Origin of the sequence: Vibrio vulnificus NBRC 15645 = ATCC 27562 (assembly GCF_002224265.1) — a bacterium.
GTDB classification, from domain to species: domain Bacteria; phylum Pseudomonadota; class Gammaproteobacteria; order Enterobacterales; family Vibrionaceae; genus Vibrio; species Vibrio vulnificus.
This window is the reverse complement of sequence record NZ_CP012881.1, coordinates 980,415-1,095,757: the sequence shown is the minus strand read 5'-3', so window position 1 is coordinate 1,095,757 and position 115,343 is coordinate 980,415. Positions and strand designations below refer to the sequence as shown.

At 47.2% G+C, this 115,343-nt stretch carries 95 protein-coding genes, 1 other RNA gene and 1 other annotated feature (2 of these 97 cut by a window edge); of the genes, 66 read left to right on the top strand and 30 right to left on the bottom strand.

Translation table 11 applies throughout. The annotated features are described in order from the left end of the window. Positions 1 to 2,116, top strand: partial view of a bifunctional [glutamate--ammonia ligase]-adenylyl-L-tyrosine phosphorylase/[glutamate--ammonia-ligase] adenylyltransferase gene (gene glnE / locus AOT11_RS04935; protein WP_017421278.1) — the 3' portion only. Its footprint begins 737 nt before the window's first position; the window shows 2,116 of its 2,853 coding nt (coding positions 738-2,853); its start codon lies beyond the left edge, outside the window; its stop codon occupies positions 2,114 to 2,116. Between the two features lie 53 nt (positions 2,117 to 2,169). After that, positions 2,170 to 3,600, top strand: coding sequence for a bifunctional D-glycero-beta-D-manno-heptose-7-phosphate kinase/D-glycero-beta-D-manno-heptose 1-phosphate adenylyltransferase HldE (gene hldE, locus AOT11_RS04930; RefSeq protein ID WP_011078696.1), 1,431 nt, complete (start codon positions 2,170 to 2,172; stop codon positions 3,598 to 3,600). A gap of 112 nt (positions 3,601 to 3,712) precedes the next feature. On the opposite strand, the gene tolC is transcribed toward hldE, so the two are convergent. Continuing rightward, entirely contained in the window at positions 3,713 to 5,041 is a 1,329-nt protein-coding gene (gene tolC / locus AOT11_RS04925) for an outer membrane channel protein TolC (RefSeq protein WP_017421280.1), read from the bottom strand. Between the two features lie 228 nt (positions 5,042 to 5,269). Between tolC and nudF the strand changes: the two genes are divergently transcribed. The 6 genes from nudF (at position 5,270) to parC (ending at position 12,195) form a co-directional block, all read left to right on the top strand. Next, complete coding sequence (nudF, locus tag AOT11_RS04920; protein WP_026050478.1) at positions 5,270 to 5,905, top strand: ADP-ribose diphosphatase; 636 nt, start codon at positions 5,270 to 5,272, stop codon at positions 5,903 to 5,905. Further along, positions 5,905 to 6,354, top strand: coding sequence for a DUF1249 family protein (locus AOT11_RS04915; RefSeq protein ID WP_017421282.1), 450 nt, complete (start codon positions 5,905 to 5,907; stop codon positions 6,352 to 6,354). The genes nudF and AOT11_RS04915 overlap by 1 nt, the downstream gene beginning before the upstream one ends. Before the next feature lie 18 nt (positions 6,355 to 6,372). Further along, positions 6,373 to 7,197 carry a 3',5'-cyclic-AMP phosphodiesterase gene (gene cpdA / locus AOT11_RS04910; protein ID WP_017421283.1) on the top strand — a complete coding sequence of 275 codons (825 nt, stop codon included), beginning with the start codon at positions 6,373 to 6,375 and terminating at the stop codon, positions 7,195 to 7,197. 1 nt (position 7,198) lies between these two features. Further along, complete coding sequence (yqiA, locus tag AOT11_RS04905; protein WP_017421284.1) at positions 7,199 to 7,789, top strand: esterase YqiA; 591 nt, start codon at positions 7,199 to 7,201, stop codon at positions 7,787 to 7,789. Between the two features lie 236 nt (positions 7,790 to 8,025). Beyond that, positions 8,026 to 9,906, top strand: a complete 1,881-nt coding sequence (gene parE / locus AOT11_RS04900; protein WP_017421285.1) for a DNA topoisomerase IV subunit B — start codon at positions 8,026 to 8,028, stop codon at positions 9,904 to 9,906. A 3-nt stretch (positions 9,907 to 9,909) separates the two neighbouring features. Further along, positions 9,910 to 12,195, top strand: a complete 2,286-nt coding sequence (gene parC, locus AOT11_RS04895) for a DNA topoisomerase IV subunit A (protein ID WP_011078689.1) — start codon at positions 9,910 to 9,912, stop codon at positions 12,193 to 12,195. A 75-nt stretch (positions 12,196 to 12,270) separates the two neighbouring features. On the opposite strand, the gene degS is transcribed toward parC, so the two are convergent. The 3 genes from degS to zapG form a co-directional block, all read right to left on the bottom strand. Continuing rightward, positions 12,271 to 13,338, bottom strand: a complete 1,068-nt coding sequence (gene degS, locus AOT11_RS04890; RefSeq protein WP_011149493.1) for an outer membrane-stress sensor serine endopeptidase DegS — start codon at positions 13,336 to 13,338, stop codon at positions 12,271 to 12,273. Between the two features lie 131 nt (positions 13,339 to 13,469). Beyond that, positions 13,470 to 14,837 (bottom strand): DegQ family serine endoprotease, encoded by a 1,368-nt coding sequence (locus AOT11_RS04885; protein WP_017421286.1) that lies wholly within the window; start codon positions 14,835 to 14,837, stop codon positions 13,470 to 13,472. Between the two features lie 157 nt (positions 14,838 to 14,994). After that, positions 14,995 to 15,444: a Z-ring associated protein ZapG gene (zapG, locus tag AOT11_RS04880; protein ID WP_011078686.1), complete on the bottom strand. Its 450-nt coding sequence runs from the start codon at positions 15,442 to 15,444 to the stop codon at positions 14,995 to 14,997. A 159-nt stretch (positions 15,445 to 15,603) separates the two neighbouring features. Between zapG and zapE the strand changes: the two genes are divergently transcribed. The 8 genes from zapE (at position 15,604) to sspB (ending at position 21,928) form a co-directional block, all read left to right on the top strand. Continuing rightward, positions 15,604 to 16,707 carry a cell division protein ZapE gene (zapE, locus tag AOT11_RS04875; RefSeq protein ID WP_026050479.1) on the top strand — a complete coding sequence of 368 codons (1,104 nt, stop codon included), beginning with the start codon at positions 15,604 to 15,606 and terminating at the stop codon, positions 16,705 to 16,707. 251 nt (positions 16,708 to 16,958) lie between these two features. Continuing rightward, entirely contained in the window at positions 16,959 to 17,387 is a 429-nt protein-coding gene (rplM, locus tag AOT11_RS04865) for a 50S ribosomal protein L13 (protein ID WP_011078684.1), read from the top strand. A gap of 15 nt (positions 17,388 to 17,402) precedes the next feature. Continuing rightward, positions 17,403 to 17,795 carry a 30S ribosomal protein S9 gene (rpsI, locus tag AOT11_RS04860; RefSeq protein ID WP_011078683.1) on the top strand — a complete coding sequence of 131 codons (393 nt, stop codon included), beginning with the start codon at positions 17,403 to 17,405 and terminating at the stop codon, positions 17,793 to 17,795. 330 nt (positions 17,796 to 18,125) lie between these two features. Continuing rightward, a complete protein-coding gene (gene petA, locus AOT11_RS04855) occupies positions 18,126 to 18,716 on the top strand; it encodes a ubiquinol-cytochrome c reductase iron-sulfur subunit (RefSeq protein WP_011078682.1) in 591 nt (196 codons plus the stop codon). After that, complete coding sequence (locus AOT11_RS04850; RefSeq protein ID WP_011078681.1) at positions 18,716 to 19,981, top strand: cytochrome b; 1,266 nt, start codon at positions 18,716 to 18,718, stop codon at positions 19,979 to 19,981. The genes petA and AOT11_RS04850 overlap by 1 nt, the downstream gene beginning before the upstream one ends. Then, on the top strand, positions 19,978 to 20,715 hold the full coding sequence (locus AOT11_RS04845; protein ID WP_017421288.1) for a cytochrome c1: 738 nt from the start codon (positions 19,978 to 19,980) through the stop codon (positions 20,713 to 20,715). The genes AOT11_RS04850 and AOT11_RS04845 overlap by 4 nt, the downstream gene beginning before the upstream one ends. Positions 20,716 to 20,812: 97 nt before the next feature. Further along, on the top strand, positions 20,813 to 21,448 hold the full coding sequence (sspA, locus tag AOT11_RS04840; protein WP_011078679.1) for a stringent starvation protein SspA: 636 nt from the start codon (positions 20,813 to 20,815) through the stop codon (positions 21,446 to 21,448). A gap of 3 nt (positions 21,449 to 21,451) precedes the next feature. Continuing rightward, a complete protein-coding gene (gene sspB, locus AOT11_RS04835) occupies positions 21,452 to 21,928 on the top strand; it encodes a ClpXP protease specificity-enhancing factor (RefSeq protein WP_017421289.1) in 477 nt (158 codons plus the stop codon). 73 nt (positions 21,929 to 22,001) lie between these two features. Here sspB and AOT11_RS04830 read toward each other — a convergent pair whose 3' ends face one another. From AOT11_RS04830 to AOT11_RS04815, 4 genes are read right to left on the bottom strand one after another with little or no spacing between them, the layout of a single operon-like run. After that, a complete protein-coding gene (locus tag AOT11_RS04830) occupies positions 22,002 to 22,595 on the bottom strand; it encodes a BON domain-containing protein (protein WP_017421290.1) in 594 nt (197 codons plus the stop codon). Positions 22,596 to 22,597: 2 nt separating this feature from the next. Beyond that, positions 22,598 to 23,188, bottom strand: a complete 591-nt coding sequence (locus AOT11_RS04825) for a phosphoheptose isomerase (RefSeq protein WP_011078676.1) — start codon at positions 23,186 to 23,188, stop codon at positions 22,598 to 22,600. Between the two features lie 3 nt (positions 23,189 to 23,191). Beyond that, positions 23,192 to 23,560 carry a YraN family protein gene (locus AOT11_RS04820; protein WP_017421291.1) on the bottom strand — a complete coding sequence of 123 codons (369 nt, stop codon included), beginning with the start codon at positions 23,558 to 23,560 and terminating at the stop codon, positions 23,192 to 23,194. Continuing rightward, on the bottom strand, positions 23,547 to 25,358 hold the full coding sequence (locus AOT11_RS04815; protein ID WP_017421292.1) for a penicillin-binding protein activator: 1,812 nt from the start codon (positions 25,356 to 25,358) through the stop codon (positions 23,547 to 23,549). Before AOT11_RS04815 ends, AOT11_RS04820 begins: the two co-directional genes overlap by 14 nt. A 68-nt stretch (positions 25,359 to 25,426) precedes the next feature. Here AOT11_RS04815 and rsmI point away from each other — a divergent pair, with 68 nt between their 5' ends. From rsmI to lpxC, 16 genes are all read left to right on the top strand, one after another. Beyond that, on the top strand, positions 25,427 to 26,290 hold the full coding sequence (gene rsmI, locus AOT11_RS04810; RefSeq protein WP_017421293.1) for a 16S rRNA (cytidine(1402)-2'-O)-methyltransferase: 864 nt from the start codon (positions 25,427 to 25,429) through the stop codon (positions 26,288 to 26,290). A gap of 99 nt (positions 26,291 to 26,389) precedes the next feature. Beyond that, positions 26,390 to 26,831, top strand: an RNA gene (gene rnpB / locus AOT11_RS04805) — RNase P RNA component class A. A 181-nt stretch (positions 26,832 to 27,012) separates the two neighbouring features. Further along, positions 27,013 to 27,963: a 16S rRNA (cytosine(1402)-N(4))-methyltransferase RsmH gene (gene rsmH, locus AOT11_RS04800; RefSeq protein WP_011078671.1), complete on the top strand. Its 951-nt coding sequence runs from the start codon at positions 27,013 to 27,015 to the stop codon at positions 27,961 to 27,963. A 9-nt stretch (positions 27,964 to 27,972) separates the two neighbouring features. Further along, positions 27,973 to 28,290 carry a cell division protein FtsL gene (gene ftsL, locus AOT11_RS04795; protein WP_017421294.1) on the top strand — a complete coding sequence of 106 codons (318 nt, stop codon included), beginning with the start codon at positions 27,973 to 27,975 and terminating at the stop codon, positions 28,288 to 28,290. Beyond that, positions 28,287 to 30,017 carry a peptidoglycan glycosyltransferase FtsI gene (locus AOT11_RS04790; protein WP_017421295.1) on the top strand — a complete coding sequence of 577 codons (1,731 nt, stop codon included), beginning with the start codon at positions 28,287 to 28,289 and terminating at the stop codon, positions 30,015 to 30,017. The genes ftsL and AOT11_RS04790 overlap by 4 nt, the downstream gene beginning before the upstream one ends. A 31-nt stretch (positions 30,018 to 30,048) precedes the next feature. Next, positions 30,049 to 31,530, top strand: coding sequence for a UDP-N-acetylmuramoyl-L-alanyl-D-glutamate--2,6-diaminopimelate ligase (gene murE / locus AOT11_RS04785; protein WP_026050480.1), 1,482 nt, complete (start codon positions 30,049 to 30,051; stop codon positions 31,528 to 31,530). Then, entirely contained in the window at positions 31,527 to 32,888 is a 1,362-nt protein-coding gene (locus AOT11_RS04780) for a UDP-N-acetylmuramoyl-tripeptide--D-alanyl-D-alanine ligase (protein WP_017421297.1), read from the top strand. The genes murE and AOT11_RS04780 overlap by 4 nt, the downstream gene beginning before the upstream one ends. Further along, positions 32,885 to 33,967, top strand: a complete 1,083-nt coding sequence (mraY, locus tag AOT11_RS04775; protein WP_011149501.1) for a phospho-N-acetylmuramoyl-pentapeptide-transferase — start codon at positions 32,885 to 32,887, stop codon at positions 33,965 to 33,967. Before AOT11_RS04780 ends, mraY begins: the two co-directional genes overlap by 4 nt. Positions 33,968 to 34,000: 33 nt before the next feature. After that, positions 34,001 to 35,329 (top strand): UDP-N-acetylmuramoyl-L-alanine--D-glutamate ligase, encoded by a 1,329-nt coding sequence (gene murD / locus AOT11_RS04770; protein WP_017421298.1) that lies wholly within the window; start codon positions 34,001 to 34,003, stop codon positions 35,327 to 35,329. Between the two features lie 38 nt (positions 35,330 to 35,367). Beyond that, a complete protein-coding gene (ftsW, locus tag AOT11_RS04765; RefSeq protein ID WP_026050481.1) occupies positions 35,368 to 36,561 on the top strand; it encodes a cell division protein FtsW in 1,194 nt (397 codons plus the stop codon). After that, complete coding sequence (gene murG / locus AOT11_RS04760) at positions 36,548 to 37,615, top strand: undecaprenyldiphospho-muramoylpentapeptide beta-N-acetylglucosaminyltransferase (RefSeq protein WP_026050482.1); 1,068 nt, start codon at positions 36,548 to 36,550, stop codon at positions 37,613 to 37,615. The genes ftsW and murG overlap by 14 nt, the downstream gene beginning before the upstream one ends. 13 nt (positions 37,616 to 37,628) lie before the next feature. Further along, positions 37,629 to 39,089 carry a UDP-N-acetylmuramate--L-alanine ligase gene (murC, locus tag AOT11_RS04755; protein WP_013572430.1) on the top strand — a complete coding sequence of 487 codons (1,461 nt, stop codon included), beginning with the start codon at positions 37,629 to 37,631 and terminating at the stop codon, positions 39,087 to 39,089. 230 nt (positions 39,090 to 39,319) lie between these two features. Continuing rightward, positions 39,320 to 40,048, top strand: a complete 729-nt coding sequence (locus AOT11_RS04750; RefSeq protein WP_373364908.1) for a cell division protein FtsQ/DivIB — start codon at positions 39,320 to 39,322, stop codon at positions 40,046 to 40,048. Positions 40,049 to 40,058: 10 nt separating this feature from the next. Next, positions 40,059 to 41,321 (top strand): cell division protein FtsA, encoded by a 1,263-nt coding sequence (gene ftsA, locus AOT11_RS04745; RefSeq protein WP_011078660.1) that lies wholly within the window; start codon positions 40,059 to 40,061, stop codon positions 41,319 to 41,321. A 32-nt stretch (positions 41,322 to 41,353) separates the two neighbouring features. After that, complete coding sequence (ftsZ, locus tag AOT11_RS04740; RefSeq protein WP_017421302.1) at positions 41,354 to 42,568, top strand: cell division protein FtsZ; 1,215 nt, start codon at positions 41,354 to 41,356, stop codon at positions 42,566 to 42,568. 98 nt (positions 42,569 to 42,666) lie between these two features. After that, positions 42,667 to 43,584, top strand: a complete 918-nt coding sequence (lpxC, locus tag AOT11_RS04735) for a UDP-3-O-acyl-N-acetylglucosamine deacetylase (RefSeq protein ID WP_017421303.1) — start codon at positions 42,667 to 42,669, stop codon at positions 43,582 to 43,584. Between the two features lie 65 nt (positions 43,585 to 43,649). Here lpxC and AOT11_RS04730 read toward each other — a convergent pair whose 3' ends face one another. Further along, on the bottom strand, positions 43,650 to 44,108 hold the full coding sequence (locus tag AOT11_RS04730) for a DUF721 domain-containing protein (RefSeq protein ID WP_026050483.1): 459 nt from the start codon (positions 44,106 to 44,108) through the stop codon (positions 43,650 to 43,652). Between the two features lie 331 nt (positions 44,109 to 44,439). On the opposite strand from AOT11_RS04730, the gene secA reads away from it, so the two are divergent. From secA to carB, 5 genes are all read left to right on the top strand, one after another. Further along, positions 44,440 to 47,163, top strand: coding sequence for a preprotein translocase subunit SecA (secA, locus tag AOT11_RS04725; RefSeq protein ID WP_017421305.1), 2,724 nt, complete (start codon positions 44,440 to 44,442; stop codon positions 47,161 to 47,163). A 65-nt stretch (positions 47,164 to 47,228) separates the two neighbouring features. Then, the gene (gene mutT / locus AOT11_RS04720) at positions 47,229 to 47,627 is read left to right on the top strand and encodes an 8-oxo-dGTP diphosphatase MutT (protein WP_026050484.1); all 399 of its coding nucleotides are present in this window, start codon (positions 47,229 to 47,231) and stop codon (positions 47,625 to 47,627) included. Positions 47,628 to 47,720: 93 nt separating this feature from the next. Continuing rightward, positions 47,721 to 48,530: a 4-hydroxy-tetrahydrodipicolinate reductase gene (dapB, locus tag AOT11_RS04715; protein ID WP_017421307.1), complete on the top strand. Its 810-nt coding sequence runs from the start codon at positions 47,721 to 47,723 to the stop codon at positions 48,528 to 48,530. A gap of 481 nt (positions 48,531 to 49,011) precedes the next feature. Next, on the top strand, positions 49,012 to 50,151 hold the full coding sequence (gene carA / locus AOT11_RS04710; RefSeq protein WP_017421309.1) for a glutamine-hydrolyzing carbamoyl-phosphate synthase small subunit: 1,140 nt from the start codon (positions 49,012 to 49,014) through the stop codon (positions 50,149 to 50,151). Between the two features lie 16 nt (positions 50,152 to 50,167). Continuing rightward, positions 50,168 to 53,401, top strand: a complete 3,234-nt coding sequence (gene carB / locus AOT11_RS04705; RefSeq protein WP_017421310.1) for a carbamoyl-phosphate synthase large subunit — start codon at positions 50,168 to 50,170, stop codon at positions 53,399 to 53,401. 105 nt (positions 53,402 to 53,506) lie between these two features. Here the strand turns inward: carB and AOT11_RS04700 are convergent, their stop codons facing one another. Both AOT11_RS04700 and AOT11_RS04695 read right to left on the bottom strand, forming a co-directional pair. Continuing rightward, positions 53,507 to 53,968, bottom strand: coding sequence for a hypothetical protein (locus tag AOT11_RS04700; protein WP_017421311.1), 462 nt, complete (start codon positions 53,966 to 53,968; stop codon positions 53,507 to 53,509). Next, the gene (locus AOT11_RS04695) at positions 53,961 to 54,872 is read right to left on the bottom strand and encodes a hypothetical protein (protein ID WP_017421312.1); all 912 of its coding nucleotides are present in this window, start codon (positions 54,870 to 54,872) and stop codon (positions 53,961 to 53,963) included. Before AOT11_RS04695 ends, AOT11_RS04700 begins: the two co-directional genes overlap by 8 nt. 249 nt (positions 54,873 to 55,121) lie before the next feature. On the opposite strand from AOT11_RS04695, the gene AOT11_RS04690 reads away from it, so the two are divergent. Next, complete coding sequence (locus AOT11_RS04690; RefSeq protein ID WP_013572421.1) at positions 55,122 to 55,901, top strand: TSUP family transporter; 780 nt, start codon at positions 55,122 to 55,124, stop codon at positions 55,899 to 55,901. On the opposite strand, the gene AOT11_RS04685 is transcribed toward AOT11_RS04690, so the two are convergent. From AOT11_RS04685 to gltB (AOT11_RS04640), 10 genes are all read right to left on the bottom strand, one after another. After that, a complete protein-coding gene (locus tag AOT11_RS04685) occupies positions 55,852 to 56,697 on the bottom strand; it encodes a LysR family transcriptional regulator (protein WP_017421313.1) in 846 nt (281 codons plus the stop codon). The two genes, AOT11_RS04690 and AOT11_RS04685, sit on opposite strands and share 50 nt — an antisense overlap. A gap of 116 nt (positions 56,698 to 56,813) precedes the next feature. Further along, positions 56,814 to 57,434: a TRIC cation channel family protein gene (locus AOT11_RS04680; RefSeq protein WP_026050485.1), complete on the bottom strand. Its 621-nt coding sequence runs from the start codon at positions 57,432 to 57,434 to the stop codon at positions 56,814 to 56,816. Positions 57,435 to 57,505: 71 nt separating this feature from the next. Further along, positions 57,506 to 58,327 carry a vitamin B12 ABC transporter substrate-binding protein BtuF gene (gene btuF / locus AOT11_RS04675; protein WP_026050486.1) on the bottom strand — a complete coding sequence of 274 codons (822 nt, stop codon included), beginning with the start codon at positions 58,325 to 58,327 and terminating at the stop codon, positions 57,506 to 57,508. Further along, on the bottom strand, positions 58,324 to 59,277 hold the full coding sequence (locus tag AOT11_RS04670; protein WP_017421316.1) for a cobalamin biosynthesis family protein: 954 nt from the start codon (positions 59,275 to 59,277) through the stop codon (positions 58,324 to 58,326). The genes btuF and AOT11_RS04670 overlap by 4 nt, the downstream gene beginning before the upstream one ends. An 11-nt stretch (positions 59,278 to 59,288) precedes the next feature. Beyond that, on the bottom strand, positions 59,289 to 59,984 hold the full coding sequence (gene mtnN, locus AOT11_RS04665; RefSeq protein WP_011149517.1) for a 5'-methylthioadenosine/S-adenosylhomocysteine nucleosidase: 696 nt from the start codon (positions 59,982 to 59,984) through the stop codon (positions 59,289 to 59,291). A 96-nt stretch (positions 59,985 to 60,080) separates the two neighbouring features. Beyond that, positions 60,081 to 60,509: a DUF1499 domain-containing protein gene (locus AOT11_RS04660; RefSeq protein ID WP_017421317.1), complete on the bottom strand. Its 429-nt coding sequence runs from the start codon at positions 60,507 to 60,509 to the stop codon at positions 60,081 to 60,083. A 112-nt stretch (positions 60,510 to 60,621) separates the two neighbouring features. Then, positions 60,622 to 62,034: an FAD-dependent oxidoreductase gene (locus tag AOT11_RS04655; RefSeq protein WP_026050487.1), complete on the bottom strand. Its 1,413-nt coding sequence runs from the start codon at positions 62,032 to 62,034 to the stop codon at positions 60,622 to 60,624. An 18-nt stretch (positions 62,035 to 62,052) separates the two neighbouring features. After that, positions 62,053 to 66,516: a glutamate synthase large subunit gene (gene gltB / locus AOT11_RS04650; protein ID WP_026050488.1), complete on the bottom strand. Its 4,464-nt coding sequence runs from the start codon at positions 66,514 to 66,516 to the stop codon at positions 62,053 to 62,055. 429 nt (positions 66,517 to 66,945) lie between these two features. Then, positions 66,946 to 68,415 carry a glutamate synthase subunit beta gene (locus AOT11_RS04645; protein WP_017421320.1) on the bottom strand — a complete coding sequence of 490 codons (1,470 nt, stop codon included), beginning with the start codon at positions 68,413 to 68,415 and terminating at the stop codon, positions 66,946 to 66,948. Further along, positions 68,415 to 72,953 carry a glutamate synthase large subunit gene (gene gltB, locus AOT11_RS04640; RefSeq protein ID WP_017421321.1) on the bottom strand — a complete coding sequence of 1,513 codons (4,539 nt, stop codon included), beginning with the start codon at positions 72,951 to 72,953 and terminating at the stop codon, positions 68,415 to 68,417. The genes AOT11_RS04645 and gltB (AOT11_RS04640) overlap by 1 nt, the downstream gene beginning before the upstream one ends. A 549-nt stretch (positions 72,954 to 73,502) precedes the next feature. On the opposite strand from gltB (AOT11_RS04640), the gene mnmL reads away from it, so the two are divergent. The 4 genes from mnmL to AOT11_RS04620 all read left to right on the top strand — a co-directional run bounded on the left by mnmL (position 73,503) and on the right by AOT11_RS04620 (position 79,303). Then, entirely contained in the window at positions 73,503 to 74,459 is a 957-nt protein-coding gene (mnmL, locus tag AOT11_RS04635; RefSeq protein WP_026050489.1) for a tRNA modification radical SAM protein MnmL/YtqA, read from the top strand. 41 nt (positions 74,460 to 74,500) lie between these two features. Next, a complete protein-coding gene (locus AOT11_RS04630) occupies positions 74,501 to 76,300 on the top strand; it encodes a sensor domain-containing diguanylate cyclase (protein WP_049797992.1) in 1,800 nt (599 codons plus the stop codon). Between the two features lie 206 nt (positions 76,301 to 76,506). After that, positions 76,507 to 78,849, top strand: coding sequence for an aerobic respiration two-component sensor histidine kinase ArcB (gene arcB / locus AOT11_RS04625; protein ID WP_017421324.1), 2,343 nt, complete (start codon positions 76,507 to 76,509; stop codon positions 78,847 to 78,849). A 4-nt stretch (positions 78,850 to 78,853) separates the two neighbouring features. Beyond that, positions 78,854 to 79,303, top strand: a complete 450-nt coding sequence (locus tag AOT11_RS04620) for a hypothetical protein (RefSeq protein ID WP_011078636.1) — start codon at positions 78,854 to 78,856, stop codon at positions 79,301 to 79,303. A gap of 72 nt (positions 79,304 to 79,375) precedes the next feature. Here AOT11_RS04620 and arcA read toward each other — a convergent pair whose 3' ends face one another. Beyond that, the gene (arcA, locus tag AOT11_RS04615; protein ID WP_011078635.1) at positions 79,376 to 80,092 is read right to left on the bottom strand and encodes a two-component system response regulator ArcA; all 717 of its coding nucleotides are present in this window, start codon (positions 80,090 to 80,092) and stop codon (positions 79,376 to 79,378) included. A gap of 363 nt (positions 80,093 to 80,455) precedes the next feature. Between arcA and AOT11_RS04610 the strand changes: the two genes are divergently transcribed. Both AOT11_RS04610 and AOT11_RS04605 read left to right on the top strand, forming a co-directional pair. Beyond that, a complete protein-coding gene (locus AOT11_RS04610; RefSeq protein WP_017421325.1) occupies positions 80,456 to 80,863 on the top strand; it encodes a DUF3293 domain-containing protein in 408 nt (135 codons plus the stop codon). A 58-nt stretch (positions 80,864 to 80,921) separates the two neighbouring features. Then, positions 80,922 to 81,404: a putative 4-hydroxy-4-methyl-2-oxoglutarate aldolase gene (locus AOT11_RS04605; RefSeq protein ID WP_011078634.1), complete on the top strand. Its 483-nt coding sequence runs from the start codon at positions 80,922 to 80,924 to the stop codon at positions 81,402 to 81,404. Here the strand turns inward: AOT11_RS04605 and AOT11_RS04600 are convergent. Next, a complete protein-coding gene (locus AOT11_RS04600) occupies positions 81,401 to 81,865 on the bottom strand; it encodes a hypothetical protein (RefSeq protein WP_017421326.1) in 465 nt (154 codons plus the stop codon). The two genes, AOT11_RS04605 and AOT11_RS04600, sit on opposite strands and share 4 nt — an antisense overlap. Positions 81,866 to 82,183: 318 nt before the next feature. Beyond that, positions 82,184 to 82,306 (top strand) — a sequence feature (Thr leader region). A 30-nt stretch (positions 82,307 to 82,336) separates the two neighbouring features. On the opposite strand from AOT11_RS04600, the gene thrA reads away from it, so the two are divergent. The 3 genes from thrA to thrC are packed head-to-tail and all read left to right on the top strand — an operon-like array spanning position 82,337 to position 87,048. Continuing rightward, positions 82,337 to 84,796, top strand: a complete 2,460-nt coding sequence (thrA, locus tag AOT11_RS04595; RefSeq protein WP_017421327.1) for a bifunctional aspartate kinase/homoserine dehydrogenase I — start codon at positions 82,337 to 82,339, stop codon at positions 84,794 to 84,796. 18 nt (positions 84,797 to 84,814) lie between these two features. Beyond that, the gene (gene thrB, locus AOT11_RS04590; RefSeq protein ID WP_011078631.1) at positions 84,815 to 85,771 is read left to right on the top strand and encodes a homoserine kinase; all 957 of its coding nucleotides are present in this window, start codon (positions 84,815 to 84,817) and stop codon (positions 85,769 to 85,771) included. Then, positions 85,768 to 87,048: a threonine synthase gene (gene thrC / locus AOT11_RS04585; protein ID WP_017421329.1), complete on the top strand. Its 1,281-nt coding sequence runs from the start codon at positions 85,768 to 85,770 to the stop codon at positions 87,046 to 87,048. Before thrB ends, thrC begins: the two co-directional genes overlap by 4 nt. Before the next feature lie 121 nt (positions 87,049 to 87,169). Here the strand turns inward: thrC and grcA are convergent, their stop codons facing one another. Continuing rightward, the gene (grcA, locus tag AOT11_RS04580; RefSeq protein WP_011078629.1) at positions 87,170 to 87,547 is read right to left on the bottom strand and encodes an autonomous glycyl radical cofactor GrcA; all 378 of its coding nucleotides are present in this window, start codon (positions 87,545 to 87,547) and stop codon (positions 87,170 to 87,172) included. 324 nt (positions 87,548 to 87,871) lie between these two features. Here grcA and nfo point away from each other — a divergent pair, with 324 nt between their 5' ends. The 3 genes from nfo (at position 87,872) to AOT11_RS04565 (ending at position 90,398) form a co-directional block, all read left to right on the top strand. Continuing rightward, positions 87,872 to 88,753 (top strand): deoxyribonuclease IV, encoded by an 882-nt coding sequence (gene nfo / locus AOT11_RS04575; protein WP_017421330.1) that lies wholly within the window; start codon positions 87,872 to 87,874, stop codon positions 88,751 to 88,753. A gap of 301 nt (positions 88,754 to 89,054) precedes the next feature. Beyond that, positions 89,055 to 89,735, top strand: coding sequence for a uracil-DNA glycosylase (gene ung / locus AOT11_RS04570; RefSeq protein WP_026050490.1), 681 nt, complete (start codon positions 89,055 to 89,057; stop codon positions 89,733 to 89,735). 111 nt (positions 89,736 to 89,846) lie between these two features. Next, entirely contained in the window at positions 89,847 to 90,398 is a 552-nt protein-coding gene (locus AOT11_RS04565) for a hemerythrin domain-containing protein (protein ID WP_026050491.1), read from the top strand. Between the two features lie 77 nt (positions 90,399 to 90,475). Here the strand turns inward: AOT11_RS04565 and AOT11_RS04560 are convergent, their stop codons facing one another. Next, on the bottom strand, positions 90,476 to 90,661 hold the full coding sequence (locus tag AOT11_RS04560) for a DUF3545 family protein (RefSeq protein ID WP_013572406.1): 186 nt from the start codon (positions 90,659 to 90,661) through the stop codon (positions 90,476 to 90,478). Between the two features lie 711 nt (positions 90,662 to 91,372). On the opposite strand from AOT11_RS04560, the gene AOT11_RS04555 reads away from it, so the two are divergent. Continuing rightward, positions 91,373 to 92,803, top strand: a complete 1,431-nt coding sequence (locus AOT11_RS04555; protein WP_026050492.1) for an alanine/glycine:cation symporter family protein — start codon at positions 91,373 to 91,375, stop codon at positions 92,801 to 92,803. Positions 92,804 to 92,907: 104 nt separating this feature from the next. After that, the gene (gene yaaA / locus AOT11_RS04550; RefSeq protein ID WP_026050493.1) at positions 92,908 to 93,684 is read left to right on the top strand and encodes a peroxide stress protein YaaA; all 777 of its coding nucleotides are present in this window, start codon (positions 92,908 to 92,910) and stop codon (positions 93,682 to 93,684) included. 72 nt (positions 93,685 to 93,756) lie between these two features. Here yaaA and srmB read toward each other — a convergent pair whose 3' ends face one another. Together srmB and AOT11_RS04540 are read right to left on the bottom strand one after the other, a co-directional pair. Next, a complete protein-coding gene (gene srmB / locus AOT11_RS04545) occupies positions 93,757 to 94,983 on the bottom strand; it encodes an ATP-dependent RNA helicase SrmB (protein WP_017421335.1) in 1,227 nt (408 codons plus the stop codon). Between the two features lie 109 nt (positions 94,984 to 95,092). After that, a complete protein-coding gene (locus AOT11_RS04540) occupies positions 95,093 to 95,812 on the bottom strand; it encodes a tRNA1(Val) (adenine(37)-N6)-methyltransferase (RefSeq protein ID WP_026050494.1) in 720 nt (239 codons plus the stop codon). A gap of 308 nt (positions 95,813 to 96,120) precedes the next feature. Between AOT11_RS04540 and brnQ the strand changes: the two genes are divergently transcribed. Beyond that, complete coding sequence (gene brnQ / locus AOT11_RS04535; protein ID WP_017421337.1) at positions 96,121 to 97,434, top strand: branched-chain amino acid transport system II carrier protein; 1,314 nt, start codon at positions 96,121 to 96,123, stop codon at positions 97,432 to 97,434. A 111-nt stretch (positions 97,435 to 97,545) separates the two neighbouring features. Here the strand turns inward: brnQ and fldB are convergent, their stop codons facing one another. After that, positions 97,546 to 98,064: a flavodoxin FldB gene (gene fldB / locus AOT11_RS04530; RefSeq protein WP_017421338.1), complete on the bottom strand. Its 519-nt coding sequence runs from the start codon at positions 98,062 to 98,064 to the stop codon at positions 97,546 to 97,548. A 159-nt stretch (positions 98,065 to 98,223) separates the two neighbouring features. Here fldB and xerD point away from each other — a divergent pair, with 159 nt between their 5' ends. The 8 genes from xerD to AOT11_RS04490 all read left to right on the top strand — a co-directional run bounded on the left by xerD (position 98,224) and on the right by AOT11_RS04490 (position 108,462). Continuing rightward, positions 98,224 to 99,141: a site-specific tyrosine recombinase XerD gene (xerD, locus tag AOT11_RS04525; RefSeq protein ID WP_017421339.1), complete on the top strand. Its 918-nt coding sequence runs from the start codon at positions 98,224 to 98,226 to the stop codon at positions 99,139 to 99,141. A 26-nt stretch (positions 99,142 to 99,167) separates the two neighbouring features. Beyond that, positions 99,168 to 99,953 carry a bifunctional protein-disulfide isomerase/oxidoreductase DsbC gene (gene dsbC / locus AOT11_RS04520; RefSeq protein WP_170861648.1) on the top strand — a complete coding sequence of 262 codons (786 nt, stop codon included), beginning with the start codon at positions 99,168 to 99,170 and terminating at the stop codon, positions 99,951 to 99,953. A gap of 51 nt (positions 99,954 to 100,004) precedes the next feature. Then, a complete protein-coding gene (gene recJ, locus AOT11_RS04515; RefSeq protein WP_017421341.1) occupies positions 100,005 to 101,744 on the top strand; it encodes a single-stranded-DNA-specific exonuclease RecJ in 1,740 nt (579 codons plus the stop codon). 143 nt (positions 101,745 to 101,887) lie between these two features. Continuing rightward, positions 101,888 to 102,986 (top strand): peptide chain release factor 2 gene (prfB, locus tag AOT11_RS04510; protein WP_096325347.1). Its coding sequence is split into 2 segments (ribosomal slippage): positions 101,888 to 101,962 and positions 101,964 to 102,986, totalling 1,098 coding nucleotides; the frame shifts between segments, so codons are not numbered across the junction. A 32-nt stretch (positions 102,987 to 103,018) separates the two neighbouring features. After that, positions 103,019 to 104,551: a lysine--tRNA ligase gene (gene lysS, locus AOT11_RS04505; RefSeq protein ID WP_017421342.1), complete on the top strand. Its 1,533-nt coding sequence runs from the start codon at positions 103,019 to 103,021 to the stop codon at positions 104,549 to 104,551. A 198-nt stretch (positions 104,552 to 104,749) separates the two neighbouring features. Then, on the top strand, positions 104,750 to 106,084 hold the full coding sequence (gene vpsR, locus AOT11_RS04500; RefSeq protein WP_026050495.1) for a cyclic-di-GMP-binding transcriptional regulator VpsR: 1,335 nt from the start codon (positions 104,750 to 104,752) through the stop codon (positions 106,082 to 106,084). 130 nt (positions 106,085 to 106,214) lie between these two features. Next, entirely contained in the window at positions 106,215 to 107,651 is a 1,437-nt protein-coding gene (locus tag AOT11_RS04495; RefSeq protein WP_017428762.1) for an IS1182 family transposase, read from the top strand. Positions 107,652 to 108,210: 559 nt separating this feature from the next. Continuing rightward, positions 108,211 to 108,462, top strand: a complete 252-nt coding sequence (locus tag AOT11_RS04490) for a hypothetical protein (protein ID WP_011078612.1) — start codon at positions 108,211 to 108,213, stop codon at positions 108,460 to 108,462. Between the two features lie 39 nt (positions 108,463 to 108,501). Here AOT11_RS04490 and AOT11_RS04485 read toward each other — a convergent pair whose 3' ends face one another. Then, the gene (locus AOT11_RS04485) at positions 108,502 to 109,536 is read right to left on the bottom strand and encodes an NADP(H)-dependent aldo-keto reductase (protein ID WP_017419728.1); all 1,035 of its coding nucleotides are present in this window, start codon (positions 109,534 to 109,536) and stop codon (positions 108,502 to 108,504) included. A gap of 198 nt (positions 109,537 to 109,734) precedes the next feature. On the opposite strand from AOT11_RS04485, the gene AOT11_RS04480 reads away from it, so the two are divergent. Further along, a complete protein-coding gene (locus AOT11_RS04480; protein WP_017419727.1) occupies positions 109,735 to 110,046 on the top strand; it encodes a DUF6482 family protein in 312 nt (103 codons plus the stop codon). Here the strand turns inward: AOT11_RS04480 and mutH are convergent. Further along, on the bottom strand, positions 110,033 to 110,716 hold the full coding sequence (gene mutH, locus AOT11_RS04475; protein WP_026050209.1) for a DNA mismatch repair endonuclease MutH: 684 nt from the start codon (positions 110,714 to 110,716) through the stop codon (positions 110,033 to 110,035). The genes AOT11_RS04480 and mutH overlap by 14 nt on opposite strands. Positions 110,717 to 111,334: 618 nt before the next feature. Between mutH and rppH the strand changes: the two genes are divergently transcribed. The 4 genes in view from rppH to lgt are tightly spaced (at most 39 nt apart) and all read left to right on the top strand, a layout consistent with a single transcriptional unit that may run on beyond the window. After that, on the top strand, positions 111,335 to 111,853 hold the full coding sequence (gene rppH, locus AOT11_RS04470) for an RNA pyrophosphohydrolase (protein ID WP_011078608.1): 519 nt from the start codon (positions 111,335 to 111,337) through the stop codon (positions 111,851 to 111,853). 2 nt (positions 111,854 to 111,855) lie between these two features. Beyond that, entirely contained in the window at positions 111,856 to 114,102 is a 2,247-nt protein-coding gene (gene ptsP / locus AOT11_RS04465; RefSeq protein WP_017419725.1) for a phosphoenolpyruvate--protein phosphotransferase, read from the top strand. A gap of 6 nt (positions 114,103 to 114,108) precedes the next feature. Beyond that, positions 114,109 to 114,900: a sulfite exporter TauE/SafE family protein gene (locus tag AOT11_RS04460; RefSeq protein ID WP_017419724.1), complete on the top strand. Its 792-nt coding sequence runs from the start codon at positions 114,109 to 114,111 to the stop codon at positions 114,898 to 114,900. Between the two features lie 39 nt (positions 114,901 to 114,939). Beyond that, a protein-coding gene (gene lgt, locus AOT11_RS04455) for a prolipoprotein diacylglyceryl transferase (RefSeq protein ID WP_011078605.1) crosses the window boundary here: on the top strand, positions 114,940 to 115,343 show its beginning. 412 nt of this gene lie beyond the right edge of the window; only the first 404 of its 816 coding nucleotides appear in the window; the start codon lies at positions 114,940 to 114,942; its stop codon lies off the right edge, out of view.

Genomic DNA, 115,343 nt, shown 5'->3' with positions numbered 1-115,343 from the left:
AGATTACTACCAAGAGCAGGGGCGAGATTGGGAACGCTACGCGATGATCAAAGCGCGGGTGATGGGGCGCGAAATGTACCCTGAATACCAAGAGCTGCGCCAGATGCTCAGACCGTTTGTTTTCCGTCGCTATATCGACTTCAGTGCCATTCAATCGCTGCGTCGGATGAAATCAATGATCAGCAGTGAAGTACGTCGTCGCGGCTTAAGCAACAACATCAAACTGGGCGCGGGGGGCATTCGTGAAATTGAGTTTATCGCCCAAGTGTTCCAACTGATTCGTGGTGGGCGTGAACCGGCTTTGCGCCAGCGAGGCCTATTGGTGACGCTAGAGGCAATTAAGCAACTGCAATTGCTGGAAGAGGCGCAAGTGTGTCATCTGGTTGAGGCTTACAAGTATTTACGACGCTTAGAAAACCTATTACAAGCGATGGCAGACAAACAGACGCAAACCTTGCCTGATAACGAATTAGAACAGCTCGCTTTAGCGGTGGCGATGGGCTATTCACAGTGGCAAGCGCTGCAAAATGATGTGCAGCAACACATGGTAAAAGTACACGCCGTGTTTGTTAATCTGATCGGTGATGAAGAAGATGAAGTGAGCCCGGTGGAACGTCACTTTAATGAGTTGTGGGATATGTCCCATAACCCAGAGGTCATTGAGCAGATTCTACAAAATGACTTGGCTTGCCAAAATTGCGCCACGACGTCAGAGCAAATCATTCAATTCAAGGCGGATCTGGCCAAGAAAACCTTAGGGCCTCGCGGGCGAGAAGTGCTCAATCGACTGATGCCAAAACTTTTTTCAGCCATCTTTGCCGATGCCGATGCACAATTTGGCTTACCACGCGTTTTGCATTTGCTGCACAACATCGCCACTCGTACCACTTACCTTGAGCTGCTCGATGAGCACCCTGCGGCGTTAACGCAGTTGGTGCGTCTGTGCACGGCCAGCCCGATGATTTCTGAGCAGCTCGCACGTTACCCCATTTTGTTGGATGAACTGATCGACCCACAGCAGTTGTACAACCCGATTGCACTTGATGCTTATCGCACCGAATTGCGAGATTTTCTGGCCCGAATCCCAGAGGACGATGTTGAACAACAGATGGATGCGCTGCGTCAGTTCAAACAGATTTGTAGCTTACGCATTGCCGCGGCAGACATCGCGGGTGTCTTGCCCGTCATGAAAGTGAGTGATCACTTAACCTACTTGGCAGAAGCGATTGTTGAAGCGGTGGTACATCAAGCTTGGCAACAGGTCGCGGAGAAATATGGCGAACCAACGCACCTTAAAGACCGTGAGGGCAAAGGCTTTGCGGTGGTCGGCTACGGTAAAGTGGGCGGGTGGGAGTTAGGCTACAATTCGGATCTTGATGTGGTTTTCTTGCATGATTGCCCGGTGAACGTTTATACCGATGGTAAGAAAGAGATCGACGGGCGTCAGTTTTACCTGCGCTTAGCGCAGCGCATCATCCATATTTTCTCAACGCGAACTGCGTCGGGCATTTTGTATGAAGTCGATACGCGCTTACGCCCTTCCGGCGCTTCTGGGTTGCTGGTTTGCCCTGTCGATGCCTTTGAAGAATATCAGCATAATGATGCCTGGACGTGGGAGCACCAAGCATTAGTGCGCGCTCGTATGATTTATGGTGATGAACACCTTGCCAGTGAGTTCCATCGAGTGCGCCACCAAGTGCTGGCCAAACAGCGTGATCAAGCCAAGCTGCAAAAAGAGGTCGCCGATATGCGTGCGAAAATGCGTGATCATCTTGGCGGGAAAAAATCCGATCGCTTTATGTTGAAGCAAGATCAGGGCGGGATCACCGATATCGAGTTTTTGGCTCAATACCTAGTGTTGAACTACAGTGCTGAAAAGCCGAAGTTGACACGTTGGTGCGATAACGTGCGCATCTTTGAAACCTTGATTGCTCAAGGGGTCATGGAAGAAGCGCAGGCGATGTTGCTCACTCAAGCATACACGACGATGCGTGATGAAATTCACCGACGCAATTTGCTCAACTTAGAGGCCGATGTTGCTCTCGATAAGTTTGTTGCGTTGCGCCAAGGGGTCAGCAAAGCTTGGCAAGAGTGGCTTGAATCCTCAACTATTTAGACCCGATAAAGGCTGTGTTACACTCAGCGCAGCAAAAAAATTGGAGACCGAGAATGAAACCAATCCTACCTGATTACAACAATGCAGGTGTACTGATCATTGGCGATGTGATGCTAGACCGTTACTGGTATGGCCCAACAAGTCGTATTTCACCAGAAGCCCCAGTACCTGTTGTAAAAGTAGAGAACAATGAAGAGCGCCCAGGCGGAGCGGCAAACGTAGCAATGAACATTGCCTCGCTTGGTGGTCATGCGCGCATTGTGGGTTTAACAGGGATGGATGAGCCAGCGAAAGTGCTGACCGAAACCCTGAATTCGTTAAAAGTAAAATGCGATTTTGTTGCGCTTCCTGAATACCCAACCATCACCAAATTGCGTGTGATGAGCCGTGGTCAGCAATTGATTCGCTTAGATTTTGAAGACAAGTTTGAAGGCACCGATCCTGAGTTGGTCCTAACACGCATGGAGCGCGCTCTGCCTCACGTGCAGGCGGTGATTCTGTCTGATTATGCAAAAGGGGCGTTAGAGCACGTTGAGGCTTTGATCGCGAAAGCTCGTGCAGCTAATGTTCCCGTGTTTATCGACCCGAAAGGCACCAACTTTGAACCTTATCGTGGCGCCACTCTGCTCACACCAAACATGTCTGAGTTTGAAGCGGTGGTTGGCAAAGTGACATCCGATGATGACTTGGTGGAAAAAGCATTAGGCTTGATTGAAAAGTTTGAACTTGGAGCATTGCTGGTAACGCGCAGTGAGCATGGCATGACATTGGTTCGTCCAGATCAGAAGCCATTCCATTTGCCAACCCAAGCCAAAGAAGTGTATGACGTGACGGGTGCCGGCGATACGGTGATTTCTGTCTTGGCGGCGTCGGTTGCAGCAGGTAAACCGCTTGACGAAGCATGTGCATTGGCTAATGCGGCGGCGGGCGTCGTAGTCGGTAAGTTAGGTACTTCAACGTTATCGACCATCGAGTTAGCAGAAGCCATTCATGGCAGCCGTGATACCGATTTCGGTGTGATTGCCGAAGCGGCGCTGATTGATGCGGTGAAAGCGGCGCAAGCCAAAGGCGAGAAAGTGGTCATGACCAATGGCTGCTTCGACATCCTTCATGCAGGCCATGTTTCTTACCTAAATAACGCAGCAAAATTGGGTGACCGCCTGATTGTTGCCGTGAATACCGATGAGTCGGTGAAGCGCCTGAAAGGTCCTGGCCGTCCTGTGAATCCAACCGATCGTCGTATGGCAGTGCTCGCGGGCTTAGGCGCTGTTGATTGGGTGGTACCGTTTAGTGAAGACACGCCACAACGTTTGATTTCAGAAGTGCTTCCGGATCTGTTGGTTAAAGGCGGCGATTACAAGCCAGAAGATATCGCTGGTGGTAAAGAAGTGATTGCTGCAGGTGGTGAAGTAAAAGTACTGAACTTTGAAGATGGCTGTTCAACCACAGAGATCATTGATGCAATCAAAGGCGGACGCGGCTAACCACATCGCTTTTCAATGAGCGGTACACATCATCAATATGAGACAAAAAAGGGTGACATTGCTGTCACCCTTTTCTTTATGCGTGTGTCTCTTTATGCGTTTGTGGCTTCGATTACTTTTTCGCAACCAAACCAGCATCAACATCCAGTACATCTTGTTCGTTCAGCGTACCCACCGCCTGACGAAGTTGCAGTACACTCAAGATGTAGTTGTAGCGTGCATTCGATAGGTTTTTGTTGGCATCGTAAAGGCGACGAGTGGCATCAAGTACATCCACGATTGTACGAGTACCCACATCAAAGCCTGCTTCGGTTGCCTCTAATGCTGAACGCGCAGAAACCACGGATTGCTCATACGCGCGAAGTGCACCGATTGAGGCATTGATGTTGTTGTTTTGCGCTCGAACTTCTTTCACGACACCGCGATAAGTGGCTTCGAGATCTTGGCTCGCTGAGACGTAATTAAACTCAGCTTGTTTGGTTTGCGACGTTGTATTACCACCGGTATAGAGTGGAACCACCAAATTAAGACCCAAACTAAAATCGTTTGTTGTGTAGTCATCACCGCTATTGTTCAGGACAGAGCCATTGTTACTATTGGTTTCATTGCCGTAATTGTAGCCACCATCCAAGGTCAATGAAGGCAGGTGACCTGAACTGGCCAGAGAAATATTGTCTTTGGCGATGTCTTTTGTGATGCGCGCTGACAGTAAGCTCAAGTTTTTCTCTTGCGCTTCTTCGATCAGGGTTTCAGCCGAAGCGTTTGAGCGGCTTGCTGAGAAACGCTTGGTATCTAAGACATTCAGGTTTTTATGCTCTTGACCTGTGATTTCACGCAACGCTTCATAACTGTTGGTTAGGCTGTTTTCGGCCAGAACTTCGTCAGCTAATACGCCATCGTATTGCGCTTGGGCGTCATGCACGTCTGTAATGGCCGACAGACCCACTTCAAAACGTTGTTTGGTTTGCTCTAGCTGACGAGCAACCGCCGCTTTTTCTGCACGGACAAATTCTAAGTTGTCTTGCGCTTTTAGCACCTCAAAGTACGCTTGCGCGGTTCTTAAGATCAAACCCTGTTGCGTCGCTGCGTATGCCGCATCTGCTTGGCGAGCGCTTTTCTCTGCGTTGTCTAGCGTGATCCAAGACGAACGCTGATACAGTTCCTGAGAGAAATTAATCCCAGCAGATAGTTTGTCGCTATCACGAGGATCAACATCGCTACGGTTAATGTTATAACCTGCGGTTAAATTAATTTGCGGTAATAAGGTACTACGGCTAGAAGTGACCGCTTCAAATGCGGCGTCACGTTTAGCTTGTACGCTCAATAACTGTGGATCGTTTTGCTTTGCCAGATCATAGATTTCTGCCAAGGAATCAGCCCACACTGAAGAACTCAGGCTACCTAGCGCTGCACCAATAAGTAGAGGAAGCAGTTTTTTCATTTTCCATTCTCGCCATGTATAGTTTGATTAATTCTCAAGAGTTTAACTCAAGTTGCTGGATATTTGCCCTAAATTCTGCACTTTTTATTTTTAGCTGTCCAGTTGTGCAATAAGCAAGTCGTTTAAACCTAAAAATTTTTAGAACAATTATATAAAAAGTTGAGCAATGTCCTTTGAGTCATGTTTAAACAGTGAGTAAACTACAAGATTCACTCAGTGAGGTGCGAAATGCAACAGGATGACAAACAACACGCTGTTTTCACTCCAGAAGATGTAGAGGTTCTCTCAAAAGAGCCACTCTTTCAGGGATTTTTCAAGATGATCAAGTACCGCTTCCGCCATAAGTTATTTGCCGGTGGGTGGAGCAATGTGATCGAACGTGAAATGTTTGAACGTGGTCATGCTGCTGCAATGCTTCCCTACGATCCTATTCGTGATGAAGTGGTGTTAATTGAACAAATTCGTGTCGGAGCACTGGAGCATCAGCATCCTTGGCAGTTGGAAATTGTCGCAGGCATGATCGATCGTGATGAATCGGCGGATGATGTCGTGCGTCGAGAGGCGCAAGAAGAAGCTGGCCTAGAAGTCGGACAACTTGTTTCGGTGGTTTCGTATTATCCTTCAGCGGGTGGCTGTTCAGAAAAGCTGGATGTTTTTATCGGTGAAGTGGATGCCTCTAAAGCGCATGGCATTCATGGTTTAGACTATGAAGATGAAGATATCCGTGTGCATGTGATGACACGTGAGCAAGCCTACGATTTGGTCAAACGCGGCAAAATCGAGAATGGTGCCTCAATTATCGCCTTACAATGGTTAGAGTTAAATCACTTGCAGTTAAAGTCACAGTGGTTGGAGATTGAGTGATGGGTTTAGCAGCAGCAAAACAACCTTATTATGTTGATTTGGCAGGGTTAATGAGAACCTATGAGACGAATTATGCCAAATTAAATGCTTTGCTGCCGTTCAACGCTGAAGTGGGTGATGTTCGCTGCTATCAGGTCGTAAACATGATCTACCAAATGACAGTGAAAGAGGTCACAAAATACACCACCATAGTGGAGATATGTCAGAGTGATGACATACCGTTATTTCCTTTACCTACGATGTCTGTCAGGCTTTATCACGATGCCAGAGTCGCGGAAGTGCTCTCGAGTGGTGAGCATGTTCGATTCAAAGCGAAATACGACTACCCAAATGAAACGTTGATGCAGAAAGATGAAAAGCATCAATTGAATGCGTTTCTTGGTGAGTGGCTGACCTTTTGTTTAAAAAGCGGTATTAGCCGAGCCCCAATAACATTTAAAGAAGAATAACAGAGTCAGGTTTTCATTTTGCAACATACATCCAGTGATACGCTCAGCGAGAACAGTATTAAGCTGTTACAGATTACGGATACTCATCTCTTTGCATCGGATGAGGGCAGTTTGCTGAGTGTTAAAACACTCCAAAGTTTTCAGGCCGTTGTCGAGCAAGTGATAGCGCGCCATGTTGAGTTTGACTATATATTAGCAACCGGTGACATTTCTCAAGACCATAGTGCGGCTTCTTACCAGCGTTTTGCTGACGGAATTGCGCCACTAGAGAAAGCCTGCTTTTGGTTGCCAGGTAACCACGACTATAAACCCAATATGTCGAGTGTTTTACCTTCCCCTCAAATTACTACACCAGAGCAGGTGGCGCTTAATCCTCATTGGCAACTGATTTTGCTGGATTCCCAAGTCGTCGGTGTGCCACATGGTCGCCTCAGTGATCAACAGTTGTCGATGCTGGAGCATTATTTGCAGGCGTCGCCAGAGAAAAACACCTTAATTTTACTTCACCACCATCCACTGCTGGTGGGTAGTGCTTGGTTAGATCAGCATACGTTGAAAGATGCAGAGGCGTTTTGGCAAATTGTTGAACGTTTTCCTATGGTGAAAGGCATTGTGTGTGGTCACGTTCATCAAGATATGAATGTGATGCACAAAGGCATTCGTGTGATGGCAACCCCATCAACATGTGTTCAGTTCAAACCGCAATCTGACGATTTTGCGCTCGACACGGTTTCACCCGGTTGGCGCGAATTAACACTGCATGCCAATGGTGAGATCACCACTCAAGTGCAACGCCTAGCTTCGGGCTGTTTTTTACCTGATTTTAGCTCAAGTGGTTACTGATATGAGCCATCCTAAGCCTTCACTGCTGCTCTACATTCATGGGTTTAACAGCTCGCCGTTATCGATGAAAGCCAACCTGATGCGTGAATATTGCGAGCAACACCGACCTGACATCAAGGTTGTGGTGCCGCAGTTACCGAGTTTTCCGCAAGCGGCTGCAGAGTGTTTGCTAGAGATCGCTCAGCAACATAAAACCACTCATCGTATTGGTTTGGTGGGGAGTTCGCTCGGTGGTTATTTGTCGACTTGGCTCAATGCCGAGTTTGGTTTTCGCGCTGTGGTTGTCAACCCAGCGGTGAAGCCGTATGAGCTGTTGGCTGACTATCTAGGGCCACAAACTAACCCATATACGCATGAAAGCTATACACTCGAAGCGCGTCATATTGACGAATTGAAAGCGCTTGAGGTAAAAGAGGTCGCGAATCCAGAATCTTTCTGGCTATTGCAGCAAACCGAAGATGAAGTGCTGGACTACCGTCAGGCAGTGGAAAAGTACGCAGGTTCTGCACAAACGGTAGAAGAGGGAGGCGATCATAGTTTTGTTGGCTTTGAACGCTATCCAGAGCGAATCATTCACTTTCTTGGTTTGTAACGCTACCACTCAGAGACAGGATTAGGAGGGGCTCATAATTTTACCTCTGATATCCAACCGTTTCTTGACATAGTCGCACTGCTTTCCGACTATGTTTCTCCGAATACAGCTACCGTGAAACGCACAGAGTCACGCTCTGTGAGTAACAGGGTAGCTTTTTCGTTGTCGCCAGTTGGTGCAAAAGTGCGACCAACTAGGCTCAGACAACAGGTAAACATTGAGAACGATTCCGTATTATGACTGAACAATATAATGCTGGTGCCATTGAAGTACTGAATGGTTTAGAGCCAGTACGTCGCCGACCAGGGATGTATACGGATACAGCGCGCCCGAACCATTTGGGCCAAGAAGTTATCGATAACAGTGTCGATGAAGCGCTGGCCGGACATGCCTCCAAAGTACAAGTCATCCTACATGCAGACCAATCACTGGAAGTGATCGATGATGGTCGAGGCATGCCCGTCGATATCCACCCAGAAGAGAAAGTCTCGGGCGTTGAGCTGATCCTATGTAAGCTGCACGCTGGTGGTAAATTCTCCAACAAAAACTATCAGTTTTCTGGTGGTTTGCACGGGGTAGGTATTTCGGTGGTGAACGCCCTGTCTAAAAGGGTTGAAGTGACAGTACGTCGAGATGGTCAGGTTTACGAAATCGCTTTTGAACATGGTGACAAAGTGTCGGATCTCACTGTGACGGGGACGAGTGGTCGTCGTAATCGCGGTACCAGCGTGCACTTCTGGCCAGACACCAAATACTTTGATTCGCCAAACTTCTCGGTTACGCGCTTAGTGAATAACTTGCGTGCGAAGGCGGTCCTTTGCCCAGGTTTGGAAATTACTTTCAGTGATCGTGTGAATGGTAAAGAGCATCAGTGGCTCTACCAAGATGGTTTGAAAGATTATTTGATTGAAGGGGTGAAGGGTTACACCTTACTACCTGAAGAGCCATTTACAGGCCAATTTTCGGCAGAAACAGAAGCCGCGGATTGGGCGGTGATCTGGCAGCCAGAAGGCGGTGAGATGATCACCGAAAGCTACGTTAACCTGATCCCAACCGCACAAGGCGGTACGCATGTGAACGGTTTACGTCAAGGTTTGTTGGATGCGATGCGTGAGTTCTGTGAATTCCGCAACTTACTGCCGCGTGGCGTAAAGTTAACGGGTGAAGACGTTTTCGACCGCTGTTCTTACGTACTGTCGGTGAAGATGCAAGATCCGCAGTTTGCTGGCCAAACCAAAGAGCGCCTTTCTTCTCGTCAAACCGCGGCGTTTGTCTCTGGGGTGGTAAAAGACACTTTTAGCTTGTGGTTAAATGAAAAGCCGCAACTTGCCGAGCAACTCGCGGAAGTGTGTATTGCAAACGCTCACCGCCGTATGCGTGCGAGCAAGAAAGTCGTGCGTAAAAAGATTGCATCAGGCCCAGCTTTACCAGGTAAGTTGACCGATTGTTCCGTGCAAGACTTAGCTCGTACTGAAATCTTCTTCGTGGAAGGGGATTCGGCAGGCGGCAGTGCCAAGCAAGCGCGTGATCGTGAATTCCAAGCCGTGATGCCGCTGCGTGGTAAAATCTTAAATACTTGGGAAGTTTCTGCCGATCAAGTATTGGCGTCTCAAGAAGTGCACGATATTTCTGTCGCACTAGGGATTGATCCAGATAGCGACAATCTTGAAGGGCTGCGTTACGGCAAAATCTGTATCCTCGCCGATGCGGACTCGGATGGTCTGCACATTGCGACACTCTTGTGTGCGCTATTCACACGTCATTTCCGAGCGCTAGTTGAAGCGGGACATATCTACGTAGCAATGCCACCACTGTATCGTATTGATTGCGGCAAAGAGGTGTTCTATGCGCTGGATGATGCAGAAAAAGATGGCGTGTTAGAACGCCTAAGCCAGAAGCGCGCCAAAATTAACGTGCAACGATTCAAAGGTCTGGGTGAGATGAACCCACTGCAGTTGCGTGAAACCACGATGGATCCCAATACGCGTCGTCTGGTGCAACTCACCATTGATGACTCAGAGGCGACCATGGAAATGATGGACATGCTGCTGGGTAAAAAACGCGCAGATGACCGTCGTAGCTGGTTACAAAACAACGGCGATATGGCAGAGGTTTAATAGATGTCTACAGAAATTACTTATGATGGCGTCGAACAATTGCCAATGCGCAAGTTCACCGAAGATGCTTATCTAAACTATTCGATGTACGTCATTATGGATCGTGCGTTGCCTTATATTGGTGACGGTCTGAAACCGGTTCAACGACGTATTATCTACGCCATGTCGGAGCTTGGGCTTTCGGCAGCGGCAAAATACAAAAAATCAGCGCGTACGGTGGGTGACGTGTTGGGTAAGTACCATCCACACGGCGACTCAGCATGTTATGAAGCGATGGTGCTGATGGCACAGCCATTCTCATACCGCTATCCGTTGGTGGACGGCCAAGGCAACTGGGGTGCACCGGATGATCCGAAATCGTTCGCCGCGATGCGTTATACCGAAGCCAAATTGTCGAAGTTTGCCGATGTGCTTCTGGGAGAGCTTGGTCAAGGTACGGTCGAGTGGCAGCCTAACTTTGATGGCACGATGAAAGAGCCAAAAATGCTGCCAGCACGTTTGCCTCACATTCTTCTCAATGGTGTGACAGGCATTGCGGTGGGTATGGCGACGGACATTCCTCCTCATAACGTACGTGAAGTTGCGGATGCCACCATTCATTTGATTGATAATCCAGCTGCGCCGCTGATGGATTTAATGCAGTACGTCAAAGGGCCTGATTTCCCGACAGAAGCGGAGATCATTACCCCAAGTAGCGATCTGGAAAAAATGTATCGCAGTGGCCGTGGCAGCGTGAAAATGCGCGCGGTTTGGTGCAAAGAGGGCAGTGACATCGTTATCACGGCGCTCCCGCATCAAGTCTCAGGGGCCAAGCTGCTTGAGCAAATTGCCGCGCAAATGCGTGCGAAAAAATTGCCGATGGTGGAAGACTTGCGTGATGAGTCTGACCACGAAAACCCAACTCGTATTGTGATTGTACCGCGCTCAAATCGCGTTGATTGCGACCAGTTGATGAACCACCTGTTCGCGTCCACCGATTTGGAGAAGAGCTATCGTGTTAACTTAAACATGATTGGTCTCGACAACCGCCCACAAGTGAAAGGCTTGGTACAGATTTTGACGGAATGGATCACTTTCCGTCGCGAAACGGTACGTTCACGCTTGCAATACCGTCTTGATAAAGTGCTGGCTCGCTTGCACATCTTGGAAGGTTTGTTGATCGCGTATCTCAACATCGATGAGGTGATTGAGATCATTCGTACTGAAGACGATCCTAAAGCGGTATTGATGGCCAGATTTGGCATTACCGATATTCAAGCCGATGCGATTCTGGATACCAAACTTCGTCACTTAGCCAAATTGGAAGAGATGAAGATCCGCGGTGAACAAGATGAGCTGGAAAAAGAACGTAAGAAACTGGAAGAGTTACTGGGTTCTGAGCGTCGTCTGAATACCTTGCTGAAAAAAGAGATCCGTGCGGATGCAGAGAAATTTGGTGATGATCGCCGTTCTCCGCTAGTGGTTCGTGAAGAAGCGAAAGCACTGACTGAACGTGACCTGATGCCGAATGAAGCGATCACCGTTGTCTTGTCAGAGAAAGGTTGGATTCGTCACGCCAAAGGCCATGAAGTGGATTGTCAGGGGTTGAGCTACAAAGCGGGTGACAGCTATCTGGCGCATGCGTGTGGTAAGAGTAACCAGCAAGCGGTGCTGCTTGGTTCAGATGGCCGCAGTTACTCATTAGAATCGCACACCCTGCCTTCGGCTCGCGGTCAAGGTGAGCCGATTACTGGCCGCCTCAACATCACGCCAGGAAGCAGTATTCGCCAAGTGATCATGGGTGAAGAAGAACAGCTATGGCTGATTGGCTCTGATGCGGGTTATGGCTTCGTGTGTAAAGGCAGTGATTTGTTGTCGAAAAACCGCAGTGGTAAAGCATTGGTGTCGTTGCCTGAAAACGCAGAAGTGATGACACCATCGGCGGTATTGGATTTGGACAATGACGATATTCTTGCCATTACCAACCAAGGCCGTATGTTGATGTTCCCAATTAAAGACTTGCCGCAACTTGGTAAAGGTAAAGGGAATAAGATCATCAATATTCCAGCGGCGAAAGCCAAAGCGAAAGAAGAGATCCTGTCGCATTTGATTGCTTTGCCAAAAGGCGCTTCACTGACGCTGTACGCAGGCAAACGTAAGTTGGGCTTGAAGCCTGCCGATTTGGATAACTTCCGTGGAGAACGAGGCCGTCGAGGTGGTTTATTGCCACGTGGCTTGCAGCGAGTCACTCGTATTGAGCTCGAGCAAAGTGACTCATCGGATGGTTCAGAAACGGCCACCGACGCGTAATAGAAGCAGAAAAAGAACCCCAAGCCTAGGCTTGGGGTTCTTGTTATCACTCGGATTAGATTGTTTGAACTGAGATTAGATTTCTCGGTTATCTTCCGCAATCGTCACTTTCAGCGTCATCTCTTGTCCTTTGCGGATGATACCGACATCGACGGTTGTCCCCGGACGTAGATCGGTCACAATATCCATCACACTCTGACGACCTTGGATCTTCTTGTCATCAATACTTAAGATGATGTCTTGTGCTTCAAAACCGGCGTTTGCGGCCGGGCCGTTGGGATCGACACCCAATACGACGATGCCACCAATATGCTCATTACCGAGCAAGCGCGCAGTGACGGCATTAATGTCTTGCCCATCAATACCAATATAACCTCGGATCACTCGGCCATCGGCAATGATCTTTTCCATGATTTTATTTGCCAGAGGGAAAGGGATGGCGAAAGAAATACCATAAGTTTCCAGATCGGTGGCTTGCTGAAAAGAGGCGGTGTTGATACCAACCAACTCGCCTTTGGTATTGACTAAAGCTCCGCCTGAGTTGCCTTCGTTGATCGCGGCATCAGTCTGAATAAAAGCTTGCCTGCCATCAGCACTGATGGAAGAGCGGCCGGTGGCCGAAATAATACCAAAGGTGGTGGTTTGCCCGAGGTTATAAGGATTACCTATCGCCAACACCACATCACCAACTTTGGCTTTGTAGTTTGAATTTAACGGAATGACAGGTAAGTTGCTGCCTTCGATACGCAAAATGGCGATGTCAGTGCGACGATCTTTGCCCACCAATTGCGCGGCGGCGACTCGGCCATCTTGCAACGCCACAACGATTTGATCGGCTTGAGCGACCACATGGTAGTTGGTGATGATATAGCCTTTTTCACTGACGATGACACCAGAACCCAACCCTTGCGTTGACAGCTTACTACGGTCGTTTTCAACGTATTTTCGGCTGTAAATATTGACCACCGCAGGCGCAGCATTTCTCACCGCCTGATTAAATGAGATTTGCAGAGAACTGGCATCTTGTGGCGATACATCCAGCGTGGTTGTAATCACATTACTACGAAGAGAGGGAACAGCGAGTAACACCAGCAAAGCTGTCACCAGCCCTAAAACGACGGAACGCATAAGAAAGTTGAGCATGCCCTCTCCACAGAAGTCACAAAGTTAGAACAGAAAGCAGAGAATAGCATTACCTGATTGAATAATAAAAGGGCAGCCCACTTTCGGACTGCCCTTTGCATACTCGATCATCATTGAGGTGATACGTTTGCTTAGCGAATGACTAAGTAGATAGTACGTTCACCACGTTGGATATTGAGCGCAAGCACGCCAGTTTGTTTTTCAACAATGGCACGGAAATCGGCGAGATTTTTTACTCTCTGACGATTGACTCCGATAATGATGTCGTCTTTTTGTAACTGGTACTGTGCCGCTGGCGACTTATCTGCCACGTTGATCACTTTAACGCCAGCAATGCGATCGTCTGACGTGGTATTAGCCAACTCAGCACCGGCAAGGCCTTCGTGCATTTTATCGGCTTTCGCTTTGGTTTGTTGCGACTCACCCAATGTGACATCAAAGCGCTTATCTTTACCATCGCGCACCACGCCAAGCTCGATTTCTTTGCCTGCCCCGAGGGTTGCAATCTTGGCTCTTAGCTCAGAGAAGGTATCGATTTTCTTACCATTGAGAGACACAATGATGTCGCCCGCCTTGATGCCGGCTTTATCTGCTGCTGAGTCAGGAACCACTTGGCTGACAAATGCGCCTTTGCTCGAGTTATAGCCCAGCGCTTCAGCCAGTTCAGAGGTGATTTCGCCACCTTGAACGCCTAACATGCCACGTTTGACTTCACCAAATTCCAAGATTTGGTCAGTTAAGTTCTTCATCATATTCGATGGAATGGCGAAGCCAATACCGACGTTTCCGCCATTGGGGCCGAGAATCGCAGTATTGATGCCGATCAGTTCACCATTGAGGTTGACGAGCGCACCACCGGAGTTGCCACTGTTAATTGCCGCGTCGGTTTGAATAAAGTTTTCGAAGTTTTCAATGTTCAAACCACTACGCCCTAAGGCTGAAACAATACCGGACGTCACTGTCTGTCCCAAACCAAATGGGTTACCAATGGCGACGCTGAAATCACCCACACGTAACTTGTCGGAATCGGCGAGCTTAATTTCGGTTAAGTCTTTAGCACCATCGACTTTGAGCAGAGCAACATCGGACATCTCATCGCCACCAATTAACTCGGCATCGTATTCACGACCATCGTGAAGCTGGATTCGTATTTCATCAGCGCCTTTGATGACGTGGTAGTTCGTCACGATATAGCCTTTATTGGCATTAATGATGACACCAGAACCTAAACCACGGAATGGACGTTCACGAACTTGTTCTGTTGGGAAATCAGGGCCAAAAAAGAACTGAAATTGATCGGGAATACGCGAGCGTTCTACCTGTTTACCTTCAACCGCGATACTAACGACCGCAGGGGTAACACGTTCGAGCATTGGCGCTAAGCTCGGCAACTCCTGTCCACTGACGCTAAAAGGCAGTGCGGCGGTTGCTGGAAGAGGGGCAAGGGCTGAGCTTAAGCTCAAAGACAATGCAGTCAAAACAAGCAAAGGTTTTTTCATCCAATAACTCCTATAAATACCAGTCTATTGCAAAGGACAGAGACTCAAACAAAAATAGGTTTACTTCCTATCAATATTGTCGTCGTAAACAGTTTTCAATAGACAGTGATGTGAGTTAGGACTCAAAAACCTTTGAAAAGTTCATCAATGAGAAAAATTAGGACGCTTTTGCAGTGATGGCTTCTGGTGCATCCAGGATGACTTTTTTCTGATCATTGAATAGCCCTGTTGCGCCGTTAGCGTAATCTTTTGGCTGTTCAGTGACTTCATCCGTTACATTTTCTTCGGTGTTATCTTCTTTTGCCGACAATGCCACTTTATCAAATGGATTGTCTTGCGCTGGCAGATTCGGTAGAAGCTCCGCAGAAGTTTTCGCCATATGCTGATATAGCTTGCTGTAATCTTTACCGAGTGTTTCGAGTAGCTCAGCGGTTTGGGAGAAGTGATCAATCAGCTCTTGGCGTTGTTGCTCTAGTTCATATTTTGCTACATCGAGCTCTTTTTTGATGTTCTTCTGTTTTTTATATTCTGGCGTGGTAAGTCGTGATACGACAACACCAACAATTGCTCCGACAAGCAAGCCTACAATGGCATACATCCAAGGCATAACAGCTCCTTATAATGGTTTTAACATGTTATTTACTGCTTAGTTACACGTATTGCGCCACCATGTTACTATGGGAGCAGTAGTCAATAAAGCAAAATAGCAACGACACAATCTCAAGTTTGATAACGGGATTTAATGCCCTGTTTTGGTATGAGAACAATGAGCCCATTAGAAAAATACGAACACGACCTCGCGCATAACGGATTCCAGAAAGACGCTGCTCAGTACAATGCAGTGCGAGCACTAGATAGGCTTTTTCATCAATATCTCGATTATTGCGCCCAGCCTCAACCGCAACAAACGCGTTGGCAAAAATTATTAGGCAAACAGCCGCCAGCCAAATTGCCCCCACAAGGACTCTATTTTTGGGGTGGTGTTGGGCGTGGAAAAACGTATCTCATGGATACTTTTTTTGAGGCTTTGCCTACTCAACGCAAAATGCGCGTTCATTTTCATCGCTTTATGTATCGAGTTCACGATGAACTGAAACGGTTAGGTGATGTAGAAAATCCACTGGAAAAAGTGGCTGATGTGTTTAAGGAAGAGGCGGACATTGTCTGCTTTGATGAGTTTTTTGTTTCGGATATTACCGATGCGATGATTCTTGGTACGCTGATGCAGGCGATGTTTAGGCGTCAAATGATACTGGTGGCGACGTCGAACATTGTACCGCAAGAGCTATATCGCAATGGATTACAGAGAGCGCGCTTTCTGCCTGCTATCGCTTTGATTGAGCAACACTGTGAAGTGCTCAATGTGGATAGTGGCATAGACTATCGGCTACGAACGTTAGAGCAAGCAGAGATCTATCATTATCCATTGGATGAGCAGGCAAACCTCAACCTAAATCTCTACTATCAGCAGTTAGTTGGAGAGGGTAAGGCCAAATTATACAATGTTGACATCAATCATCGCCAAATAGCGGTTATAGAGGCCAGTGATGGGGTACTGCATGCGACATTCGCCCAGCTGTGCCAAACCGCACGCAGTCAGAATGATTATATTGAACTGTCCAAAATTTATCACACGGTATTGTTGGCGGATGTGCCACAAATGGACAATAAGATTGATGATGCTGCGCGACGATTTATCGCCCTCGTGGATGAGTTCTACGAACGACACGTCAAATTGATTATTTCCGCGGAAGTCGCACTAGAACAACTCTATCAGCAAGGGCAATTGGAGTTTGAGTTTAAGCGCTGTCAATCTCGTTTAGTGGAAATGCAAAGTCATGAGTACTTAGCGAGAGAACATCTGGCTTAGATTGTTTCTTGGGAGAAAGACGTGACGAAAAAATTAGTGATTGAGTGCAAAAAAAGGTGATTTTTTCTTCGCTCTTCTCTATAATCCTGCGACCCACCGTTACTGCAGACCTAATTTATCGAAGTTATTCGAGATATAAGGTCGAGAGTGCCAACCGCTCGAAGGGGTGATGACTGGGCTCTTAGACAGTGTGGGAGCACAGCGGTGTGTTCCTTTAAAGTTTAAATTTGAATTAACGGGTTATTATTAGCATGAAAACTTTCGTTGCTAAACCAGAAACTGTAAAACGCGACTGGTACGTTGTAGACGCTGAAGGTAAAACTCTTGGCCGTCTAGCAAGTGAAATTGCATCTCGCCTACGTGGCAAACACAAAGCTGAGTACACTCCACACGTTGACACTGGTGATTACATCATCGTTATCAACGCGGAGAAAGTTACTGTAACTGGTAACAAAGCTGCAGCAAAAACTTACTACCGTCACACTGAATTCCCTGGTGGTATTAAGTCAATCACTTTTGACAAGCTGATTGTTCGTAAACCAGAAATGGTCATTGAGCTAGCGGTTAAAGGTATGCTACCACGTGGTCCTCTAGGCCGTGCTATGTACCGTAAGCTAAAAGTTTACGCTGGCGCTGAGCACAACCATGTTGCTCAACAACCAAAAGTACTAGACATCTAATTGGGGATATCGGAAATGGCAGAGAATCAATACTACGGCACTGGCCGTCGCAAAAGCTCAGCTGCTCGTGTTTTCATCAAACCAGGCAGCGGCAACATCGTAATCAACAAGCGTGCGCTTGAAGAGTACTTCGGTCGTCCAACTTCTTGCATGGTTGTTAAGCAACCTCTTGAATTGGTAGACATGGTTGAGAAGCTAGACCTATACATCACTGTTAAAGGTGGTGGTATTTCTGGTCAAGCTGGCGCAATCCGTCACGGCATCACTCGTGCTCTTATGGAATACGATGAATCTCTACGTCCTGCTCTACGTGCAGCTGGCTACGTTACTCGCGACGCTCGTTGCGTTGAACGTAAGAAAGTTGGTCTACGTAAAGCACGTCGTCGTCCACAATTCTCTAAGCGTTAATTTTTCGTTTTCGAAACATTTACGCTCCAGAATTATTTCTGGAAGTTGTGGTTCAAAGCTCGGCTATATGCCGAGCTTTTTGTTTATTTATAGCTACTTATTTCCTTTCTTTGTTACATCTCACACCAAATATTTAGAATTTTGCCGCTTTTGTGACGTCGTGAGCGATTTGCCTCACAAATGTTACAAAAAGGTAGCTTTATCTTGTCAAAAAGTAGGGTTTTATTTATCATTTCTCGTCAATAAATAGAACTAGATTCATATTTTGTTAGCCATGCTCTATAAGCGGAATAATCACGATCCAAAAGGAGCAAATGGGAGAATGTTTGGATGAGCAACGCGCCTTTAAATAACGGTCGCAGGCGTTTTCTAACCGCCACAACAGCAGTTGTTGGTGGATTAGGGGCAGCTGCCGTCGCCGTTCCTTTTATCAAATCATGGAATCCGAGTGCCAAAGCGAAAGCAGCTGGTGCGCCGGTGGAAGTGGATGTTAGTAAAATTGAAGCCGGACAGATGATTCGTGTGGAATGGCAAGGTAAACCTGTATGGGTTGTACGCCGTACCCAAGAAGTTATCGACAACCTCAAAACGATTGGTGGTCAGCTACGCGATCCTCAATCTGAGATGGAACAACAGCCAACTTATGCTCAAAACGAGTTTCGCTCAATTAAACCTGAGTTTTTTGTTGCGGTCGGTTTCTGTACACACCTAGGTTGTTCGCCAACCTATCTGCCAGATTCTTTCGCAGAACAAGTGCAAGGCGTGAAATCGGGCTTCTTCTGCCCATGTCACGGCTCTAAGTTTGATATGGCAGGCCGCGTGTTCCAAGGCGTTCCTGCACCTTTGAACTTAGTGGTACCTAAGCACATGTATTTAAGCGATACCACGATCCTTATCGGTGTTGACGAGGGGGATGCCTAATGCAAGCACTATTAGACTGGGTTGAAAAACGTATCCCTGCGATGAATGCTTACAAAAAGCATTTGTCCGAATACCCAATGCCAAAGAACTTCAACTTTTGGTACCTTTTTGGTTCTTTAGCAATGCTCGTACTGGTAAACCAGATCCTAACGGGTATTTGGTTAACCATGAACTATGTTCCTTCTGGTGAAGGTGCATTTGCTTCTATCGAATACATCATGCGTGATGTGGAATATGGCTGGTTGTTGCGTTACATGCACTCTACAGGCGCTTCTGCATTCTTCGTGGTGGTTTATTTGCATATGTTCCGTGGTTTAATCTACGGTTCTTACCAAAAGCCTCGTGAGCTACTGTGGATCTTCGGTATGTTGATCTTCTTAGTACTGATGGCAGAAGCGTTCATGGGATATCTACTTCCATGGGGCCAGATGTCTTACTGGGGTGCACAGGTAATCATTTCTTTGTTTGGTGCCATTCCGGTCATTGGTGATGATTTAACCTTGTGGATCCGTGGTGATTACATCATCTCGGGTGCAACGCTGAACCGTTTCTTTGCTCTGCACGTCATCGCCTTACCTATCGTACTGCTACTGTTGATCGTGCTGCACATTCTGGCGCTGCATGAAGTGGGTTCTAACAACCCAGACGGCATTGAAACTAAGCTGCCGAAAGGTTCAATGGGACCAGATTACAAGACACAGTTTAAGTTCCACGAGTACTACTCAAACAAATACGACATCATTGATTCGATTCCTTTCCACCCTTATGGAACGGTAAAAGATATGGTGGGTGTAGCGGGCTTCCTGTTTTTGTTCTGCTATGTCTTGTTCTTTAACCCAGAGATGGGTGGGTACTTCCTAGAGCCGCCTAACTTTGAAGCTGCAAACCCGCTGAAAACGCCTGAGCACATTGCACCAGTTTGGTACTTTACGCCTTTCTATGCCATTTTGCGTGCTGTTCCAGATAAGCTGTTGGGTGTTGTAGCGATGGGACTATCGATTGTATTCCTATTCCTACTGCCATGGTTTGACCGCTGTAAAGTTCGCTCTTACCGTTACCGTAGCAAAATTCATTTGATTAACATTATCCAGTTTACGATCAGCTTTATTGCATTGGGTATTCTTGGTGCGCTTCCAGCAACACCAACTTATACGCTACTAGCTCAGATCTTTAGCTTGGGTTATTTCATGTTCTTTATTCTTCTGTACGTATACAGCAAGAATGAAGCAACGAAGCCACTACCAGAGAGGGTGACATTCAAATGAAGAAATGGATTGTAATTCTATTTGCTATGTTGCCATCTCTGGCGATGGCAGCGGGAGCGGGTGTTCCGTTGGACAAAGCAAATGTTGATTTGTCAGACAAAGCAGCACTACAAAATGGTGCTAAGTTGTTCATGAACTACTGTTTTGCTTGTCACTCGACGCAGTATCAACGTTACGAGCGTGTGGCGGATGATCTTGGTATCCCAGCCGATCTCATGAAAGAAAATCTGATGTTTAACCCAGAGAGCAAAATTGGCGATCTGATGGTGAACGCTATGCCACCAAAACAAGCAGCGGCTTGGTTTGGTGCACCGCCACCAGATTTGACTCTTGTTGCTCGTGTTCGTGGTGCTGATTGGTTGTACACTTACTTGCGTACTTTCTATGTTGACCCATCACGTCCATTTGGTGTGAACAACTTAGTTTTCCCAAGCGTTGGTATGCCACATGTATTGGAAGAGCTGCAAGGTATTCCTAACCCTGTTTACGGCACGAAAGTGGTTGATGGTAAGGAAGTACAAGTTGTAGTTGGTGTTGAAAGCGACGGCACTGGTGAACTGAGCAAAGGGGAGTACGATGAAGCCGTGCTCGACTTAGTGAGCTTCTTGGTTTACTCCGGTGATCCAGTGAAGGCTGAGCGTCACGCTCTAGGTTGGTGGGTCATGGCTTTCTTAGTACTGTTCACTATCGTGGTTGTGCTGCTGAAGAAAGAGTATTGGCGTGATGTGCATTAATTGTGCTATCATACCGCGCTAATTCCCAATTTTATTGAATAAACAATGGAGGCTTAGCCTCCATTGTTTTTATTATTGTAAGTGTACTGGAGGGCCCATGGCTTTAGCTGCCAATAAACGTTCTGTAATGACTCTATTCTCAAGTGCATCAGACTTGTACAGCCATCAAGTGCGTATCGTTCTCGCAGAGAAGGGTGTAAGTGTTGAGGTTGAGTTGGTTGATGAAACTAACCTACCAGCAGAGCTGATCGAGCTAAATCCTTATAAATCAGTACCAACACTGGTGGATCGTGAGCTAGCACTCTATGACTCGAAGATCATCATGGAGTACCTAGATGAGCGTTTTCCTCATCCGCCGTTGATGCCTGTTTATCCGGTAGCCCGTGGTAATAGCCGTTTAATGATGTACCGTATCGAACGTAACTGGTACTCATTGGCTGAGAAAATTGTTAAAGGCAATGCAGAAGAATCAGAGAAAGCGCGCAACAAACTGCGCAATGACTTGCTGACTCTATCGCCAATCTTCGCTGAATTTGAATACTTCATGAGTGAAGAATTTAGCCTAATTGACTGCTACTTAGCGCCTTTATTGTGGCGTTTGCCTCTACTAGGTATCGATCTGATTGGTCCTGGTTCAAAAGAGATCAAAGCTTACATGAACAAAGTGTTTGAGCGTGATTCATTCCTAGCTTCTTTGACTGAAGCTGAACGCGAGATGCGTTTGGTTCGTTAAGTTATGGAAATTGCTCAAATGACCGCTCGCCGACCGTATATGCTAAGAGCATTTTACGATTGGCTAGTGGATAATGATTTAACTCCTCACCTCGTTGTGCAAGCAACATTGGCTGGAGTGCGCGTACCTCAAGAGTTTATTCAGGATGGTCAGATTATTCTGAACATTGCCCCGCGTGCGGTTGGCAATCTTGAATTAGGTAACGACACCATCAGCTTTAATGCTCGTTTTGGTGGTCGTCCACATTCTGTGATTGTTCCATTGTACGCAGTGCTGGCTATTTATGCTCGTGAAAATGGTGCTGGCACCATGTTCGAACCTGAAGAAGCGTATACCAGTATCCCTGGGGCTGAGCAGGAGGAGGACGATGGTATTTGGTTGGAAGAGGAGCATTCAGCGCCTCAACCTAACATCGATTTTGATGATGAACCAGAGCCACCAAGACCCAAGGGCCGACCTAGCTTGAGAGTCGTTAAATAACGATGAACGTTAAATAAAAAAAGCAGCGAAAGCTGCTTTTTTTGTGCCTGAGAGTTAGCCATACCGATATTGATTATTGGCTGGCATTACTCGTTTGTGTTACGTTCTCGCCATACTGGAATGCACGAACAACCTGCTTAACCCCAGATATATTGCGTGCAATCTCAGTCGCTTTCTCCGCTTGTTCGCTGTTTACATAGCCAAACAGGAACACATCGCCATCTTCGCTAATGACTTTGATCTTTACGCTTTTTAAGGATTCATCGGTAAGCAATGCAGATTTCACTTTAGTCGTGATCCAACTGTCATTACTGATTTGTGACACGCTGAGTGGGGCTTTCACTTTAACTTGATTGTGAAGCACTTGAACACCTTTAACACTACGAGCTTGCTGTTCAAATCCCGATCTTTCCTCTGCAGTGGAGGCTTGTCCCATCAACACCACCGTACCATTGTAAGAGCTCGCGACGATTCGCACTTTGCCACGATAAGGTGCTTTATTGCCAATGGCCGCAATTTCAAACTCGATATTGTTATCTTGCCAGATCTCTTTGGTTGTTCGTGTATCCGTCACTAGATTTGCGGTGGTTGCGGCGCCAGCGATGAAAAGTCCGGCACAACCTGATAAGGCCCAAGTTGTGATGAAAAGCAAAACGTAACGTAGCATCTTTATTCCTCGTGAGCAGGGAAAAGCACTTGGTCAATGAGATCGCACAAACAGTGCAGCGTCACCATGTGTACTTCGTGAATACGCGCGGTGCGGTGAGATGGAATTCGAATCTCAACATCGTTTTCACCGAGTAGGCCTGCCATCTCACCACCATCTTTGCCAGTGAGAGCAATGATCGTCATGTCTCGAGTTACCGCCGCTTCCATCGCTTTGATGATATTTTTGCTATTACCACTGGTGGAGATCGCTAACAAAATATCGCCTGGTTGACCAAAGGCACGCACCTGTTTCGAGAAAATCTCTTGATAGTGGTAGTCATTTGCCACTGCCGTCAAGGTGGTGTTGTCGGCGGTTAGAGCCATGGCTGGTAAGCTTGGGCGCTCAGTCTCGAAACGGTTGAGTAGACATGAAACAAATTGTTGAACGTTCGCTGCCGAACCACCATTACCACAACATAGAATCTTGTGACCATTCAGCAGAGTTGCCACCATCGCCTGTGCGGCATGGGTGATGGCATCTGGCAGGGCTTCTGCGGCGGCGATTTGAATTTGAATACTTTCGGTAAAGCTGTCTTTAATGCTGTCGAGCATCGATTATCCTTGAGTAATTGCATTGGCGATCCAGTTAATATCCTGGCCATTGGAGTGAATGGCCACAACATCAAACCGCATCGCAGTGTTACAAGCATTATATCCGTGTTTGTTTAACCATAAATAAGCGGTTTTAATAAGCTTGTTGGCTTTGGCAGGATTCACCATCTCTGCGGCGTCGCCATAACAGCTATTTTTTCGATACTTAACTTCAACAAACACAATGGTTTGTGCTTCTTTGAAAATCAGGTCGATTTCGCCAACCTTGGTCGTAAAGTTGGCTTCAATAAACCTCAGTCCTTGGCGTTGTAAGTATGCCTTCGCCAAGGACTCATATTGGTTGCCGATGGCGCGTCGGCTAAAGAGCCCCATGCTCTTTCCAGCTGATTTCGCGATGAACGACGCATTGATCATCAATCGTCAGCACGCCCGTTTGACCGTTGACGGCGTGATTTGGGACCACTTTCATTTGTGGTAGTTCCGCCATCAGTTTGTAGGCATCCATCCCCAACGCTTGTAAGCGTTTTTGGAAGTTGGACTGATCTGGCCAAAGTTGTTCCATTTGGTTATCCAGTGCAGGGTTCACTTCAAGCAACATTGGAATGTCGCTGTAAACAATGCCTGTGAGGTCTTCGTATTGCTTCTCACCACTGTTGCTCATGGAATTGGAGAAGAGCTTCGGTGGTTTTGCATCTGGGTTTACCGCCACTTCAATAAATGGCTTGATGAGAGTGAGCTCTGAGCTGCGAGCAGCGATGTAGACGGAGTCAATGTCGCGACGACTGCGAGGCTGCGTTTCCATTGGCAACTTCATTAGCCCTTCCATTTGTGCGATTCGCTGCTGGCTTTCTTGTAAGCCAAATACCGAGTTTACATCACGTTGCAGCTGACGCTTATCACCAAAGTAGCTTACGGCCACTTTATTAGTGCTGTATTTCTTCCATTCGGCTTCAAAGGCGCTGACTACTCGTTGCCCTAAGTTGCCTTGAGGGGCGAAGATGAGTGGGTACTTGTAGCCATTAGCAAACAAGTGCTTCGCCGCTTGGGCGACTTCTTGCTCTGGAGAAAGGGTCAGGTAGCAGATCCCCGTCCCTGCTTGTAGGTCGTCGGGAATGTTGAGTGCCAGTGATGGAATTGACACTTGACCGCTCTTGTCACTTAACTCGCCTTGTAGCACTTCGATGACATCTTTACGTAGCGGTCCGACAATGAAATCAATTTGCTCATCGGTCAGTTGCTGTTTCAACTGATGTGGTTGATAGAGATTGGTATCAATGACCTTGAGGGTCGCTTCAGGATCGCGATCTTTGTCGTTCATCATGGCAAAGATGAAACCATCACGAATCAATTGTGCTTGCTTAGCATATTTGCCACTGAGAGGGAGCAATAACGCAGTATGCACCGGTTGAACAATCTCTAAGTCGAGAATGCTTTGAATTTCAGCGGGTGTATACAAAGCTGCAGGGTGTGCGGTATTTTCTGCAAACCAATGTTCAAGCGTGTTTTTTAGCTGTGGCACATTGGCTGACATGGTTTTCATGTATATCGCCAATTGTAACCAACCATCGAGTACTTCTTCGCTGGCATCGGGATGAAGTTGCGTGATCTCATATTGAGAGTAACCGGCAAAGTTCGCCCAAATTTGCTGCGCGATTTCAGCTTGCTGAGATTCGTCCACGTATTGGCTTAGAGTGACCAGTTGTCGGTTGGCTTCAAACGGCTGCTGTAATGCGGTGTAAGCTTCGGCACGCAACGTGTAATAATCTTTCCACTGTTCGTTTGGCAGTTTCCACCAAGTTTTGAAATTCAATAGCTCGATCACGTTGTCGGCTTGGTTGAGTTTGAGATGGTAAGCGGCACGTGTTAACTGCCATTCAGCCTGCTGCACTTCGGAGAGCGGCATTCTTGCTAAGCGCTTGATCAGTAAGTCAGCTTGAGCAAGATCGCCATTTTTCAGCGCTGCCTTGGCAGCCATAATCAGCCAATCTGCTTGTAGGGTACCCTCACTGCTGTCTGCATTTATCATGTAGTTTTGAACTGACAGGGTGGGCTCAAGTGTAATATCAACACTGGTTGGCGTTTTAGGGCCTGAAGAACAAGCCGCTAGCGTAATTGCCAGTGCAACTGGAGTGAGTAAGCGTGGTACACTGAGTCTCTTAGGGTTCATCATTGCCGTGAGTTCTCTTAAAGTCCGAACAAAATTGTCTCTATATTAATCGTTGAAGTGATGCTAAACAAATGACAGATAAAAATAACTTCCCAACAGAAGGCGCAACCCTCTATATCGTGCCGACACCGATTGGCAATTTAGGGGATATTACCCAGCGTGCCATTGAGGTGCTAACCAGCGTGGATATGATTGCTGCAGAAGATACCCGACATACAGGTAAGTTATTGTCTCACTTCAATATTCAAACTAAAACTTTTGCTTTGCATGACCACAATGAACAGCAAAAAGCGCAAGTTTTAGTGGATAAATTGCTTTCCGGGCAGAACATCGCATTAGTGTCTGATGCGGGAACGCCACTTATCAGTGACCCAGGGTATCACTTGGTTACACAGTGTCGTCAGGCGGGCGTTAAAGTTGTGCCACTTCCTGGTGCTTGTGCGGTGATCACTGCCTTAAGTGCGTCAGGTTTGCCCTCTGATCGCTTTAGTTTCGAAGGTTTCTTACCACCAAAAAGCAAAGGTCGTAAGGATAAGTTCCTCGAAATTGCAAAGGTAGAGCGTACCTGTATTTTTTATGAGTCACCACATCGAATTGTCGATTCTTTGCACGATATGCTTGAAATCCTCGGTCCAGATCGCGAAGTCGTGTTGGCACGTGAGCTCACCAAGACCTTTGAAACGATTCAGGGCATGCGTTTGTCGGCGTTGGTTGAGTGGGTTCAGTCGGACGACAATCAGCAAAAAGGTGAGATGGTGTTGTTGATTCACGGTTATCGTGATTCTGCGGAGGAGTCGCTACCGGAAGAGGCATTACGGAGTTTGGCCATTCTGACCAAAGAGTTACCACTGAAAAAAGCCGCTGCGTTAGCCGCGGAAATCTACAACTTGAAGAAAAATGCGCTCTACAAGTGGGGGCTTGAGAACCTCGAATAACGGATCTCTGGTTTGGTTAGTTTGCAAAATCGTCCCTATTTGCGCCAATAATGTGATCTCACTAGACACTCAGTGGAGAAGTCTATACAATCCGCCCTCGGAGTTGACTGGGTAGTCGCTGCTTTGTTGATGTCCTTCGGGAGACTGACGTTGAAGTCCTTTGGGAGACTGACGTTGACGTCCTTCGGGAGACTGACAAAGGGGAGGAAAGTCCGGGCTCCATAGAGCAGGGTGCCAGGTAACGCCTGGGGGGCGCAAGCCTACGACAAGTGCAACAGAGAGAAGACCGCCGATGGCCTTAATTCGCAAGATGAGAGGATCAGGTAAGGGTGAAAGGGTGCGGTAAGAGCGCACCGGACGACTGGCAACAGTTCGTAGCAGGGTAAACTCCACCCGGAGCAAGACCAAATAGGCCTCCACATAGCGTTGCTCGCGTTAGGAGGCGGGTAGGTTGCTTGAGCCAGTGAGCGATTGCTGGCCTAGAGGAATGGCTACCGCCGCGCAAGCGGAACAGAACCCGGCTTATATGTCGGCTCCACCCTTTTAAGCCCATCATTACCTAGTAATGATGGGTTTTTTGCATTTTACTGACGCAATGATTATGTGAACCAATAAACTTGGCGCTATATCACGCCTGAACTTTGTCAAATAGTGGCACTGAACAAGGAAATCAGTACACTAATGATTCGCCGCACAGGCTTTGAATATTCAACGAGAAAACCATGACCGACACATTCCAGCACATTTCCGTACTACTTCATGAATCTATTGATGGTCTCGCCATCAAGCCGGATGGTATTTACATTGATGGAACATTTGGTCGTGGTGGTCACAGCCGTACGATTCTTTCTAAACTTGGCGAACACGGTCGCCTGTACAGTATTGACCGAGATCCTCAAGCTATCGCGGAAGCGGGTAAAATTGATGATCCGCGTTTTACCATCATTCATGGTCCTTTTTCAGGAATGGCGAATTACGCCGAACAATATGATTTAGTCGGTAAAGTGGATGGTGTGTTGTTGGATCTCGGTGTCTCCTCGCCACAACTTGATGACGCTGAACGTGGCTTTAGCTTTATGAAAGACGGCCCGTTGGACATGCGTATGGACCCAACCTCGGGCATTCCAGTGTCTCAGTGGCTGATGGAAGCGGATTTGGATGACATCACTTGGGTGATTCGTGAGTTTGGTGAAGACAAACATGCGCGCCGTATTGCCAAAGCGATTGTTGCGCATCGCGAAGATGAAACCAAAGAGCCACTAACGCGTACCAGCCAACTGGCAAAACTGATTTCGGAAGCGGCGCCAAAAAGCTTTAAAGAGAAAAAACACCCAGCGACTCGTGCGTTTCAAGCATTTCGTATCTACATCAACAGTGAGCTTGAAGAGATCGATACAGCACTGAAAGGAGCGGCGAGTATTCTGGCACCAGAAGGGCGCTTATCGGTGATCAGCTTCCATTCTTTGGAAGACCGCATGGTGAAACGCTTTATGCGCAAAGAAAGTAAAGGGCCTGAAGTGCCTCACGGTATCCCTCTGACCGAGGCGCAAATCAAAGCGTTAGGCAGTGCCAATATGAAAACAGTGGGTAAAGCGATCATGCCAACAGCGCAAGAAATTGAACTGAATCCACGTTCTCGCAGCTCAGTGTTGAGAATCGCTGAAAAGCTTTAATTTAAACCTATGCGTCCAGCCAAGCCAAATCTCGCCAAAGAAATTTTTTTCGACCTACTGACGGTAGGTCGAACGTCTTTGATCTTGCTTGTCCTGATCTTTGCCTCAGCGATGGCGGTGGTTTTTGCCACCCACCATACCCGCCAAGCGATCACCCAAAAAGATGAAGCACTGCAAGAGCGTGAGCATTTGGATAACGAGTGGCGCAACCTGATGTTGGAAGAGACTGCGCTAGCTGAGCATAGTCGCGTGCAAGAGATGGCGAAAAAAGAGCTCGAAATGAAACGGCCTGATGGCGACAAAGAAGTGGTGATTAATCTGAAATGATGGGTAAAAAGAGCAAAACCACCGTCAAACCCAAAGAGAGTGAGCAAGGGACATCTTTGCTTATCCGCTGGCGTTTCCATTTAGTCCTAGGATTTGTTTTCCTCGCGTTTGCCGCGCTTGTTGTTCGTCTTGCATTTATTCAAGTCATTGAGCCTGATAACCTTATTCGTGAAGGGGATTTGCGTTCTATCCGTGTGAAAGCCCTTCCGTCCGCGCGAGGTATCATCTCCGATCGCAACGGTGAACCTTTAGCGGTGAGCGTTCCCGTTGAAGCGGTCTGGGCCGATCCGGTGACGATTTTCAAAGAAAAGGCGCTGGATAACAAACAGCGTTGGTATGCGTTAGCCGATGTGTTGGGGCTGCAGCGTGAAGAATTGATTGAACGTATCGAGCGCAATGAAAACCGCCGCTTCATCTACTTGCAGCGCCAAGTGAGCCCTGCGATGGCGAACTACATACGCGAGCTTAAAATTCCAGGCGTGGGGCTGAAATCAGAATCGCGCCGCTATTATCCCGCTGGTGAAGTGAGTGCTCATTTGGTGGGCGTAACGGGTATCGATGGTCACGGCCTTGAAGGGGTGGAACGCAGTTACGATAACTGGTTGACTGGTGAAGCGGGCAAACAGACGATTCGTAAAGACCGTTATGGCCGCGTGGTGGAAAACATTGCCTATGAAGACAGGCAAGAGGGCAAGTCGCTTGAACTCACCATTGATCAGCGTCTCCAAGCCATTGCTTATCGCGCCATCAAACAAGCGGTGGCCGATCATCGTGCGACTTCTGGCTCGGCAGTGATGTTGGATGTGAAAACAGGTGCCGTGTTGGCGATGGTCAACGCGCCTTCTTACAACCCAAACAATCGCAGTGATTGGCAAAGCTACAAGATGCGTAACCGCATCATCACTGATTCGTTGGAGCCTGGCTCCACGGTGAAGCCTTTTGTGATTCTTGCCGCGCTGGAAAACGGCGTTGCCACCAAAGACACGGTGATCGACACGGGCAACGGCATTCTCCAAGTCGGTGGCAGTCGAGTACGAGATACGAGTAAGGTCGGTAAAGCGGATCTGACCGAAATCCTCAAAAAATCCAGTAACATCGGCGTGACAAAACTGTCGATGGAAATGCCTGTGGAAGCGATTCTCGGCATGTATAACTCGGTCGGGCTTGGAGAGCCTTCTGGGTTAAATCTTGTTGGCGAAGTGACCGGTATTTTCCCTACTCGTTCGCGTTGGTCTCCGATTGAGAGAGCGACGCTGTCGTTTGGGTATGGTCTGTCGATCACTCCGATTCAATTGGCTCATGCCTACGCAACTTTGGGCAATGAAGGTATGTACGAGCCGATCCACATCATCAAAAGCAACGATCGTGATATGGCGAAGCAAGTGGTGTCCAAACAACACGCTCGTGAAGTGCTCAATATGCTTGAAACTGTGACGCAAAAAGGTGGCTCAGCCAGACGAGCAGCCGTTCCGGGTTACCGTGTTGGGGCGAAAACGGGAACGTCACGTAAAGCAACAGCCGGTGGGTATAGCGATGAGTACATCACCTACACGGCGGGGATTGCGCCAGTTAGCGATCCGAGAATTGCTTTGGTCGTGGTGGTCAATGAACCACAAGGGGATGATTACTATGGTGGTTCCGTTGCTTCCCCCGTTTTTTCAGAAATTATGAAAGGTGCTCTGCAAATTTTGAATGTGGCACCCGATGAAAATGCATTCCAGAACTAGTTTTATGGCTGAGCGTGGCTCGGAGAACAAAATGCGAAATACCATGAATCTGACAAATTTATTAGCGCCGTGGCTAGATTGCCCTGAGCTTGCGGACATTACCGTCCAATCGCTGGAGTTAGACAGTCGTCAGGTGAAACAAGGCGATACTTTTGTCGCTATCGTTGGTCACGTGGTGGATGGCCGCCAGTATATTGAGAAAGCAATAGAACAGGGTGCGAATGCCATCATTGCTCAATCTTGTCAGCAATACCCTTCTGGCTTGGTGCGTTATCAGCAAAACGTGGTGATTGTCTATCTTGAGAAGCTGGACGAAAAACTGTCGCAATTAGCGGGACGACTGTATCAACATCCTGAAATGTCATTAATTGGTGTGACAGGAACCAATGGTAAAACCACCATCACTCAATTGATTGCGCAATGGCTAGAGTTAGCCGGGCAAAAAGCCGCGGTGATGGGGACGACGGGCAACGGTTTTCTCAATGCTTTACAGCCAGCGGCCAATACCACGGGCAATGCGGTTGAGATTCAAAAAACGTTGGCAGACTTACAGCAGCAAGGGGCAAAAGCAACTGCGTTGGAAGTCTCTTCTCATGGCTTAGTGCAGGGGCGCGTCAAGGCGCTACAGTTTGCCGCTGGCGTGTTTACCAATTTGAGTCGCGATCATTTGGATTATCACGGCACGATGGAAGCCTATGCCCAAGCCAAAATGACGCTGTTTACTGAGCATCAGTGCCAGCATGCGATCATCAATCTGGATGACGAAGTCGGTGCGCAGTGGTTTAAAGAGCTGAAACAAGGGGTCGGCGTTTCATTGTTTCCACAAGATGCAAGTGTAAAAGCACTGTGGGCCAGCTCGGTAGCTTACGCAGAAAGCGGTATTACGATTGAGTTTGATGGCTGTTTTGGTCAAGGGCGTCTGCACGCGCCACTGATTGGTGAATTTAATGCCACCAACTTACTGCTCGCGTTGGCCACACTGTTAGCCTTAGGCGTTGATAAGCAAGCTTTATTGGGTTCGGCAGCGAACCTGCGTCCAGTGCTTGGACGCATGGAGCTGTTTCAAGTGAACAGCAAAGCAAAAGTGGTGGTCGATTATGCGCATACCCCAGATGCACTGGAGAAAGCGCTGCAAGCGTTGCGTGTTCATTGCACCGGTCATTTGTGGGCTATTTTCGGCTGTGGTGGTGATCGCGATAAGGGCAAACGACCAATGATGGCTGAGATTGCAGAGCGTCTGGCTGATCACGTAGTGCTTACCGATGACAACCCACGCAGTGAAGACCCCGCCATGATTGTGCAAGATATGCTGGCGGGCTTAACTCGTGCGGACAGTGCGGTGGTTGAGCACGATCGCTTCAGCGCGCTTCAATACGCGCTCGACAATGCACAAGCGGATGACATCATTTTGTTGGCAGGCAAAGGCCACGAAGATTATCAAGTACTCAAGCACCAGACGGTTCACTATTCGGATCGTGAATCGGCGCAGCAACTGCTAGGAATTTCATTATGATTGAGACCTCTCTGAGTCATTTGGCACAATTGACGCAAGGACAACTGATTGGCGATGACGCCACCTTTTGTACCGTTTCAACGGATACGCGTCATATCCCTCAGCAAGCGTTGTTTATTGCGCTCGTCGGTGAACGTTTTGATGCGCATGATTTTTGCCAGCAAGCGGTGGACGCAGGTGCTGTCGCATTGTTGGTGGAGCGAGCGCTGGATCTTCCCGTCGCACAAGTGCTGGTCAAAGATACGAAAATTGCACTCGGTCAGCTCGGAGCGGATGTGCATCAGCGCAGCCAAACTCCTACCGTGGCGATCACGGGCAGTTGCGGCAAAACCACCGTTAAAGAGATGGTGGCCAGTATTCTGCAGCAAAAAGGTAAAGTGCTGTTCACCGCGGGTAATTTTAACAATGACATTGGTGCGCCTCTGACGTTGCTACGCTCAGAGCTCAACGATGATTTTGCGGTAATTGAACTGGGTGCCAATCATCTTGGTGAAATTGCCTATACCACTCAACTTGTTCAGCCCGATGTGGCGTTGGTGAACAACGTGGCTGCTGCGCATCTTGAAGGTTTTGGCTCGATTGATGGCGTGAAACAAGCGAAAGGGGAGATTTACCAAGGTTTGTCTGCTGGTGGCGTGGCGATCGTCAATCTAGACAGTCATGGCGGTGAGTATTGGACACAGGTACTGGCCGATAAACAAGTCATAACGTTCTCGGCAACGTCAGAGCAGGCTGATTTCTACGCAACAGACATCGTACTGGATACGCAAGGGAAAGCCTCATTCGTATTGCATACGCCTGAAGAGAGTATTCCACTTTCTCTTGGTATCATTGGCCAACATAACGTCGCCAATGCGATTGCCGCCAGCATCATTGCTTTGCAGTTTGGTGCCAGCTTAGCGCAAATCCAATCGGGATTGCTCAATCTGATGCCTGTCAAAGGGCGCGTTGATGTTCAACAATTATCCGACAACATCAAACTGATTGATGACAGTTATAATGCCAGCGTGCCAGCTATGAAGGCGGCGGTGGACCTATTAGGTAGTTTTACCGGACAGCGTTGGTTAGTTTTAGGTTATATGGCGGAATTGGGCAATGAAAGTCTTGCACTTCATCGTCAAGTCGGTGAACATGCTGCCCCATTAAATTTTGAACACGTCCTTACCTATGGCGAGGATACAAGGATCATTAGCCAGTTGTGTGGTGGAAAACATTTTTCAGACCATGGTGAACTGATCGAATACATCAAGCAGAATTTGGCCAACGAAAATGAAGCCTGTCATACCGTGTTGGTCAAAGGCGCAAACTCAGCTGGCATGAGTAAAGTGGCTGCTGCTTTGAAGGAGAACTATCAATGATTATTTGGCTTGCCGAGCTGCTACAGCCATACTTTTCCTTTTTCCGACTGTTTGAATACCTGTCGTTTCGCGCGATCTTAAGTGTTCTAACCGCGTTGGGGTTATCGCTTTGGATGGGGCCACGCCTCATTAAGCGCTTACAGTTGCTGCAAATTGGTCAAGTGGTGCGTAACGAAGGCCCTGAGTCTCATTTTAGTAAACGTGGCACGCCAACCATGGGTGGTGTCATGATCCTCGCGGCTATTTCTATTACCATTTTGCTTTGGGCTAACTTATCCAACCCTTACGTTTGGGCTGTACTGGCCGTCTTGATGGGCTATGGTGCGGTCGGGTTTGTTGACGATTACCGCAAAGTGGTTCGCAAGAATACCGATGGTTTGATCGCACGTTGGAAGTACTTTTGGCAGTCAGCCATTGCGTTGGTCGTGGCTTTCGCTCTATACGCATACGGAAAAGACACTGCAGCGACGCAGTTGGTTGTGCCTTTTTTCAAAGATGTGATGCCTCAGCTAGGGCTGATGTACATTGTTTTGACCTATTTTGTGATTGTCGGTACCAGTAACGCGGTGAACCTAACGGATGGTCTAGATGGTTTGGCGATCATGCCGACGGTTTTGGTCGCCGCAGGTTTTGCTGTGATTGCCTGGGCAACTGGCAACGTCAATTTTTCTCAGTATCTTCACATCCCGTACCTACCTCACGCCTCTGAACTGGTGGTGGTATGTACTGCCATCGTCGGTGCTGGGTTGGGCTTCTTATGGTTTAACACTTACCCAGCACAAGTCTTTATGGGCGATGTCGGTTCTCTCGCGTTGGGTGGCGCGTTGGGGACGATTGCCGTCCTTGTACGCCAAGAGCTGGTTTTAGTGATCATGGGTGGTGTCTTTGTCATGGAAACCTTGTCGGTGATTTTGCAGGTCGGTTCATACAAGCTACGTGGCCAACGTATTTTCCGCATGGCACCCATTCACCACCATTACGAGTTGAAAGGTTGGCCTGAACCACGTGTTATTGTGCGTTTTTGGATTATTTCTATGGTGTTGGTTCTGATCGGTCTAGCGACACTGAAAGTGCGTTAATCGGCGGACACTCTTTTTATGGTGTGATGAAATATGGATCGTTGGCAAGACATCAAACAGGTTGTGGTTGTAGGGCTCGGTATTACCGGGCTCTCCGTCGTTAGACACTTGCGAAAAACACAGCCGCAGTTGCAAGTGAAAGTGATTGATACGCGTCCAACCCCTCCAGGTGTGGAACAATTGCCTCCAGACATTGCGCTGCATGTCGGCAGTTGGAATGACGCTTGGTTAGCTGAGGCCGATTTGGTCGTCACAAACCCAGGTATCGCCTTAGCGACCCCTCAAATTCAAACGGTGTTAGCACGCGGCGTTGCCGTGGTGGGTGATATCGAGTTGTTCGCTTGGGCGGCAGATAAACCGGTCATCGCGATTACTGGTTCAAATGGCAAAAGCACCGTCACGGATTTAACCGGAGTCATGGCTAACGCCTGTGGGGTGAAATGCGCGATTGGCGGTAACATTGGTGTTCCTGCGCTCGATTTGTTGGAGCAAGAGGTTGAGCTGTATGTGCTTGAACTCTCGAGCTTTCAATTGGAGACGACTTCCAGCCTCCATTTGGTTGCGGCGGCATTTCTGAATCTTTCTGAAGATCACATGGATCGCTACCAAGGCATGGATGACTATCGCCAAGCTAAACTGCGCATCTTTCAGCATGCAAAACATGGTGTCGTGAATCGCGATGATCGTCAGACTTATCCTGACACTTCCCACGACCAGCAATCACTTGCTTTGGTGACTTTTGGCTCCGATGACAGTGAGTTTGGTGTCATGAGTCATCTGGGTGAATCTTGGTTGTCACATAACCAGCAACCTATTTTGGCAAGCCGAGAACTCAAACTGGTTGGTCAGCATAACGTGGCAAATGTTTTGGTGGTTTTGGCGCTGCTGACGTGCGCTGGTATTGATTACCGTAAAGGCTTGAGCGCTTTAAAGTCTTACACCGGTTTGACACACCGATGTCAGGTTGTCGCAGATAATCGTGGCATCAAGTGGGTCAATGATTCAAAAGCGACGAATCTTGCGAGTACACAGGCTGCCTTATCGGGGCTGAACTGTGCCGGCAAACTCTATTTACTGGTCGGTGGGGATGGCAAAGGGGCTGACTTCTCGCCATTGAAGCCGATTTTGGCGCAGCTAAACCTCCAACTATGTTGTTTTGGTGCTGATGGTGATCAATTTATGCCATTGCACGCATCGGCCACCCGTTTTGAGCGTATGGAAGATGTGATTGAGCATATATCTCCACAATTACAATCAGGAGATATGGTGATGCTTTCCCCTGCATGTGCTAGTTTTGACCAATTCAGTAATTTTATGGCGCGAGGCGATCGATTCGCCGAACTGGCTCGCCAGTATGCATAGCGCTAGCGCGTATTTTTAACAAGGCACGATGTTTGGTGATGGTAGGTAATATCAAAAACAATTTGTTCGGCTGGTTTCGCCACTCACCACCAGACGCCTTGTTTGATCGGCAGTTGGTTTGGATTGCATTGTGTTTAATGCTGACGGGGCTGGTGATGGTGACATCGGCATCCTTTCCTATCAGCTCTCGTCTGACGGATCAGCCTTTTCACTTTATGTTCCGCCACGCCACTTTTTTGTGCTTGGCGTTGGGCACCTCCGCGGTAGTGTTGCAAATCCCACTGCAGAAGTGGCAAAGCCATAGCCACTATTTGTTGGGCATCGCATTTGCGTTGCTGGTGGTGGTTTTAATTGCGGGTAAATCGGTGAATGGCGCGTCACGCTGGATCCCTCTAGGGCTTTTTAACCTGCAGCCAGCGGAAGTGGCCAAGCTTGCACTGTTTATCTTCATGTCCGGTTATTTGGTTCGTAAACAGGATGAAGTTAGAGCGACCTTTTTTGGTGGCTTTATGAAACCCATTATGGTTTTTGGCGCGTTAGCGCTATTGCTACTTGGGCAACCAGACTTGGGTACGGTCGTTGTTATGTTGGTGACCTTGTTTGGCATGCTTTTTATCGCTGGAGCCAAATTGAGTCAGTTTCTGGCGTTGATGGTCGCTGGGATTACCGCAGTCGTAGGATTGATTCTCATCGAACCGTATCGTGTAAGACGTGTGACGTCTTTCTTAGATCCTTGGGAAGACCCATTTGGTAGCGGCTATCAGTTGACTCAATCATTAATGGCGTTTGGTCGTGGTGAATGGTTTGGTCAAGGTTTGGGTAACTCGATTCAAAAACTAGAGTATTTGCCGGAAGCTCACACCGACTTCGTGTTTGCTGTCATGGCAGAAGAGCTTGGTTTCATTGGCGTGGTGCTGATCTTAGCGCTCATTTTTAGCCTAGTGATCAAAGCGGTGTTTATCGGTAAAAAAGCGTTTGAACATCAATTGCAGTTTGGTGGATATCTCGCTTTTGGTATTGGTATCTGGTTCGCTTTTCAAACCCTAGTTAATGTAGGGGCAGCAGCGGGGATGGTCCCTACCAAAGGTCTTACGTTACCGCTGATCAGTTACGGTGGTTCGAGTTTAATTATTATGTCCATCGCTGTATCGATTCTTCTGAGAATTGATCATGAATGCCGACTTATCTCGATGGGCAATAAAGCAGACTTACAGACAGATGAAAAAGAATAAAAGATTAATGGTCATGGCAGGAGGCACAGGTGGACACGTTTTTCCTGGCTTGGCGGTGGCGAAAAAATTGCAGCAACAAGGCTGGGAAATCCGCTGGCTCGGAACAGCGGATCGTATGGAAGCAGAGTTGGTGCCAAAACATGGTATCGATATCGATTTCATTCAAGTCAAAGGCTTGCGTGGCCAAGGCATCAAACGCCTTGTTTTGGCGCCTTTCCAAATCCTCAATGCTATTTTTCAAGCGAAGGCACACATTAAGCGTTGGCAGCCGGATGCTGTGTTAGGGATGGGCGGCTACGTAAGTGGTCCTGGTGGTATTGCTGCTTGGTTATCTGGCATTCCAGTGGTCCTGCATGAGCAAAATGCGGTGGCAGGGCTAACCAACCACTGGCTAGCGAAAATCGCTAAAAAGGTATTTCAGGCCTTTCCGGGGGCGTTTAAAGATGCACAAGTCGTAGGTAATCCGGTACGTGAAGATGTCGTTGCCCTTCCTGATCCCATGCAGAGAATGCAGGACAGAGACGGTGCAGTACGCATTTTAGTGATGGGTGGCAGCCAAGGTGCCAGAATCCTCAATCAAACCATGCCTCAAGTGATGGCGCAACTCGGTTCTGGTTTTGAGATTCGCCATCAAGCGGGTAAAGGTAGTGCAGATGAAGTGCGTCTAGCCTATCAACAAGCAGGCGTTGAGCACGTTGAGGTGAGCGAGTTCATTGATGACGTTGCTGCGCAATACGCTTGGGCCGACCTATTGGTGTGTCGCTCTGGAGCTCTGACCGTATCGGAAGTCTCTGCCGCTGGCGTAGGGGCCATTTTTATCCCATTTATGCACAAAGATCGTCAACAAGCGTTGAATGCAGATCATCTCGTGGCATGCGGAGCCGCGCTGATGATTGAGCAGCCACAACTGACGGTGGATAAGCTTGCGGGAGAAATTCAAAAATTAGGTCGAGATACATTGCTCTCAATGGCGCTTCACGCCCGAGCAGCAGCACAAAATAATGCCGACCAAGTTGTGGCGGATGCGATTGTCGCCCTAACTGAACAGAAATAAAGAGAACAGGTTAATGACTATTCAACACAAGCAAGATCTTGCACAGATTCGCGCTATGGTCCCAGAGATGCGCCGAGTGAAATCCATCCACTTCATTGGGATTGGTGGTGCAGGCATGAGCGGCATCGCCGAAGTGTTGCTAAATGAAGGGTATCAAATCACCGGCTCTGATATTGCAGAAAATGCCGTTACTGAGCGCTTGGCTCAAAAAGGGGCAAAAGTGTATATCGGCCACCAAGCGACGAATGTTGCAGAGGCGAGTGTTGTTGTTGTCTCAACAGCGATCAATGAAGCGAACCCAGAAGTTAAAGCGGCGCGTGAAGCTCGCATTCCGGTAGTTCGCCGTGCAGAAATGTTGGCAGAACTGATGCGTTTTCGTCACGGCATTGCCGTTGCTGGTACGCATGGTAAAACCACCACGACAGCATTGGTAACGCAAATATATTCAGAAGCGGGACTGGATCCAACGTTCGTGAATGGTGGCCTGGTAAAAAGTGCAGGCACCAATGCGCGTTTAGGTTCTAGCCGCATTTTGATTGCTGAAGCGGATGAAAGTGATGCGTCGTTCTTACATTTGCAACCGATGGTGTGTATTGTCACCAACATTGAAGCTGACCACATGGATACCTATGGCGGTGACTTCGAAACACTGAAGCAAACCTTCATCGACTTCTTACACAATTTGCCATTTTATGGTCAGGCGATTGTTTGTATTGATGATCCGGTGATTCGCGAGCTGATCCCTCGCATCAGTCGTCAAGTCATTACTTACGGCTTCTCGGAAGATGCCGATGTTCGTATTGAAAATTATCGCCAAGAAGGCCAGCAAGGAAAATTCACCGTGGTCCGCAAAGATTGCGAAGCGCTGGATATTACCCTGAATATTCCTGGCCGCCACAATGCATTGAATGCTGCTGCTGCCATTGCTGTGGCAACGGAAGATGAAATTGGTGATGACGCGATCCTTGCTGCCATGATTGGTACTCAGGGCACTGGTCGCCGTTTTGAACATCTAGGTGAGTTCGAAACAGGCAATGGAAACGTAATGCTGGTTGATGATTATGGCCATCACCCAACCGAAGTGGATGTGACCATTCATGCCGCTCGTAATGGTTGGCAAGACAAACGTCTAGTGATGATTTTCCAACCCCACCGTTATAGCCGTACCCGAGATCTCTACGATGACTTCGCAAACGTGCTTGAGCAGGTTGATGTGCTGGTCATGTTGGATGTATACGCGGCGGGTGAAAAAGCGATCGCTGGAGCGGACAGCCGTTCACTGTGCCGCACGATTCGCAGCCGTGGAAAAATCGATCCTATTTTTGTTGCCGATACCCAGCAATTGCCAGAGGTATTGGCGAACATTTTACAAGAAGGCGATCTGTTATTAGCACAAGGTGCGGGGGATATTGGTAAAGTCGCCCGTCAATTGGCTGCACTTGAGCTAAATATCAGTAATATGAAAGCAAAATAGCCATTTGTGGCGGATATTAAGCAGTTAGTAACGCAGATCTCGTATTTGCGATAACTTCGTTGCGATTTCTCTCTATCAATGTTTGATAGTTTACAAGAGCTCAGTATAATCCCGAAGTTAAAGTCATTACTTTTCGCTCGCGAATATCCGCTGAATAAAGAGTATTTGAACAAAGTCAGGAAGCGTTAACTTTGACAGAAATAGCAGTTGATGAAGCTGATGTACTTCCCTTGCACTGGAAGAGACAAAAGCACCAAATAATTGGCGCTGCATTTTTCGTATTGGTTGTCGCTTTAATCGGCTCAATTTTGTATTCAACCTTGAGTTGGATGTGGGATGACCAACGCCTGCCTTTATCAAAGATAATTCTGCAAGGGGATTTGCAGTACGTCACAGCTGATGATGTGCAGCATGCCTTTGGCAGTATTACTCATATCGGCACCTTTATGTCGCAAGACGTTTCGGTGTTGCAAGAAAGCGTGGAAGCCTTGCCTTGGGTTGCGCATGCATCCATTCGCAAGCAATGGCCAGATACGGTGAAAGTGTTTATCACCGAGCACCGTGCCGCGGCGATTTGGAATGGCAACGCATTACTCAATCAAGATGGAATGGTCTTTGATGGTGACGTCGCGCAACTGAATGAAGAGAGAGTCAAACTTTACGGGCCAGTTGCGACTGGGGTTGAGGTACTGAAAAAGTATCGAGAAATGAACCCTGAGTTTAGTAAGTTAGGTTTATCGATTTCTTCATTAGTATTAAATGACCGACGCGCTTGGCAAATTATCCTAGATAATGGTATTCGCCTTGAATTAGGCAAAGAGTCTTTGGATGAGCGAGTGGCGAGGTTTTTTTCGCTCTATCGCCAATTAGGCAGCAAAGCTGATAAGGTCAGCTATGTTGACCTCAGGTATGACACGGGAGCCGCTGTTGGTTGGTTCCCTGAGCAAGAGTCAGAATAAGAGAGTACAGATGACTAAGACCGCCGATGACAACATTATTGTTGGTCTTGATATAGGCACTGCAACCGTATCCGCTCTGGTAGGCGAAATTCTGCCTGATGGTCAAATTAATATCATTGGAGCAGGCAGTAGCCCATCTCGTGGTATGGATAAAGGCGGTGTGAACGATCTTGAATCTGTGGTGAAATCTGTCCAGAGAGCGATCGATCAAGCTGAAATGATGGCTGAGTGCCAAATCAGCAACGTATTTATTTCTTTATCGGGGAAGCATATTGCCAGCCGCATAGAAAAGGGCATGGGTACCATTTCCGATGAAGAAGTCTCACAAGAAGATATGGATCGTGCTATACATACAGCTAAATCCATTAAAATCGGTGATGAGCAGAGAATCCTTCATGTGATTCCACAAGAGTTCACTATCGATTATCAAGAAGGCATTAAAAACCCTCTTGGTTTGTCTGGTGTGAGAATGGAAGTGAGTGTTCATCTTATTTCCTGCCACAACGACATGGCGCGTAATATAATTAAAGCGGTAGAGCGTTGTGGTTTAAAAGTCGAGCAAATTGTCTTTTCTGGTTTGGCGGCAAGTAATGCGGTCATTACAGAAGATGAAAGAGAGCTGGGTGTGTGTGTGGTTGATATCGGCGCAGGCACCATGGACGTAGCAATCTGGACGGGCGGTGCACTTCGACACACTGAAGTGTTCTCTTATGCCGGCAATGCTGTCACCAGCGACATCGCTTTTGCCTTTGGTACACCCGTGAGTGATGCCGAAGAGATCAAAGTGAAATATGGCTGTGCTCTGAGTGAGCTAGTCAGCAAGGATGATACGGTTAACGTCCCAAGCGTTGGTGGGCGTCCCTCTCGGAGTTTGCAACGTCAAACTTTATCTGAGGTGATTGAACCGCGCTATTCTGAACTTATGGGATTAGTTAACCAAACTATTGAATCTGTTCAAATGAAGCTGCGTGAAGATGGAATTAAGCACCATCTTGCTGCGGGAGTTGTCCTCACCGGAGGGGCAGCCCAAATTGAAGGTTTAGTAGAATGTGCGGAGCGAGTGTTCCGCAATCAAGTTCGCGTTGGTAAGCCACTAGAAGTGAGTGGCTTAACTGATTATGTAAAAGAGCCGTATCATTCCACGGCAGTTGGATTACTTCATTACGCACGAGATATGCGCTCAAGCGATGATAGTGACTACAACGAGCCTAAACGTTCGGCTGTCACTGGCTTGTTTGGCAAGCTGCGTAATTGGATACAAAAAGAGTTTTAACCTGAGAGTTGCAGGAAAAACGGAGATAACACATGTTTGAACCGATGATGGAAATGTCTGACGATGCTGTAATTAAAGTCGTTGGGGTTGGTGGCGGCGGCGGTAATGCTGTAGAACACATGGTGCGTGAATCCATCGAAGGCGTGGAGTTCATCAGCGTCAATACGGATGCACAAGCACTTCGTAAGACAAGTGTGGGCAATGTGATCCAGATTGGTGGCAACATCACTAAAGGTCTGGGTGCAGGTGCAAACCCACAAGTTGGTCGTGACGCAGCTCTTGAAGACAAAGAAAGAATTAAAGAATTGCTGATTGGTGCCGATATGGTATTTATCGCAGCTGGCATGGGCGGTGGTACTGGTACAGGTGCAGCTCCGGTTATTGCAGAAGTTGCGAAAGAGCTAGGCATCCTGACGGTTGCAGTAGTAACCAAGCCGTTCAGTTTCGAAGGAAAGAAGCGCTTAGCGTTTGCTGAGCAAGGTATCGATGAGTTATCAAAGCATGTTGATTCATTGATCACCATTCCAAACGAAAAGCTGCTAAAAGTGCTTGGTCGCGGCATCACTTTGTTGGAAGCCTTTGCTAGCGCGAATGATGTACTAAAAAATGCAGTGCAAGGTATCGCCGAGCTCATTACTCGCCCTGGCATGATCAACGTGGACTTTGCGGACGTTCGTACAGTGATGTCTGAGATGGGTCACGCGATGATGGGTAGCGGTGTGGCAAAAGGTGAAGATCGTGCAGAAGAAGCGGCGGAAATGGCTATTTCTAGTCCACTTCTCGAAGATATCGACCTTGCAGGTGCTCGTGGCGTACTGGTTAACATTACCGCTGGTCTAGACATGCGTCTAGATGAGTTTGAAACAGTGGGTAATACGGTTAAAGCGTTTGCTTCGGATAACGCAACAGTCGTAATCGGTACTTCACTTGATCCAGACATGGCGGATGAAATTCGAGTGACGGTGGTTGCTACCGGTATCGGTAACGATAAGAAACCAGACATCACGTTAGTTTCAGGTGGTAAAGCTAAAGTCGCTCAACCAACTGCAGCACCACAACCTGTTGTGGCAGCGAAGGTGGAAGAAAAACCGGCACAAACTTTGCAGGAAAGACCTCAGGTTACTCCTCAGCCATCGACGCCAGTTTCCTCTTCTACAGCGTCAGGCAGCCAGAATACGGCGCCTAAGCAGGAAAAAGAGAGCGGATATTTGGATATTCCGGCATTTTTACGTCGTCAGGCTGATTAATATTCAGGCACAAATTTGACACTGTTCAAAATTGTGGTAGCATTCACGGTCGGCGTCTTAGACGACCGTGATTTGTAGCACTTCAAAGAGGCAATCAGATGATCAGACAACGTACTCTGAAAGAAATTGTGAAAACAACTGGTGTGGGTCTCCACTCTGGTCGTAAAGTCACATTAACTCTTCGCCCTGCAGCTGCAAACACTGGCATTATTTATCGCCGCACTGATCTAACGCCTGCGGTAGATTTTCCTGCTGATCCTGCTTCTGTTCGTGACACTATGTTGTGTACTGCACTCGTTAATGATGCAGGCGTTCGTATCTCTACAGTTGAGCATTTGAACGCAGCGCTTGCGGGTATGGGGATCGACAACATCATCATTGAAGTTGATGCACCTGAAATTCCAATTATGGATGGCAGCGCAAGTCCATTTGTTTACTTGCTTCAGCAAGCAGGCATTGAGACACAAAATGCAGCGAAGCGTTTTATCCGCATTAAGAAACCAGTTCGTTTTGAAGACGGTGACAAGTGGGCTGAATTTGTTCCATTTAATGGTTTCCGCATGGATTTTGAAATCGAGTTTAACCACCCTGCAATCGATTCTGATGAGCAGCGTCTGTTGTTCGATTTCTCAACGCAAGGTTTTGTTCGTGAAATCTCTCGTGCACGTACTTTTGGTTTTATGCGTGACATTGAATATCTCCAGTCACAAAATTTAGTGCTGGGTGGTAGCTTTGACAACGCGATTGTGTTGGATGATTACCGCATTCTTAACGAAGAAGGCCTTCGTTTCGAAAACGAATTTGTTACGCACAAAGTGTTGGATGCGATCGGTGACCTTTACATGTGTGGTCATGCGATTATTGGTGAGTTCCGCGCATACAAATCCGGACATGGTTTAAATAACCAGTTGCTACGTGCAGTGTTGGCAGACCAAGAAGCTTGGGAATGGACAACGTTTGAAGAAGAAGTTGGTTCTCCAGTTGCCTTTGCCGAACCGAATATGGTTTTAGCGTAACAAGCGAATGAATAAAGAAAAGCCAGACAGATGTCTGGCTTTTTGCTTTGTTAACAAATCAAAGTTCAACTCGATTTCTTCTCTGCCATTGCAGCCAATCGCTCGAGACGAGCTTTCACTTTTGGCGGTGCCATTTCGGCAATCATAGTTAAAGCATTTGCAGCATTTTGCGAGATCGGCTCGCGCTTCTTTTGATCCTTAGGCGCTTTTTGCTGATATAGACCGGGATTAATGCGAACTTCGATGGCCATTAATTTAGCAAATCCACGAGAGCGTAAAGCATTCAGGATCGTCAAACGATCGTAATCAACCTTCATTTTGATCGCCGCGCTAGCGACATCGAGGATCAAACATCCCTGACGTAAATTTGCCGCTCGGCAATGCTGTGCCGTCCCATTTGGCAGCAATTCTGCTAACACTTTATTCAACTCGAGTATCTCGCATGCATGATGCTGGATCTTTTGTAGCGAGCTACCGCTACCGTCAATAAGTTCTTGTGTTGAGGTGGGGCGATGATCACGCATGATAGGCACCTAAAAAAACATCCATACATGCATTCTAAGTTACCACTTAAGCCTGCTTCAAGTTGCTTTGGCGTTATTTCACTGGTGAATCCATCGCCAATAACAATAAAAACTTCAAAGCGCTTCAAACAAATGGGGTTTGTGATGGTTGTCTTAACGAAAAATCCTTACACTAGACGACATTATTTGCCACCTTAGCCTTGAAAAAATAGCTCGTCAGTACAATATCTGAGTTACATGATTTATCTCAGTATCCTTAGTTTAAAACTGGTAGAGACTGAAGGCATTTATCGTAGGCCGAAATGGTCTAACAAAGAGAGATTCATAAGAAATGATAACTAAGCTACTGACAAAGGTGATTGGTAGTCGCAACGATCGCACACTGCGCCGCCTTAGAAAGATTGTTAAAGAGATTAACAACTACGAGCCGACCTTTGAGGCTCTCTCAGATGAACAATTAAAAGCAAAAACGGTTGAGTTTCGCCAGCGTCTAGAACAAGGCGAAACGCTTGATCAACTATTACCTGAAGCATTTGCTACCGTTCGCGAAGCATCAAAGCGTGTTTACGGTATGCGTCATTTCGACGTTCAGTTAATTGGTGGTATGGTTCTCAATGCAGGCCAAATCGCTGAAATGCGTACGGGTGAAGGTAAAACTTTAACCGCAACTCTTCCTGCTTACCTTAACGCACTCGCTGGTAAAGGTGTTCACATTGTTACCGTCAATGATTACTTGGCGAAGCGTGACGCAGAAACCAACCGCCCTCTATTTGAGTTTCTAGGAATGACCGTTGGTATTAATGTGCCAAACATGCCTCATCCTGCGAAAAAAGAAGCGTACCAAGCCGATATCCTATACGGAACCAACAACGAGTTTGGTTTTGACTATCTACGTGACAATATGGCTTTCCGCAATGAAGATCGCGTTCAGCGTGAACGCTTCTTTGCCGTTGTCGATGAAGTGGACTCGATCTTGATCGATGAAGCGCGTACACCACTTATCATTTCTGGCCCTGCTGAAGACAGCTCTGAGCTTTACACGCGTATCAATGCGCTGATTCCATTATTGCAGAAGCAAGATAAAGAAGACTCTGAAGAGTATCGTGGTGATGGACACTACACCGTCGATGAAAAATCGAAGCAAGTGCATCTAACGGAAACAGGCCAAGAGTTTGTGGAAGAGTTGATGGTGAAAAATGGCCTAATGGAAGAGGGAGATACATTGTACTCTCCAACCAACATCAGCCTTTTGCATCACGTTAACGCGGCATTACGTGCGCATGTTCTGTTTGAGAAGAACGTGGACTACATCGTAAACGAAGACGGCGAAGTCGTGATTGTTGACGAACACACTGGCCGTACAATGCCAGGTCGCCGTTGGTCTGAAGGTCTTCACCAAGCCGTTGAAGCGAAAGAAGGCGTTAAGATCCAAAACGAAAACCAGACCTTAGCTTCGATTACATTCCAGAACTACTTCCGCCTGTATGAAAAACTGTCTGGTATGACGGGTACAGCGGACACCGAAGCATTCGAATTCCAATCGATTTACGGTCTTGAGACGGTGGTTATCCCAACCAACAAGCCAATGATCCGTAACGACATGCCTGATGTTGTTTACCGTACTGAAGCAGAGAAATTTGCTGCCATTATTGAAGACATCAAAGCGCGTGTAGAAAAAGGTCAACCTGTACTTGTGGGTACGGTTTCTATCGAGAAATCCGAGCTGCTTTCGAATGCACTGAAGAAAGCGAAAATTAAACACAATGTTCTAAATGCCAAGTTCCACGAAAAAGAAGCGGAAATTGTTGCAGAAGCCGGTAAACCTGGGGCGGTGACCATTGCAACCAACATGGCTGGTCGTGGTACGGACATCGTGCTAGGCGGTAGTTGGCAAGCGAAAGTTGAATCGATGACTAACCCAACGCAAGAGCAGATTGATGAAATCAAAGCTGAGTGGAAGCTGGTTCACGATCAAGTGCTTGAGTCGGGCGGTCTACACATCATTGGTACTGAGCGTCACGAATCTCGCCGTATCGATAACCAGCTGCGCGGTCGTTCAGGTCGTCAGGGTGATGCCGGTTCATCTCGTTTCTACCTTTCTATGGAAGATTCACTACTACGTATCTTTACTTCGGATCGTATGGCGGCATTGATTCAAAGTGGTATGGAAGAAGGGGAAGCGATCGAATCTAAGATGCTTTCTCGCTCTATCGAAAAAGCGCAACGCAAAGTGGAAGGCCGTAACTTCGATATCCGTAAGCAGCTGCTTGAATACGATGATGTGGCGAATGATCAGCGTAAAGTGGTGTATGAGTTACGTGATGAGTTGATGAGTGTTGATGACATTAGCGATATGATCGAACACAATCGCGTTGATGTGCTTCAAGGTGTCATCGATGAATACATTCCACCTCAATCATTGGAAGACATGTGGGATCTTGAAGGCCTACAGGAACGCCTGAAGAACGATTTCGATATCGATGCTCCAGTGAAGCAATGGTTGGAAGAAGACGACAAGCTTTACGAAGAAGCGTTACGTGAAAAAGTCATTGATACCGCGGTTGAAGTCTACAAAGCGAAAGAAGAAGTCGTTGGCGCACAAGTGCTGCGTAACTTCGAAAAATCCGTGATGTTACAAACGTTGGATACATTGTGGAAAGAGCACTTGGCGGCAATGGATCACTTGCGTCAAGGTATCCATCTTCGTGGCTATGCACAAAAGAACCCGAAACAGGAATACAAGCGTGAGTCGTTTGAGCTGTTTGAAGGCTTGCTTGAAACATTGAAATCTGATGTTGTGATGATTTTGTCGAAAGTACGCGTTCAGCAGCAAGAAGAAGTCGAGCGTATGGAGGCTCAGCGTCGTGCACAAGCTGAAGAAGCGGCTCGTCGTGCGCAAGCTCAACATGCCTCAGCTCAAAGTCAGCTTGCTGATGACTCTGATGAAGGGCATCACCAACCAGTGGTCCGTGACGAGCGTAAAGTAGGTCGTAATGAACCCTGCCCTTGTGGTAGTGGCAAAAAATACAAACAGTGTCACGGTCAAATCAATTAGTGTTAGCCTAATTAATGTAATCAATTAAGAGTCGCTTAGGCGGCTCTTTTTTTAAGGAAAAAATGATGAAACGTATCCATATTGTTGCGGCGATTATTTTCAATCAAGACAAGAGCCAGGTTTACATTACCAAGCGTCCAGATGATAAACACAAAGGCGGCTTTTGGGAGTTTCCTGGAGGCAAAGTCGAAGAAGGTGAAAGCATAGAGCAAGCCATGGTACGTGAACTTGAAGAAGAAATCGGTATTACGGCGACTCAACAACAGCTGTTTGAGCATTTAGAGTACGATTACCCAGATAAATCACTCAAGTTTGACTTTATCGCAGTCACGGATTTTAACGGTCAGCCTTATGGTAGAGAAGGACAACAGGGAGCGTGGGTGGCGGTTGCAGAACTTAGCCGTTACCCGTTTCCAGAAGCGAACGTACCAATTCTTGAAAGAGTGCTAAAAGAGTTCGCTTGAGATCTGGTCTCTCTTTGCAATAGTTGATAGTTTAAGAACCTATTTGATCGATTTGCCCTGTTTGGCAGATCCAGAAACACGGAGAAATATGCAATGGTAAGAATTGCAGTTGCAGGAGCTGCGGGTCGTATGGGCCGCAATTTAGTAAAAGCTGCGCATCACAATCAGGCTGCTAAGGTTGCTGCTGGCTCAGAGCGTCCAGAATCATCACTGGTTGGTGTCGATCTTGGTGAACTATGCGGTGAAGGTAAATTTGACGTTGTGGTTTGCGATGATTTAGCCAAACAAATTGATCAATTTGACGTAATTATTGATTTTACCGCTCCAGCAAGCACTTTGAACAATCTGGCGCTTTGCCAACAATATGGCAAGAGTATTGTGATTGGTACCACTGGCTTTACCGAAGAGCAACGTGAGCAGATCGATCAGGTCGCGCAACAGGTACCTGTGGTCATGGCGCCAAATTACTCTGTGGGCGTGAATCTTGTTTTCAAGCTGCTTGAAAAAGCGGCGAAAGTGATGGGCGATTACTGTGACATCGAAATTGTTGAAGCGCATCACCGCCACAAAGTGGATGCTCCATCGGGTACAGCTATTGGTATGGGTGAGGCGATTGCTGGCGCCATGGGGAATAAGCTCAGTGATGTTGCCGTCTATGCTCGTGAAGGGATCACTGGAGAGCGAACCAAGGACGAAATTGGTTTCGCGACCATTCGAGCAGGGGATATCGTTGGCGAGCATACCGCGATGTTTGCTGATATTGGTGAGCGTGTAGAAATTACCCACAAAGCAACAGACCGTATGACATTTGCTAATGGTGCCGTCAAAGCCGCGGTGTGGCTGCACGAAAAACCTGCCGGGTTTTATACCATGACAGATGTCCTTGGGCTTAACGACCTGTAAATAAATAATTATGCGCCAGCCAATGCTGGCGCTTCTTTTATCTGCGCTACTTTTCCTTAAAGTTTGAGCAAAGTTCTTATCTTCTTGGTGTTGAGTTAATTTGTTATTTCTAGTTGTTTGGCTTTGTTTTGTTCTGAAGTGCTAGAAAGTAAGTGTAATTGGATCTTGCGCAACGTTTGCTTTTTGGTGTAAATAAAAAATGTGATCTGGGTTTGCTTGGTTTTTGCTCGTTTCATAAAATTTTCATGAATTGAGTGGTTGAGGCTGAATAAAGTTATACTTTTGGGGCTGTTTTGCTGTTTTTTATCCTAGATGCTCTAAAGTGCTATTTTGTTAAAAGCGAAATGTTGACATGTATCAAGAGTGTCTTTAGAATACCGCCAATTTGTCTGAATTCCCCAAAATCACACTTTTCTGGTGATAGATAGGGCAGATTTGCAGTTTAATTTATTTTTTATGCATTTTTATTCTGGAGGTTGTCTTGAGTAAATCAGCACTGTTAGTCCTGGAAGATGGGACAGTGTTCCGCGGAGTGTCCATCGGCGCAGATGGTATTTCCGTTGGAGAAGTCGTTTTCAATACCTCGATGACGGGGTATCAAGAAATCCTCACTGATCCTTCTTATTCCCAGCAAATCGTTACTCTTACTTACCCTCACATTGGCAATACCGGAACCACTTCCGAAGACGAAGAATCCTCTTCCATTCATGCTCAAGGCCTTGTGATTCGCGATCTCCCTCTTATCGCTTCCAACTTCCGTAGTGAACAATCCCTTTCTGATTACCTCAAATCGCAAAACATTGTCGGCATTGCTGATATTGATACGCGTAAACTCACTCGTATTCTGCGTGAGAAAGGTGCACAAAATGGTTGTATCGTTGCAGGTAACAACCTAGATGAAGCTTTGGCACTGGCGAAAGCAAAAGAATTTCCAGGTTTAAAAGGAATGGATCTTGCGAAAGAGGTTACAACAAAAGAAGCGTATCAATGGAAACAAGGTTCGTGGACGCTTGAGGGTGGACTTCCAGAAGCGAAAGACGACAGCGAATTGCCATATCACGTGGTTGCCTACGATTTCGGCGCAAAACGCAACATCTTACGAATGTTGGTTGACCGCGGCTGCCGCTTAACGGTCGTGCCTGCTGAAACGTCGGCAGAAGACGTTCTAGCGCTAAACCCAGATGGTGTTTTCCTATCAAACGGCCCTGGTGATCCAGAACCTTGTACTTATGCGATTGAAGCAACCAAAGTGTTCCTAGAAAAAGGCCTACCTGTATTTGGTATTTGTCTTGGCCACCAAATTCTCGCGTTGGCATCAGGTGCGAAAACGGTGAAGATGAAGTTTGGTCACCACGGTGCAAACCATCCTGTAAAAGATTTAGACCGCAATGTGGTGATGATTACTTCGCAAAACCACGGTTTTGCCGCTGATGAAGCAACACTACCAGATAACCTACGTGCTACTCACGTATCGCTCTTTGATGGCTCTTTGCAGGGGATTCACCGCACAGACAAGCCAGCATTCAGCTTCCAAGGTCACCCAGAAGCGAGCCCTGGTCCACACGACGCAGCTCCGCTATTTGACCATTTCATCGAACTGATTAAACAACACAGCGCTTAATTTGGAGTAGTAGACAATGCCAAAACGTACTGACATTCAAAGCATTCTTATCCTAGGTGCTGGTCCAATTGTTATCGGTCAGGCTTGTGAGTTTGACTACTCAGGTGCACAAGCATGTAAAGCGCTACGTGAAGAAGGTTACCGAGTTATCCTAGTAAACTCGAACCCAGCTACCATCATGACAGATCCAGATATGGCGGATGCGACCTACATCGAGCCAATTCAATGGGAAGTGGTACGCAAGATTATCGAAAAAGAGCGTCCAGATGCGGTTCTACCAACCATGGGTGGTCAGACGGCGCTAAACTGTGCGCTTGCGCTTGAAAAGCACGGTGTGCTAGCGGAATTCGGCGTAGAAATGATCGGTGCAACCGCCGATGCCATCGATAAAGCGGAAGACCGTTCTCGCTTCGACAAAGCGATGAAATCTATCGGCCTAGAGTGTCCTCGTGCTGATACAGCTAAGACCATGGAAGAAGCGTACAAAGTGCTCGATATGGTTGGCTTCCCATGTATCATTCGCCCATCATTCACCATGGGTGGTACGGGTGGTGGTATCGCGTACAACAAAGAAGAGTTCGAAGAAATCTGTCGCCGTGGTCTTGACCTGTCGCCAACCAATGAACTGCTTATCGATGAATCTTTGATCGGTTGGAAAGAGTACGAAATGGAAGTGGTTCGCGACAAAGCGGACAACTGTATCATCGTCTGTTCTATCGAAAACTTTGACCCAATGGGCATTCACACCGGTGACTCTATCACCGTTGCACCGGCTCAAACGTTGACAGATAAAGAATACCAACTGATGCGTAATGCGTCGCTAGCGGTACTTCGTGAAATCGGTGTAGAGACAGGTGGTTCAAACGTGCAGTTTGGTATCAACCCGAAAGATGGCCGTATGGTTATCATCGAAATGAACCCACGTGTATCTCGTTCGTCTGCTCTAGCGTCAAAAGCAACGGGTTTCCCTATTGCGAAGATTGCAGCGAAACTAGCAGTTGGCTTCACGCTTGATGAGTTACAAAACGACATCACAGGTGGTGCGACACCAGCATCATTTGAACCGACCATCGACTACGTAGTGACTAAGATCCCTCGTTTCAACTTCGAGAAATTTGCTGGTGCTAACGACCGTTTGACGACGCAAATGAAGTCAGTGGGTGAAGTGATGGCCATTGGCCGTAACCAACAAGAATCACTGCACAAAGCACTGCGCGGTCTAGAAGTGGGTGCAACAGGTTTTGACGAGATGGTCGATCTTGATTCTCCTGATGCATTGACAAAAATTCGCCACGAGCTGAAAGAAGCGGGCGCTGAGCGTATTTGGTACATTGCCGATGCATTCCGTGCGGGTATGTCTGTTGATGGTGTGTTTAATCTAACGAACGTTGATCGCTGGTTCTTGGTTCAAATCGAAGAGATTGTGAAACTAGAAGAACAAGTGAAGGCGGGTGGTTTTGCTGGTTTGACTCAAGATGTGCTTCGTCAAATGAAGCGTAAAGGTTTCTCAGACGCTCGCCTATCAAAACTACTCGGTGTGGCTGAAAGCGAAATCCGTCGTCTACGTGACCAGTACGACATCCACCCAGTATACAAGCGCGTTGATACCTGTGCGGCAGAGTTCTCGTCGGATACGGCTTACATGTACTCATCTTATGATGACGAGTGTGAAGCGAACCCAACCGATAAAGAAAAGATCATGGTTCTGGGCGGTGGTCCAAACCGTATCGGTCAAGGTATTGAGTTTGACTACTGCTGTGTACACGCTTCGCTAGCGCTACGCGAAGATGGTTACGAGACCATCATGGTGAACTGTAACCCAGAAACCGTATCAACCGACTATGACACTTCAGACCGTCTCTACTTTGAACCGGTTACTCTAGAAGATGTGTTGGCGATTGCACGCGTTGAAAAACCAAAAGGTGTGATCGTGCAGTATGGTGGTCAAACGCCACTGAAACTGGCGCGTGCGCTAGAAGCGGCGGGTGTACCCATTATCGGTACTAGCCCAGATGCCATCGACCGTGCGGAAGACCGTGAGCGTTTCCAACAAGCGGTTGACCGCTTAGGCCTGCTACAGCCTGAGAACGCAACCGTGACCACCATGGAGCAAGCGGTTGAGAAATCACGTGAAATTGGCTTCCCATTGGTCGTTCGTCCATCTTACGTGCTGGGTGGCCGCGCGATGGAAATCGTTTATGACGAGCAAGATCTACGTCGCTACTTCAACGAAGCGGTTAGCGTGTCGAACGAATCGCCAGTTCTACTGGATCGCTTCCTAGACGATGCAATTGAAGTCGACATCGACGCTATCTGTGACGGTGAGCGCGTGGTGATTGGCGGTATCATGGAGCACATCGAGCAAGCGGGTGTTCACTCAGGTGACTCTGCATGTTCACTGCCTGCTTACACGCTAAGCCAAGAAATCCAAGACAAGATGCGTGAGCAAGTTGAAAAGCTGGCATTTGAGTTGGGCGTTCGTGGCCTAATGAACACGCAGTTTGCCGTAAAAGACAACGAAGTGTACCTCATCGAAGTGAACCCTCGTGCTGCACGTACTGTTCCATTCGTGTCGAAAGCGACCGGTGCACCATTGGCTAAAATCGCTGCACGAGTTATGGCTGGTCAGTCTCTGGAATCGCAAGGTTTCACCAAAGAGATTATTCCGCCTTACTACTCTGTAAAAGAAGTGGTTCTGCCATTTAACAAGTTCCCTGGCGTTGACCCACTATTGGGCCCTGAAATGCGCTCAACGGGTGAAGTGATGGGGGTGGGTGCAACTTTTGCAGAAGCGTATGCGAAAGCAGAACTGGGTTGTGGCAATGTGTATCCTGAAGGTGGTCGTGCGCTGCTTTCTGTACGCGAAGGCGACAAGCAACGTGTGGTTGACCTAGCGTCTAAACTACTGAAACTAGGGTACAAGCTGGATGCGACACACGGTACGGCAGTGATCTTAGGTGAAGCGGGCATCAACCCACGCCTAGTAAACAAAGTGCACGAAGGTCGTCCTCACATTCTTGACCGTATCAAGAACAACGAATACACCTACATCGTGAACACGGCGGCTGGTCGTCAAGCGATTGAAGATTCGAAAGTTCTACGCCGTGGCGCACTTGCAGAGAAAGTGAACTACACCACGACACTTAACGCGGCATTTGCAACTTGTATGTCTCATACGGCGGACGCGAAAGCAAGCGTGACGTCGGTTCAGGAACTACACGCGCAAGTGCAAGCGAGTTTGAAAGCGTAATAATCAGTAAGCCCTGAGTTCATAACTATAACGGCTTATATGACAACCTCATTGCCCGCTCATTTGAGCGGGCTTTTTTTGTTTAAATTAAGTTAGTGGTTCTACTTACTTGAGATCTTTAACTTGTCGTCGATGAGCTCTACGACTTAGAGCTAGCTCATGGTAGAAGCTTATGAAGCTTTTGTAGGACGGTGTGCTCATTAAATAAATGGCGCTAACAGGGAGAGCGAAAGCTATTGCCCAGAACAGATCTCCTATTTTTGATTCTGAAATACCAAAACATGCCACGATGAAAATCTGTATCGTGGCATTAAAAATATTGATTGGATTTAGGTGCTTAAAACCATGGATAATGATCATCCCATATGGAATCGTTACCAAAAGAGCGCCAAGTCCCATCATTACCACCCATAAGTAGAATGGGCCGTAGGTAGTCGAAATATCGATGATTTGATCCAGAAGGAATATGTTTAGCCCACACCCTATTGTTAAAAGCATTATCGTACTTAAAGCTGTGACAATGCTTTTAGAGGATAGAACGAATACTTCTTTTTCCTTACTACTCAACGGAAAGCTCCTCGTAGATACCCACAGCAATAGCCCCAACGTTACCGGAAGTTGCGCTGCCAACGAAACTGATAGTTGCACCTATGGCATCTTTTAGTTGAAGTCGGACTGCATTACTGATTTCTTGTGAAGAATATCTTCGTTTAACGCTCCCTGAACGTACTAGTTGTTTATAGGCTTTTGATGATAAGTTTGGGATGTTTTGCTTTGAAATTTCTTTAGTGAGCCTTACTCGTTCGTGCCGATTTAAGCCCTTTAACACTTCATTTAAGCTCTTTCCTGAGCTCTTTTGTAGATTGCTTATGGCTTTTATTGTGGCTGTCCCGGATGCTCCAACACCTACGAGAGATATGTAATCTAGGGCTTTAGACGTATTTAGATACCAAGCCTGTGAGTCGAGCTCATCGAGGTTATCAGGGGAAAAGTGCTCAGCTCCACTTCTACCTATGCCTACCATACATTGGAGTGTCGAGGCTACTGCGGCGCCGTATCCCAAATAAGTAACGGCAGCACTTGTGCCTCCAGAGATTGGTACCGCACCAACACTACCAACTACCACCACCCAACCTAAAACTGCTGAGGCACAACTTAGGCTGGCTCCAATAAGTTCAGAAGCCATTTTAGACTCTCTATTCGAAGACTTAAGTTCTTTGGCGTAGCTATCAGCCGACATAGGATATGTCGGCTCTTTTAAAACAATGTTAATAGGATTAACGCGACAACTTGAGTTGAACTTTCGAAGAGAGATTAATGTTGAATCACCAGCGATATATATAACTCCAGCACCCGAAGTTTCTGGCCTAGAGTCGATAACTTTGAACAGTTGTTTTAAGTTAACTGTTTGCTCGATGCGAGCGCGTAATTGCTGCTCTTTTATTGATGGGCGAATCCTCAAAGCTTCCATGATTTTGATTTCGATGTGTTTTAGTTGATAGGATTAAGCCCGCATTTTTCGTTACCTTCAAAAAATTTAAATGCGCTTGAGAGCGATCTCAATTGGAAATGTAACTGATATGTTTGATGCATTATGTCTTTCATTGTCTGATTGATGAATTTTAGGAATGGATTGCTGTCTTGGGTTTCCTTTTTACCTCGTTAATTTTGATGTTACCGTCTTGTTCTTTACTCTTCCTCTTTGAAAAGGATGCTTGAATTGGACATAACGATTGAGATGTTGGCAGCACTATTCTTTGTTGCTTCTGTGGCGGGTTTTATTGATGCCATGGCAGGTGGTGGTGGGCTGCTCACTCTTCCTGCGTTGTTGGCTTCAGGGTTGAGCCCAACACAAGCATTGGCGACCAATAAGTTGCAAAGCTCATTCGGCAGTTTCTCAGCCAGCTTATATTTTGTCCGTAATGGCATCGTCAGTTTAAAAGAGATGAAAGTCGCCATCGCATGTACCTTTATCGGTGCGGCTATCGGTGCAGAGCTTGTTCAAGTGATTGATGCCAGCGTGCTAACCAGCTTGATTCCCGTGCTGCTAATAGCGATTTCTCTCTATTTTTTACTCGCGCCACCCACCCGCAATACTGGGGGACAGCCAAAGTTATCGGAGGCGATGTTTGCACTGTCGGTCGGTGGTGGTGTTGGTTTCTATGATGGTTTTTTTGGCCCAGGAACGGGATCGATCTTTACCGTTTGTTTTGTCGTGCTTGGACAGTTTTCCCTCGTTGAAGCCACTGCGCGAACCAAAGTGCTCAATTTTACCTCTAACATCGCGGCATTACTGTTTTTTGTGCTGGCGGGATTGCCAGTCTGGAAAGTGGGCTTAGTGATGGCAGTGGGGGGCTTTATTGGTGCACGCTTAGGGGCAAAAGTGGTGGTGACCAAAGGACACAAATGGATCCGTCCTCTGGTCATTGTGATGTCGATGGCAATGGCCTCTAAACTGCTTTGGCAACAGCATCAGCAATGGTTGTTATCACTGTTTTAACTCGGCTGTTTTGATGGCTTTTGGCTCGGCAGCATATCGTCACCGGGCGAGTAAGATGGCTAAGCTCGTCAAAGTGATAGCAATACTGTGGATCTATGCGTAACGCATTAATCACTGACTTTGGCACTAGGGCTGGCGCCATTCCCCCCACGGCGAGCTGGGCTGAAGCGGTGTAAGAGTCCATTTGCATCAAGGGCGTCACACCCACCGCTGACAATGCAGCCAGTTGATAGGTATTGGCGGGATTGTTGAGGTCATTGGTTATGATTGCTTTTGGTAGTTCAGTAAGTGGGTACTTACTAATAATGCTAAAAGACTCATCAAAAAGGTGGAAAGTCATCAATCCATGATTTGGCGGCAAATAGCCGGCACAAAATCCGAGTGTGGCTTTGCCTGACTGGACGTGTTCCACAATCCTAGGTGTGTGGTTGGTGGTCAAGGAAAGGTGACGATCCTGCTGGTACAACGCTTCCATCGCATTGTTCAAATAGCCAGCCAGTAGCGTCTCTGAACAATCGATTTTAATCAATGCATTATCTTCGATAAGTTGCTGATCGTAGATCTGCCCGCGCAGCTCATTAAAACTCGGTTCAATGCTCTTTATTAAGGCTTGAGCGTCAGCGGTTAAACGAATATGGCGTCCGTCAGGTTCAATCAGTTTCTTTCCAAGCTTTTTCTCAAGATTCGCAATGCGTTTACTGACAGCAGATTGACTAATATAGAGCTGACTGCCGGTGCGACTCATGGTCTTTTCTTTATGCAGAACCAATAACGTTTCAATGCCTTCAAGCAGCATGATGATCTATGATAAATGGGAATGGATGGGTCACTTTAACCAGAGGTAAGTCGGCTGCCAAGTGAAAAGATGATGGGTTGTGAAGTTGGCCGATGTGAGCGTTCGGCCAACACAGATTATTTGTTTAGTGCAAATGTAGGCAATGATAAATGCCAGCGAATGGCACCCAAGCGGATGAGCAAGGTCGAAAACACTCCTGCCAATAAGGCTGTCGAGTGATCATAGCCAAGGCTTAGGGCAGAGGTGTGGAATATCCCACCAACAAGACAGGCAGTCGCATACACTTCACTTCGCAACACCATTGGAATTTCACGCGCCAACACATCGCGAATAATACCGCCACCACAGCCAGTAATGACGCCCATGATCACCGCGACCATTGCTGAATCTTGATAGGCGAGGGCTTTCTCGACGCCGATCCCAACAAATACCGCCAAGCCAATGGCATCGCAGACAGGCAGTATCCACCAAGAGAGTCGCTTAGGGCGACGAACCACTAACATGGTTAGTACGCAAGTAATGATGATGACCCAAAGATAGGTAGTGTCTTTGATCCAAAAGACGGGGGTTGCGCCTAAGGCCATATCGCGAATGGTGCCGCCACCAATGGCGGTTACGCTACCTAAGACGACAACACCAAAAGGATCCATCTTTAACCGACCGGCTAAGAGAACGCCGGAAACAGCAAAGATTGCGGTGCCAAATAAATCGATTAAATACAGCAGCATGGAGTCCATGTTACTTAATGCCTTAAAATGTGAGGGAACAGAAAATGGGGGCAAATTGTACGAAATTTTCCAGCCAAACGTTAGCGTTTTTGCTCGATGCTGGCAAAGTGCTCACAGACTTGTTCAATCGCCAGTAAGGTACGAGGCGTTGGTCGGTTTAACCAATCTGCATTGAGCTGCCAAAAATGGCGATTTTTTAACGCTGGAATCTCCTCAACCCAAGGGCTCCACATGCCGTTATTTTGAATCGCGTGAGGAGAAACAAACATGGCTTGGGGTTTCTTTAGAATTACCTGCTCAATACTGACTTGAGGATACGGTGCCGATGCGCCATCAAACACATTCTCGCCGCCACAAAAGCGAAAGACCTCTGTCGGCCAGTTTTGCCCCGCAACGGTGATGATCGGCGTGTCGCTAAGTTGGTAGAAGTAGCGTGTTTTAGGCAGAGCTTGGTACAGTGTTTTTAGCGCTTCGAGACGAGTTCTGTACTCTCGAGCATTGTTTAGGCCGATTGTCGGATCGTCACTGTATTGGCTGAGTTGCTCGATGTTATCGCCGATATCTTGCAAAGTTTTGGTTTGTGAGTAGTAGATCTTAAAGCCAAACTGTTCGAGTTTTTCTAGCTCTTTTGCAGGGTTACCCGCCGGCCAAGCGATGATCAAATCCGGTTTTAAGGTGATGATTTTCTCTAAGTTAATCCCTTTGTAGTTGGAGACTTTCTCTAACGTTTTTGCGGCCTCTGGGTAATCGCTCATCTCGCTAACGGCAATCAGTTTATCTCCAAGCCCTGCTGCGTAGGCGATCTCGGTGGCGTGTGGTGCCAGGCTAATCACTCGCTCGATTGGTGCAGCTTGACTGGTGGTCGCGACGAGGAGAAAAAGAGGAGAGAAGTATTTCATCAGATTCCTTGATAAATCAGTCCGAATAGTAGGCTTTGCAGGAGAATCCAGATAAGAATTCGGCGTGCGAGTAGGTGTTGCAGTTGGTCTATGTGAAGTGCTGAAGGCGCAATACGTCCACCAATTTTGGCTCTCTCGGCTCTTTTGCCTTGATAAATGGCTGGCCCACCCAAAGAGAGTTGCAGCTTGTTGCCCACAGCACACAGTAACCAAGCTGGACCGGGCAACGGCCAAGATGCGGCTTGTTGACGAATGCCTTGCCACGTTTGACCCGCGTGTTTACCAAGCAGGATCATTAGGGCAAATAAACGCAGCGGAATAAAATCCAGTACTGCGGCGAGTCGCACGGCGGCCACACCAAATGGCGCATAGTTGGTGCGACTTGGTGACCAGGCTCTTGCTAGTTCAACAGTGAGGCGATACATCAATGCCCCAATGCCACCTGAAAGCGCAAACCAAAAGAGAACGCCAACGACATTTCTCCCATATCCCATAATCAAGGTTTCTGCAGCGGCTTTGCCGATACCAAGTTGGGAGAGGGTGGTGGTTTCTCGATTGAGGTAGGGGGACAATAGGCTTCTTGCTGCAGGTTTATCTTCATTGGCCATGGCGTGAATCAGCGCTTTGGCAAGGCTCTCGTTACTGCGCCAATCTAGCGCCAACAGCAGCAACGCAAGTTCAAATAGCTGCGGTTGCCAAACCAAAGGTTTTAAAGCAAACAGGACCGCTAAACAAGGAAACAGCATCAACAATAACGCCAAATTGCCTGAGATGAGGCTCTGTTGATAGCTTTGCTGGGTATTGACTTTGTCTGCCAACAGTTCGGCAAATTTGTGCCAGAGTGTGACGGGATGCGAGGAGCGTGGAATCGGGAGAATAAGATGGAACAGTAACGCTCCCCATAGAATGAGGAGCGCGCCGTTGGCATAGAGTTGATCAAACAGCTCTGTCATAGGTATGGCTATTACTTCAGCAGTTCCAACATTTTGAAGACCATTTCTGACGAGCTCTTGGCTGCCAAAGGTAAGAACTCTTCAAAGCTCATTGGTGATTCTTTGTCAGCCACATCTGAAATTGCACGCACGACAACAAACGGCACTTTGAACTGGTGACAAGTTTGTGCAATGGCAGACGCTTCCATTTCAACCGCAATCACGGATGGGAAGTGTTGACGGATAAAGGCTTGACGCTCAGCGGTACAAACGAATGCATCACCAGTACAGATGAGACCACGAACCGCGTGTTGTCCATCCATTTGCTCTAACGCTTTTTCAGCCAAGTTCATCAATTTTTCATCAGCGAGGAAAGCGGCTGGTTGACCTGCCATTTGGCCCATTTCGTAACCAAATGCGGTCACGTCAGCATCGTGATGACGGACTTCAGTCGAAATGACCACATCACCAAGGTTAAGGCTAGAATCAAAGCCACCTGCAGAACCGGTGTTGAGCACCATATCTGGCTGATATTCATCGAGAAGGATAGTGGTGCCAATCGCGGCAGCAACTTTACCAATGCCGGATTGCAGTAGCACAACCTCTACGCCATTGATTTGACCTGAATAGAAGGTGCAACCTGCTTTATTTACGGTTTGTGCGTTGGTCATTGCTTCTTTAAGGATGGCCACTTCTTGTTGCATGGCACCGATAATACCGACTTTCATATCAATCTCTTAATTTTTAAACAAACATAGAATTGGCGAGAGTATAGCAAAGCTCTGTCACAATAAGTACTTTCGCTTGTTGTTTACCCTTTGCCTTTACTTAATGAAACCCGCCTCAGTCAGCAAGCTTCTTAATTGCTCAGCACGCTTGCGATTGACGCCAAGATCGGAGTAACCAATGCGAGACTCTGAACGGACGAGCAATTGGCCATCGACGATTTTGAGTTCAAGATCATCAACAAAGCGAAACAGTCGTGAGGTGCATTCTACTCTTAAGTAGTGTTCCGTTTTATCCGCCACTTTTGCCCCTGGAAGTTCAAGGGCAACTTGCTCTATTTGATCTAAGGTGGCGTTGGATGTGAGCTTAAAAGGTTCGAGTTGGAAACTCGCGCGCTCATCTTGTGTCGACACACAGTTGGGTTTATTGCCACAAGGCTGAGAAGTTCGATCGGTCATTGTGTAAGCTCCATTGCTGCAAGCGGTCAGGGCTAAGGTGGCGCAAATCGTTAAAATGAGTTTTTTCATCCTGTACACCTACTGTTCCCAAAAGGGCGTTATCCGCAGATCCTAAACATTAAGTCTAAAAGAAAAAAGGTTGGTGATCGCTCACCAACCTCTCATAACACACCGATAGATATTAGAGTTCGAGATAATCTAATATGCCTTCCGCGGCTTTACGGCCTTCATCAATGGCTGTTACCACCAAATCGGAACCGCGCACCGCATCGCCACCGGCAAAAATCTTCTCATTGCTGGTTTGGAATTGGTAAGTCTGTTTCGCGGCTGCTTTGATGCGACCCCATTGATCGAGTTCAACCCCATAGGGTTCCAACCAATTCATTTGATGGGGTTGGAAGCCAAAGGCCATGATCACCACATCGGCTGGTAACACATGCTCACTGCCTGCCACGGGTTCTGGGCGACGGCGGCCTGCCTCATCGGGCTCACCTAACGCAGTCTGAACCACTTTCACGCCCGTCACTTGTCCGCGAGTGTCCACTTCAATCGACAGAGGTTGCAGGTTAAACATAAAGTTCACCCCTTCCTCTTTGGCGTTTTTCACTTCACGACGTGAACCTGGCATGTTTTCTTCATCGCGACGATAGGCACAAACGACATTGGCAGCACCTTGGCGGATAGAAGTGCGAACACAGTCCATCGCGGTATCACCACCGCCGAGCACGACAACATTTTTGCCCGCCATATCGATGAAAGGCTGGTCGTGTTCAAGGCCCATTACTTTGTAAGTGTTGGAAATCAAAAAAGGCAGGGCGTCATACACGCCGGAGGCATCCTCATTCTCCAAACCAGCACGCATGTATTTGTAGGTGCCGACGCCAAGGAACACGGCATCATACTCTTCCAGCAGTTCTTGCATCTGTACATCTTTACCGACTTCGACGTTCATACGGAACTCAACACCCATTTCGCTGAAAATGCGGCGGCGGTTTTCCATCACCCCTTTTTCCAATTTGAAAGAGGGAATACCAAACGTCAGTAGCCCGCCGATCTCTGGGTGGCGGTCGAAAACAACGGGTTTGACCCCATTGCGCACCAAAATATCTGCAGCCGCGAGACCAGCAGGGCCCGCGCCAATGATAGCCACTTTCTTATCTGTCCATTCGACTTTGGACATGTCTGGCTTCCAGCCCATCTCAAAGGCTTTGTCGGTGATGTATTTTTCAATATTGCCGATGGTGACGGCGCCAAAGTCGTCATTTAATGTGCAAGAGCCTTCACATAGGCGATCTTGAGGGCAAACTCGGCCACACACTTCCGGCAAGCTGTTGGTCTGATGCGAAAGCTCTACCGCTTCCAAAATCCGTCCTTCATTGGCCAGTTTTAGCCACTGAGGGATGTAGTTGTGTACTGGGCACTTCCACTCACAATACGGGTTACCACAATCTAAACAGCGATCCGCCTGAGCGGTCGCTTGCTGTTTGGTAAAGGGTTCGTAGATTTCGACGAACTCGATCTTGCGAATCTGCAGCGGCTTCTTAGCAGGATCGACACGTTGAACATCGATAAACTGGTATACATTCTGGCTCATGTTCATATCCTCCTTGAATTACTGGGCCTGGACGCGAAGTTCTGCCGCACTACGGCTTTGGTGGCCAAGCAGGGTGTTAAGATCCGCTGCTTTCGGTTTCACCAAGTAGAACTTCGGTATCCATGCGTCAAAGTTGGCCAGAATATCTTCGGCGTGAACGGAGCCGGTCTCTTCAAGATGTTCGGCGATCAAACCGCGAAGATGTTCTTGGTGGATATAAAGATCAGAAAGCGAAATCGCTTCAACCGATTCACTGTTAACACGGCCTTGGAAATCTTCATTCTCATCCAGAACGTAAGCAAAGCCCCCCGTCATCCCTGCGCCGAAGTTAACCCCAGTCGCACCAAGAATGGCCACGATGCCGCCGGTCATGTATTCACAAGCGTTGTCGCCCGCGCCTTCAATCACGGTGATGGTGCCAGAGTTACGAACACCAAAGCGTTCACCCGCTTTACCTGCGGCAAACAGTTTTCCGCCTGTTGCGCCATAGAGACAGGTGTTGCCGATAATGGTCGCATCGTTACAACGGAAGGCTGTGCCTAAGTGCGGTTTGATGACAATTTTACCGCCCGCCATGCCTTTGCCGACGTAGTCATTGGCATCACCAGTGAGATAAAGCTCAACGCCACCCGCGTTCCACACGCCAAAAGATTGACCAGCGGTACCATCGAGGTAGAGTTTAATGGGCGATGCAGCCATGCCTTGGTTGCCATAACGCTTGGCGATTTCACCGGAAAGGCGTGCGCCAATCGAACGATCGGTATTGATCACGTTATAGAAGAAGCTGGCAGATTGACGGTTCTCAACCGCATCAAGCGCATCTTCAATGATCTTTTGGTTTAGCACTGCTTTATCAAACGGGGCATTGGGTTCTGTCCAGAACAGAGGTAGATTCTGCGGTGACACAGGCGCTTCAAGAATGCCTGACAGATCAAGCTTGGACTGCTTGGCGGTCATGCCTTGCACCACTTCGAGCAGATCGGTGCGGCCAATCAAGTCGGTGAGCTTTTCAACGCCCAGTTCAGCAAGCAAGCCTCGCACTTCATCAGCTAAGCCGATGAAATAGTTCATCACCATTTCTGGCAAGCCTTTGAAGTACTCTTTACGCAGAGTTTCGTCTTGTGTTGCTACACCAGTCGCGCAGTTGTTGAGGTGGCAGATACGCAGGAACTTACAACCCATTGCCACCATTGGAGCCGTACCAAAGCCAAAGCTCTCAGCGCCTAGAATTGCCCCTTTCACCACATCCAAGCCCGTTTTCAACCCACCATCCACTTGAAGGCGGATTTTGTGACGCAGGCCATTGGCCACTAGGGCTTGCTGCGTTTCGGCTAGGCCCAGTTCCCATGGACTGCCGGCGTATTTTACTGAGGTCAGCGGGCTGGCAGCAGTACCACCATCATAGCCAGAGATGGTGATGAGATCGGCATAGGCTTTGGCAACGCCGGTGGCGATGGTGCCGACACCTGGTTCAGACACCAATTTGACGGAAACCAGTGCTTTCGGGTTGACCTGTTTCAAGTCAAAAATCAATTGCGCTAAGTCTTCAATCGAATAGATGTCGTGATGCGGTGGTGGCGAGATAAGTGTCACGCCTTGCACGGAATAACGCAGCTTGGCAATCTCGGCAGTGACTTTGTGGCCAGGTAACTGACCGCCTTCGCCTGGCTTCGCGCCTTGCGCGACTTTGATTTGCAATACATCAGCGTTGGTGAGGTAGTGTGGCGTGACGCCAAAACGGCCAGAGGCAATTTGCTTAATACGCGAGTTGCGCTCAGTACCAAAGCGACGTGGATCTTCGCCCCCTTCGCCTGAGTTGGAGTAACCGCCCAAACGGTTCATGGCGGTTGCCAACGCTTCATGTGCCTCAGGGCTTAATGCACCAATCGACATGGCTGCTGAATCAAAGCGCTTAAACAATTCGGTACTAGGTTCAATTTTTTCTAACGCGAGTGGTTGGTCCGCTTTTTTCAGTTGCATTAAATCGCGCAGCATGGCGACAGGGCGTTGATTCACTTGTTGAGCGAATTGCTGATAATCACCGATTTCCCCCGATTTCACCGCTTTTTGCAACGTGCCAACAACATCAGGGTTGTAGGCGTGGTACTCACCACCGTGTACGTATTTGAGTAAGCCGCCATGTTCGATCGACTTACGTTTTGCCCATGCCTTGCGAGAGAGGTTAAAGAGATCTTGTTGGAAGTCCGTAAACCCAGCGCCTTCAATGCGGGTTGTCACGCCTTTAAAGCACAACTCCACCACATCACGGCTCAAACCAACCGCTTCAAAAAGTTGAGAACAGCGGTAAGAAGCAACAGTGGAGATGCCCATCTTCGACATGATCTTATACAGACCTTTATTGATGCCGTATTGATAGTTTTGCATCACCTCACGGTAGCTTTTCTCGAGTGCGCCATCGTCGATCAGTTTCCCCAGTACTTCATAGGCAAGGTAGGGGTAGACGGCGGTTGCACCAAAGCCGAGTAAGACGGCAAATTGATGAGGGTCACGCGCGGTCGCTGTTTCCACCACGATGTTGGCATCGCAACGCAAGTTGGCGTTAACGAGGCGAGTTTGTACCGCACCTACCGCCATAGCAGCTGGGATTGGCAGTTTACCTGCCACTAAAGGACGGTCAGAAAGCACAATCAAAACCGTGCCATCACGCACAACTTGTTCGGCTTGATCGCAGAGATCCAATATCGCCTGCTTGAGATCTTTTTCGCTTGGATCGTAGTTGATGTCCAAAATGGTGTTGCGATAGTGGTCATCGCTCAGCTCAAGTAGTTGCTGCATATCGGAATAGAGCAGTACCGGAGAGCCGAATGTCACACGGTGAGCGTGCCCGTCTGTTTCGCAAAAGACGTTCATCTCTTGGCCGATGCTGGTGGCCAGAGACATGACGTGCTGTTCGCGCAATGGATCAATCGGTGGGTTGGTGACCTGAGCAAATTTCTGGCGGAAGTAATCCGTTACGAGTCGCTCTTTTGAAGACAAGACGGCCATCGGAGTGTCATCACCCATAGAGCCAACGGCTTCTTGCGCCATATCACCCAACACGCGAAGCACTTGATCGACTTCTTCATTGCTCATCGCAAACTGCTTTTGATAGGTTTTTAGTGTGTCACTATCAAAGCTGCGTTCACCCACTTGATCTTCGGGTAGTTCAGAAAAAGGAGTGAGGCGGCGAACGTTGTTGTCCATCCATTCGCGGTAAGGGTGACGGCTTTTAAGATCGTTGTCGATCTCGCTTGATTGCCATAATTTACCCTTGCGCGTGTCAATGACTAACAGTTCTCCCGGACCAACGCGACCTTTCTCCGCCACTTCATCCGGTGCGTAATCCCAAATACCCACTTCTGAGGCAAGCGTGATCAACTTGTCTTTGGTGATCACATAACGAGCAGGGCGCAGGCCGTTGCGGTCTAGGTTACAGGCGGCGTAGCGCCCATCAGAAAGTACGATACCAGCAGGGCCATCCCAAGGTTCCATGTGTTTGGAGTTGAAATCATAGAAGGCACGTAGGTCGGGATCCATATCTGGGTGGTTTTGCCACGCAGGCGGCACTAACATGCGCATGGCGCGGAAGATATCCATACCACCAGCAAGGAACAGATCCAGCATATTGTCTAAGCTGGAGGAGTCCGAGCCCGTTTCGTTAACAAATGGTGCTGCGCTTTGCAGATCTGGCAGAAGTGGCGATGCAAATTTATAGCCACGAGCACGAGCCCATTGGCGGTTGCCTTCGATGGTATTGATCTCACCGTTGTGCGCTAAATAGCGGAACGGTTGAGCAAGTGGCCAACGTGGTTGAGTGTTGGTTGAGAAACGTTGATGGAACAAACAGATAGCCGATTCCATCCGCAGATCCGCGAGATCTAGATAGAAACGCGGTAGATCCGCTGGCATACACAAGCCTTTATAGACAATCACTTGTGTTGATAAGCTACAAACGTAGAAATCTCTGTCGTCTGTGATCTGTTTTTCAATACGGCGGCGAGCAATATACAAGCGTCGTTCTATGTCTCTTTCACGCCAACCGGCGGGAGCGGAAATGAACACTTGTTGAATATCAGGTAAAGAATCCGCGGCAATGGGACCAAGCACCGCTGGATTGGTTGGTACTTTGCGCCAACCTGCGACCGTGAGTGTCTCTTTGGCAAGTTCTTTGTTGATGATATCGCGAGCGGTTTGCGCCTTAACGGGATCTTGACTGAAGAAGATCATACCGATGGCGTATTGTTTCGCTAAATTGAAGCCTTTTTCTTTGGCTATCAAGCGCAGATATGAGTCGGGTTTTTGAAGTAATAGCCCACAACCGTCACCGGTTTTTCCATCGGCAGCGATACCACCGCGGTGTGTCATGCGATCAAGTGCTGAAATCGCGGTACGGACCAGCTTATGGCTTGGCTCACCTTCCATGTGTGCGATAAGACCAAAACCACAGTTGTCCTTCTCTAAACTTGGATCATAAAGAGCCATTGCAATTCTCCCTTTGCTTCTCTGCCTTCCAGACAGAAATACCAACACAGTTTATGTTGGTATGTATGACTAACTATGCGTTCTAATTATTCGTATTTGTATGTTTATGCAATAAAAACGTTCTAAATTCTTAACAATAAATAAGGCTTTATGTTGCACTGAATTCACAACGTATAGGTTATTGTGAAAAAGGTCAAGTTGTTAGTGAATAATCACGTCAATATGCGATTTACCACGTAATGGTCTAAATAAGATGTTTAAATTCAAAAAGATAGATTTTTTATTGTTACAATTTTGCAACATAAATAAAGTCTAGAGAGGAAAAAAGACCAGCATAAAATGCTGGTCAAAAGAAAAAGTTTGGAAGGATTGGATTATCTTTCTTTACTCGGATAGGTTTCTTGACCGCTCCGAGTAAAGAGTAGGCAATTAAGCAGAAAGCATGAGTGAATCGGCTTTTGCTTCCAGATTGGTATTGCCCATCAGGTATTGGTCGATCGCACGTGCACATTCACGACCTTCATTGATACAGCGCACCACCAAAGATTGACCAGTACGCATATCACCTGCGGCAAATACGCCTTGCTGATTGGTCTGGAAATCTTGGGTTGCGACGTTGCCGCGCTCATCCAGTGCGATATCCAGCTGAGCAAGTACACCATGCGGTTCTGGATGTAAGAAGCCCATCGCCAAGAAAGCCATATCACATGGAATCACGCGCTCGCTGCCTTCAACTTCTTTGAAGCTTGGGCGCTCGCCTGGCTGTGCATCTTGCCAAACAATATCCGCTAAACGAAGACCAGTGACCTCACCTTTGTCGTTGCCGATGAACTCTTTAGTCAGAATATTCCAATGGCGATCAACCCCTTCTTCGTGTGAAGTTGAGGTGCGAAGAATCATTGGGTATTGCGGCCAAGGCATATTGGCAGGGCGCTTTTCTGGTGGTACAGGCATGATTTCTACTTGAGTCACGCTTGCTGCACCATGACGGTTAGAAGTGCCCACACAGTCTGAACCAGTATCACCACCACCGATCACGACGACATGTTTCCCCGCAGCATGAATTTCTTCACCTTTGAGGTCCATTTCATTCGCTCGACGGTTGTTTTGCGCGAGGAACTGCATCGCAAAGTAAACGCCTTTCAGCTCACGGCCAGGGACAGGAAGATCGCGTGGCACGGTTGAACCGCCTGTCAGCAATACAACATCGAACTCTTGACGCAGTTGCTGTGCGTTCACATCCACACCAACATGTTGATTGACTTTAAACTCAACTCCAGCTTCTGCCATGAGATTGATCTTGCGGTCAATGACGTCCATGCCCAGTTTGAAATCTGGGATACCGAAACGCAGTAGACCACCGACTTTCTCATCGCGCTCGAAAACCGTCACCGAATGGCCCGCACTATTGAGCTGCTCTGCAGCGGCTAAACCTGCAGGGCCTGAACCGATGATCGCGACTTTCTTACCTGTACGCGAACGCGGTGTTTTAGGTTTGGCGTACCCTTCACGATACGCCGTTTCCACAATGGTTTTCTCAATGTTACAGATGGTGATTGGGTCTTGGTTGATGCCCAATACACAAGCACTTTCACATGGCGCAGGGCAAACTCGTCCGGTGAACTCTGGGAAGTTGTTGGTTGAACTTAGAATGTTCCACGCTTCTTCCCAACTATCGCGATAAACCGCATCGTTGAATTCCGGAATGATGTTGCCAATTGGGCAGCCGTTGTGACAAAACGGCACGCCACAGTCCATACAACGAGACGCTTGGGTATTGATTTTCTTACCAAACTCCGCGTTGAGTACGAACTCTTTGTTGTTTTTGATTCGCTCTGCTGGTGCAAGCTTCTTTGGAAGCTCGCGTCCAAACTCTAAAAATCCAGTCGGCTTACCCATTACACTGCCTCCGCTTCACGTTGCTCTGCTTCTGCTTTGCGTTTTTGTAGTACCGCTTTGTAATCTCGTGGCATCACTTTCACCAAGGATTTCAAGCTGGTTTCAAAATTGGCAAGGAAAGCCTGAGCTACTTCACTTCCTGTGAACTGAACATGTTTGTTCAACATATCCAGCAGTAGATCTTTGTCTTCTTGTTCGATTGGATCGAGGTCCACCAGTTCAGGATTCAGTTTCGACTTGAAGTCACCTGATTTGTCCCAAACGTAGGCCACGCCGCCACTCATACCCGCGGCAAAGTTGCGACCTGTTGAACCGAGGATAATCGCCACACCACCGGTCATGTATTCACAACCGTGGTCACCCACGCCCTCAACGACGACTTTGGCTCCGGAGTTACGAACACAGAAGCGCTCACCCGCTAGGCCGCGAATGTAAGATTCGCCGGATGTTGCACCGTAGAAACAAACGTTACCCACGACGATGTTGTCTTCTGGCACCAGTGTTGAGTTGCTGTCTGGGTAGAGCACCAGCGTACCGCCAGAGAGGCCTTTGCCCCAGTAGTCGTTCGCATCGCCTTCCACTTCAAATTTCACGCCTTTCGCAAGGAAAGCGCCAAAGGATTGGCCAGCTGAACCTTTGAACTTGACGTTCATTGGTTGTGGTAAACCTTGGTCTTTGTACACTTTCGAAATTTCGTTCGACAGCATGGTACCTACCGAGCGATCGGTGTTGATGATCGGGAATTCCGCGGTTACCGCTAAACCGTCTTCCAGTGCTGGTGTCGCCACTTGAATCAATTGACGATCAAGTACCGCTTCTAGCTGGTGGTTTTGTTTGGTTTGACAGTAAATGCCATCTTGCTCGCGAGGCTGCTCTAGGAAGAGAACAGGAGAAAGATCCAAATTCTTGTATTTCCAATGAGAAACGTTGTCGCGCACTTTGAGTTTTTGCGCCTGACCCACCATCTCATCCACAGTACGGAAGCCAAGCTCGGCCATGATTTCACGCACACCTTGCGCCATGTAGAGGAAGAAGGTCACCACGTCTTCTACGCGGCCATCAAAGCGCTCACGTAGCGTTTTGTTTTGAGTTGCGATACCAACAGGGCAAGTGTTTTTATGGCACTTACGCATCATGATACAGCCTTCAACGACGAGAGCAGCTGTCGCGACACCCCATTCCTCAGCACCTAATAGCGTTGCGATTGCGATGTCACGAGGGGTCTTCATCTGGCCATCGGCTTGCACTACGATACGGTTACGTAAGCCGTTTTTCAGCAGCGTCTGGTGCGTTTCTGCAAGACCGAGTTCCCAAGGTAGACCTGTGTGACGAATCGACGAAATCGGTGATGCACCGGTACCGCCATCGTGACCGGCAATCAGAACCACGTCCGCTTTCGCTTTTGCCACGCCAGAAGCAATTGTCCCTACGCCAGCTTCCGAAACCAGCTTAACGTTGACACGGCCTTTACGGTTGGCGTTTTTCAAGTCGTAGATCAACTGAGCCAAATCTTCGATTGAGTAGATATCATGGTGTGGCGGTGGTGAAATCAAACCAACCCCAGGAGTGGAGTGACGTGTTGCACCAATCCAATCATCGACTTTGTCACCCGGTAGTTGACCACCTTCGCCCGGTTTTGCCCCTTGTGCCATCTTGATCTGAATTTCATCAGAGTTAGTGAGGTAGTAAGAGGTAACACCAAAACGGCCTGAAGCAACCTGTTTGATCGCAGAGCGCTCTGAGTCGCCATTTTCATTTGGTGAGAAGCGAATGGGATCTTCACCACCTTCACCGGAGTTCGATTTCGCGCCGAGGCGGTTCATCGCGACCGCTAGAGTCGAGTGTGCCTCGTAAGAGATAGAGCCAAACGACATTGCGCCGGTGGCGAAACGTTTGACGATGCTCTCTACGGGTTCTACTTCATCGATTGGGATTGAACCTGTAGGATTTTTCACGAAATCAAGTTGGCTACGTAGGGTAACGGCGTTGTCACCTTGGCGATCTACTTCTGCCGCGTATTTCTTGAACTCTGCGTAATCTTTGTTGCGAGTAGAGTGTTGCAGCAGGTGAATGGTTTCAGGGTTAAACAGGTGTTTTTCACCACGTTGTTTCCACTGATAAACGCCGCCCACATCGAGCATTTGAATTGGGATTTCACGAGTTGGGTAGCCTACGCGATGACGCACTAAGACTTCTTTGGCGATGTCGTCTAAGGTCAAACCTTGAATACGCGTAACGGTACCGGTGAAGTATTTGTCGACCACCGCTTTGCTGATACCAAGGGCTTCAAAAATTTGCGCACCGTGGTAGGACTGCAGCGTCGAAATACCCATTTTCGAGAAGATCTTTAATAGGCCGCCGTTCACCCCTTTACGATAGTTGTTGAAGTACTCTTCAACCGACACGTTGGCATCCAGCTTTTTACGACGTTGTAGATCAACGATCGTTTCAGTGACCAGATAAGGGTTCACAGCATTAGCGCCATAGCCCACGAGCGTGGCGAAATGGTGTGTTTCGCGCGCATCACCCGTTTCCACTACGATGCCACATTTGGCGCGTAGCCCTTTACGAATCAGGTGATGGTGAACCGCTCCCACTGCTAACATCGCGGGAATCGCTGCGTGGTTAGAGTTTACGGCACGGTCAGTCAGTAGGATGATGGAGTAACCATCGATCACAGCATCTTCCGCGTACTGACAAATACGTTTGAGTGCGCGTTCCAGTTTGCCAGCGTCTTCGTTGGCTTGGAAGACGATGTCTAACGTTTTTGCTTGTAAGTGTTCGTTGTCGATAGCACGCAGTTTTTCGAGCTCAGCGTTTGAGATCACTGGAGACTCAAGTTCTACTTTACGGCAATGAACCGGTGATTCTGCCAGCAAGTTCTGATCTTTACCGATGTAGGTATTGAGTGACATCACCATACGCTCGCGGATCGGGTCGATCGGCGGGTTAGTCACCTGAGCAAACAACTGCTTAAAGTAGTTAGCTAAATGCTGAGATTGATGCGATAGGATCGCAACTGGCCAGTCAGCACCCATCGAACCAAGGGGTTCATAGCCGGTTTGTGCCAGCGGCAGAATGATCTCATTCACTTCTTCTGCGCTGATGCCAAACGCTTGCTGGCGATGCAGTAGACGCTCTGGTGACGGTTGGCTGTGGACGTTATCGGCATCTGGCAGTGATTTGAGGCTTAGTAGATTATCCGTTACCCACTGTTCATACGGCTGAGCGTTGGCAATCGAATCTTTCACTTCTTCATCGGAAATGATGCGGCCTTGCTCGAGATCGGCAACGAAGATACGCCCTGGCTGCAAACGGCCACGGTATTCCACGTTTTCTGGCGGGATTTCCACAACACCAGATTCAGACGCCATGATCAGCATGTTGTCTTTGGTTACGGTATAGCGTGAAGGGCGCAGACCGTTACGGTCTAATGTTGCACCGACTTGCACACCATCGGTAAAGCAAACAGACGCAGGGCCATCCCACGGTTCCATGATGTTGGCATGGTATTGATAGAAGGCACGGCGTTTTGGATCCATGGTTTTGTTTTCTTGCCACGCTTCAGGAATCATCATCATTAGCGCGTGCGGTAGGCTGCGGCCTGAAAGCACCAGCAGTTCCAACACCATGTCAAAGTTTGCAGAGTCAGAAGCACCTTCCTGACAGATCGGCAATAGCATGTCGATCTCAGCTTGCGTGAAGAGCTTAGAGTCTAAGATCGCTTCGCGTGCTTTCATCCAGTTAAGGTTGCCGCGAACCGTGTTGATTTCACCGTTGTGCGCAATGTAACGGAAAGGTTGAGCCAAGCGCCATTTCGGGAAAGTATTGGTAGAGAAACGAGAGTGCACAAGAGCCAGTGCGGTGACCATGGTCGGGTTTTGTAGGTCTTGGAAATACTGAGGTACTTGCTCAGTGGTTAGCTGACCTTTATAGACCAAGGTTTTGTATGACATCGAGTTGATGTAGAAGTCATCCCCGATATTCGAAACGCTCTCAAGGCAAACGCGTACGGTGTAGTTACGCAGCACATATAGTTTGCGCTCAAGTTCTTCAGGTGAGGTACCTGGGCCGCCAGAAATGAACACATGCTCAAATTGAGGCTCTGTGCTCAGCGGATCGGCGCCAATCATCGAATTGTCGGTTGGCAGGACACGATAGCCAATGATGTCCAAATCAAGGCGTTTTGCATTGCGTTCTAGGATGTCACGGCATTGTTCGCGTTTGTATTCGTCTTTCGGGAACAAAACGACACCAACACCATATTTTTCAAAAGAAGGCAGCTTGATACCAAGCTTGACCGCTTCTTCTAACAAAAATTCGTGAGGCTTTTGCAGCAAAATACCCGCACCGTCGCCACTGCATGGATCGCAACCTTGACCACCACGGTGTTCCATGCGAGCTAGCATATCTAGAGCTTGTGTCACAACCTGATGGGATTTGCGGTTTTTGAGATGAGCGACAAAACCGATACCACAGGCATCATGCTCTAGCTCAGGAGTATAAAGCCCTTGCGAACTTTGCTCTCTATCTACCATAGATACTTCCTTCCAGTTCTAGAAGGCGCAGCAACACCAATACGATGAGATCGCATTCTCGGGTTGAGCCCCTTGTCCTTTATAGTTTTGAATCGCAATCAACCAGAGGGGGTTGATTTTGAGTCCTTTCCGTATCCCACAGGAAAAATTTTGTGGGAAAAACAATCCTTGGTGATAAGCCTGTTTTATTGGTCACTTTTTAGTGATTTATATAGGTTGGAGTGGCTTATCGCAGACATATTCCGCATTTGATTTTGTAATAAAGCTCACAAAAATGACGGTTATGTGTAAGTATCCTACAATTTTGTGACTAAGGAATGCAACGAAAAGTAACCAGAGTTAGGCAAGATTCTTGTTTAAAAATGCACTTTGCGTTTAACAAATATGCAACATTGGCCCGTTTTTCTTTTATTTATGCATGTTTATTGATTTTTGCCATGAAAAGCTTCGTTTGAATTTACTAAAATTTTGTGTTTTTTCTTGCAGGTGTGTAATTAATTTACAGAAACCGTAGTGAGATTGATTGCGGTTTTCAATTGGTGGTTTTCAATGCAATTACATGAGCTAGTGAATACGATTGGTCAGGATCTTCAGCGTCGATATGGAGAAAAAGTGCATAAATTGACGCTTCATGGGGGCTTTAGCTGCCCAAATCGCGATGGCACGATTGGCCGTGGTGGCTGTACTTTCTGCAATGTAGCATCGTTCGCTGATGAGCAAGCTCAAGTCAAAAGTATTCGAGAGCAATTGAGCGAGCGAGCGGGAGAAGTGCATCGCGCGAAAAAGTACTTAGCCTATTTTCAAGCCTACACCAGTACCTATGCTGAAGTGCAGGTGCTGAAAAACATGTATGAAGAAGCGTTGAAAGCCGCGGATATTGTCGGTCTTTGCGTAGGGACTCGCCCAGATTGTGTGCCTGATTCGGTGTTAGAGCTGCTCTCGGATTACGTGCAGCAAGGTTATGAAATTTGGTTGGAGTTGGGGCTGCAAACGGCCAGCAATGACACCTTAAAGCGGATCAATCGTGGACACGATTTTGAATGCTACGCAGAGATCACTCAGCGAGCTCGAGCCTTGGGCATCAAAGTATGTACGCATTTGATCGTTGGGTTACCAAAAGAGTCTCCAGACGATAACTTTGCCACCTTAGAAAAAGTGATTGAGGTCGGTACGGATGGCATAAAACTACATGGTTTGCATATTGTCGAAGGCAGCACCATGGCCAAAGCTTGGCGTGCGGGTAAGTTGGAAGCACCAGAATTAGAGCAATATGTCGAGATTGCCTGCGAAATGATTCGCCGAACACCGCCAGAGGTGATTTTCCACCGAGTCTCTTCAGCCGCTCGTCGTCCGACATTGCTATCGCCTTTATGGTGTGAAAATCGCTGGTTAGCCATGACTGAAATTGGTCAATACCTTGCTCAGCATGGCGGACAGGGCAGTGCGCTTGGCCATTCTTTTGTCTATACTAAACCGCAATTAAAAAGCGGAATTCACCCTCAATAGTTGGTATAGTCGCCGCACACACAATTCATCTAAGAGTGAGAATGGACAAGCAGTTTGCATGGATAGCACACCTCGCAGAACATTACGGCGCGATTATTTTAATGGCGGTGTTAGGCTATGTTGTGGTTCGGCTGCTGCATCTTCGTTATCAACGAGAGCTTGATACGCTGATTCTCGATTTGATGTCCCCTGTCTTATTGGTCGATCTCACTGGGCAGCATGTGCTACTGGCAAACAATGCAGCGATGCAGCAGCTTGGTGTTCGCCAGCTAAACCGAACGTATCTTTTTCCGGCGACGTTCGCCATTGAACAGTTGTCCAACTCGTTAACCTCACTCTCTGGTCGTCAGTTCAGTCAGCTTGCGTTTGCCTGGCAAGCATCGGAACACGAGCATCTTGACGTGGCGTTAAGTGGTCGCAAAGTTTACTACCGTGGCCAGCATTGCTGGCTACTGAATATCCAATTAAATCCTTCGAATCGCTCTCGTCATATGGACGATCTCGATGCCTTCTTAGTGGCGCAATCAGCATTAGATTCGCTAAGCGAACTGATCTGCCTGAAAGACAATGACGGCAAAATTCTGGCCACCAACCGCGCTTTTGAACTGTTCTGGGAAGGGCGGAGAGATGAAGCGATTATGCCGGAAAGTCGCCTGATGAAAGGCCGTCAAAGTGAACGCCGCTGGACGACCGATCCGCAAGGGCGCAGTTGTTTGTTGGAAGTTAATCAAAGTTTATTGATGACCAAAGCGGGTGAGCCAATTGGTACTCTTAGCATCAGCCATGATGTGACAGAGTGGCATGCCATGCAGCAAAATCTACGAGATGAGATGGAGCGCCGCAAAGATACCGAGGTGGCGTTGGCACAGCGAGATACCATCTTACAAAACATTTTGGAAGCCAGCCCTGATTCGATCGGTATCTTCAATGAGAATTTGGTGTATCAAGCGTGTAACGAGCCATTCGTGCGAGCGCTGGGCATCGCGGACGTGAATGATCTCATCGGTAAGCGTTTGCAAGATGTGGTTCCCGGTGAGATGTACCAGCGTCTCTCTGTGACGGACAGTCAGGTGTTGCACGAAGGTAAGTCGCTGCGTTATATCGATAAAGTGCTCGACAGTAATGGAGAATACGCTTGGTATGACGTGGTGAAGTCACCGTTTCGCGATCCCGCTTCGGGAACCAACGGCGTCTTGATCATGGCACGCGATATCTCGGAACGTTATCTCGCCGAGCAGAAATTGGAAGCCGCGAACCTCGAGCTAGAAAAACTAAGCTTTATGGACAGCTTAACTCAAGTGTCCAACCGTCGCCGTTTTGATGAGCAGCTGAATACTCTGTGGTTCCATCATGCTCGAGAAAAATTGCCGCTGACCATCATGCTTTGCGATATTGATTTCTTCAAAGAGTTCAATGATCGCTATGGCCATCAAGCAGGCGATGAGGCGCTGATCCAGGTGGCGACCGTTTTTAGTCAAGTCGTCAGCCGCTCATCTGATTGCGTCGCGCGCTATGGCGGAGAGGAATTTGCTCTGTTGTTGCCCAATACTACGGCAGAAGGGGCTTTGAAAGTGGCGGAGAAGATCCACACTTACATCGCCGAAAGCAACATCGCCCATCAAGGCTCCAAGATTGCAGGGCGAGTAACCATCAGTATTGGTTTGGTTTCTTACATTCCCTCTCCTGAAGATGTTCCTGATATGGGGGTGGCGCTTGCGGATAGCGCGCTTTATCAAGCCAAGTCAGATGGCCGGAATCGCACTTCTGTTCATCCTATCTCTCTCTCTTCTGGCGAATCGCCGTCCACTTTGGTACAGGACAATCCCCCTCACGCCAACTGATTTTCTATTGATTGTGCTTGTTGTGATTTCAATAGCTTAACCCTCAAGGGTAAACAAGCTAAACTAAGTGCGTGAATTTGATGTTGAAACGTGCCGCGATCGCCATTTTCATTACAGGGTCTGTTCGAGGTTTGCACGGCATTGAATGCTAATGTCGCCAACGACTTCACTAGTTCAGGCTACACTCTCATCTTTTGGAGCATTAAATGAAACCGATGAAAAACCTTGCCCAGTATTACGTTGATCTACTGGTTAAGCTGGGGATTGTGCGTTTTTCGATGTTGCTAGCCTTGGCGTTGGTTGCATTAGCTGTGGTGGTCCAAGTGGGCATTACCTTGGTGCTGAAAGGCAATGTGGATGATATCGATATTGTTCGCTCAGTCTTTTTTGGTTTGCTCATTACTCCTTGGGCGGTTTATTTCTTGTCAGTGGTGGTGGATCAACTGGAAGAGTCACGCCAGCGTCTCTCAAAATTGGTTTCTAAATTGAAAGATATGCGCTCACGAGATCAAGAGCTTAATGTGCAGTTGCAACAGAACATCGAACAATTGAACCAAGAGATCGAAGAACGTATTCGCGCCGAAGAAGCCAGAGAAGAGGCAATGAAAGATCTCGAAAACGAGGTGTTTCAACGGGAAAGGACCCAAGTGGAACTTGCGGAGCGTACCGCGTTATTGCGCTCTTTTATTGATGCCTCTCCGGATTTGATTTACTACCGCAATGCTGAGGGGGTGTTCTCTGGTTGTAACCGAGCGATGGAAGAGTTGACCGGCAAGAAAGAGCATCAATTGGTCGGCTTAAGCCCTTGGGATGTTTACAGCAAGGAAGTCGCTCAACAAATAGTCGATACGGATCAGCAAGTTTTTGCCAATAATCGCGCTTTGACTTACGAGCAGTGGCTTGAATATCCAGATGGTAGAAAACACTACTTTGAGCTGCGTAAAGTGCCGTTTTACAGCAAAGATGGGCGTCACCTAGGATTAGTTGGCTTTGGCCGTGACATTACAGAACGTAAACGCCATGAAGAATCATTGGAAAAAGCGAGCCGCGACAAAACCACTTTCATTTCAACCATCAGTCATGAGCTTAGAACCCCACTTAACGGCATTGTTGGTTTAAGTCGTATGCTATTGGATACGCGCTTAACCGATGAGCAGCGCAAGTACATGCAAACCATCAATGTTAGCGCGATCACCTTAGGTAATATATTCAATGACATCATTGATATGGACAAGTTTGATCGCCGCAAATTAGAGCTGTTACCCGCTCCGCTTAACTTTGAAGATTTTGTCGCAGAAATCGAAAGCATTTCGGCGCTTATGGCAGAACAAAAAGGGTTGCGATTTGATTTAGAACGTTTGAGTGAGCTGCCTAAAGCCATCGAGGTGGATGCCACGCGCTTGCGCCAAGTCATTTGGAATCTCATCAGCAATGCGATGAAGTTTACCAAAGAGGGCGGAGTGGTCATGACGGTGAGTTCTGAAGTTGAGGATGATTTTGCCACCATCATTATTGAAGTAGAAGATACAGGGATCGGGATTCCAGAAGCGGAACTGGATAAGATTTTTGCCATGTACTACCAAGTCAAATCAGGTAAAGATAACTTGCATGCAGTTGGAACGGGGATTGGTTTGGCGGTTTCACGCCAGTTGATCAACATGATGGATGGCGACATTACGGTCAGTAGTGAGGAAGGCTTTGGTAGTACGTTCACTATTTCTATTCATGTTCCTGTGATTGAATCTGCCCCATCGACGGTGGACAAACCGAAAACCCAACTCCATCTCAGTATCTTTATGGTGGAAGACATCGCACTCAATGTCACCGTTGCTCGCTCTCTACTTGAAAGTCTCGGCCACAAAGTGACGGTTGCGATGACAGGGGACGAGGCGATACGATCCTTTGACCCGAGCCGCTACGACTTGGTGTTACTCGACATCCAATTGCCGGATATGACGGGTTTTGATGTCGCGGCGTACTATCGTAAACACTATAGCCAATTGCCTCCACTGGTTGCCCTCACTGCCAACGTATTGAAAGATAAACGCGAGTATCTAGACAATGGCATGAATGAAGCCATTAGCAAGCCACTCTCGGTACAGGCAATTCAAGATGTGATTGAAAAACTGATCATCAAACAAGAAAGCACCACGATCGAAATGGAAGAGGCTGAAGTGGTTGAGATCGCAACCAGCCATGTAGAGAATCATATCTTGGATTTGGTGATGCTTGAATCTTACGTAGAGATTGTTGGACCGCAGCCAGTTCTCGATAGCATCCGTATGTTTGAAGAGATGATGCCTGAATACCTTGAAATACTCGATTCCAATATGATTGCAAAAGATCAGCCTGGGATTGTTTCCGAAGCGCATAAAATCAAGGGAGCGGCGGGTTCGATCGGGTTGAAACGAATTCAAAGCGTTGCGCAAAAAGCACAATCTCCAGACATGCCCGCATGGTGGGAAAATATCGCTGACTGGGTAGAAGAAATCAAGAATGAGTATCAAAATGATATTCAGATATTGAAGAGTTGGTTAGAACAGAGGTGAAGAAATGAAAAAACCATTAATTGCACTGCTGCCACTATTGCTGTTGGTAGGATGCACCTCCGAGCCAAACGTGAGTTGGCAGCAAGATAATCGTATTACCATTGCAGATACTCGCATTGAACTGGCCAGTAACCTTTGGATCAACCAGATGCCGACACTAGGTGAATCGCAACAAGATAACCTGCATGGTGCTTTGTATCTCTCATCGGATCGTGATCTGCCAGCTAGCTTAACAGTGAGTGAGTTAACGATTAAGCAAGGCGATCAAGAGTGGAAAATTGATGGCGATTTGCTTGAATTGCGCACGCACAGTGAGAATAAATGGGAAATTGCCTTTGTATGGCAAGCGAATTTTGATCCAGAAAAGAATGTTGATTTGCTGGTGGAGCTCGATAATCACGGTAAACGTGAATGGTTAGTTGAGCGCAACATTACGATCGATAAAGTGTTTTAAGCCAAACGGATAGGACATGACAAAATAAAAAAGGTTGGTAAACACCAACCTTTTTTTGTTTATGCGGTGAGCTTACGCTTCTAAATCACCACAGAAACGGTAACCTTCACCGTGAATGGTTGCGATGATTTCTGGTGTGCCAGATACCGATTCAAAGTGCTTACGGATGCGACGAATGGTCACGTCAACAGTACGATCGTGCGGCTTAAGTTCACGTCCCGTCATCTTCTTCAGAAGATCGGCACGAGTTTGGATCTTGCCTGGGTTTTCACAGAAGTGCAGCAATGCACGGAACTCTGAACGTGGCAGTTTGTAACCATCACCCGATGGGCTGATGAGTGAGCGGCTGTTGATATCCAACACCCAACCGTTAAATTCGTATTTCTCAACCGAACGTTTTTCTTCCGGCATAACACTGCTGCTCATAGAGCGGCTTAGCAGGTTACGAGCACGGATCGTCAGTTCGCGAGGGTTAAATGGCTTAGTGATGTAATCATCTGCGCCGATTTCTAAGCCAAGAATCTTGTCGACTTCATTGTCGCGACCAGTTAAGAACATCAAAGCAACATCGGCTTGCTCGCGGAGTTCACGGGCAAGAAGAAGGCCGTTTTTACCAGGCAGGTTGATGTCCATAATCACCAGATTAATACTATTTTCAGACAGCATGTGGTGCATCTCATCACCGTTGCTGGCTTCAAATACAGCATATCCCTCTGCTTCAAAAATACTCTTAAGAGTGTTACGAGTTACTTGCTCATCTTCGACGATAAGAATCTGCGGGGTTTGCATTGGCGGTACCTAAATTTGTGACAAAATTGTACGAATAGAATAAATTCTAGGCAAAAACATAACATACAGGTAATGATTTTTTGATAATAAAACAAAGTGATCAAAAAAACACTTCTTTAAGTTATCTGCCTTCCGTGGGTTCTCGCCAAATGTATACAGTATCCAACTGTTACTGGATTATTCTACTGGGTCTGTTTACCTTTCGACGCCTTTCGTCTGGTGTGGAAAGGTAATCATCCCAAGGCTTTTGTGCGGATTCTATAATGTTAACAGCATGCTAACAATGAACAAATGTTAATTCCATTCACTTTGTTGATTTATATCAATTGATGAAATGTAACAATTATTAATCGATGGAGACTTATGATAAATAATGGTGAAACAACTGTAGATGCGTCATTATGGCATGCCTATTCAGCCTCTTTTTTCCATTTTAATGACGAATGGCAAAGCGATTGTTTTGCCATTATTACAGCATGGAACCCTGCGAGCATTTTGCAGTCAAAAAAAGAGAATTGCATAAGTAATCAGAAGCTAAAAACAAAGATTAACACGCGACGCTTTTGTTCAGTTTTAGTCGCCGATAAGGCGTGCTGTTGGAGCGAAGAAAGTTTTGCCGTCGAGATAAATTTGAATTACGCACTAAACTTAGCAAGAGAGTTCCAACAAAACGCGATTTATTTTGTTGAACAAGGAGAGCTTTTTTTAGTGTCTTGCTTGAGTGATGAAAGGAAAGAATCACTGGGGCCGTTTGACCAGCGCATCAGATAAGAAATTTTGAATTCGAGCCGCATGTTTGATGTGGCAAAAATTTTCTCAAGGAGGATATATGAAGGACATTACCCCGGATATCTGTGATCAACATGAAGACAAAGTCACTTTACTCAATCTGCCATTACAGAATTTTGGTCAGAAAGCCGCATTTTTCGGGGAGATTGTGACTGTTCGCTGTTATCACGACAACTCGAAAGTGCGAGATGTTTTGAGTGAAAATGGTAAAGGCAAAGTGTTGGTTGTGGATGGGCATGGTTCCTGCCAAAAAGCATTACTTGGCGATCAATTAGCGATATTGGCGATTGAAAATGATTGGGAAGGGGTAATTGTGTTTGGTGCCGTGCGCGACGTCGCCCAGATGTCACAAATGGAGTTGGGGATTAAAGCATTGGGCACTTCACCATTCAAAACGGAAAAACGAGGGGCTGGTGAAGTCAATGTTACCTTAACCATGCACAACCAAATGGTGCAGCCAAAGGATTATATCTACGCCGATTGGAATGGAATTCTAATTTCCAAAGAGTTGCTTCAATTCTAAAAGCGGAAACCTAAACCAAACTCAATACCTTGTTGCCACTCTTGCAGATCGAGAGTGGCGTGCAAATCCAGTTGTTCACTAATTTTGACTCGGCTTGTCACTTCAGCAGCAAAATTACCATTATGTTCAGTGCCACTTTCTTCCTGAACTTTGAAAGAACGAATGGTACTTTTCACTACCACCCGATCGCTAATTTGGTAACTCACGCCACTTAAAAAGCCACTCTGATTGGCTGTTTGCGAATTATTGACACGAGCGCCCACGTAAAGGTCCACTGAATCAAACAATTGATAGGCGTAGCCTCCATCGATATTCCAGACATCAAAACTTTCTTCTGTTTGACTTTCACTGGTGAGAAACAGTTTGTGGGGCGACGTTTTCGTCGGGTTTAAAGTAGGCAAATTGTTGGCATATGCATGAGAAAACACAAAGAAAAGCAGCAAGATGGGCCAGTTTTTCATACCACTACTCCTTGTGATTATTATGAGGATTTTTTTATTGTACTCTCAAGTTAAGCACAAAATTCCTCCCATGTTGGGAAAAAATTTTCCGTCGAAGATCTAGGTTAGCGAGTTTTCTAAAGCCATTTTGCTGAGAAGATCAAAATGCTGAGATTTAAGATCCTGAAAATGAGAACGCGATCTTAAAATGTGCGCATATGCATAACCCTCGCGATAAAAAAAACGTAACTTTTTGTTGACGAACCGCTCGAAACTACGGTAAACGTAGATACAAGCAAACACACAAAAGCAATAGATAACGTTTTATGATTCTTAACAGCCAACTAGTAATGACCACCACCATTATTATTACCGACATCACACATGTTGGGGCAGGCTGCTGAGCGAAAGAACAAATTTCAAAAAAAGGCCTGTATCCAACAAGATACAGGCCTTTTTTTATACAGATTAAAAATAATCCGGGAGGAAGGGATGCGAGTATTAAAATTTGGTGGCTCATCGTTAGCCGATGCAGACCGCTTTTTAAGAGCGGCGGACATTGTTGCTAACAATGCCAAGCAGGAAGAAGTTTCTGTAGTGTTGTCGGCGCCAGGGAAAACAACCAATAAATTGGTCGCGGTCATTGAGTCTGCACTGAAAAATGGTGAAGCAGAACGACAAGTCGACGAGCTAGACAGTGCGTTCAAACAACTGCTGAGTGATATCAAACAGCAGCTTCCTAACCTCAACGGCGATGCGTATTTAAAGCAAGTCGCGGATTCACTTTCGCAACTGCGTCAATTTGTTCATGGCATCGGCCTGTTGGGGATGTGTCCTGATAACGTCAATGCTCGCATCATCAGTAAAGGTGAGCGTGTTTCCATCCAGTTAATGAAGGCGGTGTTGGAAGCAAAAGGTCATCTCGTTAATCTTATTGATCCGGTTGACTACTTGCTTGCCCATGGTGATCACCTAGAAGGGATGGTGGATGTCGATGTATCTACGCAAAACTTCCGTTTGAATCCTCTTCCTCAAGGGCACGTTCATATCATGCCTGGCTTTACCGCAGGCAATAAGCATGGTGAGTTGGTTACTTTAGGTCGTAATGGTTCCGATTACTCAGCAGCCGTGTTGGCGGCATGTCTGCGCGCGGATTGTTGTGAGATCTGGACGGATGTGGATGGGGTGTACAACTGTGACCCGCGTTTAGTCGAAGATGCTCGCTTATTGAAGTCCTTAAGCTATCAAGAGGCTATGGAGCTTTCATACTTTGGCGCATCCGTTTTGCATCCAAAAACCATTGCGCCAATCGCGCAATTTCATATCCCATGTTTGATTAAGAACAGCTTCAACCCTCAAGGTGCAGGCACGCTGATTGGCCAAGATACAGGCGAAGATAATCTAGCGATCAAAGGCATCACTACGCTCAATAATCTGACGATGGTGAACGTGTCTGGACCGGGCATGAAAGGCATGGTAGGCATGGCGAGCCGAGTATTTGGTGCGATGTCGGCTTCTGGCGTGTCAATCGTTCTGATTACTCAGTCTTCTTCTGAGTACAGTATCAGCTTCTGTATTGAAGCTGCCGACAGACCTTTAGCCGAACAGGCACTCTCAGATGCTTTTGAGTTAGAACTGAAAGATGGTCTATTGGAGCCCGTCGAATTTCTGACTAATGTTTCTATCATCACGCTGGTGGGTGATGGTATGCGCACTTCCAAAGGCGTTGCATCACAATTCTTTGCTTCTCTTGCGGAAGTGAGTGTCAATGTCATCGCTATTGCTCAAGGTTCGTCAGAGCGCGCTATTTCAGCGGTGATCCCAGAAGATAAGATCTCTCAAGCGATCAAAGCGTGTCATGAAAATCTCTTCAACTCGAAACACTACCTGGATGTGTTTGTTGTTGGTGTCGGTGGTGTCGGTGGTGAGTTGGTGGATCAGATCCAGCGTCAGCAAGCCAAACTGGCAGACAAAGGCATTGTCATCCGAGTGTGTGGTTTGGCTAATAGTAAAGGGCTGTTGTTAGACAGCAACGGTTTACCTCTGGAGCATTGGCGTGACCGCATGGCCAATGCATCTGAAGCGTTTAGCCTTGCCAGTTTGATTGCCACTGTGCAGCGTAACCATATCATCAACCCAGTGCTCGTCGATTGTACTTCTAGCGACGTGATTGCCAACCAATACGCAGAGTTTTTAGCCGCTGGTTTCCATGTTGTGACGCCAAATAAGAAAGCCAATACCGCGAGTATGGCGTATTACCACCAACTACGCGATGTGGCACGCAGCTCTCGTCGTAAGTTGATGTATGAAACAACGGTTGGTGCTGGTTTGCCTGTCATAGAAAACTTGCAAAATCTTATCTCTGCGGGTGATGAGCTGGAGCGATTCAGCGGCATTCTCTCTGGTTCACTTTCCTTTATCTTCGGTAAGTTGGATGAAGGCATGACGTTGAGTGAGGCGACCAATATCGCCAAACAAAATGGCTTTACAGAGCCAGATCCTCGTGATGACCTGTCCGGAATGGATGTGGCGCGTAAACTGCTGATCTTGGCGCGTGAAGCGGGCATGGCATTAGAGCTGGAAGATGTCGAAGTGGATCAAGCCTTGCCACCAAGTTTTGACGATTCAGGTAGTGTCGATGAGTTTATGGCTCGACTACCGGAAGCTGATGCGTACTTCAAGCAACTTTCTGCGCAAGCGGCAGAAGAAGGTAAGGTGCTGCGTTATGTTGGTGAAATCATCGATGGTAAGTGCAAAGTTTCGATCGCTGCGGTAGATGAAAATGATCCGATGTTCAAAATTAAAGATGGTGAAAATGCATTAGCATTTTACAGCCGTTACTATCAGCCGATCCCGTTAGTATTGAGAGGTTACGGTGCCGGTACTCAAGTGACTGCGGCAGGCGTGTTCTCAGATGTGATGCGTACTTTAGGCTGGAAATTAGGGGTTTAATCGATGAGTTCAAGCGATATGGCTGTGGTAGTGTACGCTCCCGCTTCTATTGGTAATGTCAGTGTTGGTTTTGATGTATTAGGGGCGGCAGTGTCGCCCATTGATGGTACTTTGCTCGGCGACCGAGTCATGGTGAAAGCAGGGAATGAGCCGTTTTCGTTAAAGACGGCGGGTAGTTTTGTTGCAAAGCTGCCAAGCGATCCGAAAGAAAACATTGTTTATGATTGCTGGCGAGTGTTTGCTCGCGAACTCGATAAAAAAGGTCTTGAGCTCAAACCGCTTGAGATGACATTAGAAAAGAACATGCCGATTGGATCTGGGCTTGGCTCTAGTGCTTGTTCTATTGTTGCCGCGTTAGATGCCCTCAATCAGTTCCATGCCAACCCACTGGATGAAATGGAATTGCTCGCACTGATGGGTGAAATGGAAGGCCAAATCTCCGGTGGAGTACACTATGACAACGTTGCACCATGCTATTTAGGTGGTTTGCAGTTGATGCTTGAAGAGCTCGGCATTATTAGCCAAGAAGTTCCGTGCTTCGATGATTGGTATTGGGTGATGGCCTACCCTGGCATTAAGGTGTCGACGGCAGAAGCGCGTGCGATTTTACCTTCTCAATACCGACGTCAAGATGTGATCGCACATGGCCGCCATTTGGCCGGCTTTATTCACGCTTGTCACTCAGGGCAGCCTGAGCTTGCCGCGAAGATGATCAAAGACGTGATCGCAGAGCCTTATCGTGAGAAACTGCTTCCCGGTTTTGCCGATGCGCGTAAATATGCCGCTTCTGCGGGGGCATTGGCAACGGGCATTTCTGGCAGTGGGCCGACACTGTTCAGTATTTGCAAAGACCAAGATGTTGCACAGCGTGTGGCACGCTGGTTAGAACAAAATTACGTACAAAATGAAGAAGGATTCGTCCACATTTGTCGTTTAGACAAAAAGGGCTCAATTGTGACAGGAAGTGAGCTATGAAGCTTTACAACATAAAAGAAAATGACGAACAAGTTTCCTTTGGCCAAGCCGTGCGCCAAGGGTTAGGCCGTAATCAGGGGCTATTTTTCCCAGCAGAATTACCGAAATTTGACGATATCGATGCATTGCTTGCGCAAGATTTTATCTCGCGCAGCACTGCGATTCTTTCCGCGTTGATTGGTGATGAGCTAGCAGAAGACAAAGTTAACTCAATGGTGGATGCGGCATTCCAATTCCCAGCACCGATTAAACAAGTGAAAGAGGGTGTCTACGCTCTTGAACTGTTCCATGGACCGACACTTGCCTTCAAAGACTTCGGTGGCCGCTTTATGGCTCAGTCGTTGGCTGCGGTTTCTGACGGTGGAAAAATCACTATTCTAACAGCGACATCGGGTGATACAGGAGCCGCGGTTGCACACGCTTTTTACGGTATGGAAGACATCAATGTGGTCATTCTTTATCCGAAAGGCAAAATCAGCCCATTGCAAGAAAAGCTGTTCTGCACATTAGGCAAAAACATTCACACGGTGGCGATTAATGGTGACTTTGATGCGTGCCAGGCGCTGGTGAAGCAAGCGTTTGATGATGCAGAGCTGCGTGAAGAGATTGGTCTCAACTCCGCAAACTCCATCAACATTAGCCGTTTGATGGCGCAAATCTGCTACTACTTTGAAGCCGCTGCACAGATGAGTAAGCAAGAGCGCGAGAATCTGGTGGTGTCGGTACCAAGCGGTAACTTTGGTAACCTTACTGCAGGTTTGCTTGCTAAAGCTCTGGGTTTACCGATTAAGCGTTTTATCGCAGCAACGAACGCTAATGATACCGTGCCTCGCTACTTAGAAACGGGTAAGTGGGATCCAAAACCGACTGTCGCGACGACTTCAAATGCAATGGACGTGAGTCAGCCTAACAACTGGCCAAGAATTGAAGAGTTGTGTCGTGTGAAAGAGTGGGGTTTGGAAACTCTGGGCAAAGGTGCTGTGTCTGATGAGCAAAGTGCGCAATCGGTAAAAGATCTCTATTCACTCGGTTACCTGTGTGAACCACATGGTGCGATTGCCTACCGTGTGCTGGATCAGCAGCTACAAGAAGGTGAAACAGGCTTGTTCCTCTGTACCGCACATCCGGCGAAGTTTAAGGAAGTGGTCGATGACATTCTTGGCACTGACATCGATTTGCCAGCACCACTGGCAAAACATGCGGTGATGGAACTGCTCTCAGAAGAGTTGGATGCGGATTTTACTGCTCTGAAAGAAGTATTGCGTCGCGTGCAATAAGCATGCATCAATCTCACCGGTGGAGCTTGGCCTCCACCCTATTGTTTTCTTCAGAAAACAAACGCAAGAATAGAAAAACGGCGCTCGATGAGCGCCGTTTTTTATTGTTTAGCTCTCTATATTATAGAGATTCAGTAAACGTACGAGCGATAACGTCACGTTGTTGTTCAGGTGTTAGTGAGTTGAAACGCACGGCATAACCCGATACACGAATGGTTAGCTGTGGGTATTTCTCTGGGTGCGCAACCGCATCTTCTAGCGTTTCACGTTTTAGAACGTTCACGTTTAGGTGTTGACCACCTTCAATGCGTGGAGCAGCTTCGATAGCCACTTCACGGCTTTCAAACTCACCTAGCTCGTTAATTGCAACGATTTGATCAGCTTCGTAGCCAGAAACTGCTGCTACACAGCGAGCTTCATTTTTCTCGCTATCTAGAAGCCAGATTGAGTTTAGTAGGTCGTCGTTTGCTGCTTTAGTAATTTGGATACCTTGGATCATCACTATCTCCTAGTCCACTTACGTGGTGATTATTGGTGTTAATTTTCGAATTTTGTCGAGCTGAGTATTATATAGCTAATATCCATTATAATAGTATTGATTTAGGTCAAAAAACAACTAAAAACATTAATTTTGTGAAGGTTATTTTATTGAGTTAAATCAATAAACCTTTTAAAAACTGTAGATTACGATTTATTTGATATCATCAAAAATAGTTAAGTGTTAATTTTGTTGTAAATTTACTACAAATCTAATTGGAAATTTGACTGAACTAAGCTAAATGGTTGTAATTAGCCCCTTATCTTGAAAGTGTTAAGTGATTAAATGACAAACAGCAAAAACCGTTTTGGTAACAAATTTATTGGCGCGCATGTTTCAGCGGCGGGAGGGGTTGATAATGCACCTCTGCGGGCGCGTGAGATTGGAGCAAACGCGTTTGCTTTGTTCACTAAGAATCAACGCCAGTGGGTCGCCAAGCCATTAGAAGAGAAAACTATCGCAGCGTTCAAAGCCAATTGTGCGTTGTTGGGTTTTTCTCCACAGCAAATTCTTCCCCATGATTCTTATCTGATTAATTTAGGTGCGCCAGAAGCGGAGAAGCTGGAAAAGTCTCGCCTCGCGTTTATTGATGAAATGGAGCGATGCCAGCAGCTAGGGTTGAACTTACTCAATTTCCACCCTGGCAGCCATTTAGAGAAGATCTCAGAAAAAGCGTGTTTGTCTTTAATCGCAGAATCGATCAACTTAGCGCATCAAGCGGTACCTGATGTGGTGGCGGTGATAGAGAACACGGCAGGGCAAGGTTCCAACTTAGGTTGGCGCTTTGAGCACCTTGCAGAAATCATTGAGCAGGTTGAAGATAAGCGTCGAGTTGGGGTTTGTTTGGATACTTGCCACACCTTTGCCGCAGGCTATGATCTGCGAACTCCTGAGGCGTGTGAGGCGACTTTCGCTGAGTTTGAACGTGTGGTCGGGATGCACTATTTACGTGCAATGCATATTAATGATTCAAAAGTAAAATTAGCCAGTAAGGTGGATAGGCACCATGCCCTAGGGAAAGGTGAAATTGGCTGGGACTGTTTTGAATACATTGCAAAAGACAGCCGTTTTGATTCTATCCCATTGATTTTAGAAACTATTGAGCCTGAACTTTGGCCGCAAGAAATTGAGCAGTTGAGAAAATATCATCTCTCTTCAATCGCTTAGCGATTTTTGTCATCAGATTGGCATCTTTCTTTCATAGCAAACAAGAACAATAGTGTTTATCGAGTTTGTCACAGGAGGATGCCACTATGTTTACAACCATGATGTTCCATTCCACTTACGTTGTTCGTTCTGTCGCAAGACGGCCAATACCGAACCGTCATATTACCGGGCAGGGGCATGCAAGAACGCCACAAAAAAGCCCACAAAGTCACGAAAAACCCCAATAGCCCGTGATGAATTTGGTTAGGGGAGTGACCTGACATAGAATAACCGCCTGATGGTTTTCAATAGGATTCTCCCCATGACACAGCAACTCACTTGGCACGATGTAATTGGTGCGGAAAAAGAGCAAAGCTATTTTCAACAGACACTCAACTTTGTTGAAGCAGAGCGACAAGCTGGCAGAGTGATTTACCCTCCAGCAAAGGATGTCTTCAATGCCTTTCGTTATACCGAGTTTCAAGATGTCAAAGTGGTGATCTTAGGACAGGATCCTTACCATGGCCCCAACCAAGCTCATGGTTTGTGTTTTTCAGTATTACCGGGTATCAAGACGCCTCCTTCTTTGGTGAACATGTACAAAGAGTTGGCGCAGGATATCCAAGGCTTTCAGACTCCGGCGCATGGCTACCTTGAAGCTTGGGCTAAACAAGGCGTGTTGCTACTCAATACGGTGCTTACTGTGGAGCAGGGCAAAGCGCATTCGCATGCTTCATTAGGATGGGAGACATTCACTGACAAAGTGATTGAGGCGCTCAACCAGCACCAACAAGGTGTGGTATTCCTATTGTGGGGATCGCACGCCCAGAAAAAAGGCCGCTTTATTGATCGCAATAAGCATGTGGTTCTCAGTGCGCCACACCCATCCCCTCTTTCTGCTCACCGCGGCTTTTTGGGTTGTAAGCATTTCTCACAAGCGAATCAACATTTACTTGATCAAGGAAAGCAAGCAATAGACTGGCAACTCCCTTTGTCGCTCTAAGCACATTTGAATGTAATTTCGCAGAAAGCGATGGTTTTTTGAGCGACATCTAAGCCGAATGGCGTTCTATCTTATACACTTACAACAAATGAGGTGTTAAGGAGAAACGCTATGATGATTGAACGGATAAGACGCGAACACGGATACATTGTGCGCATGCTTGCTATACTGCGCCACAAAGTGGAGTTGCTCAAAAATGAGCAGCCTATTAACTACAGTTTGGTCGCCGAGATTGTCAGCTATTTATCTGATCATGCGGAAAAGGTGCATCATCCTAAAGAAGACATCCTTTATCGCCATTACTTAGAGCATTACGGCGCGCAGAGAACCATTGAAAACTTGGAGCTAGAACACAAAGAACTAGCGAAGAAAACCGCGGCCTTTGCTGAGGTGGTGCATATGATTTTGAATGATGCCGTGGTGCCACAAGCCATGTTCATTGAGCAGTTAGAGGCGTTTATCTCATCACAACGCCAACATCTGGATATTGAAGAGCGCTTGATTCTGCCACTGATCGCCGAGTCTTTTACGACGAAAGATTGGCAACAAGTGGAATCGCAATGGCTGGTTAATGAAGACGATCCCGTCTTTGGTGAAACCATTGCCGATCATTACCGACAACTGGCAGAGCGCGTGCAACGAAGTGAAAAAGAGATGATCTAGTCCAAAATAAACAAAGGCACCTGTGAGAGGTGCCTTTTTCGTTGAGTAAGAGTGCTATTTTTTGTTCGTTAATGCGGTTAAAGCTTAATATCTTCCAGTGAGTAGTCGTGACACATGTCCATATCACGCAGCTCTTTGAGTAAGTTACGTCGGTCAAGCATCGCCTCAATTTCACGCCATTTCCTTTTTACTGGTTTAGAGCGCGTTTTCGTTGTGCTTGTTGTTTCAAAATCCAGTAAGTCATCTAGTTCAAAGCCATCCATAAGCCACCTCACATAAATCACCAGCGCTTGTGCAGTCACTAAGTACCACAGTTTCTTCGAGCATAACCATGATAGATTTCGCATTTGTGTCGGTATGATGAAGATTTCGATTAAAACTGAACACACCATCACATTTTGCTTGCAACAAGAGCTTAAAAAGTGAGCGATCGATCTCACGAAAACGATTAAATGAAAAGAATTTTAATGTTAACAATGTGTGTGTTTATACAGTACGAAGTCAAAGAGAGGAGGGTAAGGATTCGAAAAGGTGCATGTGAATTTCTCATCCACAACCGGTAAGTGAGCGAGGGGGCGTGGGGAAAGAGTAAAAGCCTTGTCACTCTTGGTTTAACAGAGAATTGACGTGAAATGAAAAACAAAATATTTCGATACATTTTGTTGTAATGGAATTGTTTGGTTTATGTAACTGCCTTTGATTCTTGATTCTGGTTTGTATGTTAATAAATGGTATAAAAATAGTGAAAAATACAAAAATTGAGTATGCAGTTTCATATTGATTTTTGCGTGGCTAGGCTGCATTATCCGCCCGTCAAAAAACGCTAGTACGTAAAACGGATGCATGAAGCGACATTTACGATTCTAGATTGCAGAAAGAAAATAATAGTTCACCAAGCTAATTTGACACTTGGTTAAGCAATCTGGTGGATGGCTCGGAAGCACAGACTGGCGCAAACTCAATTTGAGGTAACTATGACAGACTTGATCAATCTAATGAATGACCTGCTTTGGGGTTCCATTCTTGTTTATTTGCTTGTCGGTGTGGGAATTTATTTCACGGTTCGACTCGGCTTCATTCAGTTCCGCCATTTCGGCCACATGTTTTCTGTTCTAAAAAACAGCCGTAAATCGGACAACGCTGGTATCTCCTCCTTTCAAGCGCTTTGTACCAGCCTTGCTGCGCGTGTTGGCACTGGTAACATGGCCGGTGTGGCTGTTGCGCTGACCGCTGGTGGCCCTGGTGCGATTTTCTGGATGTGGCTCATCGCTATGCTGGGTATGGCGACATCATTTGCTGAAAGTACGCTAGCTCAGCTCTACAAAACCAAAGATGACGATGGCAACTATCGTGGTGGCCCTGCTTACTACATGGAAAAAGGCCTTGGTATGCGTTGGATGGGTGTGCTGTTCTCCATCTTCCTTATCATTGCTTTTGGTCTGGTGTTTAACGCGGTGCAAGCCAACTCGATTGCTAACGCAATGCAAAATGCTTTTGGTTGGGAAAATGCCTACGTAGGCGTTGTTATTGTAGTGCTGTCTGGTGTGATAATCTTTGGTGGTATCAAGCGTATCGCGCGTACTGCTGAGCTTATCGTTCCAGTGATGGCATTGGCATACCTTGCTTTAGCGCTGTTTGTGATGTTCTCTAACTTGGAGAAACTGCCTGACGTACTCATGCTGATCTTCAAGAGCGCTTTTGGCTTACAAGAAGCGGCTGCAGGCGGTTTGGGTTACGCGATTGCACAAGCGATGATTAATGGTATCAAGCGTGGCCTGTTCTCCAACGAAGCCGGTATGGGTTCCGCGCCAAACGCTGCGGCATCAGCGACGCCATATCCTCCACACCCAGCTTCTCAAGGTTACGTGCAAATGCTGGGCGTTTTCATGGACACCATTGTGATCTGTTCAGCGACCGTCGCGATTATTTTGATGTCGGGTGAGTACGTGCCGCATGGTGAGATCACTGGCATTGAGTTGACTCAGCTAGCGTTGAGCTCGCAAGTGGGCAGTTGGGGTGGCATTTTTGTGGCGGTAGCGATTTTCTTCTTCGCATTCACTTCGATCATCGCTAACTACTCTTATGCAGAAACCAACTTAGTTTTCTTAGAACACAACCACAAAGCTGGCTTGAATGTTTTCCGTTTGGTCGTGCTTGGCCTTGTTGGCTTTGGTGCGATTGCTCCACTTCCAGTGGTATGGGCATTGGCGGATGTTTCAATGGGTATGATGGCGATTGTGAACTTAGTTGCGATCCTGCTGCTATCTGGCATCGTGATCAAACTGGCAAAAGACTACAACCGTCAGTTACAAGCGGGTAAGTTGCCAACCTTTAACCCAGATGATTTCCCAGAGTTGAAATCACAGTTGGAAGAAGGCATTTGGGACAACAACAAGAAAGACTAAGGTAGAAATCGAGAATTTCTATCACTGTGATTCGAAAAGCCGTGCAGACAATGCGCGGCTTTTTTTGTACCCTAGTCAAAAAGAAAATAAGGGAAAGAATCGTCATGCTTATCGTTGTTTCACCAGCTAAAACGCTCGACTACGAATCACCACTCGTGACCCACAAGTTCACTCAGCCAGAGCTCGTGGATTACTCTAAACAGTTGATTGAGGTTTGCCGCCAGTTGACGCCTGCGGATGTGGCTTCGTTGATGAAAGTGAGTGATAAAATCGCCGATCTCAATGTGGGTCGCTTCCAAGAGTGGAGCGAAGAGTTCACCCCAGATAACGCGCGCCAAGCGATTCTTGCGTTCAAAGGTGACGTATACACAGGGCTTGAAGCGGAAACGCTCAACGACGACGATTTTGATTACGCGCAAGAACATTTGCGCATGCTATCTGGCCTTTATGGGCTATTAAAGCCACTGGATCTGATGCAGCCATACCGTCTTGAGATGGGCACCAAGCTGGCGAATGACAAGGGAACTAACCTTTACCAGTTCTGGGGTAATGTGATTACCGATAAGCTGAATGAAGCGATTGCAGCTCAGGGCGACAACGTGCTGATCAACCTTGCATCGAACGAATACTTCAAAGCGGTGAAGCCAAAGAACTTGGACGCGCAAGTGATCACACCAATCTTCAAAGATGGTAAGAATGGTCAATACAAGGTGATCAGCTTCTACGCGAAGAAAGCGCGCGGCATGATGGCGCGTTACATTATTGAAAATCGCATTGAAAGCGTTGCGGACTTAACTAAGTTTGATGTCGCAGGCTACTACTTTGTTGAAGAAGAATCGACACCAACAGACTTGGTCTTTAAGCGCGAAGAGCAACACTGAGATTTGGCTTCCGCTAAGGTCTGAAAACAGAAAGGGTTGGCACAGTGCCAACCCTTTTGCGTTATCGAATCATTACTTTTTCTTTTTAGTGCTTTTCTTTTTCACGGACGTTTTTTTATCGTCTTTTTTCTTTTTCTTCTTAAACACCGGCTTCTTGTGTTGAGGGCGAAGCTCTTTGATAAAGCGCTCTTTAATGTCCTCTTTCACGTAGCGAGCGACGCGATCCATCATTGGTTGGTCGTGTGCTTCTACGATAGAGATTGCGTTGCCTTTCTTACCTGCGCGCGCTGTACGACCAATGCGGTGAAGGTAAACATCGGCACTGCGTGGCATGTCGAAGTTAACAACGTGAGACACGTCAGGCAGGTCGATACCACGAGCCGCGACATCGGTTGCAAGCAGCACATTCACACTGCCATCGCGAAAGCGAGCAATCGCGTTGTTACGACGATCTTGCGGCATTTCACCTTGGATCCAAGCGCAGTTGACTTGTTCGCTTTCGAGGTGAGCACGCAGATCCGCTAAACGCTCACGTGTTTTGAGGAACACAATTGTGCGCTCGGCTTGATTGTTGATGATGTCTTTCAGTAGCGCGAGTTTGTGCTCCATGCTATCTGCACGGTAATACCACTGGGTGATTTTTTTACGCTCGCGACGTGATGGTTCCGCATCAATGTCCGCAGGATCGTTCAGCAGATCCGCCGTAAAGCCTTCCACTCCCTTGCCTTCTAGCGTAGCAGAGAAGAGCATGGTCTGTTTGCGCCAACGACATTCATTGGATAGGCGATCAACCGTTGGAGCAAAGCCCATGTCAAGCATGCGGTCTGCTTCATCGAGGATCAGCCATTCGATCGCGCGGCAGTCAAAGCGTTCTGCTTGGATGTATTCCATCAAGCGGCCCGGAGTCGCCACTACGATATCTTGTGTGGTTGCAAGGATATCCGCATGTTCTTGGTATTGAACACCACCTGTGATGGTGAAAATGTTCAAACTGGTATTTTTGGCAAGCGCACGCGCTTGGTCAGCCACTTGCATCGCCAGTTCACGGGTTGGCGTTAGGATAAGAATGCGTGCAGGTCCAGGTTTACGGCGTGGAAAATCTTGCAAATATTGCAGCGCAGGCAAGACAAATGCGGCGGTTTTTCCTGTTCCTGTCGGAGCGGAAGCAAGAATATCACGGCCTTCTAGGGCTTGTGGAATTGCTTCTGCCTGAATTTGAGTTGGACGCTCGTAGCCCATCTCTTCGATGGCAGCCAGCAAGTTTGGGTCAAGATCAAGATCGGCAAAGGTTCTGATCACAGTGTGTTCTCCACAAGCAATGCCCTAGTGATACAAAGTTCAATGGGCAGCAATAGTTTAAAAGGGCGAATATTATAGAGTGTTCGGTGATTTTGATCACACGTTATTTCTACATCTTGAGATAAAAATCCTGGCACAGTTTGACAAAGGCTGCGCTGTAGGTCGATCCATCGTTGATCGTGAGATGTTCCTCACTCGTTATTGCCGTGGATAAACCGAGTTCAAACAGTAAGCGATGAACAGGCTTATTCGGGCTAGGTTTTACATGACATAGCCGATGTAGATGCCAACCTTGCTGTTGAGCGAGTTGCAGAAATTGTTCTCCCTCGGTCAGTGGCAGCACAAAGTTGGCTTTGCCATTCGGGGTGAGTAATTCTCTGCAGCGCAATAACAGCGCATCATGGGCAAGAGTATCGGTGTGTCTGGCGGTAGCGCGCTGCGTCGCTTGGGATTGCTCCCCGTTATTAAAGTAAGGCGGGTTACAAATAATGCCATCAAAACGATGCGTAAAATCGAGCTTGAGCACATCACCGTGTTGCAACTGAAGTCGTGAGTGCCAAGGGCTGTGGCTGAAGTTTTCTTGTGCGGCTTCCACGGCATGCGCGTCAATATCGACCGCAGTGATCGAAAGATGTGCGTATCGCTGAGCGCACATCAAGCTAAGTAATCCTGTCCCTGTACCAATATCGAGTAGGTTTTGGCAGTGGTGGAAGTTGGCCCAAGCACCGAGCAAGACGCCATCAGTACTGACGGGCATACCAGAGTTACTGCTGGCGATTGAAAACTGTTTAAATTTGAACCCTTTAGTTTTTAATGTGCCACTCTTCATGTTTATCTCTTCATTTTTCCTATTTCTAGATAGAAAAACCATTGTTAAGGATTTGTTTGAATTATTTCTCTATCTGTTATCGCTTTGATGCGGCATTGTGTAGGTTATCTGTCTAAATACAAATTAGATCTCAGTCACATTCACTGTGATATTGTCACTTATATAAATTAATATAGTGTTTTCGGGCTTAAAGGTTGCCAATTGGTGGTCATTTCGTCATTATGCGGCCCTAAAATTAGCACAATCGTCGGTCGACAGAGCGGCGAATGCATACACAACATCATTCAGAACTATTCTAAGGGTTATCTGTGAATCAGACTTTAAAACTAACCGATATTATCGCAGTCGGCTTTATGCTGTTTGCGTTTTTCTTGGGAGCGGGCAACATTATTTTCCCTCCTCTAGCAGGTCAACTTGCGGGTGAACATCTGTTCCCTGCGATGTCAGGCTTCCTTGTGACGGCAGTAGGTCTTCCTTTAATTACCATTATTGCTATTGCCGTTGCAGGTGGAACTTGGGATCACCTAACCAAAGATCTTCCTAAGCAAGCTGCAACACTGATGGCGGTATTGATTTTTATCATCATCGGCCCTGCTTTTGCTGCGCCACGTACTGGCCTAGTGGCCTACGAAATGGCGGTGAAGCCTTTCTTTGCTGACGCGCTTCAGTCACATTTGACTATTTTCTCGATCCTTTTCTTTGCGGTGGCGATGTTCTTCTCTTGGTCGCAAGGTAAGTTGATTGACGTCATCGGTAAAGTATTGACGCCAGTGCTCTTTGTTGGCCTGATTATTTTGGCGCTTGCGGTATTTATTGATCCCCAAGGCGAAATGCTTGCTGCACAAGGTGAATACCTAACACAGCCACTCACCAAAGGTTTCCTTGAAGGTTACAACACCATGGATACGTTTGGCTCACTGATGTTTGGTATGCTGATCGTTGATGCGCTGCGCAGCCGTGGTATTACGGAGCGTTCTGCAACGACTAAATACCTGATTTACGCAGGTTTCATTGCGGCGGCCGGTCTGGCATTTGTTTACATCTCATTGTTCTACCTTGGCGCAACGAGCGCGGCGGTGGCTTCTGGTGCAGACAACGGTGGCGTGGTTCTCAGTCTATACGTTCAAGCGCTGTTTGGTCCTTATGGCCAAATCGTGTTGTCTGTAATTGTACTGCTTGCCTGTTTAACCACTGCGATTGGTCTGATCTCAGCGTGTTCGGATTACTTCAGTTCACTGACTCCGATTTCATACAAAGCGTGGGTTGTGATCAATGGTGTTGCTTGTGCTGTGGTGGCGAATGTGGGTCTTGCACAGCTTATCGCACTGTCTGTACCGGTCCTGTTTGCACTATACCCAGTGGCCATTGCGCTGGTTGCACTGACTTTCGTGCGTAAGAAACTGCCAAACCCACAAATGGCGTACCGCGTGGTTATCCTTGTTTCACTGCTGTTTGCCCTGATTGATGCGGCAAAAGTAGCGGGTGTGGATGTATCGCCATTCAAAGTACTGCCACTATTTGAAGTAGGCATGGCGTGGTTGTTGCCAACCATGACGGCAATTGTGTGTATGTTCTTTGTCAGCCGTTCTGTTCGCCAAGAACTGGCAAAAGAAGCCGCTTAATCGCAGCACTTTGCGAAAACGCAAGACAATAAAAAGCCCGTCCAATGTGACGGGCTTTTTGCTAACGGCTGATTCACAAACCGGTGAGGTTCGGAAAATTCGCCTTAAGCGTTACAGCTTATCGTGAAATTCCGTTAAAACTTGCTCAATCCAAGTGGCGATGCGCTCGTCACTCAAGTCGTATTGGGAATCTTCATCGAGCGCCAAGCCAACAAAGTGGCTGCCATCTTCAGTGAGGGCTTTAGAGGCTTCAAACTGGTAGCCTTGATTTGGCCAATAGCCAATAAACTCCGCACCTACCGCTTTAAGCTCATCGTGCAACAATCCCATCGCGTCGAGATACCATTCACCATAACCTTCTTGGTCACCAAGACCGAACAGTGCGATGGTTTTACCTTGCACAGGCGAGGAGGCGAGATCGTGCCAAATTGCGGCCCAATCTTCTTGAATTTCGCCAAAATCCCAAGTGGAAATGCCAAGAAGCAGCAGGTCATAGTCTGCCATTTGTGCGAGGTCGCACTCTTTGACATTATGAATCTCAACCAAGTCATCCCCCAAAATTGCGCGCATTTTTTCTGCCGCCATTTCGGTGTAACAGGTGGTTGAGCCGTAAAAAAGTCCGATTTTCATCTGCGTTATCAGTACTGTTTTGCCATGCGATGGCGAATTCTACCTCGATTCTGCGGAGGATTGCAGCGAATATCGCGTCTGTATGGATTTTTTATAGCATTAAATCTGTGGCTGTCTTACTCTCAGCACTGTTGATTTACAGTGATTTAAGGTGTGTCCATGCAACAAACGGCATCGGTTAATATGCAAGATTTTGGCTACGTAGAGCAATTTCTCGATGCGATGTGGATGGAGCGAGGCCTCGCAGAGAATACGTTGTCCTCTTACCGCAACGATCTGATGAAGTTATTGCAGTGGATGGAAGCGAATCATTATCGACTCGATTTCATCAGCCTGTCTGGGCTTCAGCAATACCAAAGCTATTTGGTGGATCAAGACTACAAGCAGACTTCAAGAGCGCGGATGTTGTCAGCGATTCGTCGTCTGTTTCAATATCTCCATCGAGAAAAAGTACGAGCTGATGATCCTAGTGCCCTGTTGGTCAGCCCTAAATTGCCGCAACGTTTGCCAAAAGACATCAGTGAAGAGCAGGTCGATGCACTATTGGATGCGCCCGATCCCAATGATCCGGTGGAGCTGCGTGACAAAGCCATGCTTGAGCTACTGTATGCCACGGGCTTACGTGTTACCGAGTTGGTGAGTTTAACCATGGAAAACATCAGCTTGCGCCAAGGTGTGGTGCGGGTAACGGGTAAAGGTGGTAAAGAGCGCTTAGTGCCCATGGGGGAAAATGCCATCGACTGGATTGAAACCTTTATCAAACAAGGTCGTCCGGCGTTATTAGGTGAAACCTCTTCGGATGTGGTGTTTCCAAGTAAACGTGCCAGACAAATGACCAGACAGACGTTTTGGCATCGCATCAAGTTCTATGCGGTGATTGCAGGTATCGATACAGATCATCTGTCACCACACGTTTTGAGGCACGCTTTCGCCACCCATTTATTGAACTATGGGGCCGATCTAAGGGTCGTACAGATGCTGCTTGGTCATAGTGACTTATCGACCACGCAAATTTATACTCACGTGGCAACAGAACGACTAAAACAGATTCATAGCCAACATCATCCGCGTGCTTAACGCGGAATAACGACAAGGTGATTTTAATGAGCGTATTACGCCGATTAACTCTTTTAACTCTTCCTCTCTTTGTGACGGCCTGCGGTGCTGAAGAAAGCCAAGCGGTCGAAACCGCTCAGCCAACTGCACAAGTGGTGGCGAACACGCATTTTGATAGTGAGGCTCTCAAAGCTCGCTTTTCAAAGTTGGGCCTGAACATCATGGATATTCAACCTTCGGATGTGGCGGGTTTAGTCGAAATTCAAACCAGTGGAGGAGTGTTGTTTGCGTCTAACGACGGCAGCCACTTTATTGCTGGAACCTTGTATTCCATTGACGAAAATGGTCAATACAAGGACGTGGTTGCCGAACGTCAAGCACCGCTCAACGCGAAGAAAATTGCCGAATTTGCTGACAGTGCGATCGAGTACAAAGCCAAAGATGAAAAATACGTGGTGACGGTGTTTACCGACATTACTTGTGGTTACTGCGTTCGTCTACACAGCCAGATGCAGGGCTACAATGACTTAGGCATCACCGTGCGTTACATGGCATACCCACGTCAAGGTGGCACGGGCCCAGTGGCAGAACAAATGGCGGGCATCTGGTGTGCCGCTAATCCGCAAGAAGCGATGCATGATGCTAAAGTGAACCGCAAATTTGCCCCAGCGAAAAATGATTTGCAGCAGTGTAAGCAGACCGTTGCTCAACATTACCAACTTGGTCAGCAACTCGGTATTACAGGCACGCCTGCGATTTTCTTGCCAAATGGTGAACTGGTTGCTGGTTACTTGCCACCAGAAAAACTGCTAGAGCGCTTACAGCAACAATAAACCTTCAAGGAGCAGAGCCTGCGCGTCTGACCCGCGGGCTCTATTCAATTAATGATAGAAATACAACGACGACCTGAACCCGATCTTTCCCTCTTGCCCGACAGTGTGCCGGATATCCTCAAACGCATCTATCTTAACCGTGGTATTCAAGACATAAGCCAATTGGAAACCGCCGTCAAAGGGTTGCATTCATACCAAAAACTGCACGGAATTGAACTTGCCGTTGCGCTGCTTTTTGAGGCTATACGTGAGCAGAAGCGAATTATTGTGGTCGGAGATTTTGATGCCGATGGCGCGACCAGCTCGGCACTCTCGGTCCTTGCCCTGCGCATGCTTGGCAGTAACAATGTCGACTACTTAGTGCCAAACCGCTTTGAAGATGGCTATGGTTTGAGCCCTGAAGTGGTCGAGCAGGCCATCGCCTTGGGTGCTGAAGTGATCATGACCGTGGATAACGGCGTCTCCTCCATTGAAGGGGTGCGTTATGCCAAAGAGCATGGCTTAAAAGTGTTGGTGACCGATCACCATTTGCCCGGGCAAGTGTTGCCTGAGGTAGATGCGATGGTTAATCCAAACTTACAGACCTGCGCCTTTCCTTCCAAAGCCCTGGCTGGGGTTGGCGTGGCTTTTTATTTGATGATGGCCTTGTGTGTCCACATGCGTAAATGCGGTTGGTTTGCCGATCAAGGTATGGCAGAGCCGAAGCTGATGGAGCTGGTGGATTTGGTGGCCTTAGGCACCGTTGCGGATGTTGTGCCGCTGGATGAAAACAACCGCATTTTGGTGCACCAAGGCCTGCAGCGCATTCGCGCAGGGAAAGCACGCCCGGGTATTCAAGCGTTGATTGAAGTGGCCAAGCGTGATGCTCGTCGTTTGGTTGCGGCAGATTTCGGTTTTGCGCTGGGCCCGCGCATCAATGCCGCAGGACGTCTGGATGACATGTCGTTTGGGGTTGAATTGCTGATGTGCAACAACATCCACGCAGCGCGTCGTATGGCACATGAACTGGACGGGCTCAATCAAACGCGTAAAGAAATTGAAGAGGGCATGAAGCAAGAGGCCATGGCGTTTTGTGAACGCCTGCAGTTTGGCGAAAACAGCGAGTTACCTTATGGTTTGGCCCTTTTCCAGCGCGATTGGCATCAGGGTGTGATTGGCATTCTAGCGTCGAGAATTAAAGAGAAATATCATCGTCCGGTGATCGCATTTGCCGATGGAGGCGATGGGTATATCAAAGGATCTTGTCGCTCTATTCCTGGCCTACACATGCGCGATGCACTGGACTTGATTGATACACAAAACCCCGGTTTGATCCTCAAATTTGGTGGTCACGCCATGGCGGCGGGCTTGACCATCAAAGAGTGCGATTTTGAACGGTTTAGTCAATTGTTTGATCAACTGGTAAAACGCGAATTGGATGAAGCCGCGCTGAAAGGCATTGTGCTTTCTGATGGCGAACTCAAGCCTGAAGAGTTTTCCATGCATACTGCGGAGCTGCTGCGATCTGCGGGGCCTTGGGGGCAGGCATTTCCAGAGCCTATTTTTGATGGTGAATTTAAAGTGCTGCACCAGAAATTGGTCGGAGAAAAGCATTTAAAATTGATGCTTGAGCCTTTATTCAAAGGCCATCCAACCAACATCATGATTGACGGGATCGCTTTCAACGTCGATTTACGTCGCTGGCCCGATGCCTCGGTGAAAACGGTTCGCCTTGCCTACAAACTGGATATCAATGAGTTTCGCAACAATCAATCGTTGCAATTGATGATTGAACACATCGAAGCGCGATAACCGCCATTAAAGGAGTGAGAACGAATCTCGCTCTTTTTTTCTCTTCAGGAATCGGCAAATTTCTTCCCAATTTTTCCTGTATCTCTGTCACATTTTTGAGTAGAATTCCTCGGTTAAATTCTACTCTAAAATGTTGAGCCAACATGTTTGAAATCAATCCCATTAAAAACCGTCTACAGGACGTGTCTGAGCGCACAAATGTCCTGAGGGGGTATCTTTGACTATGACGCTAAGAAAGAGCGTCTAGAAGAAGTTAACGCAGAACTCGAACAACCGGACGTTTGGAACGAGCCTGATCGAGCGCAAGCTCTCGGTCGTGAGCGTGCGTCATTAGAAGCGGTTGTTGAAACCATTGATCAACTTGATCAAGGTGTGGATGACGTTGAAGGTTTGCTTGAGCTGGCCATTGAAGCTGAAGATCAAGAGACCTTTGATGAAATCGGTCCAGAACTTGAAGCCTTAGAAGAGAAGCTTGCGGGCTTAGAGTTCCGTCGCATGTTCTCTGGTGCACACGATTCTTCAGATTGCTATATTGACCTGCAAGCAGGTTCTGGCGGTACAGAAGCGCAAGACTGGACGAGCATGATGCTTCGCATGTATCTTCGTTGGGCTGAAGCGAAAGGCTTCAAAACCGAAGTGATCGAAGTATCCGAAGGGGATGTTGCTGGCCTTAAGTCGGTCACCGTACGTATTATCGGTGATTATGCTTATGGTTGGTTGCGTACCGAAACGGGTGTTCACCGTTTAGTGCGTAAGTCTCCGTTTGACTCAGGCGGTCGTCGTCACACTTCTTTTGCTTCTGCGTTTGTTTACCCAGAGATTGATGAAAACATCGACATCGACATTAACCCTGCCGATCTCCGTATTGACGTGTATCGTGCGTCTGGTGCGGGTGGTCAGCACGTAAACACCACCGAATCTGCGGTACGTATTACCCACGTACCAACGAATACCGTGGTTCAGTGTCAGAACGACCGTTCTCAACACAAAAACAAAGATCAAGCGATGAAGCAGCTTCGCGCTAAGCTGTTTGAACTTGAGTTGCAAAAGCAAAATGCGGAAAAACAAGCTAATGAAGACGCTAAGTCTGACATTGGCTGGGGTAGCCAGATCCGTTCTTACGTATTGGATGATTCGCGCATTAAAGACCTCCGTACGGGCGTCGAAAACCGTAATACTCAAGCGGTTCTTGACGGTGATCTGGACAAATTTATTGAAGCTAGCCTGAAATCAGGCCTTTAAGCTTTTCACCGACTAAACAGGATACATCGAAAATGACTGATGCTGTTCAAAACGAAACTGTACAAGAAGCCTCTGCACAAGAAGAGAATAAGCTCATTGCTGAACGCCGCGCAAAATTGGATCAAATCCGAAAGAGCTGCAAAGCAAATGGCCACCCAAACGACTTCCGTCGTGACAGCCTAGCTGGCGACCTTCAAAAAGAGTTCGGTGAAAAGAGTAAGGAAGAGCTAGAAGCACTTAACCACGTTGTTGCTATTGCGGGTCGTGTTATGGCCAAACGTGGACCATTCCTAGTTATCCAAGAGACTTCTGGTCGTATCCAGGCTTACGCGGACAAAGATGTACAAAAAGTACTGAAAGACAAATACCAAGGTCTTGATATCGGTGACATCATCGGTGTGAAAGGTGCGCTGCACAAATCTGGCAAAGGCGACCTATACGTAAACATGGAAGAGTACGAGTTGCTAACCAAAGCACTACGTCCACTTCCAGAGAAATTCCACGGTCTAACTGACCAAGAAATGCGTTACCGTCAGCGTTATGTTGACCTTATCGTGAATGAAGATTCTCGTAATGCATTCGTGGTACGTTCTAAAGTGATGTCTGCAATTCGTAACTTCATGATCTCTAAGCAGTTCATGGAAGTTGAAACGCCAATGATGCACGTTATCCCTGGCGGTGCGAGTGCGCGTCCATTCATCACGCACCACAACGCACTAGACATGCCAATGTACCTACGTATTGCGCCAGAGCTATACCTGAAGCGTCTAGTTGTTGGTGGTTTTGATCGCGTATTCGAAATCAACCGTAACTTCCGTAACGAAGGTCTTTCTCCACGTCACAACCCTGAATTCACTATGATGGAATTCTACATGGCGTACGCAGACTACAAAGATCTGATGGACCTAACTGAAGAACTACTAAGCTCTGTTGCTCTAGAAGTTCTAGGCTCAACGTCAATGCCTTACGGTGAAGACACGGTTGAGTTTGGTGGCACTTACACTCGTATGAGCATGTTCGAAGCAATCAAGCACTACAACCCAGACCACGCGCAAATCCAAGCGCTAACAGAAGAAGACATTCAAAACCGTGACCTAATGGTTTCTATCGCGAAATCGGTTCACGTTGAAGTAGAACCATTCTGGACATGTGGTCAGCTTCTTGAAGAGATCTTTGGTGAAACAGCAGAACCTAAGCTAATGCAGCCAACGTTCATCACTGGCTACCCAGCAGATATCTCTCCACTGGCTCGTCGTAGCGATGACAACCCGTTCTTCACAGACCGCTTTGAGTTCTTCATCGGTGGCCGTGAAGTAGCGAACGGCTTCTCCGAGCTTAACGACGCTGAAGACCAAGATGCACGCTTTAAAGCACAGGTTGAAGCGAAAGAGTCTGGTGATGACGAAGCAATGTTCTACGATGCAGACTACATCACTGCACTAGAGCACGGCCTACCACCGACTGCAGGTCAAGGTATCGGCATCGACCGTCTAGTGATGCTACTGACCAACACGCACACGATTCGTGACGTTATTCTATTCCCAGCGATGCGTCCTCAGGCGTAAGAGCAAATAGATTGAAAAACCACCTTCGGGTGGTTTTTTTTATCGAGCAGAATTCCTTTTACATCACTAAATGCTAACTGCATTCCAAGTATTAGTAATTGAGTCTAGAATTAATTAACTGTCTCATATTTGAAACAGACTTATGAATCATTAGTCTCGATAATGTAACTAACGATCGAAATAGTGAAAGGGTTGTATATGGCTACTCAGTTTAAGATGGATTCTGTACCGGGGTCATTGGTAGTGGTTGGTGGTACTTATGAGCCTTGGTTGTCCGTTTTGGAGCAGGTGGGCTGGAAGTGCCATCAATGTGCGGATTTACGCAAAGTAGACGCGCTGTTAGAAGATATTGGGCCATGCATCGGCATTGTTGACCTTAGCCATGATGAGTTCAGTCTCAATGGCATCGCTAATCTTGTGAGCACGCACAAGCACGTACGCTGGCTCGCCTTTATTCGTGAACAGCAACTCAGCTCTGACACGATTTGCCAGTTTATCGTTAACTTTTGTATCGACTTTTTCACAGCTCCTATCCCTGATGCGCAACTGCTCAGCACGATAGGCCATCAATTGGGTATGTTAAAGCTTGAGAAGAAGGTTTGGCCGACGTTTGGCAATAATCAAGATATGGGGCTTATTGGGGAATCGGTTCCTTTGAAGCGCCTACGCGATCAAATTAAACGCATTGGCCCCACCGATGTGAGCATTCTGATCAACGGAGAGAATGGCTCAGGAAAAGAAACGGTCGCTCGAGCCATTCATAAAATCTCATCGCGTGCGATGAAGCCATTCTTTTCTGTCAAATGCCGTGCAATGAGCGAGCAACGTTTTCAAGCGGATGTTTTTGGCATTGGGGCTGACGCAAATGCGGGCCCTTCAATACTAGAGCAGGCTGATGGTGGTACGGTGTTGTTTAATGACATTCTAACGATTTCCAAAACTCAGCAACTGCACCTTCTTCGTTTCTTACAAGAAGGAACGATAGAAACCTGCGATGGCATGAAGAAGGTCAATGTCCGTATTTTGACGGCGAATGCTTCCGATATTGAAAAAGCACTGATCGATGGGGATTTTAGCGAGGAGCTTTACCACTACATCAATGTGCTACGGATTAATGTGCCAAGTCTCAAAGAGCGTGCCAGTGACATCACCTTGTTGGCTCGTTACTACCTGCAAGAATACTCAAAAGAGTATAACGCGCAGGCAAAAGGCTATTCTGAAGAAGCGCTGAGAGCTTTGATGCGCTATTACTGGCCTGGCAACGTACGCGAGCTGATGAATCAGATTAAGCGTGCTGTCCTGATGTCAGATAGCGTGATCATCGATATGCCGCAATTGGATCTTCCTAAACGTGGTGATAGTAAGCGAAGCTTAAAAAATATCCGTGAGAAAAGTGAGCGCGATGCGCTGTTGCTGGTGCTGGAATCTCATTCGGGTCAGGTCTCTAATGCCGCCAAAGAGTTGGGGGTTTCACGTGCGACGATGTATCGACTACTAAACAAACACAATTTGATTTCCGAACAAACGGTGTAGCGGAATATCCTGTTTAAATCACCCAAAGCTTGAGGCCATTCTATCGAATGGCCTCAGACTGCTGACAAAGGTCTAGCTTTCGAGCTAGACCTTTGATCTAATAGGGGTATCGAAATATGGATACTCCGATATGCTTCAAGAACCGACTCCGCAACAATACGAACTGGAAATGGTGACGATGGAACAGTTAGTTCCTAAAAACCATTTAGTGCGCAAAATCGATAATGCTATCGACTTTGAATTCATTCGTGATGAAGTCGCTCATCTTTATTGTAAAGATAATGGGCGTCCACCTGTTGACCCTGTTCGTCTCTTCAAAATCATCTTGCTTGGTTATATCTTTGGTATAAAAAGTGAGCGTCAGCTCGTTAAAGAAATTGAAGTGAATGTCGCTTACCGTTGGTTCTTACGGATGTCATTAACAGAGAAAGTCATCCACGCTTCGACTCTAAGCCAAAACCGCATTCGTCGCTTTAATGGCACGGATGTATTCGAACGTATTTTTATCAATATCGTAGAGCAAGCCATGACGAAAGGCTTGGTCGCGGGTCAAGAGCTCTTTACGGACAGTACTCATCTCAAAGCGAACGCCAACAAGAATAAACACACCAATAAAGTCACGGCGGTTCGCGCGAGTGCCTATCTTGATATGCTGGATGACGACGTCGCGTTAGACCGAGAAAAAGCGGGTAAGAAGCCTCTTAAGGCTCGTGAATCAGAGTCAAAAACAAAGAATACCAAAACCAGCACCACTGACCCAGAGAGTGGCTTCATGACTCGTGATAATAAGCCACAAGGCTTCTTCTACCTCGACCATCGAACCGTTGATGGTCAACATGGAATTATCCTCGATACCTATACCACCGCGGGCAACATCAATGACTCACAGCCTTACGTTCAACGCTTAGATTACACGCTTGCTACATTCCAATTGAACCCGATAGCCGTTGGACTGGATGCGGGCTACTTTACCGCTCCAGTGGCGGAGTCACTTGAACGTCGAGGTATTCTTGGCGTGTTCGGTTATCGACGTCCATCGAGAACGAAAAATGCGTTCAAAAAGAAACACTTTACTTACGATGCGCAAAGAGACTGCTACCAGTGTCCGAATGGTCAGGCGTTGCTTTATAAAACCACGTCACGCGATGCCTACCGAGAATACCACTCAGACCCGAAAGAGTGTGCGTTCTGTCCAATGAGGGATGACTGTACTCAAAGCAAAAACATGAAGAAAGTGATTACTCGGCATATCTATAGCGATGCCGTAGAGAGAGCAAATCAAATGCGGCTTTCTTCCTATGGTAAGAAGACCTATCGACGTCGAAGTGAAACAGTAGAACGGAGCTTTGCAGATGCCAAGCAACATCATGGTCATCGTTATGCTCGCTTCCGAGGTCTAGCCAACGTGCAAATGCAATGTTGGTTGGCAGCGGCAGCCCAAAACATCAAGAAGATAGCGTTGGTGGTGAACTATCTACGAAAAATGGGCTTAAATATGGCAGAAATAAGGCAGATACTTGCTTCTGTATACCCATGTAATGAATGGGAACTTCTGCGCACGATATAACAAAAAAAAATCACGATCGCGACCTACGGTCGCTTCCAAAAAAGAACCCCACTTAAAAAGCGGGGTTCGTCATCAATCTGAGGCCATTCTATCGAATGGCCTTTTTACATTCAGATAATCATCTAATAACCTCATATTGCTAAGGTGAATATGTTATAGCCAATCAATATGAAACTGACATTTAGTAGGATGTTTTGTAATTGCTGCATTGGAGAAAAAGTGATTGATTAGCAACCGTTTTCGCTTACAATTTAACCGTAACTTTCGAGTTATACCACATCAAAACTTTAGGATTAATAAACCATTGAAGGGGGCTAACATGTTGAAATTGAATGCAAATCAACCCGTTTGTGCTCTTCGTGATGCTCATTCATCTGAGATGAGTGTGGTTATCAGCATCGGCGCTGATACCGCTATCGATGGTTAGTTAATCCGCACCCTCATTGTTATTTAACTGAGCTGCGGAAAATGGCAGCTTAGTTTGTGTCTCTCTCTACGAGTTGATCTACCCGAAAGCACGTCATTTTTCTCAGCAATCATTTTTATTTGGAGAAAAATAATGCGTCACTCTATTTATTTGAAATTAGCCACTATTTTGGTTCAAGCCGATTTAAAACGTGAAGAACGTGAATGGGCGAAACGTGTCCGTCGTAGTAGTTATGAAATTCCTTGGAACAACGCCTTCTTACTAAGAGACATTGGTTTAGATGAAGGTGGTCGAGCGAACCCAAACACCACTCCGGATGAAGTCAAAGTCGCGCGTCGAATCCGTCATATTCGCCGTGTGCTTAGTGCGCGAATACCGACGTAATCGAAAGGGCTGTAACCTTGGTGGTTACAGCCCGCAATGTTATGGGCATGGATTGGAGTAGGTGGTACCAATCTGCTGTATTTTATTTAACACCTCATCTTCTAACTTGACATTGAGACTCTCGATATTGGCTTTAAGCTGATCGAGAGTCGTTGCACCAATGATATTACTGGCGACAAATGGGCGTTGATTAACAAAAGCCAGCGCCATTTGCGCGGGATCCAAACCGTAATCTCTGGCGAGTGAAACATACGCGTTGGTTGCTTCTAGCCCTTGTGGGGTAAAGTAGCGCTGAAAACGCTCAAAGAGAGTACAGCGAGCGCCTTTTGGGCGAGCGCCATCGAGGTACTTACCGCTTAACGTGCCAAACGCCATCGGAGAGTAGGCAAGCAGTTGAACGCCTTCGTAGTGGCTAATCTCGGACAAGCCAACTTCAAAGCTGCGATTGAGCAAATTGTATGGATTTTGAATCGAAACAATTCTTGGCAAGTCGTGTTTTTCGGCTAAACGCAGTAAGGTCATTACGCCCCAAGGGGTTTCATTAGACACGCCTATATAACGTACCTTTCCCGCTTTAACGAGTTCATTCAGTGCTTCTAGCGTTTCAATGAGCGTCACTTCTTCTTGCGTATCGGGATAAGGGTAGTTGAGTTGACCAAAGCAGTTGGTTTGACGCTGAGGCCAATGCAATTGATAGAGATCGACATAATCGGTCTGCAGGCGCGTCAGGCTATCATCGATCGCTGTGTGAATATGGCGTCGGTTTAAGCTCATGTTGTCGCGAATATAGGGAACATTGCGAGGGCCAGCTATTTTTGTGGCGATGAGGACTTTTTCGCGTTTGCCACTTTTGCTCAGCCAATTGCCGATAAACTGCTCCGTTAACCCCTGACTTTGTGCTTTTGGTGGTACCGGATACATTTCTGCAGTATCAATAAAATTAATACCTTGAGCGACCGCATAATCGAGTTGTTCGAAAGCGTCTTGTTGAGAGTTTTGTTCACCAAAGGTCATGGTTCCAAGGCAAAGTTTGCTGATCTCAAGCGTGGAATGGGGCAGCTTAGTGTATTGCATGGCACTTCCTTGTTAATTGGATTTATTGTCGGTTACCTATTGTTCAACATCTTATGCCGACTTAACGCCCAGGAGAAGATGCAATATCATAATTGATAATTTCATCAACTTAAGAAAGCTTCTCTCGCTCTATCAGATTGATCATGGATTACACTTAGAGCCTAATGGACAAATTGCGAAATCGGGTTGAGGTAGGCTATGCAGAAACATCAATTGGATCTTTGGCTACACAGTAAACATCATGATCATTATGTGCCGCCTAAAATGTTCGTAATAGGTTGCTCTGATGCCAATGAGTATCTGTTGGCCATAGAATACAAACATCACCTTGAGCCTATTAAACAAGGGGAGGAACTGATGCATTTCTCGTCTTTGGATTTAGTGAAAGAAGAATTACTGAAATTGGGTGTGGAGAAAGCGTATCTTCGTTTGCATAACGTTTACGAAGAAGTTGGTAGTGACCGATTGGCTTCTTACTATGACATTGAACTGCAACTTACTCCTCATTGAGTAATGAGTTGAAGGCATTTTGCAAAATCTGAGCGGTAAACTGAGTTCGTAAATAAAATCCCCGCGGCAGTGTTTTAATCGGTTTTCCGTTGATGTTATACGCTTCGGTGAGTGCTTTGCTGTTAGCGGCTTTTGGTCTGAGATGAAGAGCCACGCCATGTCGGGCCGAAATTTGATCAAATTGGCCAAATACGATCATCTCCATCAATTCTTCCCAGTCATTTTTGAGTAGTATTTCTTCATCGTCATTGGGAGACCAAAGCAGTGGTGTACCGACATGACGCTCTGCCAGTGGGATTTCTCGCTCCCCTTCAACCGGAATCCATAACACACGAGAGAGTTTGTTGCGCACATGACTGGTTTCCCACGTTAATCCATGCACACCCGTCAGTGGTGCTACGCAGACAAACGTCGTTTCAAGCGGTTTGCCGCTATAACTGACGGGAATACTTTTTAACTCAATACCAAGATCGGAAAAATCCTGCTGTGGTTTACTGCCAGCAGGCGCACCTAAGTGCCACTCAAGCAGTTGCCCCACCCAACCTTTGTCGCGTTTGAGATCCAGAGGAACGTCCATATTTGCCTCTTCTGCCAATTCGGCGAAGCTACAACCTGCAATTTGATTCGCTCGTTGGAGCAGTTCTGCTTCTGTTTGTGGAATGGGTTTCATAACCAAGGCCGTAATAATGGGAAAGCGATATGGTAACAAAGAATCGGATCGAAGCGATACGATCAAGGATCATCATTGCTGGTGTTTTGATCTATTAATAAGTTATCCACAGAATAGAGCGCTCTCTAAGGTAAAAAGTAAAATCATGGATCAATAAACAGTATGTGGTAAGTGATATTTTGCTTGATTTTTGGTGATGTTAGTCAATTTAAAAACTTTGTGTGTGGATAAAATAAGCATTGTATGATCTTTGACCGATCTGTTTGTGGTCAAAAGATCATCAAGGTTTAATTTGCTGGTGGAACTGATTTGTGTTTTTAATTTATTGAATATTAAAAGCTATTTTTTATTTTTGGAAAGGGGACGTGTTTGTCATGGATTGATGATGAATCTGTCATTGACGAAAATAAGTTATTCTTCACAAAGTTATTCACAGAAAAGGTGAATAAATGTGGGCTGTGTCTCAAACTTGTGTTGATAACTGTTTTTGTGCTGAAAAGTTATTCAATTGGGTCTGAAACACGATAAATCTTAGCTATATCACATCAGTAAGTTTGCTACTGTTGGGGATATGTGGAAAAATCACTGTAATAAAAAACTTATCTTAGAGGTTAGCCAGTGATAGATGGCGATGGTTACCGGCTAAATGTTGGTATAGTGATTTGTAATAACCATGGTCAGGTCTTCTGGGCTAAGCGATACGGGCAACACTCTTGGCAATTTCCTCAAGGGGGGATTGATGATGGTGAGACTCCGGAACAAGCAATGTTTCGAGAGTTGTATGAAGAAGTCGGTCTAACGCACAAAGACGTTAAGATCATTGCGAGCAGTCGTCATTGGTTAAGATATAAACTACCAAAAAGACTGGTTCGTTGGGACTCTAAGCCTGTTTGTATCGGCCAAAAGCAGAAATGGTTCCTTTTGCGTCTTGAGTGCGATGAATCCAAGATCAATATGCAAAAAGGTAGCTCTCCTGAATTTGATGGTTGGCGTTGGGTTAGCTATTGGTATCCTGTACGTCAGGTGGTTTCATTTAAGCGAGACGTTTATCGCCGAGCGATGAAGGAATTTGCATCGTTAGCCATGCCTTTTCGCGAACGTAAATTGAAAGGTAAAAAAGTTAAACGAAGAGGGTAACCATGCTGAGTCAACTCAGGGAGATAGTTGAAAAAGTTTCTCGTGTCGAGGATGTTCACCAAGCATTGAATACATTGGTACGAGAAACTTGTACAGCATTGAGCACAGAGTGTTGCACGATTTATCTGGCGAATGAAGAAAGGCAACGGCTAGAGTTAATGGCAACGCAAGGCCTGACTTTTCATGGCGACAGTATTCACATCCAGTTTGAAGAGGGCTTGGTTGGCTTAGTGAAACGCAGCGCCGAGCCTCTTAACTTAGCCGAAGCCTCGAAGCATCCCGCATTCAAATATTTTCCTCAGTTAGGCGAAGAAACGTATCACTCGTTTTTAGGCGCGCCGATCATCCATCGTAAAAAAGTATTGGGCGTACTGGTTATCCAGCAGAAAACACCACGACTTTTCAGCGAGATGGAAGAATCCTTCCTAGTCACTTTATCCGCTCAGTTAGCCGTCATCATTGCGCATGCACAAAGTCTTGGCCATTGGTCATTGGCATCTAAACCTGCTGCAGTGCAGGGTATTGCCGCTTCAAGTGGGGTCGCAATTGGTGAGTTTTGGTATGACAATTCACAACCGATATTGTCGGAGGTGTGCCCTGCCTCGACACTCGATAAAGAGCGAGAGCAAGAGTGGCTCGCCGTTGCAATTGAAGCTGCGTTGGCGGATTTTCGCCGTATGCGCAAAAAGTTCGACAGTGAAATCAATAAAGATGCGCTCGCCATATTTGATCTCTTCACGCACTTGCTGAACGATCCTATGTTACGCACAGACTTGAAAAAGCACGTGGAGCGAGGAGATCGCGCGGACTGGGCATTGCGTCAAGTGGTCGAAAGTTATTCCAGTCGTTTTGCGCGAATGTCAGATGTTTACCTGAGAGAGCGAGCGCATGACATTCGTGAGTTGGGCCAGCGTTTATTGTTCTTTTTACACAACAGTGAGCAAGAGCAGCCAAGAATTGAGCGACCGGTAATTCTGGTTGCCAATGAACTCACCGCTTCACTTTTGGCGTCAGTACCGAAAAAATACCTGTTGGCAGTGGTGGCATTAGAAGGCGCGGCGAACTCCCACGCTGCGATTTTATCCAGAGCGCTAGGGGTGCCCGCTGTCATGGGAGCGAGCCTGAATCTGGAAGAGGTGCATGGCAAGCAGGGGATCGTCGATGGCTACTCCGGTGAGATTTATATTCAGCCTAATCGCCAGATTTTGCGTGAGTACCGCAGCCTTGTAACGGAAGAGAGTGAATTGTTCGCGATGGTGAACAAGGAGCTTGCGCTGCCTGCGAAAACTCAGGATGACGTCGACGTAGAGGTATTACTCAACGCAGGCTTGAGTGCCGACAGTAATATCGCGATCAACGCTGGTGTAGATGGTGTGGGATTGTATCGCACTGAAATTGCTTTTCTCTTGCAACATCGTTTTCCTTCTGAGGATGAGCAATATCAGCAATATCGCGCTATTTTGAGTAGTTACCCTCAGCAGCGTGTGGTGATGCGCACCTTAGATATTGGCGGTGATAAACCGCTGCCTTACTTGCCTATTGAAGAGGATAACCCCTTTTTAGGCTGGCGTGGGATCCGTTTTACCTTAGATCATCCAGACATCTTTCTTATCCAGTTACGGGCGATGTTACGAGCCAGTGCTGAGTATGGCAATTTGAGCATTCTCTTGCCGATGATTTCTGGTGTCGGAGAGCTTGATGACGCCATTCGTTTGATTCAGCAAGCTTATCATGAGGTCGTGTTGCTTGATGAACGCGTCGTGATGCCACAGATTGGCGTGATGATTGAAGTTCCCTCGATGGTCTATTTGATTCCATCGATTGCTCAGCGCGTGGATTTTGTCTCGGTGGGGACAAACGACTTAACGCAATATTTATTGGCTGTGGATCGGAACAACGCACGGGTTTCTGATGTCTATGAATCGTTGCACCCAGCGGTCTTGCAAGCCCTGCAGCAGATTTACCAGCAGTGTGGACAATACCACTTACCCGTTTGTATTTGTGGCGAGTTAGCGGGAGACCCATTTGGCGCATTACTTCTGCTTGGTTTGGGTTACCGCAGTTTGAGCATGAACACCTCAAACGTCGCGCGGATCAAATATTTGATTCGCCATAGCCAATTGAGCGATTTACAAGCCTTATCTCAACAAGCTTTGTCGCTTTCTTATGGCAAGGATATTCACCAGTTGATGCGGGATTATTTTATTAATCATGATTTTGCCGGTTTTATCCGCGCAGGTAAGAAGTAGGTTGTTGTGACGTTTGAATTATTGAGTGTGTTGTTGGTGCTGGGTGCGTTTGTTGGCGTGATGGCAGGGTTATTAGGCATAGGTGGTGGTTTGATCGTAGTGCCCGCGTTGCTTTACTTATTGCCGTGGGCTGGTATTCCCGCTGAATTGAGCATGCATATGGCGTTAGCAACGTCTTTGGCCAGTATTATTGTCACTTCGGGCTCTTCAGCGTTGAATCATCTCAAATTGGGCAACGTGGATATCTTCGTCGTGAAGTGGCTGATGCCGGGCGTGGTGATTGGTGGATTTGTCGGAGCGAATATCGCCGAATGGATCCCAACCCAATATTTGCCGAGAGTCTTTGGGGTTATCGTTTTATTCTTGGCACTGCAGATGTTCCGCTCGATTCGAGTGACGACAACCCGCGCAATGCCAAGCAGCCCAGTCACTATGCTGTATGGTACAGGTATCGGTGTGGTATCGAGTTTAGCAGGGATCGGTGGCGGTTCTTTATCGGTACCGTTTCTTAACCGACACGGCGTTGAAATGCGCAAAGCTGTCGGATCCTCATCGGTATGCGGCTGTGTGATTGCGATAGCGGGGATGACGGGATTCATCCTGCATGGCTACAGTGTCGCGTCATTACCTGATTACAGTGTGGGCTATGTTTATCTACCAGCCCTGTTGGCGATTGCTGGCACCTCAATGCTCACCACTCGAATTGGTGCTCGTTGGGCCACCACGCTTCCAACGGCAAAGCTGAAAAAAATCTTTGCGTTATTTTTAATGTTTGTCGCGCTCAGCATGTTAGTCTAGCCGCGTTATTTCAAAGTTGATGATTAAGAGTACTTCATTATGTCTCAGGGTTACCTGCCTTTTCCTAATATCGACCCCGTCTTTTTCTCGATAGGACCCATCTCTGTTCGTTGGTACGGGTTGATGTATCTATTTGGTTTTTTGTTTGCGATGTGGCTTGCCAACCGCCGAGCAGACAAACCGGGCAGTGGCTGGACGCGTGAACAAGTTTCGGATTTGCTGTTCGCTGGATTTCTTGGCGTTGTGCTTGGTGGTCGTATTGGATACGTGCTGTTCTATAACTTCGATCTTTTCCTCGCCGATCCGATTTATCTGTTTAAAGTCTGGACTGGTGGCATGTCTTTCCATGGCGGCTTGCTGGGTGTCATTACGGCGATGCTCTGGTACGCGAAGAAAAATGGCCGAACTTTCTTCGGAGTGGCAGATTTCGTTGCTCCGTTAGT

Excerpts from the sequence above, each read along its gene's own strand:
- AOT11_RS04685 (WP_017421313.1), bottom strand. The coding sequence starts at position 56,697 with ATGCTGCTTGAAGGCATTGAAACGTTATTGGTTCTGCATAAAGAAAAG.
- grcA (WP_011078629.1), bottom strand. The coding sequence starts at position 87,547 with ATGATCCAAGGTATCCAAATTACTAAAGCAGCAAACGACGACCTACTA.
- carB (WP_017421310.1), top strand. The coding sequence starts at position 50,168 with ATGCCAAAACGTACTGACATTCAAAGCATTCTTATCCTAGGTGCTGGT.
- ftsL (WP_017421294.1), top strand. The coding sequence starts at position 27,973 with ATGCGTCCAGCCAAGCCAAATCTCGCCAAAGAAATTTTTTTCGACCTA.
- gltB (WP_017421321.1), bottom strand. The coding sequence starts at position 72,953 with ATGGTAGATAGAGAGCAAAGTTCGCAAGGGCTTTATACTCCTGAGCTA.
- arcA (WP_011078635.1), bottom strand. The coding sequence starts at position 80,092 with ATGCAAACCCCGCAGATTCTTATCGTCGAAGATGAGCAAGTAACTCGT.
- secA (WP_017421305.1), top strand. The coding sequence starts at position 44,440 with ATGATAACTAAGCTACTGACAAAGGTGATTGGTAGTCGCAACGATCGC.
- rpsI (WP_011078683.1), top strand. The coding sequence starts at position 17,403 with ATGGCAGAGAATCAATACTACGGCACTGGCCGTCGCAAAAGCTCAGCT.
- AOT11_RS04540 (WP_026050494.1), bottom strand. The coding sequence starts at position 95,812 with ATGAAGAGTGGCACATTAAAAACTAAAGGGTTCAAATTTAAACAGTTT.
- arcB (WP_017421324.1), top strand. The coding sequence starts at position 76,507 with ATGAAACCGATGAAAAACCTTGCCCAGTATTACGTTGATCTACTGGTT.
- AOT11_RS04680 (WP_026050485.1), bottom strand. The coding sequence starts at position 57,434 with ATGGACTCCATGCTGCTGTATTTAATCGATTTATTTGGCACCGCAATC.
- AOT11_RS04815 (WP_017421292.1), bottom strand. The coding sequence starts at position 25,358 with ATGATGAACCCTAAGAGACTCAGTGTACCACGCTTACTCACTCCAGTT.
- thrB (WP_011078631.1), top strand. The coding sequence starts at position 84,815 with ATGGCTGTGGTAGTGTACGCTCCCGCTTCTATTGGTAATGTCAGTGTT.
- AOT11_RS04885 (WP_017421286.1), bottom strand. The coding sequence starts at position 14,837 with ATGAAAAAACCTTTGCTTGTTTTGACTGCATTGTCTTTGAGCTTAAGC.
- AOT11_RS04555 (WP_026050492.1), top strand. The coding sequence starts at position 91,373 with ATGACAGACTTGATCAATCTAATGAATGACCTGCTTTGGGGTTCCATT.
- yqiA (WP_017421284.1), top strand. The coding sequence starts at position 7,199 with ATGAGCCATCCTAAGCCTTCACTGCTGCTCTACATTCATGGGTTTAAC.
- recJ (WP_017421341.1), top strand. The coding sequence starts at position 100,005 with ATGATAGAAATACAACGACGACCTGAACCCGATCTTTCCCTCTTGCCC.
- sspB (WP_017421289.1), top strand. The coding sequence starts at position 21,452 with ATGGAAATTGCTCAAATGACCGCTCGCCGACCGTATATGCTAAGAGCA.
- AOT11_RS04610 (WP_017421325.1), top strand. The coding sequence starts at position 80,456 with ATGATAAATAATGGTGAAACAACTGTAGATGCGTCATTATGGCATGCC.
- nudF (WP_026050478.1), top strand. The coding sequence starts at position 5,270 with ATGCAACAGGATGACAAACAACACGCTGTTTTCACTCCAGAAGATGTA.
- gltB (WP_026050488.1), bottom strand. The coding sequence starts at position 66,516 with ATGGCTCTTTATGATCCAAGTTTAGAGAAGGACAACTGTGGTTTTGGT.
- AOT11_RS04850 (WP_011078681.1), top strand. The coding sequence starts at position 18,716 with ATGCAAGCACTATTAGACTGGGTTGAAAAACGTATCCCTGCGATGAAT.
- AOT11_RS04830 (WP_017421290.1), bottom strand. The coding sequence starts at position 22,595 with ATGCTACGTTACGTTTTGCTTTTCATCACAACTTGGGCCTTATCAGGT.
- hldE (WP_011078696.1), top strand. The coding sequence starts at position 2,170 with ATGAAACCAATCCTACCTGATTACAACAATGCAGGTGTACTGATCATT.
- AOT11_RS04620 (WP_011078636.1), top strand. The coding sequence starts at position 78,854 with ATGAAAAAACCATTAATTGCACTGCTGCCACTATTGCTGTTGGTAGGA.
- AOT11_RS04730 (WP_026050483.1), bottom strand. The coding sequence starts at position 44,108 with ATGCGTGATCATCGCCCCACCTCAACACAAGAACTTATTGACGGTAGC.
- AOT11_RS04600 (WP_017421326.1), bottom strand. The coding sequence starts at position 81,865 with ATGAAAAACTGGCCCATCTTGCTGCTTTTCTTTGTGTTTTCTCATGCA.
- murG (WP_026050482.1), top strand. The coding sequence starts at position 36,548 with ATGAAAAAGAATAAAAGATTAATGGTCATGGCAGGAGGCACAGGTGGA.
- AOT11_RS04660 (WP_017421317.1), bottom strand. The coding sequence starts at position 60,509 with ATGAAAAAACTCATTTTAACGATTTGCGCCACCTTAGCCCTGACCGCT.
- AOT11_RS04655 (WP_026050487.1), bottom strand. The coding sequence starts at position 62,034 with ATGAGCCAGAATGTATACCAGTTTATCGATGTTCAACGTGTCGATCCT.
- mutT (WP_026050484.1), top strand. The coding sequence starts at position 47,229 with ATGAAACGTATCCATATTGTTGCGGCGATTATTTTCAATCAAGACAAG.
- murC (WP_013572430.1), top strand. The coding sequence starts at position 37,629 with ATGACTATTCAACACAAGCAAGATCTTGCACAGATTCGCGCTATGGTC.
- zapG (WP_011078686.1), bottom strand. The coding sequence starts at position 15,444 with ATGCCTTGGATGTATGCCATTGTAGGCTTGCTTGTCGGAGCAATTGTT.
- dapB (WP_017421307.1), top strand. The coding sequence starts at position 47,721 with ATGGTAAGAATTGCAGTTGCAGGAGCTGCGGGTCGTATGGGCCGCAAT.
- parE (WP_017421285.1), top strand. The coding sequence starts at position 8,026 with ATGACTGAACAATATAATGCTGGTGCCATTGAAGTACTGAATGGTTTA.
- fldB (WP_017421338.1), bottom strand. The coding sequence starts at position 98,064 with ATGAAAATCGGACTTTTTTACGGCTCAACCACCTGTTACACCGAAATG.
- petA (WP_011078682.1), top strand. The coding sequence starts at position 18,126 with ATGAGCAACGCGCCTTTAAATAACGGTCGCAGGCGTTTTCTAACCGCC.
- parC (WP_011078689.1), top strand. The coding sequence starts at position 9,910 with ATGTCTACAGAAATTACTTATGATGGCGTCGAACAATTGCCAATGCGC.
- dsbC (WP_170861648.1), top strand. The coding sequence starts at position 99,168 with ATGAGCGTATTACGCCGATTAACTCTTTTAACTCTTCCTCTCTTTGTG.
- AOT11_RS04825 (WP_011078676.1), bottom strand. The coding sequence starts at position 23,188 with ATGCTCGACAGCATTAAAGACAGCTTTACCGAAAGTATTCAAATTCAA.
- AOT11_RS04790 (WP_017421295.1), top strand. The coding sequence starts at position 28,287 with ATGATGGGTAAAAAGAGCAAAACCACCGTCAAACCCAAAGAGAGTGAG.
- xerD (WP_017421339.1), top strand. The coding sequence starts at position 98,224 with ATGCAACAAACGGCATCGGTTAATATGCAAGATTTTGGCTACGTAGAG.
- lysS (WP_017421342.1), top strand. The coding sequence starts at position 103,019 with ATGACTGATGCTGTTCAAAACGAAACTGTACAAGAAGCCTCTGCACAA.
- vpsR (WP_026050495.1), top strand. The coding sequence starts at position 104,750 with ATGGCTACTCAGTTTAAGATGGATTCTGTACCGGGGTCATTGGTAGTG.
- rsmH (WP_011078671.1), top strand. The coding sequence starts at position 27,013 with ATGACCGACACATTCCAGCACATTTCCGTACTACTTCATGAATCTATT.
- lpxC (WP_017421303.1), top strand. The coding sequence starts at position 42,667 with ATGATCAGACAACGTACTCTGAAAGAAATTGTGAAAACAACTGGTGTG.
- thrC (WP_017421329.1), top strand. The coding sequence starts at position 85,768 with ATGAAGCTTTACAACATAAAAGAAAATGACGAACAAGTTTCCTTTGGC.
- mtnN (WP_011149517.1), bottom strand. The coding sequence starts at position 59,984 with ATGAAAGTCGGTATTATCGGTGCCATGCAACAAGAAGTGGCCATCCTT.
- zapE (WP_026050479.1), top strand. The coding sequence starts at position 15,604 with ATGAGCCCATTAGAAAAATACGAACACGACCTCGCGCATAACGGATTC.
- mnmL (WP_026050489.1), top strand. The coding sequence starts at position 73,503 with ATGCAATTACATGAGCTAGTGAATACGATTGGTCAGGATCTTCAGCGT.
- ftsZ (WP_017421302.1), top strand. The coding sequence starts at position 41,354 with ATGTTTGAACCGATGATGGAAATGTCTGACGATGCTGTAATTAAAGTC.
- thrA (WP_017421327.1), top strand. The coding sequence starts at position 82,337 with ATGCGAGTATTAAAATTTGGTGGCTCATCGTTAGCCGATGCAGACCGC.
- AOT11_RS04495 (WP_017428762.1), top strand. The coding sequence starts at position 106,215 with ATGCTTCAAGAACCGACTCCGCAACAATACGAACTGGAAATGGTGACG.
- rplM (WP_011078684.1), top strand. The coding sequence starts at position 16,959 with ATGAAAACTTTCGTTGCTAAACCAGAAACTGTAAAACGCGACTGGTAC.
- AOT11_RS04820 (WP_017421291.1), bottom strand. The coding sequence starts at position 23,560 with ATGGGGCTCTTTAGCCGACGCGCCATCGGCAACCAATATGAGTCCTTG.
- AOT11_RS04605 (WP_011078634.1), top strand. The coding sequence starts at position 80,922 with ATGAAGGACATTACCCCGGATATCTGTGATCAACATGAAGACAAAGTC.
- AOT11_RS04670 (WP_017421316.1), bottom strand. The coding sequence starts at position 59,277 with ATGACAGAGCTGTTTGATCAACTCTATGCCAACGGCGCGCTCCTCATT.
- ung (WP_026050490.1), top strand. The coding sequence starts at position 89,055 with ATGACACAGCAACTCACTTGGCACGATGTAATTGGTGCGGAAAAAGAG.
- AOT11_RS04915 (WP_017421282.1), top strand. The coding sequence starts at position 5,905 with ATGGGTTTAGCAGCAGCAAAACAACCTTATTATGTTGATTTGGCAGGG.
- AOT11_RS04485 (WP_017419728.1), bottom strand. The coding sequence starts at position 109,536 with ATGCAATACACTAAGCTGCCCCATTCCACGCTTGAGATCAGCAAACTT.
- AOT11_RS04695 (WP_017421312.1), bottom strand. The coding sequence starts at position 54,872 with ATGGAAGCTTTGAGGATTCGCCCATCAATAAAAGAGCAGCAATTACGC.
- nfo (WP_017421330.1), top strand. The coding sequence starts at position 87,872 with ATGACAAACAGCAAAAACCGTTTTGGTAACAAATTTATTGGCGCGCAT.
- AOT11_RS04565 (WP_026050491.1), top strand. The coding sequence starts at position 89,847 with ATGATGATTGAACGGATAAGACGCGAACACGGATACATTGTGCGCATG.
- ptsP (WP_017419725.1), top strand. The coding sequence starts at position 111,856 with ATGCTGAGTCAACTCAGGGAGATAGTTGAAAAAGTTTCTCGTGTCGAG.
- AOT11_RS04560 (WP_013572406.1), bottom strand. The coding sequence starts at position 90,661 with ATGGATGGCTTTGAACTAGATGACTTACTGGATTTTGAAACAACAAGC.
- AOT11_RS04630 (WP_049797992.1), top strand. The coding sequence starts at position 74,501 with ATGGACAAGCAGTTTGCATGGATAGCACACCTCGCAGAACATTACGGC.
- rsmI (WP_017421293.1), top strand. The coding sequence starts at position 25,427 with ATGACAGATAAAAATAACTTCCCAACAGAAGGCGCAACCCTCTATATC.
- ftsW (WP_026050481.1), top strand. The coding sequence starts at position 35,368 with ATGGTAGGTAATATCAAAAACAATTTGTTCGGCTGGTTTCGCCACTCA.
- degS (WP_011149493.1), bottom strand. The coding sequence starts at position 13,338 with ATGCTCAACTTTCTTATGCGTTCCGTCGTTTTAGGGCTGGTGACAGCT.
- mutH (WP_026050209.1), bottom strand. The coding sequence starts at position 110,716 with ATGAAACCCATTCCACAAACAGAAGCAGAACTGCTCCAACGAGCGAAT.
- AOT11_RS04780 (WP_017421297.1), top strand. The coding sequence starts at position 31,527 with ATGATTGAGACCTCTCTGAGTCATTTGGCACAATTGACGCAAGGACAA.
- tolC (WP_017421280.1), bottom strand. The coding sequence starts at position 5,041 with ATGAAAAAACTGCTTCCTCTACTTATTGGTGCAGCGCTAGGTAGCCTG.
- AOT11_RS04490 (WP_011078612.1), top strand. The coding sequence starts at position 108,211 with ATGCGTCACTCTATTTATTTGAAATTAGCCACTATTTTGGTTCAAGCC.
- yaaA (WP_026050493.1), top strand. The coding sequence starts at position 92,908 with ATGCTTATCGTTGTTTCACCAGCTAAAACGCTCGACTACGAATCACCA.
- sspA (WP_011078679.1), top strand. The coding sequence starts at position 20,813 with ATGGCTTTAGCTGCCAATAAACGTTCTGTAATGACTCTATTCTCAAGT.
- AOT11_RS04480 (WP_017419727.1), top strand. The coding sequence starts at position 109,735 with ATGCAGAAACATCAATTGGATCTTTGGCTACACAGTAAACATCATGAT.
- murD (WP_017421298.1), top strand. The coding sequence starts at position 34,001 with ATGGATCGTTGGCAAGACATCAAACAGGTTGTGGTTGTAGGGCTCGGT.
- ftsA (WP_011078660.1), top strand. The coding sequence starts at position 40,059 with ATGACTAAGACCGCCGATGACAACATTATTGTTGGTCTTGATATAGGC.
- AOT11_RS04645 (WP_017421320.1), bottom strand. The coding sequence starts at position 68,415 with ATGGGTAAGCCGACTGGATTTTTAGAGTTTGGACGCGAGCTTCCAAAG.
- mraY (WP_011149501.1), top strand. The coding sequence starts at position 32,885 with ATGATTATTTGGCTTGCCGAGCTGCTACAGCCATACTTTTCCTTTTTC.
- AOT11_RS04845 (WP_017421288.1), top strand. The coding sequence starts at position 19,978 with ATGAAGAAATGGATTGTAATTCTATTTGCTATGTTGCCATCTCTGGCG.
- murE (WP_026050480.1), top strand. The coding sequence starts at position 30,049 with ATGCGAAATACCATGAATCTGACAAATTTATTAGCGCCGTGGCTAGAT.